Origin of the sequence: Arthrobacter phoenicis (assembly GCF_047238215.1) — a bacterium.
GTDB lineage: Bacteria > Actinomycetota > Actinomycetes > Actinomycetales > Micrococcaceae > Arthrobacter.
In genome coordinates this window covers 1,647,156-1,761,266 of sequence record NZ_JBDFMK010000001.1, presented here as the reverse complement: position 1 = coordinate 1,761,266, position 114,111 = coordinate 1,647,156, and the positions used below count along the sequence as shown (strand labels likewise).

Here is a 114,111-nt window from a genome sequence, read left to right as displayed (position 1 = left end):
GAGCTGCTGGGCCTTCTGCAGCGAGGCGATGGCCAGCGGGGTGATGGACATGGCATCGAAGAACACGTCCGCGCCGGAGGAGGCCAACTGGGTCAGCTGCGCGTCCACGGACGTGTCCGTGGCCTCATAGGTCTGCTCGCCCACGACCGAGATGTTCGAGGCGCCCTTGATGGCGTCCTTGAAGCCCTGGACGTAGCCCTTGCCGTAGTCGTCGTTCTGGGACAGGATGGCCACCTTGTGCGGCTGGCCGGAACCGGCGATCAGCTTGCCGAACGCGGCGCCCTCGTTCTGGTAGATCGGGACGAACCCGAGCTGCCAGGGGCTCTGCTTCCGGTCGCTGAACAGCGGGTCGCCGGTCATCACCAGCACCTGCGGGACCTTCTGGCTGATCGCCGCCTCCCGGAATGCCCGGTTGGTGGGGGTGCCGAGGCCAGCGGTGGCGGCGAAGACATTGTCCGAGACCATCTGCTGGAAGTTCGCCAGCGACTTCTGCGGGTCGTAGCCGTCGTCGTAGGACTTGATGTTGACCGTTCGGGTCTTGCCGTCGCCGAACTTCACGCCGCCGGCGGCGTTGAGCGCACCGAAGTAGGCGGTGACGCCGGCCACCGTGCAGGTGCCCTGGCCGGCGATCGCGCCGCTGAGCGGGGTGGTGATGCCGAGGGTAATGGAGGAGTCGGTGATGCCGGGCGAGGCGGCGTTGCTTCCGCCGCCCTGGTTGGTACCGCCGCGGGTGCAGCCCGAGGCGGAGAGCGCAATGACCGCCGCCACCGCCACGATGCCGAGGACCCCGCGAGGCCGGGTGTTCTTTCTCATGCTTGGTCTTGCCTCCCTGTCTGGTGCTGGATTGTCTGCTGCTGGTCTGTCTGGTCCTGAATGGTCTGCTGCTCTGTCGGGTGCTCGTCTGCCTGGTTTTCCGGCGCGGCCCCCGGGGCCGGGGCGGGAACGGTGCGCTGCTGGTCACCGGTCCCGGGCCGGTCCCGGTTCCGGCCGGTGATCCGGCGGAGCACGCGGGGCAGGCTGACCAGCCCCTCGGGCAGCAGGAACAGGACGATCAGCAGGATGGCGCCCTGGCTGACGGTGGTAAGCCCGGGGTCCACTGCGTTGGTCAGCAGCGGGACCAGGACGTAGTACGCCCCGCCGATCAGTGACCCGGCGATGCTCCCGGCGCCCCCGATCACCATGGCGGCCAGGAGGCTGATCGAGTGCCCGAAGCTCAGGGTCTCCGGGGAGGTGTACTGCACGGCGGCGAGGTAGAGGAACCCGCTGGCGCCGCCGAAGATGGAGGCCACGGTGAAGGCCAGAACCTTGGTCCGATACGGGGAGACGCCCATCGACGCGGCGACGGCCTCGTTTTCCTTGACGACGCCGAACGCCCGGCCGTACTTACCGCGGACCAGGTTCCGGGCCAGCAGGAACCCGGCGGCGGTCACCAGCAGGATGATGTAGTACTGCCACTGGTCGTTGTAGAGGCCGGACCAGTCCGGGGCGTCGGTGAACCGGGCGGAGATGCCCTGCGATCCACCTGTGAATCCCTCCAGGCGCTTGGCCAGCGGCACGCCCACGATCGGCAGGGCGATGGTCACCATGGCGATCGCGAGGCCGCCCAGCCGCGCCGCGGCCAGCGCCACCAGCAGCCCCACGATGCCGGCGATCAGGCAGGCCAGGACGAACACCAGCAGGATGTTCCAGCCCTGCTTGACCCCGTAGGCGGTGACGTAGGCACCGAGGCCCACGAAGAAGATCTGGCCGAGGTTGACCTGGCCGGTGTAGCCCATGACGATGTTCAGTCCCAGCACGGCCACGGCGTAGACGCCGATCCGCACCAGGGTCTGGTTGGCGAAGGGCGGCAGGTTCAGCGGCGCGAGCAGCAGCACCACGGCCACCAGGACGAGCACGACGATCCGGACGGTGCGGTTTCCGGTGGACAGGGGTTTCACGGACAGGGGTTGTACGTTCAGGCGGTTGCGCATCAGACTCTCACCACGACCTTCCGGCCAAAGAGGCCCTGCGGCCGCAGGATCAGGATGACGAAGATCAGCGCGAACGGGACCGCGATCTTCAGGTCGTGGCCGATGAACGGCATGTACACCGCCACGAGGTTTTCCAGCACGCCGATCGCCCAGGCGGCCACCACACAGCCGATCGGACTGCTCAGCCCGCCCAGGATCACGGCGGCGAGGGCGTAGACCAGGGCGGTGTCCAGCATGCCGGGGGTCAGGGTCAGCTGCGGGGCCACCAGGACGCCGGCGACCGCGCCGAGCGCTGCGGCCAGTCCCCAGCCGACCATCAGCAGCCGGCCCACCGGCAGCCCGGAGAGGGCGGCCGACGCCGGGCTGTCCGCCACCGCGCGGAGGGCCAGGCCCAGCTTGGTGCGCAGGAAGAGCAGCTGCAGGACCACCATGATGACCACGATCGTCACCGTGGTGGCGAGCGACCGGACGCTGACCACCGCGCCCAGGATGTCGACGCTGGTGAGCGGGAACAGCGAGGGAAACCCGAGGTTGTTGTAGCTCCAGATCACGGCGACGATGCCGGTGATCAGGGTCAGCAGGCCGATGGTGACGACGACGGCGGTGTCCGGGTCGCCGCGCTCGAACCGGCGGACCAGGAAGCGTTCGGCCAGGGCCCCGAGGACGAAGGACAGCGCCACGGCCAGGATGATGGCCACCACCAGCGGCAGGCCCGCCTGCACGAAGGCGTACGCGACGTAGCCGGAGAGGACCGCCAGGCCGCCCTGGGCGAAGTTGATCAGCCCGGTGGCCTGGTTGACCAGCACGATCGCCAGGGCCAGCGCAGCGTAGATGGATCCGGTCGACAGCCCGTCGACCACCAGCTGGATGAAGGTTCCCACCGGTCTCAGCCCCCCAGGTACGCTCGTCGGATCTCGTCCATCCCCTTGAGCTCGGCGGTGGTGCCGGTCAGGGCGGTGCGGCCCGTTTCCAGCACGGTTGCCGTGTCCACCAGGGAGAAGGCGAGGTTGGCGTTTTGTTCCACCACCACCATGGCGATCCCGGACTCCAGCCGGAGCCTGCGGATCGCCTCGTAGACGGTCTTGGCGGTGCCCGGCGCGAGTCCCAGCGAGGCCTCGTCCAGCAGCAGCAGCCGCGGCCGGGCCATGAACGCCCGGCCCACGGCGAGCATCTGCTGTTCGCCGCCGGAGAGGGCGGCCGCCCTGGAGCCGATCCGGTCACGCAGTTGCGGGAACAGGTCCAGGCAGTAGTCGACGTCGGCGGCGATCGCCTGGCGCCCCTTCCGCAGGTACGCGCCCACCATCAGGTTTTCCCGCACGCTCAGCTGCCCCAGCGTCCCCCGGCCCTCCGGCACATGCGCGATGCCCAGCGCCGCGACCTGGTCCGGCCGCAGCCCGCGGATGTCACGGCCCGCGAACCGGATGGTCCCGCCGGCCCGGACGGTGCCGCTGATGGCCCGCAGGGTAGTGGTCTTGCCCGCCCCGTTGGCGCCGAGGATCCCGACGGCGCCGCCCTCGGGCACGCTGAGCGAGACGCCGTCGATCACCTGGACCGGCCCGTAGGAGGCGGTCACGTCCACCAGCTCAAGCAGCGTCATCCGCGGCGTCCTTCCCCAGGTAGGCCTCGATCACCCGCGGGTCGGCCTGCGCCTCCGCCGCGGTCCCGGCCATGAGCTTCCGGCCGTGGTCCAGCACCACCACCTGGTCCGTGAGCGCCGAGATGAGGCCCATGTGGTGCTCGACGACGATGATCGTGATGTCCTGTTCGGCCCTGATCCGCCGGACGGTGGCAATCAGCTCCTCCACCTCGGCGTGCGAGAGGCCGGCGGCCGGTTCGTCCAGCAGCAGCAGCGAGGGTCCGGAGAGCAGCGCCCGCCAGAGCTCGATCCCCTTGTGCAAGCCGTGGGAGAGTTCGTTGGCCGGGACATCGGCCGCCCAGCCGAGTCCGGCGCGCTCGAGCAGCCCGCGGGCCTCGGCGCGGATGGAGCGTTCGGCCCGGGCGGTCCGCGGCAGCCGGAGCGCCCAGGAGGCGGGGCCGCCGGGGAGGCGGAGGTGTCCGCCGAGCAGGACGTTCTCCAGGACGGTGGCGTTCAGCAGCAGGGCCGGGTGTTGGAAGGTCCGGGCGAGGCCCAGTCCGGCGAGCCGGGACGGGGCCGAGCCCTGGACCTCGGCGCCGTCGATGGTGATGGTGCCCGCGCTGGGCTTGTAGTGTCCGCTGATGCAGTTGAAGAGGGACGTCTTGCCGGCGCCGTTGGGGCCGACCAGCCCGAGGATGACCCCGGGTTCAACATCGAAGCTGACCTCCTGCAGCACCTTGACGCCGCCGAAGTGGAGGCTCACGTCCGTCAGGCTCAAGGTTGCGGCCACCGGCGTCCCTTCCTGTCGCACCATTGCGGGGTGGGGCGCGACCGGCAGGGACCGCCCGGAACCGACGGTACGGATCGCCGACGAAATTGTCAACGATTTTGAGGTCAGAATGCCGCGGAGCTCAGCCGCCGGCGACGGACTGGATGATGAGCACCTCCTGGCCCGGCGAGACCTCGGTCCCGAGGCCCTGCAGGCGGCGGATTTCGACGCCGGAAACGTACACGTTCACGAAGCGGCGGAGACTGCCGGTCTCGTCCCGGAGGCGACGGCCGAGCGCCGGGTAGTCGCCGGCCAGCTCATCCAGCAGCCGGCCCACCGGGAGCGGGCCGTCGGCGGCCACCTCGAGGCCGGAACGGCCGCCGGCCAGGGGCGCCAGGACGCTCGGCAGCAGCACGCTGATCTCAGCCACGGTGACCCGTCATGCCGGGACCGGGGCGCCGACCACCTGCGCCGCGCGCACGCACAGCACGTCGGGCAGGTGCGAGGCCACCTCGGTGAAGTGCTCACCCTCGTCGGCACTGGCGTAGACGCTGCCGCCGCGGGTGCCGAAATACACCCCGGCCGGCTCGGCGGTGTCCACGCAGGCCGCATCGCGGAGCACCGCGTTGAATTCGGAGCCGGGCAGGCCCTCGTCCAGACGCTTCCAGGTGGCCCCGGCGTCGTCCGTCCGGTGCACCGCCAGCTTCCCCTCCGGGGGGATCCGCTCGCCGTCGGCCTTCAGCGGGATCACCCAGGCCGTCCCGGCGCGGTGCGGGTGCGTGAGCATGACGAAGCCGAAGTCCGCGGGCAGGCCCTCCGCGATGGATTCCCAGGTCTCGGCGTCGTCGTCCGTGCGGTAGACGCCATGGTGGTTTTGCGCGTAGAGCCGGCCGTCGACGGCGGAATCGGCGGCAATCTTGTGCACGCACTGGCCGAACTCGGGGTAGGGATCGGGATTGAAGTAGGCGGAGATGCCCTTGTTCCGGGCATCCCAGGACTGGCCGCCGTCCTTGGAGCGGTAGACGCCGCCGGTGCTCATGGCCACGTGCACCCGCTCCCCGTCCGGGTGGACGACGATCGAGTGGGCCGCCGCGCCGCCGTAGCCGGAGCCCCACTCGCTGCGGTGCGGGTGGTCCCAGAGACCGCGGTTGAGTTCGAAGTGCTCCCCGCCGTCGGTGGACTTCCACACCGAGATCGGCTCGCAGCCGGCCCAGACGACGCCGGGCCGCGAGTCGGCGTCGGGGTAGATCTGCCAGACCCGCTCCAGGGCGGCGCCGGTGTCCTCCGGGAAGCGGATGGCGCCCTGTTCGGGCTCGGTCCAGCTCGCCCCCAGGTCGTCGGAGTGGAAGACGGTGGGTCCCCAGTGCTCGGAGCGGACGCCGACCAGGATCCGGGTTTTGCCGTCCCGGGTGTCGATGCCGATGCTGGGGATCTCACTCATCAGGAAATGCGGTCCGGACAGGGACCAGGACCGGCGGTCGGGGCTGGTGGCCAGCCACAGCCCTTTTTTCGTGCCGATTGCCAGGACAAAGTTTTCCTCGGATGCCATGGCCCCCATCGAACCACCACGGGGGGAGGCCCGCAATGGTCTTTTCACCCTCGCTTGGAGAAATTCCCCCGGGGGCGCCGGCAGCGGCCCGGCTGGCCGGGGGCGCGGGAAACTAAAGTGAAAGTAGTTATCCCAGGTGCTGGCGAAGCGGCCCCGGTCCCCGTAGAGTCGTGGTTGTAGGCGGAAGAACTCCTACCCCAATGACTGCTCCGGAGTGCGTATCCCCCAATAACGCACTCCGGAGCTTTTAACGCCCGCTCTCCGACGGTACCGGCATCAGATACCCCCTGGGGGTACTTGCGCCATACCCACCAGGGGTATATCTTAGTGGCCATGAGCGCATCCGATTCTTCAGTCGCCGCCCCCGGGGACCTGATTCCCGCAGACGCCGGCGCAGAGACCGCCCAGCACGAGGGCCCCCACGCCGGCTCCGGCCAGCACGGGTATTCCGCCAATAAGGACTCCTACCTCAAGCGGCTCAAGCGCATCGAGGGCCAGGTCCGCGGCATTGCCCGGATGGTCGATGAGGACAAGTACTGCATCGACATCCTCACCCAGGTCGCCGCCGTCACCAAGGCCCTGCACGCCGTCAGCCTGGGCCTGGTCGAGGAGCACATCGGCCACTGCGTCGTCGGGGCCGCCGCCGAACCCGATCCTGAGCTGCGGTCGGAGGCCATCGACGCCAAGGTCAAGGAAGCCACCGACGCCATCGGCCGGCTCCTGCGCTGACGCCGCGCGACGCGGCCCACCGGTAAACCCCACACCCAGCTACCTAGTCAGCCAGCCATCAACCGGGCCGTCCCGGCCCACGAAGGAGAGCACCATGAGCACCGTTTCCACCACCATCGAAGTTTCCGGCATGACCTGCGGCCACTGCGTCTCCTCCGTCACGGAGGAACTCGAGGCCCTGGACGGCGTGGAGAACGTCGACGTCGACCTCAACGCCGGCGGGATCTCCACCGTGACCATCGGCTCCGCCCGGGAGCTCTCCCCCGCCGAGATCGGCGAGGCCGTCGCCGAGGCCGGCTACCTGGTGGTCGCCAACGAAGCCTGACCGGGCGGCAACCAGCCCTGAGCGCCGGAGAGGGCGCCCGCAGCACGAAGGAGTAAGGAAAGAGGCACGTACCGTGGAAAACGCCAAGCTGCTGGACCAGTCCGGGACGCGGGTGGTGGAACTCGATATCGAGGGCATGACCTGTGCGTCCTGCGTGGGCCGGGTGGAGCGCAAACTCGGCAAGCTGGAGGGCGTGGAGGCGGTGGTGAACCTGCCGCTGGAATCGGCCCGCGTGACCGTTCCGGCCGGCATCAGCGACGACCAGCTCACCGCCACCGTGAGCGCCGCGGGCTACAAGGCCACCGTGCGGACGCCCCCTGCCGCCCGCCCCGCCGTGGACGATGCGGCCGCCGGGGATGAAGCGTCCGACGGCGGCGCAACTGCCGGCGCAACCCGCTCCGCGGCGTCGGCCCTGAAGCCCCGGCTGATCACTGCCGCCGTCTTCACCGTGCCCGTCTTCGTGCTCTCCATGGTGCCGGCCGCGCAGTTCCCGAACTGGGGCTGGGTGGCCGGGCTGCTGGCGCTGCCGGTGGTCACGTGGGCGGCCTGGCCCTTCCACCGGGCCGCGGCGGTGAACGCCCGGCACCTGTCCTCCACCATGGACACCCTGGTCTCGATCGGCGTCACCGCGGCCTACGTCTTCTCCGCCTGGCAGCTGCTGGCAAATCCGCGTCTCACCGAGCACCCGGGCATGGCCGGCATGGGACCGGAGGGCCTGTATTTCGAGGTGGCCTCCGTGGTGACCACCTTCCTGCTGCTGGGCCGCTTCCTTGAGGCCAACGCCAAGCAGAAGGCCGGGGATGCGCTGAAAACCCTGCTGGACCTGGGAGCCAAGGACGCCACCGTGCTCCGCGACGGACTCGAGGTCACCGTCCCGGCGGACCGGCTCGCGGTCGGCGACGTGATCGTGGTCCGCCCCGGCGGGAAGATCCCGGCCGACGGCGTGGTGGTCGAGGGCAGCTCCGCCGTCGACGCCTCCCTGGTCACCGGCGAATCCGTGCCGGTGGAGGTCGGTCCGGACAGCCCCGTCACCGGCGCCACCATCAACACCTCCGGCCGCATCCTGGTCCGGGCCACCCGCGTGGGCTCGGAGACCACCCTGACCCAGATGGGACGGCTGGTCTCGCAGGCGCAGTCCGGCAAGGCGCCCATCGCCCGGCTGGCCGACCGCATCAGCGGCGTGTTTGTCCCGGTGGTGCTGGGCATCGCCGTCGTGACCTTTGCCGCCTGGCTGCTGGCGGCCGGACCGGACATCACCGACGCCGGCCTCCGCTCGGCCTTCACGGCGGCGGTGGCGGTGCTGGTCATCGCCTGCCCCTGTGCGCTGGGCCTCGCCACCCCGGTGGGCCTGCTCACCGGCACCGGCCGCGGCGCCCAGCTGGGCATCCTGATCCGCGGCCCGCAGGTCCTCGAGGACACCCGGACGGTGGACACCATCCTGCTGGACAAGACCGGGACCGTGACCACCGGGCACCTGGCCGTCGAGGGCACCACCGCCTTCCCCGGTTTCGAGGCCGACGCCGTGCTGCGCCTCGCCGGCGCCGCCGAGGCCGCCTCAGAGCACCCCATCGCCCGGGCCATCGCGGCCGCCGCCCTGGCCGACGGGTCCGCGGACCGGCTGCCCGCCGTCGCGGACTTCCACTCCGCCCCCGGCGGCGGCGTCCGCGGCACGGTCGACGGGCACACGGTCACGGTGGGCCGCTCCGGCTGGCTGGAGGAGAACAGCGTCGCGCTCACCGGCGGCCAGCGTGAGACCCTCGCGACGGAGGAAGCCGCCGGGGCGAGCGCCATCTGGGTGGCGGTCGACGGCGCACCGGCGGGGCTCATCAGCCTGCGCGACACCCTGAAGCCCGGATCCGCGGCAGCCATCGCCCGGCTCCGCGGGCTGGGACTGCGCCCCATCCTGCTGACCGGCGACAACGCCGCGGTCGCGGCCCAGGTGGCCGCCGCCGTCGGGATCGCCCCGGAGGACGTCTACGCCGGGGTCACCCCGGAGGGCAAGGTGGACGCCGTCCGCGCCCTTCAGGACGACGGTGCCACCGTGGCCATGGCCGGCGACGGCGTCAACGATGCCGCGGCGCTGGCGCAGGCAGACCTCGGCATCGCCATGGGCTCGGGGACGGACGTGGCGATCGAGGCCGCGGACCTGACTGTCATGGGCAACGACCTGGCACAGGTGGCGCAGGCGATCGAGCTGTCCCGCCGCACCCTGGGCACCATCAAGACGAACCTCTTCTGGGCCTTCTTCTACAACGCCGTCGGCATCCCGGTGGCGGCCCTGGGCCTGCTCAACCCGATGATCGCCGGTGCCGCCATGGCCGCCAGTTCCGTGCTGGTGGTGGCCAACTCGCTCCGTCTCCGCAGCTTCGGGAAGCAGGGGCCGGCCGCGGCCTGAACGGTGCCAAACGTATGGGCAGGGCTCCATGGGCAGGGGTCCCCATCGACGCTCGCGGAGGCGGCAGGGTAGGTTCATGGCATAGGAACTTCCGGATCAGCCGGGGGCCGCTGGGGACGCCGAGAGGTTCGGGTCCGACGATCTAAGGAGATTTTTCGCATGGCTATTTGGGGTGCAGATGTTGATCAGCTGAAGGCGCTGGGGTCCAAGCTGCAGGCCGGGTCGCAGGAAATCGATAACCAGAAGTCGATGCTGACCAAGGTCCTGGCTGGCACGCAGTGGATGGGTCCGGACGCGGAGAAGTTCCGCAGCGAGTGGAACGGCGAGCACGTCGCGGCCCTGACCCGGGTGTCCCAGGCGCTGCAGCAGGCCGGTCAGCAGGCGGTCCGCAACGCCACCGAGCAGCAGAGCGCCTCCGCCCGCTAAACGCGGCCGCGGAAACAACCCGCACACTACGCAGCAGGTCCGGACGCGCCGCGTCCGGACCTGCTGCCGTTAATTCGGTTCTTATGATCCCGCCCGGCCCGCCTAGGGGACGGGTTCGACGTCGTTCGCGTGGTCCAGCGGCGCCGGAACCGCGGCGGCGGTCCGCAGTTCGTCGAGGCGCACCAGCAGCACCCCGCCCACGATCAGGACGCCGCCCAGCAGCTGCACCGGACCGGGAAGTTCGCCCAGCAGCAGCCACGCCCAGAGCACGGCGAACAGCACCTCGGTCAGCGAGATGAAGGATGCCACCTTGGATCCCAGAGCCCGGGCGGCCACGATGCCGGAGACGTAGGCCAGGACGGTGGCCAGGAGGACCAGGCCACCGAGGGACACCCACCACGGCGTCACCCAGGGACCCAGCCGGGTGTCCGCCGTGGAGGCGGCCATGGGCAGCAGCCCGGTCGCGGCGGCCAGCCACATCACGGCCGCACCGGTCAGCAGACCGCCCGAGGCCAGGACGATCGGCGGCAGGGTGTCGTTTTCCTTGGCCGTGATGAAGAAGTAGATGGCCAGGCAGACGGCCGCCGCCACGCCCCAGAGCACGCCGACCAGGTCGATCCGCACCGCCCCCGTGAGGTCCAGGACCAGCACCAGGCCCGCCAGCGAGAGCAGCGTCCCGCCGATGGTCAGCGGCCGGGGCCGGCGCCGGCTGGCCAACCAGAGCCAGAGCACGATCATCACCGGGGCAAGGTATTCGAGCAAGAGGGCGACGCCAACCGAGAGCCGGGCGACGGCATTGAAGTAGAAGAGCTGGCAGGCGGCCACGCCGATCACGCCGAACAGCACCACGGTGAGCCAGTTGTCCCGGAGCTGGTGCCAGCGGCCGCGCAGCGCGAGAGCCGCAGGGACGGCGAGGACCAGGGCGGCGCCGGTCAGGCGCGCGGTGACCGCGGCGCCGGGGCTCCAGCCGGTCTCCAGCAGGGACTTGGCGAAGGATCCGGACAGGCCGAAGACCGCCGAGGAGAACAGGGCCACGCCCAGGCCGGAGGCGAGGAACGAGGAGACCCCGGTCCGCGCCGGGGTTCCGGCGGGCGTTCCGGTGCCTGTCGTGCCGGCGGCGGTGCCGGTGCCCGGGCTGCCGGGAATGGCCCCGTCGTGCGGGGTGCTGGTGGAAGGGCCGGCGGGGCGGCGAGCGGCAGGCAAGGGTCTGCCTCCTGTCAGGAGTAAAGTCGGGTTATGGTCATGACAGTACGTGCGCCGAACGTAAGGAGTCAAGATGATTTTTGCCCCTGACACGGAGATTGCTCTCCGGTCCGTCGTCAACCTGATCAATACCGCGGCGAACGGGGAGGAACACCTCCCTGATCCGACCGCCCTGGACCGGTTCCTCAGCGCCGAGGGCTTCAGCGGCGCCCGGAGCCGTGACGTGGCCGAACTGGAGAGCGTCCTGCGGCTGCGGGCCGAACTCACTGCCCTGTGGCGGGCCGGGGAGTCCGAGGCGGTGGACACCGTGAACCGGCTGCTGCGCGAGGCGCGGGCACTGCCTCAGTTGAGCAAGCACGACGGCTGGGACTGGCACCTGCACGCCACCGCCCCGGAGGCGCCCCTGGCGGACCGGATGAGCACGGAGGCGGCGATGGCGCTGGTGGACGTGATCCGCAGCAAGGAAATGGACCGGATGCTGGTCTGCGCCGCGGACGACTGCGACGCCGTCGTGCTGGATCTGAGCCGGAACCGCTCCAAGCGGTACTGCGACACCGGCAACTGCGCGAACCGGGCGCACGTGGCGGCATACCGGGCCCGGAAGGCCGCCTCCTAGGGGGCGGCGTAGTACGGCCTGCGCCGCCGGAGTAGGGCCGGACTAGTGGGCCCGGCTAGCTGGCGGTGGTGCCGCCGTCGGACTCTTCCTGCTGCTGCGGGGCCTGCTGGTGGGAGGACGCCGGGCGGCGGGAGCTGAGGTTAACGCCGGAGCCCTTGCCGAGGTGCTCGGCGTTCTCCTTGTAGCTCATGGAGAGCATCGCGGCGATCACCAGGGTGACGATGAAGGCGATGCCGGCGCCGGTGAAGGCCAGGTCGAAGCGGGGGGCCTTGGCGCTGCCGCCGGAGGCGAAGATGAGGACGGCGAAGAAGGCCAGCACCGCGAAGAAGGCGGAGAACATCAGCGGTCCCTTGACCGAAGTCCGCATCGTGCGGCGTTCTCCTGGGTTCTGCTGTGCCAAGGTGCTTTCCTCCTGCCGCCAGCGCCGTGGGGCGTGGCAGTCGCGATCGCGCAAATGTTCTACGCCGGGTAGAACCTGTCCTGTCTAGTTTACGGCCTCGGCGGAAACGCCCCGCGCATCGTGCCGCAGGGTCAGCCCGGCCAGCGTCCACAGCACGCCGCCGATAATGGCGCCGCCGCCGGCCACGCCGAGGAGGGCGTGCGGGCCCAGGTCGATGAAGAACGGCAGCCCGGCGGCCGTGCCGAGGCCGATGATGCCGGAGGTGATCCAGTCCCGTGCCAGGACCGAACGGCCGCGGGTGGCGATCCCGAGGATCAATTCGGCCGCGCCTGCCAGTCCCAGCCCCAGGGCGCCGACGACGCCGAAGACCAGGTTGGAGGGCAGCAGCGCCACGGCGGCACCGGTGCCGGCCAGGATGGCGCCGGCCGCGGCGAGGAGGCGCGCGTGCGGACCGCCGGCGGCCAGGCCGGTCCTGCGGGCGCCCCAGAGCAGCACCACGCCGGTGGCAAGCAGGTAGAGTCCCGCGGTCCAGCCCATCGCCGGGACCGGCGGCGCCGCCCAGAAGACGGTGACCGCGCCGAAGACCAGGGCGACTGCGGCGCGCAGCAGGACCGGCTTCCAGAGGTCCGGGGCGGCGGTCGGGGCGGTCGAGGGGCTCGGGGTGGCGGGGAGAGTCACCCGTCCAGTTTAGGCGCTGGCAGGCCTCAGGCGTCGCCCAGCCGCATCCAGCGGTCCGTGCGGGCCCGCAGCCCCAGGGTCACGGCCCGTGCGCCGAGGTAGCCGAAGGAGAACGCGGCCCAGAGCCAGAGCAGCCCCTCTCCCCCGTCAGCCCCGGAAAGCCGGACCACCAGCAGCAGCGGCAGGTACACCAGCAGGTTGATGACGCCGGCCACCGCCAGGTACTTGGCATCCCCGGCACCGATCAGCACGCCGTCCAGGACGAACACGTAGCCGGCCAGCGGCTGGCCCGCGGCGAGGACCCACAGCGCCAGCGCCAGGGTGGAGCGCACGCCGTCGTCGGCGGTGAACAGCAGGCCGGCCCACGGTGCGGCCACCGCCAGCAGCGCCCCCGTGAGCACGCCGAAGCCCAGGCCCCAGCGGACCATGGTGCGGGTCAGCTCCCGGGCCGCCGCCGGGTGGGAGGCGCCCAATTCCTTCCCGATCAGGGCCTGCGCGGCAATCGCCAGGGCGTCGAGGGCGAAGGCGAGGAAGGTGAAGACGGTCATCGCGAGTTGGTGGGCGGCCAGGTTCACGGCGCCTTGGGCGGTGGCCACGAGCACGGTGGCGAGGATCGCGACGCGCAGGCTGACGGTGCGCAGCATCAGCCAGGACCCCACCTGCGTCAGGGCGCGGATGCCGCGCCAGTCCGGCCGCAGCGGGACCCCGTGCCGGCGGGCGGTGCGCTGCACCATCACCACGTAGACCAGCGCCATGGCCCACTGGGCGATGCTGGTGCCGAGTGCCGACCCGGTGACGGACAGCCCCAGCCCGTAGACCAGGAACGCGTTGAGGCCGATGTTGACGGCGAACCCGGCGGTGGCCACCACGAGCGGCGTCCGGGTGTCCTGCAGGCCCCGGAGCACCCCGGTCCCGGCGAAGATGAGCAGCATGGCGACCAGGCCGGGCATCGACCAGCGGAGGTAGTCCACGGCGAAGGTGCGCACCTCGCCCTGAGCCCCCATCAGGTCCAGCAGCGGCCCGGCGGTGAGGGCGCCGGCGGCGGCCAGGGCTGCGCCGAGGAGCAGCGCCAGCCAGAGGCCGTCGCGGCCGGACGCCAGGGCGCGGCCCAGGTCACCGCGGCCGACGGCGCGCGCGACGGCGGGGGTGGTGGAGTAGGCCAGGAAGACCATGAGCCCGACGGCGGTGTGCAGCACGGCGGAGGCGAGGCCCACGCCGGCCAGTTCCGCGACGCCGAGGTGGCCCACGATCGCGGAGTCGGCGAGCAGGAACAGCGGCTCGGCGATCAGCGCCCCGAAGGCCGGGACGGCCAGCCGCAGGATCTCCCGGCGCTGGTTGGGCCGGGAGGTGGTGGTGGGTTGCGCGGGCACGGCTCCACCCTAGCCGTCCCGTGTGGCGCGGGTGCGTGCGAATGTGTCATGGCGCCTGTGTCCGCCCGTGGCCGCGTCAGTACACTCGCAGGCATGGATGAGTCCCCCGACAATGCCGTCACCCTCCGCTTCCTGGCCGCGCCCACCGACGTCGGACACAGCGGCTCCGTGGACGCCGGGACGGTCCTCGAATGGGTAGACAAGGCCGCCTACGCCGCGGCGGTCGGCTGGGCGAAGTCCTATTGCGTGACCGCCTATGTGGGCAACATCCACTTCGCGGACCCGGTCAACAGCGGGGACATGGTGGAGGTGGAGGCCACGATCGTCTACACCGGCCGGTCCTCCATGCACATCCGCACGGTGGTGTCCTCGGGCGATCCGAAGGGCGGCCCCGCCACCATGCGCAGCCAGTGCCTGGTGATTTTTGTGGCCGTGGGCGCGGACGGCAAGCCCATCCCGGTGCCGCAGTTCGAGCCCGCCACCCCGGCGGAAATCGAGGAGCGGGACCACACGCTGGCGCGGATCAAGGTCCGCGAGGAGATCGTCGAGGCCATGAACCGGCAGGAATACACCGACGCCGGCACGGCCGAGCGGGTCACGCTCCGCTTCATGGCCGCACCCACGGATGTGAACTGGGGCGGCAAGGTGCATGGCGGCATCGTGATGAAGTGGATCGATGAGGCGGCCTACGTCTGCGCCTCCCGGTACTGCGGGATGGACACGGTGGCCGTGTTCTCCGGCGGGGTGCGGTTCTACCGGCCGCTGCTGATCGGGCACCTGGTGGAGGTCGAGGCGCGGCTGGTGTACACCGGCACCAAGGGAATGCACATCGCGGTGCACGTGCGCTCCGGGGACCCCAAGGGCCACGAACTGAACCTGACCACCTACTGCCTGACCGTCATGGTGGCCCGGGACGCGACGGGCACCTCGGTCCCGGTACGGCAGTGGGTGCCGGTCTCGGACGAGGACCGGCGGCTGCACGCCCACGCCCGGGAGCTGTTGGAGATCCGCGGCCGGGCCCCCGGAAACCGGCTGCCCAACCACCTGCTCGCCGGGCCCGCACCGGCCTAGAAGCCCCCGCCTCCGCCGGCGTCGCCGGCCATGTTGGCGAACCGGGAGTAGTGGCCCTGGAAGGCGACCACGATGTCCTTGGTGGGGCCGTTACGGTGCTTGGCGATCAGGATGTCCGCCTCGCCGGCGCGGGGGGACTCCTTGTCGTAGACGTCTTCGCGGTGCAGCAGGATGACCATGTCGGCGTCCTGCTCGATGGAGCCGGATTCACGCAGGTCGGAAACCATCGGCCGCTTGTCCTGGCGCTGCTCGGAGCCACGGTTCAGCTGCGAGAGGGCGATCACCGGTACCTGGAGTTCCTTGGCCAGCAGCTTCAGGGCACGGGAGAACTCGGAGACTTCCTGCTGGCGGGATTCGACCTTCTTGCCCGAGCTCATCAGCTGCAGGTAGTCGAGGATGACCAGCTTGAGGTCGTGCTGCTGCTTCAGGCGGCGGCACTTGGCGCGGATTTCCATCAGGGACATGTTGGGGCTGTCGTCGATGAACAGCGGGGCGTCGTTCATCCGGCCCATCGTGGTGGCGATCTTGGACCACTGTTCGTCCTTGATGGTGCCCTTGCGCAGGTCCTGCAGGCCGATGGTGGCTTCCGCGGAGAGCAGGCGCATGGCGATCTCGTTCCGGCCCATTTCCAGGGAGAACATGACGGTGGCGAGGTTGTTCTTGATCGCGGCCGAGCGGGCGAAGTCCAGCGCGAACGTGGACTTACCGACGGCGGGGCGCGCGGCGATGACGATCATCTGGCCCGGGTGCAGGCCGTGCGTCAGCTCGTCGAGCTCGTAGAAGCCGGTGGGGACGCCCACCATGCCCTCGCCGCGGTGGCCTGAAGCCTCGATCTCGTCCACCGTGGATTCCATGACGTCCTTGAGGACCACGTAGTCCTCGGCGGTGCGGCGCTCGGCCACGGCGTAGACCTCGGCCTGGGCCTGGTTGACCAGGTCCTCCACCTCGCCGTCCTGGCCGTAACCGAGCTGGACGATCTTGGTCCCGGCGTTCACCAGGCGGCGGAGCACGGCGCGTTCGGCCACGATCTCCGCGTAGTACCCGGCGTTCGCGGCCGTGGGAACGGTCTGGATCAGCTCGTGCAGGTAGGCGGGCCCGCCTATGCGGTTGATTTCGCCGCGCTTGGTCAGTTCATCGGAGACGGTGACGGCGTCGGCGGGCTCGCCCCGGCCGTAGAGGTCGATGATGGCCTCGTAGATGGTCTCGTGGGCAGGGCGGTAGAAGTCCTGGCCGCGCAGGATTTCGACGACGTCGGCGATGGCATCCTTGGAGAGCATCATGCCGCCCAGCACGGACTGCTCGGCCGGAATGTCCTGCGGCGGCTTGCGGCTGCCCTCTGCTCCCCGGGTTCCCTCGATCGAGTCCAGATGCGTAACTGACAAAACTGCCGTCCTTCGTTGTGTGCCGTGGGGCGCCGCCGCCGGCGGCTTCCGTCCCATGCGTCAGGTGTATCAGCGGGCACTGACAGGATGGCGGTGTGGGGCCCGGCTGCCGCTGGTCTCCCGCCACGGTATCCCCCCGGCGGCCGGGCTCCAACCCGGTTGTCCACCGGGGGTGTGGATAAGGTGTGGACCACCGCCCCCTGCTTGTGCACAGCCTGTGGGAAGTTCTGTGGAAAAGAATATTGTTTCGCACATAAAATAGCCCCTGACCTGCGGAAACACTGCATTCAGGCTGTGGACGCAAAAGAATTTTGGATAAGTTTCATCCACAGCCACGGCGGGCGGGCTGGGGAAACCGCAGCACATCCCGGCCGGAAAACTCCGCACATATGCCTGTTCTGTGATGCATATCACTGATTCCGCGCCGCTCCGCGCCCGATCCCCGGGTTCCGTCATACGGCGGGCGGAATATGCTGTGGATAACCCGCACTCCCCAAGGATTGGTCCAGAACGAATGGAAGCCCTGCTCATCCCCCTTGCCATCCTGGTGCTCGCCGCCGTCGTCGTGATGCTCGTGGCGCGGACCCTGGGCCGGCGGCGGAACGCCGGGGCGGAGTCTGGTCCCACCGGCGCCCCGCCCTCCCCGGAGGCCGCCCGTGCCGCCGCACAGGGCCTGGACCAGGACCAGCACCGCCGGGTCTACGCCTTCATTGCCCGCGGGCAGGCGGTGGCCGCCATCCAGGCCTACCGGGAAGCCACCGGGACGGGACTGCGCGCCGCGCGGGACGCCGTCGCGGCGCTGGCGGCCCACCCCCAGCCGTTCCGGGAGGCCGCCCCGGCGGACGCGCCGGCCGAGGACGCCGGGGCCCCGCAGCACTTCCCCTACCGCTACCGGGCCATCGCCAGCAGGGGCGAGGTCACCCGGGAAGTCAGCAGCACCAAGCTCAACGACGAGATCTACGGCCGGATCCGCCGCCAGGCCGCCGACGGCGACGTCGAGGGCGCCGCGGCGGCGCTCTGCCGCCACTCGGACATCACCCTCGACGATGCCCGGGAGTTCATCGCCCTCCTGGAGGACTGACACCCGGCGCTGGCGCCGGTGCTGGCGCCGGTGCTGGTGCCGGTGCTGGCGCCGGTGCTGGTGCCGTTGCGCCCTAGTGTCCGCCCGAGATGCCGGCCAGCAACTGCTCGAAGGGCAGCGACGAGGCAGGTTCCTGCCGGCGGCCCGGCTGCGGGCCCTGGAGCAGGGCCGCGAACTCCCCCGCGGCCCGTTCGATCCGTGACGAGAGGGGCGAGCCTCCGTCGCCCGCGGTCCCCCAGTCCTGGGGGCCGGCGAAGACGCCGGTGGCCGCCGTGCGCGCCCGCAGGTAGCTGAAGAGCGGCCGCATGGCGTAGTCCAGGACCATCTGGTGCCGGTCCGTGCCGCCGGTGGCGCCCAGCAGCACCGCCTTGCCATCGAGGGACTTCGGGTCCAGTACGTCGATGAAGGACTTGAACAGGCCGCTGTAGGAGGCGCTGAAGACCGGCGTGACGGCAATCAGGCCCTCGGAGGCCTCGACGCCGGCGATCACTTCCGCCAGCCGCGGGCCGGCGTACCCGGTGACGAAGTTGTTGGCGATGTCCACGGCCAGGTCGCGCAGTTCCACCACGTCGACAGTGACGGCGTAGCCCTCGCGCTCCAGCCGGGCCTTGGCGGCGGCCGCCAGCTGGTCGGCCAGCAGGCGGCTGGAGGAGGGGACGCCGAGTCCGGCGGAGAGGACGGTAAGGCGGCGGGTTTCCACGGTGCGCTCCTAAGATCGAGGTACATGCATTTGCATCTACCTGTAGAAGCCGGCGCCTCGGCGCTTTATTCCCCTCCGCTTCCCAAGGTTCCAGCCGTTCAGGGGAGGCGTTCAGAGGAGGACGAATCCCTCGATGCAACTCACGGAGCTCCCGCCAACCCAGACATCGTCGCCGGCAGCCTCGATATGGACGCGCCCGGCACGGCCCAGCACCGTCCCCTGCGCCGCCAGGTAGGAGCTGGGGGCCCGGCCGGTTCCGATCAGCCACTGGGCCGCACCGGCGTTAAAACTTCCCGTGACCGGGTCTTCGGCGGCCGCGTCTCCGGGGATAAAGGTGCGGACCTCGAAGTCCGGCTTTGATCCGTCCGAGTGGGGGCCGATCACGCCGACCTTGAGCCCGGCCATCGCGGCGTAGTCGGGCCTGATGGCGAGCACCTGCTCCGCGGATTCCAACAGGACGCCGATCCATTCCGGGCCGTTGACCAGCCAGGACGCGTCCAGAAAGTCGTGCCGGGGCAACCGCAACCCGGCCGCGATGCGGGCGAGGTCCGCCTCAGCCACCGGCCCCGAGCGGGTCAACGGTGGTGCCGCGAAGGCCAGGCGGCCGCCGTCGCGCCTCACCCGCACCAGACCGGCGGCGCATTCCTGCACCAGCTCCCCGTCCTGCCGGGGGATGCCGCCCGCCTCGAGCCAGGCATGGGCAGACCCCAGGGTCGGGTGGCCGGCGAAGGGAAACTCCTCGCTGCCGGTGAAGATCCTGACCCGGTAGTCGGCACGCGGATCCGTGGGCGGCAGCAGGAACGTGGTCTCCGAGAGATTGGTCCAGTTGGCGAATCGCTGCATGGCATGGGCGTCGAGGCCGTCACCGTCGAGCACGACTGCCAGCGGATTACCGCGGTACGGTTCGGCGGAGAAGACGTCGACCTGGGCGAAGGGGCGGAGCCGGGGTGCAGGATTATCGGTCACGTGCCGCAGGCTATCACCGCCGCGGGTGCCGAGAGTGCCGCCCGTCCACCGCGGGGTTTAACCAGAAGGCCCCCGCTCCCGGTTCCCTAAAGGGATCCGGAGGCGGGGGCCTCCCCGTCGTGCAGTCAGTCAGTCGAAAAGACTACTTGCCTGCGACGACGTCGAGTTCGATCACAGCGGAAACGTCGTCGTGGAGACGGACGTTGGCCTGGTAGGAACCGGTCGACTTGATGTGAGCCGGCAGTTCAACCTTGCGCTTGTCGATGCGGCCGAGGCCAGCGGCCTCAACGGCGTCGGCGACGTCGCCCTGCTTGACGGTGCCGAACAGGCGGCCGGTTTCGCCGGCCTTGACGACGAGCTTGACCGGCTTGGCCTGCAGAGCCGCAGCCTGCTTCTGAGCGTCTTCCAGGGAAGCGTGCTCGCGGGCGGCGCGGGCGGCCTTGATGGACTCAACCTGCTTCTCGCCACCCTTGGACCAGGTCAGGGCGAAGTTGCGGGGCAGCAGGTAGTTACGGGCGTAACCGTCCTTGACCTCGACAACGTCGCCAGCAGCACCGAGACCGGTGACTTCGTGGGTCAGAATGAGCTTTGCCATGTTAGTTAATCCCTTCCTTAGCCGCGGCCAGCGCCGGAGTAAGGCAGCAGAGCAACTTCGCGGGCGTTCTTGATTGCCTGTGCGATCTTGCGCTGTTCCTGGACCGTGACGCCGGTGACGCGACGGGCGCGGATCTTGCCGCGGTCGGAGATGAACTTGCGCAGCAATGCTACGTCCTTGTAGTCGATGACAGTGATGTCAGCGGCCTTCAAGGGGTTGGACTTTGGTTTGGGCTTACGGAGTTCAGCCTTAGCCATCGTGGAGCTCCTATTCGATGGAGCCCGTGGATATTGATCCACGGGATGGTGGTGATCCGCCGCCGTTCTCTCGCGGCCGCCCTGGGGCGGCCGTGCGGGTCCGGCGTCGGACCTTTATATGGTGTTTAGAAGGGAGGTTCGGAATCCGGGCCGTTGCCCCAGCCGCCGGCATTGCTGACCCCGGGCGTTGCCCACGGATCATCCTGCGCAGCCTGCTGGCCGCCGCCCCAGTTTCCACCCGAGTTGCCGCCCTGGTTTCCACCAGAGTTGCCACCGAAACCGCCGCTGTTGCCGCCGCCGAAGCCACCCTGGCCGCCGTTTCCGGCGCCACCCCCGCCGGAGCGCTGGGTGCGGTTGACCTTGGCGTTGGCGTAGCGCAGGCTGGGGCCGATCTCGTCGACTTCCAGCTCGATAACGGTGCGCTTCTCGCCTTCCTTGGTTTCGTAGGAACGGCTCTTCAAGCGGCCGGAAACGATCACGCGCATGCCCTTGGTCAGGGACTCGGCGACGTTTTCGGCTGCTTCACGCCAGACCGAAGCGCGGAGGAACAGGGTTTCCCCGTCCTTCCACTCGTTGGACTGGCGGTCGAACGTGCGGGGCGTAGAAGCGATGGTGAAGTTCGCTACTGCCGAACCTGACGGGGTGAACCTCAGTTCGGGGTCATTGGTGAGATTACCGATGACCGTAATAGTGGTCTCGCCTGCCATCTACTGCCTCCTTGTTCGTTCCTACGGGGTTAAAGATTGAGGGGTGGAGCTGAATTACTCAGCAACAACCTTCTGCTCTTCGGGGCGGATGATCTTGGTGCGCATGATGGTCTCGTTGAGACTCAGCTGGCGGTCAAGTTCCTTGGCGGTAGCCGGCTCAGCGGTGAAGTTCACCACGGCGTAGATACCTTCGGACTTCTTCTGGATTTCGTAAGCCAGTCGACGACGGCCCCAGATGTCAACCTTTTCGATGGTTCCACCATCGTTGGTGATGACGTTCAGGAACTTCTGAAGCGACGGCTCAACGGTACGCTCTTCGACCTCGGGGTCGATGATTACCATCAATTCGTAAGGACGCATATGTGAACCCACCTCCTTTGGGCTAAGCGGTTACGGCATTTCCGTAACAGGAGGTTCATTTGCGGTGACTGCACGGCCGCGCACCCGGAACGGGGACGTGACGCAGCACAGACTTCAATAGCTTAGTGCATCCGGGGTGCTTTCGGCGACTCTGCACCCACCGTAATCCCGCTCGGGGCGGCGGGGAAGCGGGCCCGCGGCGGTGTGGATAACTTCCGGCCAAGGTCCCTGTGCCATGATCTGCTCATGACCCCGGCCACCGCCCCGCAGTCCACCGGCTTCCCCGTCCGCCGCAGCCGGCTCCGTTTCATCGTCATGCTCGCCGCCGGGCTGGTGTCCGGCGTCGCCTCCGGCCTGGGCGGCCGGTGGGTGGAGGCGCCGGCGGTGGGATGGAGCGTCGCGGCCTTCATCTACATCGCCTGGGTGTGGATCGTGATCGGCCGGCTGGACGCGGCGGGGACCCGGGCACACGCCACCTCGGAGGACCCCTCGCACCGCGTGACGGACCTGATGATCCTCGCCGCCAACCTGGCGAGCCTGGCGGCCGTTGCCGCCGTCGTCATCGATTCGCACAGCGGCAGCGGCGGGTTCCGGCTGGCCGGCGGGCTGCTGGCCCTGGCCTCCACGGCGCTGTCCTGGATGCTGGTGCAGACGCTCTTCACCCTGCGCTACGCCGCGCTGTACTTCAGCACCTCGGCCAGGGCGGGGGCCGCGGTGGGCGGCATCGACTTCAACCAGCCGGAGCCGCCGCAGTACACGGACTTCGCCTACCTCGCCACCAGCCTGGGCATGACCTACCAGGTCTCGGACACCGCCTTGAAGAACCACGCTATCCGGGCCGAGGCCCTCAAGCACAGCCTGCTCTCCTACCTTTTCGGCACTGTGATCCTCGCCGCCACCATCAACGTGGTGATCGGCCTCGCCAGCTCCTAGCCGGCCTGACCGGCGCCGGTGCGGAAGAAAGCGCCCGTGACCGTGGCCAGCCGGTGCGGGTCCTCGACGCCGCAGAGTTCCCGCGCGGAGTGCATCGAGAGCAGCGGGACCCCGACGTCGACGGTGCGGATGCCCAGGCGGGTGGCGGTCAGCGGGCCGATCGTGGAGCCGCACGGCATCACGTTGTTGGAGACGAATTCCTGGTACGGGACGCCGGATTCGGCGCAGAGCCGCGCCCAGAGGGCCGCTCCGGTGGCGTCGGTGGCGTAGCGCTGGTTGGCGTTGATCTTCAGCAGCGGGCCGCCGTTCAGGACCGGCCGGTTGGCCGGATCGTGCCGTTCGGGGTAGTTCGGGTGCACGGCGTGGCCGGCGTCCGCGGAGACGCAGAAGGACGCGGCGAAGGCCTGCCGGCGCTGGCTGGCGGTGGCGCCGAGGCCGTCGGAGATGCGGACCAGGACGTCCTCGAGGACCGGGCCGCAGGCGCCGGAGCGGGAAGCGGAGCCGATTTCCTCGTGGTCGAAGGCGGCGAGGACGGCGATCGGTCCGTCCGCCGGGACGGCCCCCGCGGCGTGCGCGATCAGGGCGGTGAGGCCGGCGTGCGTGGCGGAGAGGTTGTCGAGGCGGCCGGAGGCGAAGAACTCGCCGCGGGCACCGAAGACGGCCGGGGGCTGGGTGTCGGCGATGACGACGTCGTAGCCGCCGATCTGCGCGGGGTCCACCGTGGCGCCGTCGACCCGGTCCGCGAGCAGGGCCAGGAGGTCGGAATCTGCCGGGTCGCCGAGGCCGTAGACCGGGTTCATGTGCTGCTGCTTGTCCAGGGCGAGGCCGTCGTTGACGGCGCGGTCCAGGTGGATGGCCAGCTGGGGGAACCGCAGCAGCGGACCGGTGGCGGTGAGGTGTTCGGCGCCGTCGAGCATCACCAGGCGGCCGGCGAGCTGCAGTTCCCGGTCCAGCCAGGAGTTCAGCAGCGGCCCGCCGTAGACCTCCACGCCGGCCTGGAGCCAGCCGAACTTGCCGGTGCTGGGCTTGGGCTTGAGTTTGAAGGAGGGCGAGTCGGTGTGGGCGCCGAGGATGTTGAAGCCGGTGACGGGACCGGCCCCTTCCGGGACAACCCAGGCGATCAGGGCGCCGTCGCGCAGCATGTAGAACCGGCCGGTGCCGGCGCCGGATTCCGCGGCGGCGGGCCACGGCTGCAGTTCGTCGAGGGCGGTGAACCCGGCCTCGTCCAGGCGGCGGGCGGCCTCGTGGACGGCGTGGAAGCTCGACGGGGAGGCGCTGACGTACGCGCCGAGGTCCTGGATGTGCTCTGCTGCGGTGGAAGACATGGCTCCGAGTCTAACCGGAGCCCGTTCTTCCCCCGCCGGCCTGCGGCGACGCGGCGGCGGGGGAGGAACGGCTGGATTTACTTGGCCGGGCCGGTGACGGCGGGCGCGCCGTCGGTGACCTCGGCGGAGTTCCGGGCGGTGGCATCATCCGCGGCGACGTGGCCCCGGCCGCGGTAGCGGAAGAGTCCGATGCCGACCACGACGGCGGCGAGGGCCAGCGAGAGCAGCAGCGACTCGCGGGTACTGTCCAGGATCACCATGCCGATCAGCAGCGCCACGATGCTGATGATCGCGGCCCAGGTCAGGTAGGGGAAGAGCCACATCTTCAGCTGCAGTTCGCTGGCGGCGGCGCCCATCCGGCGGCGGAGGATCAGCTGCGAGACGGCGATGACGAGCCAGACGAACAGGGCGATCGCGCCGGAGGTGTTGACCAGGAAGAGGAACACGGTGTCCGGGGCGATGTAGTTCAGGCCCACGGTGATGAAGCCGACCACGGTGGAGGCCAGCACGGCGCCGGCCGGGACGCCGCGCTTGGAGATCCGCATCCAGGACTTGGGGGCGTCACCGCGGCGGGAGAGGGAGAAGAGCATCCGGCTGGCGGTGTAGAGGCCGGAGTTGAGGCAGGACAGGACCGAGGTGAGGACCACGATGTCCATGATGGTTCCGGCGCCGGGGATGCCGAAGAGTTCGATCACGGCGACGTACGGGCTCTTCGCGACGGAGGCGCTGTTCCAGGGCAGCAGGGTCACGACGATGGCGATGGAGCCGATGTAGAAGACCAGGATGCGCCACACCGTGGACTTCACGGCCTTCTTGACGGCGTCGACGGGGTTCTCGGATTCGCCGGCGGCGATCGTGGCGATTTCGGCACCGAAGAAGGAGAAGACAACCACCAGGATGCCGGCCAGGACGGCCCCCGGTCCGTTGGGCATGAAGCCGCCCTTGTTGACCAGGTTGTCCAGGCCCGGGGCGGGGACGCCGGGGATCAGGCCGAGGATGGCGGCGACGCCGAAGAGCAGGAAGAGGACGATCGCGGCGACCTTGATGGAGGCGAACCAGAATTCGAACTCACCGTAGGACTTCACCGAGCCGAGGTTTGTCAGCGTCAGCAGGATCATCAGGGCCAGGGCCCAGACCCACTGGTCAATGCCGGGCACCCAGCGGTGCATGATCGCGGCGCCGGCCGTGGCCTCGATGCCGAGGACGATGATCCAGAACCAGGCGTAGAGCCAGCCGATGCTGAACCCGGCCCAGCGGCCCAGGGCCTTGTCAGCGTAGGTAGAGAAGGAACCGGTTTCCGGGTTTGCCGCGGCCATTTCGCCGAGCATCCGCATGACGAGGATGACGACGAGGCCGGCGGCCAGGTAGGCGACCAGGATGCCCGGGCCGGCCTGCTGGATGGCGGCGCCGGAGCCGACGAAGAGCCCGGCGCCGATGACGCCGGCAATGGCGATCATCGAGAGGTGCCGGGGTTTGAGGGACTTGGAGAGTTGCTGGTCAGCCTGCATGAAGCGCCGTCCTTTGTGGGTGGTCTAGGTCCGGGCCGCACGCCGGGCTCAGGGGCCGGGGGCGTGTGCTGCGGACCACAAGGTCGTTTCACAGTAGACCGGCAGCGGAAGGCGGTGTCCTGTGCAATCCCACAGATTACGGTGCGTGATTTCGGGCGCGGTTCCAGCCCGGGGGCCCGGCGGTCAAAGCCTGTTGCCTCTCAGGCAATTTTGAAGTGTGCCTGAAACCACTGCTTCAGGCTCTGCCGGGCCCGCGGTGAAGCTACCCGCGGGTACCCCGGAGGGGGCACCGGCGGATAGCTCCGGTTTAGACGTCGCGCTTCTTCAGCAGGAAGCCGGCCAGGACCAGCGGGATGACCACCCAGGCGCCGAGCACCAGCGCGGCCTGCCACGCCTCGAGGGTGTCAGGGATGTGCTGGGACGCGGTCATGGGGGTCAGTGTGCTGTCCGGTGTGTACTTGCGCAGTTCCTTGACCACATCGCCCTGGATGATCTGAAGGGCGATCGGCAGCACGAAGAACAGTCCCACCAGGGCCATGATGCCACCGGCCGAGTTGCGCAGCAGTGCCCCGAGCGCCAGGCCGATGGCGGCGACGGCGGCCACGTAGGCGCTGTTGATCAGCAGGGTGCGCCAGTAGTGGTCGCTGGAGACATCCAGGGTGTGGCCGTACTGCTCGAAGATCGGCACCGCCACGAGTCCGGAGATGTAGAGCGACACCGCGGTGACAACAAACGCGGCGACGGCCACGACGAGCAGCTTGGCCACGAACGCCGGGATGCGGCGCGGCACGGCCGTGAACGTGGAGCGCGCCATGCCGGTGGTGAACTCCGAGCTGATGATCAGGACCGCCAGGGAACCGAGGATCAACTGGGCAAACGAGATTCCGGCACCCGGGGCCGACGCGGCGATGTCACCCTGGGCGGCCAGCGCGGCGGAGCGCTGGGGATCGGCGCCGGAGGACTGGAGGGCCTGGCCGATGCCCCAGGACGCGAGGGCGCCGATGCCCACGATGACCGCGGCGGTGGCGACCAGCAGGATCACGGTCGAGAGCAGGGAGCGGAACTTGATGAATTCGGCGTTGAGGACCCGCGGGAAGCTGGGGCCGGGCCCGGTGCTAAGGCCGGCGGGGCGTCCGCTGCCGCCGGCGGCATGAGCCGGGCCGCCGGGTCCGCGGCGGGAGGGCGTGGGGTCGATGGTGGTGGAGCTCATGGTTCAGTTGCCTCCGGCCTGGGCGGGGGCGGTGTCGCCCGTGGTGATCAGCGAGTGGTATTCGACCTCGTCCTTGGTCAACTCCATGTAGGCCTCCTCGAGGCTGGCGCGGAGCGGGGTGAGTTCGTAGATCATGACGCCGTGCTCCAGCGCGGTCCGGGCGATCCGGCGCGGTTCCAGGCCCGTGACCTCGAGCAGTTCGTTCTCCTGGCCGTCCACGGTGGCGCCGTCGGCGGTGAGCAGGCGCGTCAGTTCGGCGCCCTGGTCGGTGCGGACCCGCACCCTGCCGCGGTCCTTGCCCGTGATGATGTCCTGGATCGGCGCGTCGGCGATGATCCGGCCGCGGCCGATCACGATCAGGTGGTCCGCGGTGACGGCCATTTCGCTCATCAGGTGGCTGGAGAGGAACACCGTGCGCCCCTCGGAGGCCAGGTACTTGACCAGGTTGCGGACCCAGACCACGCCCTCGGGGTCCAGGCCGTTGACCGGCTCGTCCAGGATGACGGTGCGCGGGTCGCCCAGCAGCGCGGCGGCGATGCCGAGCCGCTGGCCCATGCCGAGGGAGAAGCCGCCCACCTTCTTGCGCGCCACCTCGCCGAGGCCGGTCATCTCGATGACTTCCCGGACCCGTTGCTTCGGGATGCCGTGGGTGGCGGCCATGGCCAGCAGGTGGTTGTAGGCGGAGCGGCTGGTGTGGACGGCCTTGGCATCGAGCAGGGCGCCGACGTCGCGCAGCGGCGCGGCGTGCCGGGCGTACGGGACGCCGTCGACGGTCACGGTGCCCGACGTCGGGCGGTCCAGTCCCATGATCATCCTCATGGTGGTCGACTTCCCGGCCCCGTTAGGGCCCAGGAAGCCGGTGACCCGTCCCGGCTGGACGGTGAAATCAACTCCGGCGACGGCGGTTTTGTCGCCGTAGACCTTCGTCAGGCCTCTGGCCTCGATCATGGAAGCGGTCCTTTGCGTAGCGGTGGCTGTATGGTCCCCACGCTACCCATGCTGTCCGCCAACCGAACCGGTTTGGCAACGGTTTAAGGGATGTTTCAGGGTCGACTCAGGGTCCCGGCACTGGGGCCCTCGGCCTTTGGTCCACCGCGGCCGGGACTTCCCGTCAGTCCTGGTCCCGCGGCGTGTAGTAGACCAGGCCGCCGGGCTGGACCGAGAACTCCACGGCCCGGACTCCGGGCATGACCTCCCCGTCGACGGCCAGCACCATGGTGGGTCCGGCGGGTTCCACCCGGATCCGGGTGGCCTCGCGCAGGTGCGTGATGCCCGAGGTCGCCACCGTCCCGGTCAGCACCGCCCAGAGCAGGCGGAGCCGGGCAAAGGACTCGTCCGCGGTGATCATCCGGAGGTCCAGGACGCCGTCGTCGAGCACCGGTCGGACCAGCGGTGCGTGGTCACGCGGGTAGTAGCGGCCGCGGCCCACGTAGAGGATCCAGAGTTTGTGCCGCACCCCGTCCACCACCAGGGTGCTGGGTGTTCCGGCGGCGAAGGTCCGGAACATGGCCACGACGCCGGCCAGCGGCTTGCCGAGGGCGGGCTGGAGCTGTTCGCGGCGCCGGACCAAGTTGGGGTGGAGCCCGATGCTGGCGGTGTTGAGCATGGTCAGGTGCTGCCGGACCGGGTCGTCCGGGAGGCCGCGTTCCACCGCGACGTGGCCGATGTCGGCGCGGGCGGCCTCGCCCCGGGTTGCGGCGTCGACGGCGGCCTGGAGGGTGGGGGTGCCGGCGTCGCGGGCGAAGTGGTTCAGGGTGCCGCCGGGCAGGACCAGCAGCGGGAGGGAGTGTTCGACGGCGGCGGCCGCGGCGGTGCCGACCGTGCCGTCCCCGCCCCAGACTCCGAGGGCTTTGATCCCCTCCCGCCGGGCCACCGCCTGGATTTCGGCGTCGACGTCCTCGCCGGCCTGGATTTCCTTGATGTACGCCTTGGGGAATACTTCCTGGAGGGCGGCGGCGGTCTGGTCCGCGTAGGAACCGCCGAGGGTGTTCACGGCGATGCCGAGCCCCTCGCCGTCGGGCAGCCGGTTGGCCTCCACGGGGGTGCGGCGGACGGCGGGAAACGGCGGCCGGACCGGCCACCAGCGCCGGGTCACGAGGGCCGCCCCGGCACCGATCGCGGAGCCGAAGAAGACGTCCGAGGGCCAGTGCGCCCCGGTGTGCACCCGTGAGTAGGCCACTCCGGCGGCGACCGGGGCCAGGGCGGCGCCCAGGGCCGGCCGGACCAGGCCTACCCCTACGGCGAAGGCCACGGCGGAGGCCGAATGCCCCGACGGCATGGAGGAGCTGGTGGGCTGCGGGTTCACGAACCGGAAGGTCGGCAGGTGTTCGGGCAGGGGCCGCTGGCGGGGCAGCAGCGACTTGAAGACCACGTTCGTCACGGCGGACGCCACGCCCTGGGCCAGCAGTCCGTGCAGGGCGGCCCGGCGGGTCTTGCCGGGGACCAGGGCCAGGCCGGCGGCGATCCCGATCCAGAGCTTGCCGTGGTTGGCGGCGGCGGAGAGGTTCCGGAAGAAATCGTCGTGGCTGCCGTGGGGGAGCCGCGAGACCTTCCGCACCAGCCGGCGGTCCAGCTTCTCAAAGTGGCGCGGGGTTTTGGCCAGCATGCTTCGCATCTGCCCACCTTACTGCCGGCCCGGCGGCGGCGTGCCCTACCCGGCGCGGAGCGGCTTCGCGGCGCCCGCCAGCAGCAGCGCCAGCAGGATGGGCGCCCCGATGGCCAGCAGGGCCAGCCTGATGCCGGTCAGGTCGCCCAGGTAGCCGAGCAGCGGAGGCCCGGCCAGGAAGGCGACGTAGCCCAGCGTGGACACCACGGAGACCCGGACGGCGGCGCGGCGCGGGTCGTCCGCCGCGGCGGACATCCCCATTGGGAAGGCCAGGGCGGCCCCCACGCCCCAGAGTGCCGCGCCCCCGGCCGCCACCCAGAGATTGCCGGCGAAGACGAAGAGGGCGAGGCCCGCCGCCGCGGCGCCCATGCTGGCCCGCAGCACCGGCACCCGGCCGTAGCCGTCGATCAGGCGGCCGCCGAACAGGCGCATGGCCGTCATGGCGAGGACGAAGACGGCGAACAACAGCGCCCCGGTCGATTGCGGGGCGCCCAGGCCGTCGACGGCCGCCTTGGCGATCCAGTCGTTGCCGGCCCCCTCGGTCAGGGTGGCGCCGAGGACGACGACGCCGATCAGCACCGTGCGGCCCTCCCGCCAGGCCGAGCCGGCGCGCGGCGCCCCGGCGTCGGCGTCGTGCGCCCCGTCCGCTCCCGCCGCATGGGGGAGGAAGTAGCGTGGCGCCGTCAGCGCCGCGACGACCACAACGGCGGCGATGACCAGCAGGTGGATGGGCAGGCCGATGCCCAACTGGGAGAGCCCGGCGCCGATCAGGGCGCCCACGAAGGCCCCGCCGCTGAACGCGGCGTGGAATTGCGGCATGATGGTGCGGCCCAGTTGGTGTTCGACGTCGGCGCCCTCAATGTTCTGCGAGACGTCCCAGAGCCCGATCCCGATCCCGAAGAAGAACAGCGAGACGGCGGTCCCGGGAATCGACACGGCGTTCAGGGAGACGGCGATGCCGGCGCCGGCGGCGGCCGCGAGCAGCCCGGCGGCCCGGATGGTGTTGGCCGTGCCCAGCCGGTTGACCACCCAGCCGGCGGTCGGCAGGGCCATCAGCGACCCCACGGCCACGCAAAGCAGCAGCGTCCCCATCTGGCCAGAGGTGATGCCCAGGATGTCGGTGACCGCGGGGATCCGGGCGGCCCAGCTGGCGAAGACCAGCCCGTTGATGCCGAAGACCAGGAAGGTGGCCGCGGCCGCCGCCCTGAGGGGTTCGCGGGTCTGAAGCTTGCTCATACGGTTACCACTTCCACACAGTGACGGGCGAGTTCGGCGCGGTCCGCCGGGGTCAGGTCTTTGTCGGTCACCAGGACGTCCACGGCGTCCAGGGCGGCCACCAGCGCGACGGCGCCGGCGTCCCATTTGGCGGCGGAGCAGGCGGCGATCACGCGGGCGGCCGACTCGAGGCCGGCGCGTTTGACGGCGGCGTCCTCCAGGTCGTGGGCGAGCAGGCCGTCGCGCAGGCTCACCGCGCAGGGGGTGACGACGGCGGTGTCGAACCGGAGGGCCCGGACGGTGGACTCGGTCAGCGGGCCGCGGAAGGAGAGCTCTCCGGGGCTCAGGCTGCCGCCGGGCAGCAGCAGCGCCGCCCGCCGGCCCGCCGTGGCGCCGCCGGCAAGGGCGTTGACGGCGGGCAGGGACATGGGCATGACGGTCAGTTCACGGTGTTGCAGCTGCCGGGCCACCTCGGTGGCTGTGGTGCCGCTGTCCAGCCAGACGTGGGTCCGGTCCCGGAGGAGTCCGGCGACGCCGGCGGCAATCCGCGCCTTGGCCTCCTGGTCCTCGAGTTCACGCTGGCCGTATTCGGGGTGCTCGCCGCCCGCGACGAGGCTCTGCGCCCCGCCGTGGACCCGGCGGAGGACGCCGTTGAGGGCGAGGACGTCCAGGTCGCGCCGGATGGTGGCGCCGGAGGCGCCGCACTCGGCCACCAGTTCCTCCACGCTCACGTGGTCGCGGCGGCGCAACAGTTCGCCGATGCGGCGGTGCCGCTGCTCAGTGTTCATGAGCAAACAGTAGCGCTAAATGATCAAATGATCACGGTAACCGCTCAAGTGCGCAGTCAGCGGACCCGGTCCACCCGCTTTTGGTCCCAGACCGGCTCCGCGGATTCGTAGACCTTGCCGTCGGAGCCGAAGACCAGGAAGCGGTCGAAGGTCCGCGCGAACCAGCGGTCGTGGGTCACGGCCAGGACGGTGCCCTCGAAGTGGCCGATCGCCCGTTCCAGCGCCTCGGCTGAGTGCAGGTCCAGGTTGTCTGTGGGCTCGTCGAGCAGCAGCAGGGTGGCGCCGGAGAGCTGCAGCAGCAGGATCTGGAACCGGGCCTGCTGGCCGCCGGAGAGGGACTCGTACTTCTGCTCGGACTGGCCGGCCAGCCCGTAGCCGTCCAGCGCGCCGGCGGCGGCCTCGCGGGCCAGGCCGGAGCGGTGCTCGTCGCCGCGGTGCAGGATCTCCAGCAGGGTCTTGCCCAGGAGGTCCGGCCGGACGTGGGTTTGGGCGAAGAAGCCGGGCCGGATCCGGGCGCCGAGCTTGACCGTGCCCTCGTGCGGGACCTCGGCGATCTCGACAAGCGGCTGCGGCGAGGGCCCCTCCCCGAGCTTGCGAGGGGTGGGAGCCGCAGGCAGCGCGGAGACGGGCAGGTGTTCGCGTTCCGGATCGGTGCCGCCGGTGGCGAGCAGGCGCAGGAAGTGGCTCTTGCCGGAGCCGTTGGAGCCGAGCACGCCCACCCGGTCGCCGAACCAGATCTCGGTGGAGAACGGCTTCATCAGCCCGGTGAGTTCCAGCTTTTCGGCCACGACGGCGCGCTTTGCGGTCCGGCCGCCCTTGAGCCGCATCTGAACGTTTTGCTCGATCGGCAGGGCCTCGGGCGGGCCTGCCTCGAGGAACTTCGCCAGCCGGGTCTGCGCGGCGTGGTACCGGTTGGCCATGTCGGAGCGGAACGCGGCCTTGTTCTTGTACATGTTGACGAGTTCCTTGAGCTTCACGTGCTCCTCGTCCCAGCGCTTGCGGAGCTCCTCGAAGCGGGCGTTGCGGTCCGCACGGGCCTCGACGTAGGAGCCGAAGCCGCCGCCGTGGACCCAGGCGCCGGCGCCGTTGATGCCCGGTTCCAGGGTGACGATGCGGCCGGCGGCGTTGTTCAGCAGCTCGCGGTCGTGGCTGATGAAGAACACGGTCTTCTTCGACTCGTTGAGCTTCGCCTCGAGCCAGCGCTTGCCGGGGACGTCGAGGTAGTTGTCCGGTTCGTCCAGCAGCAGCAGTTCGTCCGGGCCGGCGAAGAGGGCCTCGAGGACCAGCCGCTTCTGTTCGCCGCCGGACAGGCTTGAGGCGGGCCGGTGCTGGGCGCGGTCGAAGGGGAGCCCCAGCGCGGCCATGCAGACCTCGTCCCAGACGGTTTCGACGTCGTACCCGCCGGCGTCGCCCCAGTCGACGATCGCCTGGGCGTACTTCATCTGGGTCGGCTCGTCGTCATGTTCCATCATGGCCAGTTCGGCCTCGTCGACGGCGCGCGCGGCCGCGGCCAGCGCGGGCGGCGCGGCGGAGACCAGCAGGTCCCGGACGGTGGAGTCGTCGCGGACCTGGCCGACGAACTGCCGCATGATGCCCATGTTGCCGGACCGGCCGATCACGCCCTCGTCCGGGGTGAGGTCACCGGCGATGATGCGGAAGAGCGTGGTCTTGCCGGTTCCGTTGGGTCCGATCAGCGCCGTCTTGGTGCCGTCGGGGACCTTGAAGGTCACGCCGTTGAGCAGCTGGGTGCCGTCGGAGAGGAAGTAGTCGATGCCGGAAACGTCAATATGGGCCACGCTTCCATCCTCGCACGGAGCCCCGCGGTCACGGCCGCGGGGCTCCGTGGTGCTGGCCTAGCCGGCGCCGGTCAGGAACTCCTTGAGCAGCGGCCCGGAGGTGGTGGCGCCCAGCCCGCCGTCCTCCACGAAGACGGCGACGGCGAGGTCGCCGTGCGTGGCCACGATCCAGGCGTGGGTCTTCGGCGGGTTGTCCGAGCCGAACTCGGCCGTTCCCGTCTTGGCCCCCACCGGGGCGCCGGGGACGGAGGCGAGGAAGCCGGCGTGCCCGGAGGTGATGACGGCGCGCATCATGTCGGCCAGGGACGCCGCCTCGGCCGGGGTCAGCGGGGTGCCGGAGGCCGTCGGCGCGGCCGTGGAGGTCGCCGTCGACGACGCACCGGAAGAGGCACTCGGCGACCCGCCGGACGACGCCGTCGCGGCGGGAGACGCGGAGCCGGTGGCGGTCGACGTGGTGCCCGCCGTCGTTCCCGGCGTGCCGGCGGCCGCATCAGGGTTCGTGACCAGCACCGGCGACACGGGGGCGCCCTTGGCCACGGAACCGGCCATCACCGCCGCCACGAGCGGGGACAGCAGGACCTTGCCCTGGCCGATCATCGAGGCGGCGTGTTCGGTGCCGCCGGCTTGGCCGGGAACGGACCCCAGGAACGCGGCCGCGCCAAGCTTCGGGGCGTCAACGCCCACACCCAGGGACGCCGCGGTGCTTTCCAGCTGGGCCTGGCTGACCTTGTCGCGGGCGTTGATGAACGCGGTGTTGCAGGAGTGCGCGAAAGCGTCCCGCAGGGCTACCGAGCCCAGCGAGGAAGCAGGGTAGCCCTCCGCGTTCTTGAAGGTCCGGCCGTCCACCTCCAGGGTGGCGGGGCAGTCGACCTTGCTGTCCGGGGTCATGCCGCCGCGGATCAGCGCCAGGGAATCGACGATCTTGAAGATGGAGCCGGGGGCATACTGTCCCAGCATGGCGGTGTCGTAGCCGTTGCTGCCGGGTCCGGACGCTGCGGCCAGCACGGCGCCGCTGGAGGGCCGGAGCGCCACGATCGCGGATGCCGGTCCCACCTTGGCCAGGGTGTCCTCGGCCAGTTGCTGAAGCTTCGGGTCCAGGGTGGTCTTCAGCGGGGTGCCCGGCTTCATGGCGACCTGGAAGAGCATCCGGCGGCCGGCGTTGGGCTGGGCCTGGCGTTGTTCCGCGGTGAGGCCGGGGACCTGGGCGAAGACCTGGACGCCGTCGGTGCCGCGCAGCCGGGCGTCGTACTGCTGCTGCAGGCCGCCGGTGCCGGTGCTGTCCCCGTTCTTGAGCGCCCCGCCGGACGTCTCGATCTGTTCGGCGCTGGCCTCGGCCACGGAGCCGAGGACGGCCCGGGCAAAGGTCCGCGTGGGTGCGAGCGGGAGCGCATCGGCGATGGCCCGGGCACCGGGGATCGCGGCAATCTGCTCGTCCGTGACGGTCCGGCCGTCCTGCCGCAGCGTGATGGCGGCGACGAAGGCCTGCGGGCCGGCGGCCTGCACCTGCTGGGTGTACCCGGCCGGGTCCACGCCCACCAGGGTCGCGAGCTTCGCGGCGGATGCCGCCGGGTCGGCCCCACCGAGGGTGGTCTTGTCGATGCCGACGTTGACCACCGGGCGGGAGGTCACCAGCGGCACGTCCCCGGCACCGAGGATATCGGCCCGCTGCGGCGCCTGCGTGGAGGTGGCCAGCACCTCGGTGTCGGTCAGGCCGGGCGCCAGCAGGTCCGGCTTCCAGACGGTCTGCCAGGTGTTTCCGGCCTTCTTCAGCTGGGCGGAGACGGAGTATTTCCATTCGGATCCGCCGATGGTCCAGCTGATGTCCAGCGGGAGCGTGGCGGTGTCCTTGTCCACGGTGAGGTCGCCGCCGTGGACCGTGGGCTTGGCCGGTTCGAGGGCCTTGAAGGCCTCGTGCAGCCGGTCATTGGCGGCGGAGGAGTCCTTGCCCTGGAACGGGACCGCGCCGACGTCGAGCGCGGAGAGGCCGGAGGCGAGCTTGTTGGCGGCGTCCTGGGCCCCCGAGCGGCCGTCGTCACAGGCCACCAGCGAGGCGGCGAGCACCAGTCCGGTCAGGCCAAAGGTCAGTATGTGTTTTTTCCCCATTCGCGCCATTATGCCCTGAGCCCCGGACATCGCCGTGTCACGCGGCGTCCTGGGGTCCGGAAGTCACCCGAGAGGCGGTGACAGGGGCAGTCTCACCCGCCGGCCGGGCGGATGATGCGGCGTTGCGTCGCCGCGGCGATGGCCGCCGTCCGGTTGTCGACGCCGAGTTTGGCGTAGATGTGCGCCAGGTGGGTCTTCACGGTGGCCTCGGAGATGAACAGTTCCTTGGCGATGGCGCGGTTGGCCAGGCCGGTGGCCAGCAGTTCCAGCAGTTCCAGCTCCCGGGCGGAGAGGACCGGTTCCGGGTTCCGGATCCGGCCGAGCAGCCGCGCCGCGACCTCGGGGGCCAGGGCCGTGCGGCCGGCGGCGGCGGCCAGGACGGCGTCGCGGAGCTGCTCGGGCGGGGCGTCCTTGAGCATGTAGCCGCTGGCGCCGGCCTCCACCGCGGCCAGGATGTCGGCGTCGGAGTCGAAGGTGGTGAGGATCAGGACCGGGGGCGGGGGTGTCCCGGCCGCGCCGGCCCGGATCCGGCCGGTCGCGGTGACCCCGTCCATGCCGGCACCCATCTGCAGGTCCATGAGGACGACGTCGGCCGGTTCGCCGAGGGTGTGAAGCCGGGACAGTTCGGCGATCGCGGCGGCGCCGTCGGCGGCTTCCGCGGCGACGGTGATGCCCTCGCAGCCGGCCAGCATGGCCCGCAGACCTGCGCGGACCACGGGATGGTCATCGACCAGCAGGACACGGATGTCGTTCACGCGGCCGCACCGCCCAGCGGCAGGCGGAGCGCCACCACGGTACCTTCCCCGGGCGCGGACTCGACGGCGAAGGTGCCACCGAGCGCTGCCAGCCGGTCCTGCAGGGAGCGCAGGCCGAAGCCGGAGCCGTCCGGGTGGCCCGCGATGGCCTGCGGGTCAAAGCCCTGGCCGTCGTCGAAGATGTCCATGGTGACCTCCGTGTCGAGGAATCCGAGCGTGACCACGGCCGTGCCGGCGGCGGCGTGGCGGCGGACGTTGGCCAGGCTGGCCTGGGCGGCGCGCAGCAGGGTGGCCTGGTAGGGCCGGGGCAGTTCCACGGGCGTTCCGGTGAGCTCCAGCCGGCAGGCCAGGGGCGTTCCCTGCGCGCCGGCCTCGGCCTCCGTGGTCTCGCAGAGCCGGCGCAGGCTGGTCGGCAGCGATTCGCGTTCCAGGGCGGGCGGCTGCAGCCCGCGGACGAAGTTGCGGGCCTCGGCCAGGTTCCCGGCGGCGGTGGCCTGGACGGTGTGCAGCCGGGCGGCGGCGAGATCCGTATCGCCCGCGGCCAGCGCCTGCTCCGCGGAGCGTCCCATCAGCACGATGCTGGAGAAGCCCTGGGCCAGGGTGTCGTGGATTTCGCGGGCCAGCCGGGCGCGTTCGGCGAGGATGCCGGCGTCGTGTTCGCTGCTGGCCAGCTCGGCGCGGGTGCGCCGGAGTTCCTCCGCCACGCGGCGCTGTTCCTCGGCCTCGGTGTAGAGCGCCCGGTAGGCGAGGCCGGTGACGACGGCGAACGCGGCGCCGAAGCTGGGTCCCAGCACCATCGGCAGCTGCAGCGGCGTCCCGGCGGGCCCGCCGCCGTGGACCCAGAGCGCGGCGATCACCAGGGCGGTGCTGGCGGCGATCGCGGCGAGGGCACCCGCCCGGGGGAGCACCTGCAGCTGGAGGAAGAACAACGGGAAGGCTAGCCACACGAAGTCGGCGCTGCCGGCGATCAGCGCCAGCCAGAGCAGGCACACCAGGGCGAGCCACCAGCGGGCGTGCGGACGCGGGTCAAAGCGCCCGGGCAGCGCCGCGTGCCGCTTCTCCAGGACCGTTCCGGCCAGGTAGACCCCGGCGAGGGCGACGGCCAGGACCAGCTGCAGCCAGGCCGCGCCGCTGCCCAGGCCGCCGGCCAGCAGCCGCGCAATCGCAACCAGCAGGAGCACCGCGAAGCCGACGTGCAGGCTGACGCGCAGCACGCGGAGGATCACCGCCGTACCCGCCGCCCGCCGGGTGTCCCCCGCCTCGCTTTCCATGTCCTCAGCCTAGCTTTGGCACCCTGCCCGGGAGCCCGCCCCGGGCCCTCGGGACACCGTAATCATCCTTTTGGATGACCCGGCGCCCCTCCGATCGTCCCGCCGGGATCATCCGGGCCCCCGATGGAATGGCCGCCGGCCCGGGCCAGAGTGGAAGAAAGGCTTTTCAACCCGCAAAGGACACCCATGTTTCTCGCTCTCCGCGACATCCGCTTCGCCAAGGGCCGCTTCGCCCTGATGGGCGGCGTCGTCGCCCTGATCACCCTGCTGCTGGTGATGCTCTCCGGCCTCACCGCCGGCCTCGGCAACCAGTCCACCTCCGCCATCGCCGCCCTCCCGGCGGACCACATCGTCTTCGGTGCCCCCGCCGGGACCACACCCACCGCCTCCTACACGGAGTCCTCCGTCACCGCGGCCCAGCTGGCCCGCTGGAAGAACCACGACGGCGTCACCTCCGCGGAGCCGCTGGGCATCAGCCAGACCCGGCTGCAGGCCGTCGCCCCGGGCGGGGATCCCGCCGGGTCGGCGAATGTCGCCGTCTTCGGCGTGACCGGGGACGGCACGCTCGCCCCCGCCCCCGTGGCCGAGGGCACCGCAGTGATCGGGGCCGGCCTGGCCAAGGACCTGGACCTCGCGCCGGGACGCCGGATCAGCGTGGGCGGCAGCTCCCTGGCCGTCGCCGCCGTGGTCCCGGACCAGTGGTACTCGCACACCGCCGTGGTCTGGACCTCCCTGGCGGACTGGCGCACCCTCTCGCACCTGACGGACCCGGCCGCCGTGGCCACGGTCCTGGCCGTGAGCACCTCGACCGGGACGGACCTCGGTACCGCCGACGCCGCCGCGGGAACCGTCAGCACCACCCGCGACGGCTCCTTCCAGGCCCTCGGCTCCTACCGCAGCGAAAACGGTTCCCTGCTGCTGATGCAGTCGTTCCTCTACGGGATCAGCGCCCTTGTGGTGGCCGCCTTCCTGACCGTGTGGACCGTGCAGCGGACCCGTGACATCGCCGTCCTCAAGGCCCTCGGCGGATCCACCCGGTACATCCTCCGGGACGCCATGGTCCAGGCCGCAGCGGTGCTGGCCGCGGGGGCCCTGGCCGGCGGCGCCGCGGGCGTGCTCTGCGGACTGCTCGCCGGGAAGGCCGCGCCGTTCCTCACCGGCCCGGCCACCACGCTGCTGCCCGTCGCCGGCGTCGTGGTCCTGGGACTCGCCGCTTCAGTCCTCGCGGTCCGCGGCGTCACCCGGGTGGACCCGCTGCTGGCCCTCGGCGGCAACTGACTTCTCCCACCGGCACCAAACCCCTAAACATTCCTCGAAAGGCATATTCATGAAGTCCGTCCTCAGCCTCCGCGACGTCACCCTGGACTACCCCGACGGCGGCACCACGCTGCGCGCCCTGGACCGGGTCAGCCTGGACCTGGCCGCGGGCACGTTCGTGGCGCTTCTGGGTCCCTCCGGATCCGGGAAGTCTTCGCTGCTGGCGGTGGCCGCCACCCTGATCCGCCCAAGCTCCGGCACAGTCCTGGTGGCCGGCCAGGACGCGGGGTCACTGACCGACGCGGGTCGTTCCGCGCTGCGCCGGGACCGGATCGGGATCATCTTCCAGCAGCCCAACCTGCTGCCCTCCCTGGCCGCCGTGGAACAACTGCTCCTGGCCGCGCACCTGCGCGGAGAACAGCCGCGGCAGGCCCGGGAGCGTGCGGGGACGCTGCTGGACCGCGTGGGCCTGGCAGCCGCCGGGGACCGCCGGCCGCACCAGCTTTCCGGCGGTCAGCGGCAGCGCGTCAACATCGCCCGGGCCCTGATGGCCGATCCCGCCCTGCTGCTGGTGGACGAGCCGACGGCGGCGCTGGACCAGCAGCGCAGCGGGGACATCGTCCGGTTGCTGCGGGAGGTCACCGATGAGTTCGGCGTCGCGACGCTGATGGTCACGCACGACGCGGACCTGGTGCCGCACACGGACGCCGTCGCCTCGATGGCAGACGGTCGGCTCTCACTCGGCGCCCTGCAGAGCGCGCAGTAGCCGGCAGGGCGCGCACTAGCCGGCGGCCGCGTCCCCCACCGGGCCAAGCCCGGGAACCGGGAGACCGAAGACGTCCCGGAGCGCGTGCCGGGCGGCGTGGAAGCCCGGCATGCCGGTCACGCCGGGCCCGGGCGGGGTGGCCGAGGAGCAGAGATAGAGCCCGCGGACGGGGGTCCGCCACGGGACGGGCCGGAAGACCGGACGGGCCAGCAGACCGCGCAGGTCCATGGCCCCGGCGCTGAAGTCCCCGCCGACGTAGTTTTCGTTGTAGGCGCCAAGGTCCGCCGCCGTGGTCACCCGCTGGTCCACGATCAGGTCCCTGAAACCGGGGGCGAAACGCTCCAGCTGGGCCGTGACCGCGGCACCCATGTCCACGGTGGAACCGGCCGGGACGTGGCAGTAGGTCCAGAGGATGTGCCGGCCTGCGGGGGCGCGGCCGGCATCAAAGGTGGAGGGCTGGGAAACCAGGACGTAGGGCCGCTCCGGGTGCTGCCCGGCGGCCACCAGGTGCTCGGCCTCGGCGGTTTCGGCCCGGGTTCCGCCGACGTGGACCGTGCCGGCCCCGGCGAGCTCGGAGGCGGCCCAGGGGACCGGGCCGGACAGGATGTAGTCCACCTTGCAGGCGCCGTTGCCGAACCGGTAGTCCTCCAGCGCGCGGCGGTAACGGGCCGGGAGCCGGTTGCCGGCGATCCGCAGCAGCCCGGGCGGGGCCACGTCGAAGAGGGTGGCCCGGACCGGCGGCAGATCCGTCAGGGCATCGATCCGGTTGCCGGTGTGGATCCGGCCGCCGTGCGCTTCTATGTCGGCGATCATCGCCTGCGCGATGGACGCTGAACCGCCCACCGGAATGGGCCAGCCCGCGGCGTGTCCCAGGGCACCGAGGACCAAGCCGGCGCCAGCGGCCGGGAGAGTGGGCAGCGGGGCGACGGCGTGGGCGGCCACCCCGGTCAGGAGCGCGGGGGCGAGATCCTCACGGAACCGGACGTCCCACAGCCGGGTGCCCTGTTCGAAGGTGCGCAGGCCGAAGAAGGCCGCGGCGACGGGGTCCCGGGGGATCCGCAGCAGCTGGTTGAGGGCAACATCCATGACTCCCTCGAGGCGTTGCAGCAGCGGGGTCATCAGCCGCCGGTACGCAGCGCCGTCGCGGCCCAGGGCGGCTGCCGTGCGCTCCAGGGAGCGGTATCCCAGCGCGGCCCTGCCGCCGTCGAGGGGTGCGCCGTGGGAGAGCCCGGGGGTCACGACGTCGATCCGTCGGGAGAGCCCGAACCCGCGGAAGAACGGCGAGGCCAGCGCCATGGGGTGAACGGCCGAGCATACGTCGTGCAGGTGGCCCGGTTCCATCAGTTCCATGGTCCGGAGGCCGCCGCCGGGGGTTGGAGCGGCCTCGTAGACGTCGACGGCGAGGCCCGCGCGGGCCATGGTCACGGCCGCGGCGAGGCCGTTGGGGCCCGCTCCCACCACTGCGACGTCAGGCATCGGTGCTCACCTTCGCCTTTCGCCACGGCAGGACCGAGTTCGCCGGGTGCCGGAGGTCAATCCTCAGCCGGTCCGCGGCGCCGTCGAAGGGACCTCCGTGGGGATCGTCCATGCGCTGCCGGCGGATGATGTCCAGGTCCGGCTCGACGATGTCCCAGGCCACCCGCGCCATCAGGTATGCCGTGGCCAGCATGTGCGCGACGACGGCCAGGACGTAGTAGGGCATGTCGATGTTGTGCTGTGAGGGGCCGCCGCTGGTGACCTGTCCCAGGAACATCCACACGGCCGCCCAGTGCAGTCCCTCGATGGCCTGCCAGATGAGGAAGTCGCGCCACCGCGGCCGCGCCAGGGCCAAGAGCGGGATCAGCCAGATGACGAACTGGGGCGAGTAGACCTTGTTGGTCAGGATGAAGGCGGCCACGATCAGGAAGACCAGCTGCGCCAGGCGGGGACGGCGCGGGGCGGCCAGGGCCAGCAACGCGATCAGCACGCACGCGGCCAGGAACAGGTCCATGGCCAGGGAATTGATGACGGCCGCCTCCAGCGGCTTCCAACCGAGCCGGCCGGCCACCAGGTTGTACGCGAACCAGGGTGAGCTGTAGCCGGCAGGCCGGGACTCGGTGAACTGGTAGAAGTACTTCCATCCCGCTGGGTCTGCCAGCAGGGCGGGAAGGTTCACGGCAAGCCACGCCGCCGCGGCAGCCCCGGCGGTGGTGAGGAACGCCCGGATCCGTCCGGTACGCAGCGCGAGCACCAGGATGGCGCCCAGGATCAGCAGCGGGTAGAGCTTGGTAGCGGTGCCCAGCCCGATGCAGATGCCGGCCAGGACCAGGTGGTTTCGGGAGAAGAAGTACATGGCAAGGGCCAGGAACCCCACGGCCCACATGTCCCAGTTGATGAATCCGGCCAGGATAATGCCGGGGGCGAGCGCCACCATGGCGGCGTCCCAGGGCCGCCGGCCGGCCGTACGGGCGGTGACGAGCACGACGACGATCCAGACGGCCACCACCAGGGTGGCATTGACGTCGAAGTACGCGAGGACCCGGCCGGCGCCGGTTCCCGAGCCGGGTACCAGAAGGGCGGTGGCCCCCGCGATGAAGCCCATCAGGACCGGGTATTCGAAGTAGCTGCCGGCGGTGACGAACGGGAAGGCGCCGTTGCCCAGTCCGCGGTTCCGGAAGAGTTCGGGGAAGTCGGAGTAGCAGGTGGCGTAGAACTGGCCGGGGGATTCCCAGCCGTTGCTCCGGCAGTAGCCCTTGACCAGGAGTGCCAGCAGCGCAGCCAGGACTGTCAGGATTCCGAGGACCCGCGGGACGGTGAAGAAGCCGGGTGAGACGACGCCGGGCGCGGCGCGGTGCCCCATGGGGCCGCCGATCAGTTCGGTGAAATTCCGTAGCAGCCGGTCACTTCGGCTGGGAACCACCAGTCGGCTCCTCCGGTGCTGGTCCGGCGGCATTGTCTCCTGCATGCCATGAGCTTACCGGGGGTTCGCGGCAGCCGGACGTGGCCGTGGGGGCGACGGGCGGCCGGTTAAACGGGGGAGCCCACGCGTTGCCGCGTGGGCTCCTGGCGGGTAGCTCGGAATGGTCGATCTCATGGGTCCTCCTCTGATGGCTGCTGCGGTGTGCGTGACCTGGGCGGTCGGGGCAGCAGCGAATCAGCGGATCAGGCCCATCTGGTGCAGCGTCAGGTAGACGTCTTCACGCCGCTGTTCCAGCAGCTGGGCGTTGAACTGCGTCCGTTCCTTGCGGCCGGGCCGCGGACGGAAGACCGGCACGCGGGGGAGCTGTCGTTTCATGGGTTTCACCTCCCTACGGAGGGTCGGGGTGGAAGTCTGGGCGGGATTCGGCCGGAGCGGCAACGCTCCGGGGTGCGGTGTGGGGCGGGTCAGGGACGGAACGGCAGACACGTGTACTCCAAGGATGAAGAGGGAAGGAATTTCCGGGATATTTGGGCATGACAAATAGACCCCGGATGAATTGCAGATAATTCACTAAAAGGGCAGCAAAAGTAGAGCCGTTTTAGTGCGTGAATTCGCCAAGCGAAGAATGCCGCCACTGAGCGTGAAAGATGCACCGCCGGGAAGCAGAGTTCCGAATTGTGGTGCCGCGCGTTGTGATTGCCTGGCAGGGCGAGGGTGATGAAGAAGGAGGCTTTACCGGCAACTGACCCGCGCGGGCCCGCGCCGTCCCTGATGCGGGAGGAGTCGGGCTAGCGGCGGTTCTGCGATCCCGGCGCGTGGCCGGCGATCAGCGGAATCAGCAGGTGTGCATTCCAAAATTCGGGCGCCAGGCAACAACGGAGGCCGGGTTGGCGGTGAGGGTGAACATCCATCCGCGAGTCAAAGTAATCATTTTCCCAACCTCCTTTTCTGTTGTGCCATCGCTCCGGCTGACAGGCCGGGCGGTGAGCGCCGATACCCCGGCGGGACGCCTCTGGGGTTGGAAATAAAACTACATGATGAATGCAGTGCTTGACTACTAAATCCATAAAGTTTTATGGAAAAACTTTTAGGGGACCGGGTTTAGAGGCCCCAGCGCACCACTGCGGGGGTCTTTTTATCCCAGCCGAGCGTGCAAACCTTGGCGGTACCCAGGACGAAATGCCGTCCCTCGTGGGCGTCCAGTCCCAGCCACCGGGCGGTGAGGATGCGGGAGAAATGCCCGTGCGCCACGACCAGGACGTTGTCGAGGCCGGACTCCAGCACCCGGGCCACGATCTTGTCCGCCCGGGCCGCGACGTCGTCGAGGGATTCACCGTTCGGCACGCCGTGCGTCCAGATCAGGTAGTCGGGGTTGTCCTTGCGGATCAGGTCCGAGCTGATGCCCTCGTAGTCGCCGTAGTCCCACTCCACCGCCAGCGGTTCCAGCCGGGCGTCGGGGAAACCGGCCAGTTCGGCGGTGCGGCGGGCGCGGCGCAGCGGCGAGGTGAGCACCAGGTCAAAGTCGACCCCGTCCAGGACCTTGCGGGCCTCGACGGCCTGCTGCTCGCCCTCCACCGTGAGGGGAAGGTCCGTCAGGCCCGTGTACTGGCCGCTCTTGGACCATTCGGTCTCGCCGTGGCGGAGGATCCAGAGCTGGGGGCGGGGACCGTTGGCGGGTGCGGGCATTAGGACTCCTCAGAGGGTGCGACGGCGGCGGATTCCGGCTGTGCCGCCCACCATTCCAGCAGTTTGGCTTCGGCGGCGGCGGGCTCGAGCGGCCCGTTCTCCATCCGTTCTTCCAGCAGGTACTTGTAGGCGCGCCCGACGACGGGTCCCGGCTTGAGGCCCAGCAGGGCCATGATGGCGCCGCCGTCGAGGTCCGGGCGGACCGCCTCCAGCGATTCCCGCTCGCGCAGCTCGGCGATCCGCGCCTCGAGGTCGTCGTAGGCGAACGCGAGGCGCTCGGCCTTGCGCTGGTTGCGGGTGGTCACGTCGGAGCGGGTAAGCCGGTGCAGCCGCTCCAGGAGGGGGCCGGCGTCGGTGACGTAGCGGCGGACGGCGGAATCGCTCCAGCCGGCGTCGCCGTACCCGTAGAAGCGCATGTGCAGCTCCACCAGGCGCGCCACGGCCTTAATGGTGTCGTTGTCGAAACGAAGCGTCTTCATCCGCTTTGCGGTCAGCTTCGACCCCACCATGTCGTGGTGCCGGAAGCTCACCGCCCCGCCCGCCTCGAAGCGCCGGGTGGCCGGCTTGCCGACGTCGTGCATCAGGGCCGCGAACCGCAGCACGAAGTCGGGCCCCGGGACGGGGCCGTCGGCGCCGGCCTCCAGGCCCGCGGCCTGCTCCAGGACCTGCAACGAGTGCTGGTAGACGTCCTTGTGGCGGTGGTGCTCATCCGATTCGAGCCGGAGCGCGGACACCTCGGGCAGCACGTATTCGGCCAGGCCGGTGTCCACCAGGAGATCGACGCCGGTCCTCGGCTGGGCGGCGCAGATGAGCTTGACCAGCTCGTCGCGGACCCGCTCGTTGGAAATGATCTTGATCCGCTCCGCCATGGCGGTCATGGCGCGGCGGACGTCGGGGTGGACGGTCACGCCCAGCTGCGCGGCGAAGCGGGCCGCCCGCATCATCCGCAGCGGGTCGTCCGAGAAGGAGTCCTCGGGCGAGCCTGGCGTGGACAGCGTGGAGGCGTGCAGGTCGCGGACCCCGCCGAACGGGTCCACCAGTTCCATCGAGGGCAGCCGCAGGGCCATGGCGTTGATGGTGAAGTCGCGGCGCAAAAGGTCATCGGTCAGGGACGATCCGAACGCCACCACGGGCTTCCGCGACTCTGGGTCGTAGGCCTCGGCCCGGTAGGTGGTGATCTCGATCTGGAACCCAGCCTTGCGCATCCCGATGGTGCCGAAGGCGCGCCCGATCTCCCAGAAGTTGTCGGCCCATTTCTTGATCAGGGCGACGGTCTGGTCCGGGGTGGCGTCGGTGGTGAAGTCCAGGTCCGGCGATTCGCGGCCCAGGAAGAGGTCCCGCACCGGGCCGCCGACCAGGGAGAGTTCGTGGCCGGCATCGGCGAAACGCCGCCCCAGCTCAAGGACCACCGGGTCAACCTGGAAATCGACGGGGTGGGACTCGGTCTGGTGATGTGGGTGCGACATAGTCTCTTAAGCTTGTCAGAAATCCCCGCCAGCACCACACCGGGACGGACCGGGGACACCGGCCCGGCCGCGGCGGCCCGCGGGGGCGGCCCGAATCCGATTTTCCCGCCGTCCACTTTCCCGTCACGTTTAGGTCATCAAGTCCGGGCAAGAGTAGTTAGAGTGGACTTTATGGCCCACCCCGTACCGAGCGCTCCCGGCAGGAGGACGAACGCACCGTTGCCCTCGGCAATCGGTGGCAACGTCGCGCCGGCGCAGCAGCACGCGGGCCAGGCCTCCCTGCCTACCGTGGAGGAAGTTTCCGCGGGCGGCGTCGTGGTGGACACGTCCGACGCCGAACTGCGCGTGGCGATCATCGCCCGGCTCAACCGCGGCGGCCGCCTCGAGTGGTGCCTGCCGAAGGGCCACCCGGAGGGCAAGGAAAGCAACGAGGAAGCCGCCGTCCGCGAGATCGCCGAGGAGACCGGCATCGAGGGCAAGATCCTCGCCCCGCTGGGCAGCATCGACTACTGGTTCACCGTCAGCGGGCACCGGGTGCACAAGACGGTCCACCACTATCTGTTGCAGGCCACCGGCGGCGAACTGACCATTGAGAACGATCCCGATCAGGAAGCCGTGGACGTGGCCTGGGTGCCGCTGACGGAACTGGCCCGGAAATTGTCCTTCCCGAATGAGCGGCGCATCGCCGACCTCGCCCGCGAAGTCCTTCCCGACCACCGCTAGGACCACGTCCGTACAGGCCGTGGTTGCGCCTATTCGGCCGCCCGGGTGAGACGATGAGAAGGATGTCTGCCGCCCAGCCCCAGCCCGAGAAGTCCGCACCCTCCGAAGCCGCCGCCCCCCAGGCCGCCCGCGCAGGAGAAGCCCGGTCCAGCGCCATCATGGCCGCCGGGACCCTGGTTTCGCGGTTCCTCGGTTTCGCCAAGACCTGGATGCTGGCGCTGGCCCTGGGCCTCGGCTCGACGGTCACCGACACGTTCATCAATGCCAACAACCTTCCCAACCTGATCTTCCTGCTGGTTGCCGGCGGTGTCTTCAACGCTGTCCTGGTCCCGCAGATCATCAAGGCCAGCAAGGGACCGGACCGCGGCGCCGACTACATCAGCCGCCTGCTCACCCTTGCCGTCGTCGTGCTGCTGTCCCTGACGCTGCTGGTGACGCTGCTGGCGCCCACGGTGATCGACCTGACCACCCAGGGATATTCGCCGCAGCAGAAGTCCCTGGCCGTGGCGTTCGCGTTCTGGTGCCTGCCGCAGATCTTCTTCTATGGCCTCTACGCACTGCTGACCCAGGTCCTGAACGCCAATGGCGCGTTCGGGCCTGCCATGTGGGCACCGATCCTGAACAACGTCGTCGCCATCGCGGGCCTCGGCATGTTCATCTGGATCCTCGGCACCAACGAGGCCAACCCGCACACGCTGGACAACTGGGGATCCTTCCAGACGTTGCTGGTGGCCGGGTTCTCCACCATCGGCGTCGTGGCGCAGACGGCCATCCTGATGATTCCCGTGCTCCGGCTCCGGCTGGGGCTGCGTCCCCGTTTCGGCTGGCGCGGCGTGGGGCTGGGCCAGGCCGCCAAGCTCAGTGTGTGGACGCTGGCGACGGCGGCCGTGGGGCAGCTGGGATTCCTCTACATCATGCGCATCGCGACCATCCCCGGCGCGGAACGCCTCCGTCTCCAGGCCGAAGGACAGACCGAGGCAGCCGCCACGCTTCCCGGCAACGCCGTGCTGGAGGTAGCCAGCCAGCTGTACCTGCTCCCGCACTCGATCATCGCGCTCTCGCTCGCCACGGTGCTCTTCAACCGGATGACCCGCGCCTCCCAGGACGGGGACCGGGCCGGTCTCCGCCGCGCGCTCAGCCACGGCCTGCGCACCATGGCGGTGGCCACGGTCTTCGGTGCGCTGGCCCTCTTCGCGCTGGCCGGGCCGCTGGGCATGTTCTTCTCCGGCGGTGACCGGCAGGACGGGGTCATGCTGGCCCAGACCCTGACCATCCTGGCCCTGAGCACGCCGTTCATGAGCGCCAACTTCATGATGTCCCGGGTGTTCTACGCCAACGAGAACGCCCGCACCCCGTTCTTCATCCAGCTGGTCCTGGCCCTGGTGAACGTGGTGGCGGCCTTCTTCATCCAGTTCCTGCCCTACGACCGGATTATCTTCGCCATCGCGCTCCTCTACACCGGCGGCAACATCCTCTCTGTGGTCGTCAGCGCCGGCTTCCTGCGGCGGCTCCTGGGCCACCTGGACGGACCGCGTGTCGCCAGTTCTTACATCAAGATGGGCTACGCGGCCCTCGGTTCGGCCATCGCGGGGACCGGCGCCCTGTGGCTGCTGGGCAGCTACAACCCGGACGGTTTCGCCTGGAGCGGCCGGATCGCCGCCCTGGTGACCGTCGCCGTCGTCGGCCCCATCATGCTGGCCGTCTACTTAGTGCTGCTGCGGGTGCTGCGGGTGAGCGAGCTCCAGGACCTGCTGCAGCCGCTGCTGGGCCGGCTGCGCCGCCGCCCGGCCGTTGCGGGTGCGGCAGGCGCCGCGGGGACCGGGGCGGATGTCACGGGCGAGGCTGCAGCCGGGTCGGGCGAGGAAGTGGCCGGGGAGGTTCCGGCGGCGCGGACCGCACAGGTCCGGACGGTTCCCCAGCGGGCCACCACCTCACTGGACACCGGCCTCATCCCGCGGATCTCGGGAGAGTTCGATTCAGCGTCCTTCCGTGTGGGTCCCGACGTCCGCGAGGAGGACACCACCAGGTGGGGCCCCGACGGCGGATACCTGCCCGAGGAGGAACGGCCCGCCACATCGCGGGGCGGGGCGGGCCGGACGGAGATTCCGCTGCCGGGCCGCCGCACCTACCAGGGCGACCCCGGACGGAACCCGTACTTCCCGGACGGGCAGGGCAACAAAAAGTAAGCCGCACCCCGAACGGAGGCCGGGGTCACCGGGCGCAACACCAGCATCAGTTAGGATCGAAGACTAACAAGGGGAGTTGCAGACCTGGGGTCCACCGGCTTTACCGGGGGCCGTCGTTGACCGTTGACGTCACCGGGCCGGCAGTTCCGGACAGCCTAGGAGGAACACGTGTCCCACCCGATCGATGTCGGATCAGTACTCGGCGGCCGCTACAAGGTGACCGCCACGGTTCTGACCTCGCATGACGAGGATCTGGTGCTGGACGGCGTGGACCAGGTGCTGAACCGGCCCGTGAGCATCCTCGTTGCCGGCCCGGGAAACGCCGACCAGGTGGCCCAGAGCGCCCGCGAGGTGGCCACCGGCGAACGCCCCGGACAGGTGCAGATCCTGGACCTCGGGGTCAGTGACGACGCCACCTACCTGATCACCAACCACACGTCCGCAGCTGACCTGCTGGACCTCGTGGTCAGCTCCAACCCGCCCTACGTGGAGCCGTTCTTCACCGACACCCTGGGCAGTGAGATCTTCGGCCAGGCCCGGTCGAACGAGCCCGAAACCTATGACGGCCTCTACGACGACGAGGAAGTCGACGCCGGCTACATCAACTACGGCGACCAGCAGCAGCGGCCCGCCACCCAGCCGGTTGTTCCGCCGCGGCAGGCCCCCGCCCCGCCGGCAGCAGCGCCGAAGGCGGAGCACCGGGGAGCCGGAGCCGCCGCCGCCGCGGGTGTTGCCGGTGCAGCAGCCGGCGCGGCCGCCGCGAAGGCAGCGAAGCCGGCCAAGGCGCCGAAGACCGCGCCGCAGGAGGCCGCACCGCAGCCGACCGTGGCCAACCCGGTCCAGCAGGCACAGTCCGCGAAGGCCGGTCCGACGTCGTCGAACCCCAAGGTTTCGCTGTGGCAGGACGACGATTACGACGACGCCGTCCCGGACCAGCGCACGATGGCACGGGAGAAGTCCGCCGGCCCGGCAACCGGCCGCGCCGCCGCGACCCTGCCCGCCTTTGCCCGTAAACCCGACGCGGACGGCCCGGGGCACTACGACGACGATGATGACGACGCGCCCCGCCGCGAACCCCGCTCCATGCGGTGGCTGGTCGGCGCGCTGCTGGCCGCCGTCCTGGTGATCGGCCTGATCTTTGCGGTCACCAACCTGGGCGGCCTGTTCAAGGGCGGCACACCGCAGGCAGCAAAGACGACCTCCACCTCCTCGGGCACGGGCACGCCCGAGCAGTCCGGCACGCCGTCTCCGAGCCAGAGTGCCCCGCCGGCCGCGGTCCCTCCGGCCATCGATTCCGTGTCCCGCCAGGGCAACTTCGACTTCGCGGCCACCTACGACGGGGACCTGGTCAAGACCTACGACGGCAACGCCGCCAGCTACTGGTCGGACATGGAATTTGCCACCGACGCCTGGGGCGGCTTCGCTCCCGACGGCGTCCCGCTGGTGGTCAAGCTCAAGGGCCCGGCCAAGATCTCCTCCGTCACGCTTAGCCAACTCGGTGCCTCCGGCGGCAACATCAGCGTCTATACCGCCGACCAGCCCTCGCTCGACGGAGCCAAGCTGGTGGGCAGCAACAGCTTCACCTCGCCCGAGTTGACGCTGCCGTTGCAGGAACCGGTGACCGCCCAGTACGTCATCATCCAGATCAAGAGCCTGCCGAAGCTGGCCGCCCCGAAGACCCGCTACGGCTTCGGTCTGCGGCTCGCGGAGATCAAGGTCCAATAGCCGTTCCGGGCCGTCCCGGCGGCCCCACACCGGTACCCTAGAAGGACGGGGCTTAGGCCCCGTCCAAAGGCGTACGCGGAATATTCACCCGGTGCGCTTAGTTGTGCCATGTGGCCGGCCAACCTGGCGGGTGCATCGACAAAGGAAGAGGTTCACCGTTCAGTGAGCAACGCAGAAAACACCGCGTCCGAAGTACGTGATGTCATCATCGTCGGCTCGGGGCCGGCCGGTTACACCGCAGCGGTGTACACGGCACGCGCCAACCTGAAGCCGCTGCTCCTGGCGGGCTCCGTCACCGCCGGTGGCGAGCTGATGAACACCACCGACGTCGAGAACTACCCCGGGTTCCCCGAGGGCATCATGGGTCCCGACTTGATGGAGAACTTCGAGAAGCAGGCCGCCCGGTTCGGCACGGAGATCCAGTTCGAGGACGTCACCGAGCTGGACCTCGACGGCGATATCAAGACCGTCACTATTGCCACGGGGGAGACCTTCCGCGCCCGGGCCATCATCCTATCCACCGGTTCCGCCTACCGCGAGCTGGGCCTGGCCAACGAGAAGCGTCTTTCCGGCCACGGCGTGAGCTGGTGTGCAACCTGTGACGGTTTCTTCTTCAAGGACCAGGACATCGCCGTGATCGGTGGCGGCGACTCCGCCATGGAAGAAGCACTCTTCCTCACCAAGTTTGCCCGCTCCGTCACCGTGGTTCACCGCCGCGACACGCTGCGTGCCTCCAAGATCATGGCCGACCGCGCCCTGGCCCACGAAAAGATCAACTTCGTCTGGAACACCGGCGTAGAGGATGTCCTCGGCGGCGACAAGGTCACCGGACTTCGGGTGAAGAACTTGCTGGACGGCACCGAATCCGAACTGGCCGTGACCGGCGTTTTCGTCGCGATCGGCAACGATCCCCGCACGGACCTGGTCAAGGGCAAGCTGGACCTGACCCCGGAGGGCACCATCGCCGTCGAGGGCCGGTCCTCGAAGACCAGCATCAAGGGTGTCTTCGCCGCCGGCGACGTCATCGACCCAACGTACCGCCAGGCCATCACCGCCTCCGGTTCTGGCTGTGTGGCGGCCGTCGACGTCGAGCACTACCTCGCAGACCTCCCGGTCGCCTAGACCAGCACGCTACCCCTCCACGAAAAGGACAAGGTTATGAGCAACGCAAAAGACGTAACAGACGCAAGCTTCAGCACCGACGTGCTCGCTTCCGACAAGCCGGTCATCGTCGACTTCTGGGCCGAATGGTGCGGTCCGTGCCGCAAGCTGGGCCCTATCCTGGACGAGATCTCGGTCGAGTACAGCGAGAAGGTCGACGTGGTCAAGGTCAACGTCGATGACAACCCGGCCATCGCGGCCGAGTACGGCATCACCTCGATTCCGGCCGTCTACCTCTTCCAAGGTGGCGAAGTGAAGGGCAGCGTCATCGGCGCCCGCCCGAAGCAGTACTTCGAGAAGGAATTCGCGGACGTCCTGTCCTAGTTCCTCCTGACCGGCACTGGCCGGTGTAAGCACGACGACGGCGGCTCTCCCCACTAGGGGAGGGCCGCCGTTCTTGTTTCTGTTCAGATTCAGCAGACTTCGTGCTCGCAGACGGTTCTTTTCGGTTGACCCCAGGTCAACCGAAGTCCTTCGAGACTTGGCAATAGCTAGTAATCAACCGAATATGTTGCGCTAATTCGTAGATATTCCGCTGGAGGCCCTGGAGATTGATCTCACGGAGAATCCCACCCCAGATACGCAGCAGGAATACGCGGACGGAAATATGAGTACTGCCGGTGCGCGCGGAAACCGGCGAACTTAGTTGCAAAGATTTTGACACCATCGCCCCACCAATGGTGTGCCGCCTTCGTAGCGTTTCACGTGAAACATTCACTACTAGCTCGGGAGTCCGTCGGTCAAAGTCACGACTCATTAGGACTGATCTCGCTATTCACGCCGCTTCTGCGCACATCGCTTGTCCAATACCGACGCTGCCGTCCCTGTTTCACGTGAAACATGACCAAGGAACGTCCGAAATTTCCGACGCACATCGAAACGGTAGCAGGGACTGTGGGTGGCATTGATCGGGTTTGATCGGGTCTCTCATCTTGGGAGGGCCCCACCGCAGAAGGAGCACCACTACGAAGAGTCGGTTGAGACGGCGCTTGATGGAGACGATTTGGTCTGAGCGATAGCATCCGGAGCCCTCTCGAGATCTGACAGAAGGATGATGTGACTCCAGCTCCTCGGACCCTCTAGAAAGACTAACGTCCCCCACGAACTAGCCTAGGGAAACAACGAAGGTTCCAAGACTGAAGAGCACCCCACATCTGCGACCTCATTCCTTCAAAAGGAATCTCAAATGGCTTCCTTGACGGATTCACGAGCGCGCTTCTGTTCGTCTCAACCAGTTTAGCTTTCCAGCAAAAACACATCGTTCGTTCGGTCAAGCGCGACTCTGGTGCACGTCGCTGCGCACAGTATGGCCGAACAAGTAAATCCGCCGTAGGACCCTGTTTCACGTGAAACGTCCAATGTCACAGGTGGTGAGCCCGCGGAGGCTGCTCCTTAGATGGCGGTGCATCAAAGCACCAGCGCCGCGGTGACAGGCTTGGTGGCGGACGTGTTGCGTGTTCACCCTTGCGAAGCCCTGTTTCACGTGAAACCCTCCTGATACTCCCCATCTCTATCTCCGGAGGGGGATGGGTGACTAGAACGGCCAGACGAGCCCCCTGAAGGCACTCAGAGGGCTAAGAAGGCAGGGCTCCCGGTTGGCGAATCCATCAGCCAAGCTCGAAACCGCACTGTCAGGACGGTCCATGGAAGAGGCCGAGGACGTTTCCCAGGCTGAAGCGCCCATACTCGAACTTGCTACGGCTGATGCACCCATCGGCACCGAGAATGCCAGGGGACCGTTAGAAGCGCGAACTGTGGGCCGCCTCGACCTACGAAGCTCTATCGCATGACACCCAGCAGTCAGCTGGAAAGATTGGGCCTTCAAACGGACAGAGCTAATCGTCGAAGACGGGAGGCTCAGGTAAAGTTGCGGAGCGCCGGCTGGACTGGGTAAAAGCAACGCGTGTTACCACGCACCTACGGAAAGGCGCCGCGGACGGGAAATTGGGAACCATGAACATCCATGACTGTCCTACACTGTCCCCGCTACGCTGCGTTGTAAGTGTGATCGATGAAGACCTGAACATTTTCGTATCGACACCCGGGCTACAGAAACTTGAGTCGATAACGCCCCATAAGGCCCTTCGGTATCGGGCTCCCGTCATAGTCCACCAGGGCATCGGTACCAACACCAACACTTCTGAGGTGCGCTCGATTCAGGGAATGCACGGAACTACATTGGGCCCGGGCGAGGACTGCAGGATCGGCCCACTCACGCCGAGCTTAAAGTGATCGCTTGCCATCCCACCTGGGGTGAACACCGCAACCAAGGCTCAGCTGAGCCAAACGGGCGTTAGGAGCTGCTTCAACCGGCATTAGTATGGGGCTTGTGCCTGTGCGCGACACTCATCCGTAGGCAAGGTCCGCCGGGGACAGCAGAGACGAGCTCATAGGAACGACGGACTGCCATGCCAGGGAGCCTGTCCCGGACAAGGGTGAAGCCGTAGCGACATGAACTTCAGCAGAATCGGGGCACCCAACGACAGTTGCCTGAGCCCCCGACGATCGGACTGAGGACGCCGTCCAATTGTCAGGAAAGGCCACAACCAGCTGCTGCTGATCTTTCGGTTGCAGCGGAACCACGTCCAGTCATTGAACTCAGGCACCATCGACATTGCCGGTACCGACTAACCTGCCGTCCCTCAGTTGACGGCAATGAAGAACCGCTCCATCGACAGAGGAGGAGTGCCAGAGCAGTTACACCGGCATCCGTGGCCACGAATCCCTCAGCCCCGAGATCCAAAACCCTACGGCGCAGCTCTGCACACGCCGGACTGCTCCTGAGGCGGAGACGTAGCAGATCACAGCCACGAGGCGGCGGCGTTCGATCACGATGTCCGCCGCAGGGCCTCCCTTGAGCGTGGATATCCACCTTGAGTATCCACAGCGATATCCACAGGCCGCCGAGAGTTTGCACACAGTCTTATCCACAGCTACACGGCGCCTCGTCACCACTTCCGATTATCGGCAGGTTTAGCCGACCCAGCCTCTCACCTGAGCAGAGAGCCACCTCGCCGAGAAGCAACGGTGTTTGTCACACTAGCTGGCAGGGGCGCCAACAGAAAGTTAACCCATTTGTGGCGAGATTTCGGACCAAGTAGGAGATATTTGACGGCACTCCGACTTGCCGCAATGTTTCACGTGAAACGAACGCCGGCGGTAATGCTCGCGTCTCTCATCGCACCTCACGAACTATTCTCGGGTGGGCACAAACGAGACCGGCCAGCCCACGAAGACCGTCAAACTTTCCACAAAGTTATCCACAGCGATATCCACGGGAAGTTTGGCTCACGGAACCGCCGGAGATGCCTGCGCTGTGCGCACTCGGCCGGTACCGCTTCAACTGTCTCAGGCCAGCGCCAAGCCGTCGCGAACAAGCTAGGGAAGCCATCGGGGAAGCACCGATCACACGCGTCGTGCGAGGAGATGCTGTCAGTCTTCGTAAGCAGCACTCGAACCTCGAGCGTTCCGGCAATTGCAGATGACGTAACAAGACTGACCAGCGACTACCGTCCACGTCTCATCGACCCCTGGTCATGGCTCCAGCCGCCTCGGGCAGGGGAGCCAGCTCCCTGCGGCTGGAGCCCTTCGTATGCCTCAAGGGTCCAGGTGCTTGGGTCGGAGGTCGGCGTGGCGGTCTCCGCGGGCTGGGGTCCGAGGTCCGGCTCCCGGGTTCGGGCTTCTAGGGTTCGGGCTTCTAGGGTTCGGGCTTCTAGGGTTCGGGCTTCTAGGATTCGGGCTTCTAGGGTTCTAGGGTTCGGGGTTCTAGGGTCTGTGGCTCGGAATCCCAATTTCGCAGTGCCGGGGGAGACGCTCCTCCGCACGGCCGAGTAGAGACCTTCCTTATTGCGCAGTGACCGACATCCGGTCATTTAGCCCTAAGACCCCTGCCGGCATCTTCCCCTTGGCTGCCTGCTCTATGCGGGCCCTTCACACATCACCAGACGCGGACTCGGCAGCTGACCCGTATGCCTTGCTCATGACGGAGATCAGCGAAGCACATGGAAGCGGAGCGCGAGGCTGTCTCCAAGGGGAACCGGCACAGACCACTAAGCCACCCGGCGGGCCGGATGATCCCATCGTGTGCTCTTCGGTGAGAACGAACAAGGGGAGTGCAGCATGGACGAGGGCCGACTGGGTGAGAGATGCCTCCGGGATCCGATCGCATTCGCTGGCGCCCTTCAGTAACCGGAACCCTCCTGAAGCCGCCGTAGAGAAGTCAGATTCGTGGTGGCACCACTAAGTTCAGGAACTTAACGCCCTCAAGATCGTCCGTCAAAGCATCGGCGTGCCCAGGTACTCGCACACGTCTCTGAGCGTTCTGCAGACCTCAGCCTGAAGGCTGGTCGCGCCAGTTCAACCTGCATGGCCGCAGATCTTGGCAGGCCGTCACTGGACGATTCCTACTCCGCGCCGGGCAGCTCCTATGCTTACAAGCCCTCGTGCAGACTCATGGCCAGGGACTTAGCTAGGAGGACGACAACGCCGGCGCGTCTGCACCGTTTCACGTGAAACATGTCCAGTTCCATCGTTGCTTTCGCGGAGACCGACACATCATGTCAGGCGTCTGCGTCTGGCGCCGATCAGTTGCCTAAAGCAGTACTCCGACCATATCCGCGGAACGCCGACATGTGGGTCGATCTTCCCAACGATGCAATAGTCGGCGACCCGGCAGATCTTTCTGTATACGGAGGGAAAACTTACGTCGCCATACCGCCGCCGATGTCATACAACGCCCCGGGCCTTCAGGAATCGATCGTCGTCCGAGGCTCGCGGGCGGGGGATTGGTTTCACGTGAAACAGCATTGGAAACAGGCCACGCATCAAGTTGGCTGGCGGGAGTGGCAAACCGGTCGCCTCAGCCGCTCCTGCTCCCGGTGATGCCATCCAAATGGACCAACAGAATGGCATCCCCACCGGGGGTAAGTACCGAGCCGCAGCTTAGCAACCCATGGTCCACAACCCGAGAGGAGTCATGGCGGCCCGCGACAATCCGTAATGAGCTGAGGAGGCAAAGGGCGGACCAGGAAAGTAGAGCGCTTCCCAATGAGCGCAACGAAGCCTACCGAGCATGAATTGCGACTGTTCACCAATAACTGCGCCTCAAACGACTCAAACGCACCCCTCACTTCCCAACATATCCAAACCCGCACGGCACGAGATGACGTCTGCCGAGACCTCCCGACGGACTATCAGGCTGACCAACCCGTCCATAAGGGATGCCACAAGGAGCCGAAAGCGACTGTGGTCGCCTAGGATGCGCACGGAGAACCACAGTGGGCCCGAGCCATCATTGCACCCCAGGAAGGCTCCTGAGACCATCTACAGCGCCTCAGAGCCTGTAGGACACCGGACAACACACCATCCGCGTCCGGTTCGAAAGCAGAGGCGTAGGCGGACTATCGGGGGTTCTAAGCAGCCCGGATTACGCTCGTGATCATCGGCCAGCCTCTATATCTAACCTGATATCGAGACTTTCCGCGGGTCCAGCCCACGACCCAAGCGTCGCAACCCATGGAGCACGGCCCACGGCCCACAAAGAGGCCCTGTTTGGGCGGTCTCATCCAACCAATTCAGCAACAAAACCAAGGTCCTTCAACCTACTGCTTGCGCGCCGGCGGGGACGCTCAACCATTCGAGCTCGCTATTCCCTCGCCGTGGCAACAGATATGCCGCTGCTGCCACCCGGCTGACACCCTTCACGGTCGGAGACACAGGAGGGTAAGAATGAAGAATTCGCACCCAGCATGGACGTCACGCCCCCAACGGCCATCAAAAGACAGACCAACCAACCGGCGGTGGAAACGCAAAAAGAGGGCCCGTTTCACATAAAACGGACCCTCTCTGGATGAATGAAACTCTAGGTCGGATTCCCCGGCGTCAGCACATCCATGATGCGGTTCAGGTCTTCCACGCTGGCGAACTCAATGCTGACGCGTCCCTTGCGCGCACCGAGGGAGATCTTCACGTTGGTGTCCAGACGATCCGAGAGCGACGAGGCCAGGTAGTCCAGCCGTTCATGCCGCGCCCCGGGGCGGGGGATATTGTTCTTCGCCGGGGCCGCGGGGCTCTGGTAGAGAGTCACAGCCTCTTCGGTCGCCCGAACGGACATGCCCTCGGCAACAATCTTCTGAGCCAGCCGCTCCATCGCCGCGGCGTCCGGAAGTGCCAACAGGGCGCGGGCGTGTCCGGCCGAGAGTACACCGGCTCCGACGCGGCGCTGCACCAACGGCGGAAGCTTCAGCAGACGCAGGGTGTTGGACACCTGCGGACGGGACCGGCCAATGCGGTCCGCCAACTGCTCGTGAGTGGTACCGAAGTCTTCAAGCAGCTGCTGGTACGCCGCGGCCTCTTCCAGCGGGTTGAGCTGGCTGCGATGAAGGTTTTCAAGCAGAGCATCCCGGAGGAGGTCGTCATCGGTGGTGTCACGGACGATTGCGGGGATGGTTTCGAGGCCGGCGGCCTGGACCGCCCTCCACCGGCGTTCACCCATCACCAGCTCGTAGGGTTCTCCACCTTCTTCGGTTGAAGTCCGCACCACAATTGGCTGGAGGACTCCGATTTCGCGAACGGAGTGCACGAGCTCCGCCATGTCGTCCTCATCGAAGACCGAGCGGGGCTGTTTGCGGTTGGGGTGGATGTCGCCGACCGGGATTTCGGCGAAGCGGACGCCAGGGACCGCGACCAGGTCCACGCCGTTGTCGACCGCCTGCGTCTCGGGCTCAGCCTCTTCAAGGACAGGAGCCTCGGCCGCCGCCTTGGAGGCCGCCGCACGATTCCGTTCGGATGTGTCCCGACCAGCCTGGGCGGCAGACTTACCCTTAGCCGCGGCAGCGGACTTGCGGGCGGGTGCCTTGGCGGTTGTGTCCGACGCGGCCGAGCGGGACATCGTCGTCTCCTCCGGCGCAACAGCTTCAGGCGCAACAACTTCGGGGGATGCCTCCACCGGGGTTTCTTCGACAGCCGGTGCATCACCGGCGCGCTTGCTGGCCGGCGGGAAGAACAGATCCACGGGCCGGGACGGGGCAGCACCGTTTCCGGAGGCGTTAGCCGAGGCGGAACTTGGAATCAATGCGCCAAGTCCACGGCCCAGGCCGCGTCGCTTATCGCTCATGGATAAATCCCTCCATTGGAAGAGCGCGGCATGCTCCGGCTCTGGCTAGTGCAATTGTTGAGAAGATTCTAACGTTCGGCGATTTCAGCGGCGGCTTCCAAGTAGGACAGCGCGCCGCTGGACGACGGGTCATAGGTCATGACCGTCTGCTGGTAACTGGGTGCCTCGGAAATGCGCACGGAGCGGGGAACCACGGCGCTCAGGACCTGCTCGGGGAAGTGCTCGCGAACCTCTGCGGCCACTTGGGCGGCGAGGTTGGTACGGCCGTCGTACATGGTCAGCAGAATGGTCGAGACCACCAGGTCAGCATTGAGGTGCTTCTGGATCATCTCGATGTTCTTCAGCAGCTGGCTCAGCCCTTCCAGTGCGTAGTACTCGCACTGGATGGGAATGAGGACCTCACTGGCAGCGCAGAAAGCATTGACCGTCAGGAGACCAAGGCTCGGCGGGCAGTCAATGAAGATGTAGTCCAGCCGCTCCTCGCCGTTCTTGGCGCGTTCCTTGGCATAGACGTCAATCGCCCGGCGGAGCCGCTGCTCGCGCGCTACGAGGCTGACGAGCTCGATTTCGGCTCCGGCCAGGTGGATGGTGGCCGGAGCGCAGATGAGCTTGGCGATGTCCGGGCACGGCGCTACGACATCCTGCAACGGAACATCGTTGATAAGCACGTCGTAGATGCTGTCCACATCGGCATGGTGTTCGATGCCCAAGGCGGTGGAGGCGTTGCCCTGCGGGTCGATGTCGATGACCAGCACGTTGAGTCCTGCAGCAGCCAGTGCGGCGGCGATGTTCACCGTCGTGGTGGTCTTCCCGACGCCGCCCTTCTGGTTGGACACGGTGAAGATGCGGGTCTTCTCCGGCTTGGGCAGTTGCCGGCCCAGGAGGCGCTCCCGGCGCTTGTTTTCGTGGGCGAGCTCCCGGGCAATCGGGCTGGAGTCATCAATCGAATCCAGTACATTCCCGGTAGACGTCGTCGAGGTTTCACGTGAAACAGACGAAGCCGATGAGCTGCTTGAAACCAAAGAAGGTTTGCTGACGGCAGAAGAATGAGAGGCAGTCGGTGCCATGAACGACCGTGCAGACCCCAGGGACACAAACGGCGGAATCCGTTGTGCGGAGGCTTCGCTACTGCTCACTTGACACTCTCACTCTCGCTCGGCGTTGACTGCCGGTAACTAGCCTAACCTCTTACCCCTGAACACCGCGGGCGCCGGGCGGGCGCTACGCCTTCTTTAGGGGCTTATTCACTACGATGCGGACCACGGTGGTGGGCTCCTCGAGGAGATCCTCCCCGACAACCACGACGGACGTGTCCACGCCGCCCAGTTTGCGGATGGTCTTGGCGGCCTTTTCGATCTCTTCACCGGCGCTGCGTCCCTTGATGGCCACGACTTCACCCTTGCCCTGGAGCAGCGGGATAGTAAGCCCCGCAAGGTTGGTCAGGGCGGATACCGCGCGCGCGGTAACCACGTCGGCGTCGACCTGTCCCACGGCCAGTTCGGCGCGGGTACGCATCACCGTGACGTTGTCCAGACCGAGGTCATCGACCACTTCCTGCAACCAGATCACGCGCCGCTCCAGCGGCTCGATGAGCGTCAGTTCAAGGTCCGGACGGGCGATGGCCAGGCACAGCCCCGGGAGACCGGCGCCGCTTCCGACGTCGGCCACGTGCTTGCCGGGCGCAATCTCACGTTCGATCACGGCGCAGTTCAGCACGTGCCGGCTCCACAGGCGCGGCACCTCGCGCGGGCCGATCAGGCCGCGTTCGGTACCGGACGTGGCGAGGTGCTCCACATAGCGACGGGCCAGGTCCAGCCGGTCACCAAAAATCGCTTCGGCGGCCTTGATCTCGGCCGCGGTAATCTCCACCATCATGCTGCTCTGCGGGGTCACTCTGCGGAGACAACGATGTGCCGCTGGGCACCCTCGCCCTCGGACTCGCTGACGAATCCCAGGTCTGCGACGGCGTCGTGCACGATCTTGCGCTCGTAGGCGCTCATCGGCTTCAACGCCACCGGGCCGCCGCTCTCCTTGACAGAGGCGATGGCGTCCTCGGCAATCTGCTGCAGGTCGCCTGCACGGTCCGTGCGGTACCCGTTGATGTCCAGGACCAGCCGGGAGCGGTTCTCCGTGGCCGCGAGGACGGCCAGGCGGGTCAGTTCCTGCAGGGCTTCCAGCACCTCACCGTCGCGGCCCACGAGGTTCTCCAGGCCGGAGTTGTCCTCTTCGGCCACGATCGAGATGTAGGTACGGCCGTTGCGCACCTCGATGTCGATGTCACCGTCGATATCCGCGATGTCCAGGAGTTCCTCGAGGTAGTCGGCGGCGACGTCGCCCTCCTCCTCCAGGCGGCTGGCGGTGTTGCTCTTGCCCGCGGACTGGCCTGCGTCGGTATCCGTGGCGGCCGGGGTTTCAGCGTCGTTGCTGGTCTCGGCCTCGTCGCGGACGTCTTCCTGGGACAGCGGCTCGGCGGTAATAGCGTGGTCGGTGCTCTCGGCAGGCATTACTTCCTCTTCCTGTTCTTGCGCTGGGGCTGGACGCGCTGGCTCTTGGCAACGGCGGCGCTGGCAGCGGCTTCCGCCTCTGCCTCGGCGTCGGCCTTCTTGGCACCCATCAGGGGCAGGTTCGGCAGGCCCTTGGCGGCACGACGCTCGGCCAGGGCCTTGGCGGCGGGGGAACCGGGGGTGGGCATGCGGCGGATCACGAAGAACTGCTGGCCCATGGTCCACAGGTTGGTGGTGGTCCAGTAGATGAGGACACCGATGGGGAAGTTGATGCCACCGACGCCGAAGACCAGCGGCAGGATGTAGAGCATCATCTTCTGCTGGCGCATGAAGGGGCTGGCCATGGCGTCTTCCGACATGTTCTTGGCCATGATCTGCTTCTGCGTGATGAACTGCGAGGCGGTCATCGCCAGGATCATGACAATCGAGAGGATCCACACCGCGGTCTGGTCTCCGCCGCCGCCGTGCAGCAGGGAGGCAGACAGCGGAGCGCCGAAGATGCTGGATTCATCGAACTGCCGGACCTGATCGATGTTCATCGCACCGATACCGGTGCCGCCGGCCTTGGCGGAGCTAATGCCGGAGAGCACCTGGAAGAGGGCGAAGAAGAACGGCATCTGGATCAGCATGGGGAGGCAGGCGGAGAACGGGTTGGTCCCGTGCTTCTTGTACATCGCCATCTGTTCCTGCGCCATGGCCTGGCGGGAAAGCTGGTCGGTCTTGCCCTTGTACTTTTCCTGGAGCTTCTTCAGGTCCGGCTGCAGCAGCTGCATGCCGCGCTGGGCCTTGATCTGCTTGACGAAGACGGGGATCAGCGCGGCGCGAATGACCAGCACCAGGCCGATGATGGACAAGGTCCAGGTCCAGCCGTTGGCTGCAGGCAGGCCAATGAAGCTCAGTCCGTCGTGGAAGCCGATCATGATGGCCGACACCAGCCACTTGAACGGGGCCAGAATTGCTCCAAAGATGTCCATACGTTATTCCTCTTCGTCAGGCCGCAGGGCGGCCTTCTCCATCAGACTGTGCCGCCAGGTACTTGTCCGGGTTGTTCAGCACGACAATTCGGGGGGTGTGGCCGGCGGGCCACTCCCTGTGACCGGCGGGGACATGGTCCACACCGCCGGAATTCCACGGGTGGCAACGCAGCAGCCGACGGACCGCCAGCCAGGTGCCCTTGACCGCCCCATGCACCGTCACCGCTTCCAGCGCATAGGCGGAGCAGCTCGGAAAGAATCGGCAGACCTGGCCGTAGAGCGGAGACACAACCTTGCGGTAGGCCATCAACAGCAAAATGATCAGGTTGCGGGGCAGGTTCCACAGCGCGCGGCCCAACCAGGCGGCCGCCGCGGACACACGCGGTACAGGACCGGGGACGACGGCGGCATCTCGGTTACGCACGCGGTGTCCCTTCCTGTGGTGTCTCACTCGAAACCTTGGCAACGGCCTGCTGCGCACGGCCGGCCAGCCGCTTAAGGGTTGCTTCCAAGGCGGCGTCGTAGTCAGTACGCAGGGTCTCCCAGCCGACGGACGCCGACGCGGGCAGGGCCCGGACGACGATCGCAAATCCGACGGGATAAGTACGCAGCGACAACGCACCGGCTTCTCTCAGTCTCCTCTTAACGAGGTTCCTGACAACAGCGTTCCCGACACTCTTGGAAACGATGAAACCGATGCGGCTAGGCTCGCCGGCAGGTAAAGCTGCCGTATATAACACTAAGTTCCGGCGTCCATTGCGGACGCCGGAACGTACAGTTGTTGAAAAATCGGTAGAGGTCCTCAGACGGTTCCGGGTGGCTAGCACCGCTCAACTCGCAAAAGGCTGATGACCGATAAGTCAGTATTTACGCCGACAGTTCGGTGCGGCCCTTGCCACGACGGGCTGCCAGGATGGCGCGGCCGGCACGGGTACGCATACGAAGGCGGAAGCCGTGCTTCTTGGCTCGACGGCGGTTATTCGGCTGAAAAGTCCGCTTGCTCACGTTAGTTACTCCAGTGGATCAAAGGTGCGCCCACCCGATCAAAAAAGGGGAAGAACTGGCCGACGCTAAGTTTTGTATGTGCCGCTACCCCGCTCCCGGTGACGCAGGCGTCTGGGAGAGCTTCAATGAAGCGAAAAGCGGACACAAAGGACTTCACAACGTTAGGGGAAAAACGGCTGCAGAGTCAAACCGGAGGGGTCGCCGGCGATCATCCCCAGCTGTGGCTAACCTGCCCCCGGGCCTGTGGATGAAGCACATCACAAGCCCCCGGAGAGAACCACAACCGTGTAATTATCCACAGGTCAGTTCCCAGCTATCTTCTGGGCTTTTCATCCCCTAGAGTGTCCCAGTAGCCCATTATCCACTGTCTGTGTACAACCCTGTGGATTACGCCGGGACCACACATCGAGTCCCGGGCGGTGCGGCTGCGGTAACGCCAGCAAGCAAGGTTTGAGGAATTCATTGATGACGGTAGACGAAGCCGACCACGCCAACACCGTCGGGAGCTCCTGGCGCCGGGTGGTCAGCCTCCTGGAAAACGACCACCGGGTTACCCCCAGGCAGCGCGGTTTTGTCATCCTCGCCCAGGCGCAGGGCCTCATCGGGTCCACCCTGCTGGTGGCCGTTCCCAATGAACTCACCCGCGAGGTCCTCCAGACCCAAGTCAAGGAAGCCCTCGACGACGCCCTGCGGGATGTCTTCTCCGACGAGATCCGCTGCGCGATCGACGTCGACACCGAACTGGTGCCCCTCCACGTCGAACCCGAGGCGGCACCGGAGCTGACCCGCACGGCCGATCCCGCCGTCGAACTCAAGCCGCAGCCCATGCTGCCGAGCACCTCGCACGAATTCGGCCGGCTGAACCCGAAGTACGTCTTCGACACCTTCGTGATCGGTTCCTCCAACCGCTTCGCGCACGCGGCCGCCGTCGCCGTCGCCGAAGCCCCGGCCAAGGCCTACAACCCGCTGTTCATCTACGGTGACTCGGGCCTGGGCAAAACCCACCTGCTGCACGCGATCGGCCACTACGCCCGCCGCCTCTACAGCGGGATCCGCGTCCGCTACGTCAACTCCGAAGAGTTCACCAACGACTTCATCAACTCGATCCGCGACGACGAGGGCACCAGCTTCAAGACCACCTACCGGAACGTCGACGTCCTGCTGATCGACGACATCCAGTTCCTGGCCGGCAAGGACCGCACGCTCGAAGAGTTCTTCCACACCTTCAACGCCCTGCACAACAACAACAAGCAGGTTGTCATCACCTCGGACCAGCCGCCGAAACTGCTGGCCGGCTTCGAAGACCGGATGAAGTCCCGCTTCGAGTGGGGCCTGCTGACCGACATCCAGCCGCCGGAACTGGAAACCCGCATCGCGATCCTCCGCAAGAAGGCCCTCAGCGAAGGCCTCTCCGCGCCGGACGATGCCCTCGAGTACATCGCCTCCAAGATCTCCAGCAACATCCGCGAACTCGAAGGCGCCCTCATCCGGGTGACCGCCTTCGCCAGCCTGAACCGCCAGCCGGTGGACGTGGCCCTCGCGGAGATGGTGCTCAAGGACCTGATCACCGACGACGGCGCCCAGGAGATCACCTCGGCGCAGATCCTGACCCAGACCGCGGACTACTTCAAGCTCACCATGGAAGAGCTCTGCAGCAAGTCCCGGACCCGGACCCTGGTCACCGCCCGCCAGATCGCCATGTACCTCTGCCGGGAGCTGACCGACATGTCGCTGCCCAAGATCGGCCAGGAACTCGGCGGCCGGGACCACACCACGGTGATCCACGCGGACCGCAAGATCCGGGAACTGATGGCCGAACGCCGTGTGATCTACAACCAGGTCACCGAACTGACCAACCGGATCAAGCAGCAGCAGCGGAATTCCTAGCTCCGCATCCGCGCACTCATACCTTATTAACAAGGGGCTGTGGACAAGCCTGTGGATAGTTAAGGGGACAACGGCGGTTAATGGGCTTAAAACCCTTAAGCCGCCTGTGGATCGACGAAACGGCCGAAAATCTTGTCCCCATCCACACCCTGTTTAAAACGGGCCGGACCCACAGCTCATGAACAGGGCTTAACCGCGGATCGGCGGGCCGGGACCGGGTTATCCACAGTTTCCACAGCAGTTATTAACACTACTAATCCCAAGAAAATGAAATTCCCTCAAACAACAATCTCCCTCCACCCCACCGCGGTCCGGCCCAGGCCGAACTGAGGGCCCGGCCAAAACCACAGCGATGTAAGCCGGGGATGGGAGAACCCGGATCTTGGGGCTAAGCTGTCTGCTGTGCGTCCATCCCCGGTCCCACCGTGTCCCAGCGCCGTGCCGGCGCATCCAGGACACGTCGTCCGGGGAACCGCATGACCACCACAGACCAGCTCCGGCGGCGCCTTCGGCACCCGCCGGCCGGTCCGTTCCAGCGATGTCAGCAGCAATGAAAGGCGGCACCCTTCCGTGAAGTTCAGAGTCGAGCGGGATGTCCTGGCCGAGGCAGTGACCTGGACCGCCCGGTCCTTGTCTCCGCGGCCGCCTGTTCCGGTACTGTCCGGCCTGCTGCTCAAAGCTGAGGCGGGTACCGTGAGTCTCTCGAGCTTCGATTACGAAACCTCCGCCCGGCTGGAAATTCCGGCCGACATCAGCACCGAGGGCACCATTTTGGTTTCCGGCCGCTTACTCGCGGACATCTGCCGCAGCCTGCCGTCCGCGCCGGTTGACATCGAAACCGATGGCAACAAGGTGACCCTCTCCTGCCGCCGAAGCAGCTTCCACCTGGCCACCATGCCGGAAACCGAATACCCGCCGTTGCCGGCACTGCCGCCGATCAGCGGCACCGTCCCCGGCGACGCCTTCGCCCAGGCCGTGTCGCAGGTCATCATCGCGGCCAGCAAGGACGACACCCTGCCGATCCTGACCGGGGTCCGGATGGAGATCGAGGATGACCTGATCACCCTCCTGGCCACCGACCGCTACCGCCTCGCCATGCGCGAGGTTCCGTGGAAGCCCGCCACCCCGGGCATCTCCACCAGCGCGCTCGTCAAGGCCAAGACCCTCAACGAGGTGGCCAAGACCCTCGGTGGCAGCGGCGACATCCACCTGGCCCTGGCCGACGATGACAGCCGGCTGATTGGCTTCGAAAGCGGCGGCCGCACCACCACCTCGCTGCTGGTGGACGGCGACTACCCGAAGATCCGTTCGCTGTTCCCGGACTCCACCCCCATCCACGCCACCGTGCAGACGCAGGAACTGGTCGAGGCCGTGCGGCGTGTGTCCCTCGTGGCCGAGCGCAACACCCCGGTCCGCCTCGCGTTCACCCAAGGCCAGCTGCACCTCGATGCCGGTACCGGCGAGGACGCCCAGGCTTCCGAGGAGCTCGAGTCCCAGCTCACCGGTGAGGACATCACCGTGGCCTTCAACCCGCACTACCTGATCGAAGGCCTCAGCGTCATCGAGACGAAATTCGTGCGTTTCTCCTTCACCACGGCACCGAAGCCGGCGATGATCACGGCCCAGAAAGACGCCGACGGCGAGGACCAGGACGACTACCGCTACCTGGTCATGCCCGTCCGCCTGCCGAACTAGGCCCCACCGCTTTACCCGTACCACCGCGCAGAAAAGAGTTCCCCGTGCACATTGGATTGATCGGCCTTGGAAAAATGGGCTTCAACATGCGCGAAAGGCTTCGGAAGGGCGGCGTTGAGGTCACCGGTTTCGACCGCAACCCCGAGGTCACCGACGCAGCCACCATCGACGAACTGATCGCCGCGCTTCCGGCTCCCCGGCTGATCTGGGTCATGGTCCCCGCCGGAGACATCACCGACGCCGTCATCACCGAACTCGGCGACAAGCTCGAGGCCGGTGACCTGGTCATCGACGGCGGCAACTCCCGCTTTACCGAAGACCAGAAGCACGCCGCCGCGCTGGCCGCCAAGGGTGTCCACTTCGCCGACTGCGGCGTCTCCGGCGGTGTCTGGGGCCTGCAGAACGGCTACGGCCTGATGGCCGGCGGCGACGCCGCCGACATCGAGCGCGCCCTGCCGGTCTTCGATGCGCTCCGTCCGGAAGGTGACCGGGCGGACAGCTTCGTCCACGTCGGCGGCGTCGGCGCCGGCCACTACGCAAAGATGGTCCACAACGGCATCGAGTACGGCCTGATGCAGGCCTACGCCGAGGGCTACGAACTCCTGGCCGCCAAGGACATCGTCACCGATCTCCCCGGCACTTTCCGCGCCTGGCAGAAGGGCACCGTGGTGCGCTCCTGGCTGCTTGACCTCATGGTCAAGGCCCTCGATGAGGACCCGGGACTGGAGTCGATTTCCGATTACGTCGAGGATTCCGGTGAGGGCCGGTGGACCGTCGAAGAGGCCATCGCCAACGCCGTTCCCGCCCCCGCCATCACGGCCGCGCTGTTCGCCCGGTTCTCCTCCCGCGAGGACAGCTCGCCGGCAATGAAGATGGTCTCCGCGCTGCGGCACCAGTTCGGCGGACACGCCACCCGGCCCGCCAAGTAATTTCAGGACCCTGACCCCGGCGTGTACCTAGAGAAGCTTTCGCTGACGGATTTCCGCAGCTACGCCCAGGTTGACCTGAGCCTCGAGCCCGGGGTCACGGTCCTTGTCGGGTCCAACGGCATCGGCAAGACCAACCTGATGGAAGCCATCGGGTACCTCGCCACGTTGAGCTCGCACCGGGTCAGTTCGGACGGTCCGTTGCTGCGCTTCGGCGCGGAACGGGCCATGATCCGGGCCCGCCTGGTCCGCGGCGAACAGTCCACGGTGCTGGAGCTGGAGCTCAACGCCGGGCGGGCCAACCGCGCCCGGATCAATCGCAGCAACCCGGTCCGGGCCCGTGACATCCTGGGGATCTGCCAGACGGTGCTGTTCGCGCCCGAGGACCTGGCCCTGGTGAAGGGCGACCCGTCCAACCGGCGCCGCTTCCTCGACGAACTGCTGGTCAGCCTCATGCCGCGGCATGCCGCCACCCGCAGCGACTACGACCGGGTCCTGAAACAGCGCAACGCGCTGCTCAAGTCCGGCCGGGCGGGCAAGTTCACCGCCGGGCACGAGGCGACCCTGGATGTCTGGGACCAGCACATGGCCCGGGCCGGCGCCGAGCTGCTGCATGCGCGCCTGGAACTCGTGGAACTGCTGCTGCCGCACCTGAAAAGTGCCTACGCCCAGCTCACGGACGGGTCCAAGGAAGCCGGTGCGGTGTACCGCTCCACGCTGGACGGAATCGTCGACGACGACGGCGACGGCTACGGTGCCGCGGCCGCCGCCCCGGCGGAACAGGTCGAGGACCTGCGCCGGTTGAGCGTGGAGGAGCTCACCGAACGGTACATTCGTGCCTTCGCGGCGTCCCGCCGTCGTGAGCTCGAACGGGGCATCTCCCTGGTGGGCCCGCACCGCGACGACCTGGACCTGACCCTGGGCCGGGCCCCCGCCAAGGGCTACGCCTCGCACGGCGAAACCTGGTCCATGTGCCTTTCGCTGAGGCTGGCCTCCTACTACGTCATGCTCGACGACGCCCGCACCGGCGGATCGGCCCCGATCCTGATCCTCGACGACGTGTTTGCCGAACTCGACGTGCAGCGCCGGCGTAAACTGGCCGCTATAGTCTCCGGCGCGGAGCAGGTCCTGGTGACCGCCGCCGTCGAGGGCGATATCCCGGCGGAACTGGCCGGCCGGCGGGTGAAGGTCATTCCGGGAGGCATCGATGAGCCGGACAAGCCACAAGTGACAGGCGATGAATAAGGACACCGACGGCGGGCTGCAGCCCGGCCGCGACCCCGACGACATTGACGCCGCCCAGGCGGCCCTCAATCGCATGCGTGACGCCGCGGCCGCGCGGGGCGAGATCCGGCGCAAGGCGCCGCCGAAACCCGGAAGCACCCAGAAACCCGCCCGCGGCGCCGGGACCCGGGGCTTCAGCCAGTTCCATGGCAACGGCCGGGACCCCCTGGGCCTGGGCAAGGTGGTGGGCCGGCTGGTCGCCGAACGCGGCTGGACCTCCCCGGTGGCCGTGGGCTCGGTGATGGCACAGTGGCCGGCGCTGGTCGGACCGGAAATCTCGGCGCACTGCACCCCCGAAAGCTTCACCGACACCACCCTTCACGTCCGCTGCGACTCCACCGCCTGGGCCACCCAGCTCCGCCTGCTCAGCCTGAGCCTGCTGGAGAAATTCCGTGTGGAACTCGGCGACGGCGTCGTCACCAGCATCCAGGTCCTGGGCCCGGCCGCACCCAGCTGGCGGAAGGGTGCCCGCACCGTCAACGGCCGCGGCCCCCGCGACACCTACGGCTAGGCCGCACGCCGCGCCACACCCTTAGGCTTTCCAACGGCACCGCGGTCCGAGGGTATGAAGCAGTTGTTCCAAAACCATTGAAAAATCCACAAGCGGCGTGTAGGGCGCTCAGACGCCCCGGTTCGGTATAGGAACCCATGCGGAACACCCCGGGAGCATTCCAGGCGGGGCCAGTGGCCTCTCAACGGCAATTACACCCGCGTTTACCCCGCCAGAATGCGGGTTTCGGCCCTATAACACGATAGAATCAAGGAAGATAACTGGGCGCCGATGCAACGTCGACTGAGTCCGTTTCCGACGCGGTTTTCCCTGCGCGGAATCGGTCCCGGCCAGCCATGCCGCCGGCGCCGTCAGTGACGTGCCCGTTGGCAGTGGCTGTTTCCTTGGAGACGGCCGCGGCCGGCCTTCAACGAACATAGAGGAGTCGAAAGCGCCTGTGGCTAACGACAATGCAGAAATCCCGGCAGCGGACACCGCGGACGGAACCGGCCAGGCGGCCGCGGCCGCGGCCGCCGAAACGGTCACTCCCCGCGAATACGGGGCCAGCGACATCACCGTTCTTGAGGGCCTGGAGGCAGTCCGGAAACGTCCGGGCATGTACATCGGCTCCACCGGACCCCGCGGCCTGCACCACCTGGTGTACGAAGTGGTGGACAACTCGGTCGATGAGGCGCTGGCCGGGTACTGCACCCACATCGAGATCGTGCTGCAGGCCGACGGCGGTGTCAAGGTGGTCGACAACGGCCGCGGCATCCCCGTGGACATGCACCCCACCGAACACAAGCCCACGGTGGAGGTCGTCATGACCATCCTGCACGCCGGCGGCAAGTTCGGCGGCGGCGGGTACGCGGTCTCGGGTGGCCTGCACGGCGTCGGCATCTCCGTGGTCAACGCGCTCTCCAGCCGCGTCGACACCGAGGTCCGCCGGCAGGGCCACGTCTGGCGGATGTCCTTCGCCGACGGCGGCAAGCCCCAGGGCGAGCTGATCAAGGGCGAAGAGACCTCCGAGACCGGCACCACGCAGACGTTCTACCCGGACGGCAGCATCTTCGAGACCACGGAATTCGACTTCGAAACCCTCCGGGCCCGGTTCCAGCAGATGGCGTTCCTGAACAAGGGCCTGCGCATCACACTGACCGACGAGCGACGCACCGCATCGGAGACCTCCGGCGATGAGGACCTGAACCTCGACGCCGTCGAAACCGAGGGCGAGGTTCCGGCCGAATTCCACACCGTTGTCTACCAGTACGACGACGGCCTGCTGGACTACGTCAAGCACCTCAACTCCGGCAAGAAGGTCGACGTCGTCCACGAGGACGTCATCGCCTTCGAAACCGAGGACACCGAGCGGCACATCGCCCTGGAAATGGCAATGCAGTGGACCAACGCCTACTCCGAAAGCGTCCACACCTACGCCAACACCATCAACACCCACGAGGGCGGCACCCACGAAGAGGGTTTCCGCGCCGCGATGACCTCCCTGATCAACCGCTACGCGCGCGAAAAGGGCATCATCAAGGAAAAGGACGACAACCTCACCGGCGACGACATCCGGGAGGGCCTGACCGCCGTCATCTCGGTCAAGCTGTCCGAGCCGCAGTTCGAAGGCCAGACCAAGACCAAACTGGGCAACTCCGAGGTCAAGGGCTTCGTCCAGCGAGTCGTCACCGACGGACTGGGCGACTGGCTGGAGCGCAACCCCGGGCCGGCCCGCGACGTCATCCGCAAGGCCATCTCCGCGGCCCAGGCCCGCATGGCCGCCCGCAAGGCCCGCGACAACGCCCGCCGCAAGAGCCCGCTGGAATCCTTCGGCATGCCCGGCAAGCTCTCCGACTGCTCGTCCAAGGATCCGCAGAAGTGCGAGGTCTACATCGTGGAGGGTGACTCGGCAGGCGGCTCCGCCAAGCGCGGCCGCAACCCCGAGACGCAGGCCATCCTGCCGCTGCGCGGCAAGATCCTGAACGTGGAGCGGGCCCGCCTGGACAAGGCCCTCGGCAACGCCGAAGTCCAGTCCATGATCACCGCCTTCGGCACCGGCATCGGCGAGGACTTCGACCTGGCCAAGCTGCGGTACCACAAGATCGTGCTGATGGCCGATGCCGACGTCGACGGCCAACACATCACCACGCTGCTGATGACCCTGCTCTTCCGCTACATGCGCCCGCTGATCGAAAACGGCTACGTCTACCTCGCCCAGCCGCCGCTGTACCGGATCAAGTGGTCCAACGCCCCGCACGACTACGTCTACAGCGACCGGGAACGCGACGCCAAGCTGGTGTCCGGCCAGGCCGCCGGCCGCCGCATCCCCAAGGACAACGGCATCCAGCGCTACAAGGGCCTCGGCGAGATGGACTACACCGAACTCTGGGACACCACCATGGACCCCGAGCACCGGACACTGCTGCAGGTCACCATGGACGATGCCCTCGCGGCCGACCAGATCTTCTCGGTGCTCATGGGCGAGGACGTGGAATCCCGCCGAAACTTCATCCAGCAGAACGCCAAGGACGTTCGGTTCCTCGATATCTAGCGGCATCGCCACTTCATATCCCGGAACCGATATATACCTGAAACGGAAAATATAGACTATGAGTGACGAAACACCGGAAGTCCCCGCCGAATCCGGCGCGGAGCCCGTGCTCGAAGGCAACGTCCTTGATACCGATGTGCTCACCGATCGCGTGGAGCAGGTGGACCTGCAGACCGAAATGCAGCGCTCCTACCTCGACTACGCCATGGCCGTCATCGTCGGCCGCGCGCTGCCGGATGTCCGCGACGGCCTGAAGCCGGTCCACCGGCGCGTGCTCTACGCGATGTTCGACGGCGGCTACCGCCCGGACCGCTCCTTCAACAAATGCGCCCGCGTGGTCGGCGAGGTCATGGGCCAGTACCACCCGCACGGTGACACCGCGATCTATGACGCCCTGGTCCGCCTGATCCAGGACTGGACCATGCGCTACCCGCTGGCGCTGGGACAGGGCAACTTCGGCTCTCCCGGCAACGACGGCGCCGCCGCCCCGCGGTACACCGAAACCAAGATGGCCCCGCTCGCCATGGAAATGGTCCGGGACATTGACGAGGAAACCGTCGACTTCCAGGACAACTACGACGGCAAGAACCAGGAACCCACCATTCTGCCGGCCCGCTTCCCGAACCTTCTGGTCAACGGGTCCTCCGGCATCGCCGTCGGCATGGCCACCAACATCCCGCCGCATAACCTTCGCGAGGTCGCCGACGGCGTGCAGTGGTACCTGGCCAACCCGACCGCCAGCCGCGAGGAGCTGCTCGAGGAACTGATCCAGCGGATCAAGGGCCCGGACTTCCCGACCGGCGCCACCATCCTGGGCCACAAGGGCATAGAGGACGCCTACCGGACCGGCCGCGGCTCCATCACCATGCGCGCCGTCGTCAACGTCGAGGAACTGCAGGGCCGCACCTGCCTGGTGGTCACCGAGCTGCCGTACCAGGCCAACCCGGACAACCTGGCGATCAAGATCGCCGAGCTGGTCAAGGACGGCAAGATCTCCGGCATCGCCGACCTCCGCGACGAGACCTCGGGCCGCACCGGACAGCGCCTCGTGATCGTGCTCAAGCGCGACGCCGTCGCCAAGGTGGTGCTGAACAACCTCTACAAGCACACCCAGCTGCAGGACAACTTCGCGGCGAACATGCTGGCAATCGTCGACGGCGTGCCCCGCACGCTCAGCCTCGACGCCTTCATCCGCCACTGGGTCACGCACCAGATGGACGTCATCGCCCGGCGCACCCGGTACCGCCTGCGCAAGGCGGAGGAGGAAGCGCACATCCTGCGCGCCCTGCTCAAGGCCCTGGATGCCCTGGACGAGGTCATCGCCCTGATCCGCGCCTCCACCACCACCGAGGCCGCACGCGACGGCCTGATGGAACTGCTGGAGATCGATGAACTGCAGGCCCGGGCCATCCTGGACATGCAGCTGCGCCGGCTCGCAGCCCTGGAACGCCAGAAGATCCAGGACCGGCACGCCGAACTCGAGGCCCTGATCTCCGAATACAACGAGATCCTTGCCTCAGAGGCCCGCCAGCGCGAAATCATCAGCACCGAACTGGCCGAAATCGTGGCCAAGCACGGCGACGACCGCAAGACCAAGGTCCTGATGGGCTTTGACGGCGACATGTCGATCGAGGACCTCATTCCCGAAGAGGAAATGGTCGTCACCATCACCCGCGGCGGCTACGTCAAGCGCACCCGCAGCGACAACTACCGCTCCCAGCAGCGCGGCGGCAAGGGCATCAAGGGCGCCCAGCTGCGCGGCGACGACGTCGTCGAGCACTTCTTCGTCACCACCACCCACCACTGGCTGCTGTTCTTCACCAACCTGGGCCGCGTGTACCGGGCCAAGGCGTACGAACTGGTGGAGGCCGCTCGCGACGCCAAGGGCCAGCACGTGGCCAACCTGCTGGCGTTCCAGCCGGACGAGCACATCGCCCAGGTCCTGGACCTGCGCGACTACCAGCACGCCCCGTACCTGGTGCTCGCCACCAAGCGCGGCCTGGTGAAGAAGACCCGGCTCGAGGACTACGACACGAACCGGTCCGCCGGCGTCATCGCCATCAATCTGCGGGACGGCGACGAGCTCGTCTCGGCCCAGCTGGTCTCCGAAACCGATGACCTGATGCTGGTGTCCCGCAAGGGCCAGTCCATCCGGTTCACCGCCACCGACGAGGCGCTGCGCCCGATGGGCCGGGCAACCTCCGGCGTGACGGGCATGAAGTTCCGGGAGGACGATGAGCTGCTCGCGGCCGATGTCGTCCAGGACGGCTCCTTCGTCTTCATCGTCACCGAGGGCGGCTTCGCCAAGCGCACGGCTGTGGAGGAATACCGCCTCCAGGGCCGCGGCGGCCTCGGCATCAAGGTGGGCAAGTACCAGGAGGAGCGCGGACACCTGGTCGGCGCCCTGATCGTCCAGGAAGAGGATGAGGTCCTGGTGGTGATGGAAGGCGGCAAGGTGGTCCGCTCGTCCGTTGCCGGCGTGCCTGCCAAGGGCCGCGACACCATGGGCGTCATCTTCGCCAAGCCGGACAAGAACGACCGCATCATCGCCGTTGCCCGCAACAGCGAACGCGGCCTCGAATCCGAGGAAACAGCAGCCGATGGCGACGCCGGAGATGAGGCTACGCTGCCGGATGACGTAACGTTGGCTGGAGAAAACGGAGTCCGCGAGGGGTCCGGAGATACAACATCAGTACCGGCCCCGGAGTCAGATGAGTCATCAGGGGATGCCGAGCTGGACGAAGACAACCCCGGAGGTAACCCGTGAGCAATTCCGACTCCTATCCCAAGTCGAGCAGTGGCCCCGGCAACGCACGGCAGCCGTCGGCGGCTCCCCGGGTGAACGCGCCGTCGCGTCCGCAGCAGCGCCCCGGCGTCGCGGGCCCCGGCCAGCGTCCCGCGGCCCCCGGCCAGCGGCCTTCCGTCCCGGGGCAGCGCCCCTCGGTACCCGGCCAGCGTCCGGCCGGCCAGGCCAGCCGCCCGGAATCGGCCGGTGCGCGTCCCGGACAGCCCGGACTGGTCAAGCCGGCCCCCAAGGCCAAGGTGCGCCGCGCCCGCCTGCTGGTGAGCAAGGTTGACCCGTGGTCCGTGCTGAAGATGTCCTTCCTGCTCTCGGTGGCCCTCGGCATCGTTACGGTGGTCGCCGCGATCGTGCTGTGGACCGTCCTGGACCTCACCGGCATCTTCGACCAGGTCGACGGCCTCCTCGGCACCCTCGCAGGGTCCGAGAGCGGCGGCTTGGAACTGAAGAAGGTGGCCTCGCTGGGCCAGGTGGCCTCCTTCGCGGTCATCATCGCCGTGATTAATGTGGTCCTGCTGACCGCCCTGTCGATGCTCTCCGCGGTGCTGTACAACATCGCTGCCACCCTGGTGGGCGGCATCGGTGTGACCCTCACGGACGACTAGAAATACCCGTTTTGCCCGTGATTTAGCGGGTAAATGCCTCGATTTGAGATCGGGCCGGGATGTGCTGTAAAGTCATATCTCGGCCCGATGAGGCATCGGGGCGTATAGCTCAGGCGGTTAGAGCGCTTCGCTGATAACGAAGAGGTCCCAGGTTCAAGTCCTGGTACGCCCACGGAACCTGTACTGGTTCTTGTAAAGGAACGCGAAAGCGGACCGGAACGGGGTGCATGTGAAGAAGTTGCTGGTATTGGCAGCTACGCTCGCAGGCGTCCTGGTCTACAGGAAAGTGCAGGAAGCCGAAGCCCGGAAAGCAATCTGGAGCGAATCGACCGACACGGTCGACTAGCCGGATTGGTGGGTTGCTCCGATGGGGGCATGGCGCAATTGGTAGCGCACCTGCTTTGCAAGCAGGGGGTTCGGGGTTCGAGTCCCCGTGCCTCCACCATCGAGAAGTCCCGGTCAGCGGAAACGCTGGCCGGGACTTTTGCTTTAAGCTTCATCTTCCCCGCATACCGGGTTATAGGACAAAACGTGTGTAAATCCCGGGTGTGTCAGGGGCGTCCTGCCCAGCCCGTCCGGGCCCAGAGGCCTTCTTCTGCGGTGGCTGCGGTGCCGTATTGCTCCGGCCCGTGGGGTTGCTCAAGGGTGGTTTGAGCAGGGCGGCGTGCGGGCGTGTGGTGTTGCGATTTGATGAGCTGTGACGGCGGGACCGGGGTTTCGCTGTGCAGGTAGAGGTACCACTCAATGGCCCGTTTCTGGTGTTTTTCGCTCATCCCTCGGTGGGCCCGGAGGATCAGTCGTAGCTGGGCGTTCGTGCCGCCCTCGATCCGGTTGGTCGTGGCGGCAATGTCGAGTCCGGCGAACTCGTGGCGGAGGTAGGTGAACAGCGTCCCGGCCTGGCTGAGCCGTTCCAGGAGGCGGTAGGCCTTTCGAAGCCGGTCGTGGGTGAACCACCAGCTCTGGTTCGACCGGACCCATGCCGGTGCCATGGTGGTCGCGGTGCGGTAGGTGCGGGCCCGGACGAGGTGACCGTGGTCTTGGTGCCAGTCGTTGAGGTGGCCCAGCCACGCCGCGGCCTGCGCAGGTGTGCTGATCCTTGTGAGAGCCCGCCCCAACCGCAGTAGGGCCCTGGCCGCCTCGGTCCGCGGGCGGCTGGTCAGATAGGTGCGTACGTTGCGTTGAACGTGGACGAGGCAGCGTTGCACCGCGGTATCTGACCAGCAATCGGACAGGGCGGCCGCGATCCCGGAACCACCATCGGTGATCACCACCCGCGGTGCGGGGAAGCGTTGAAGCAAAGCGGCCCAGGCGGCCTTTTTCTCAGTGTCGCACCACTGCCAGCCGATCACGTGCTCTCCGGCGATCGCGATGAGGCAGCACCATGACCCGACGTAGATCCCGTCGATCTGGACCTGGTCATAGATCTCGCCCGTCGCCGGAATAGAGGGGGCGATATTCCAACACCATGCTGTGCGGCGCCGGAACGACCGGGCAGTGCCAAACGAGGCAGCCGACGTCTGCGAGCCCGTGCCCAGCAGCCAGCCCAGAAAAGCATCCAGCTCCGCGCGCCGGCTCACATCCGGGCGTTCACCCGAGCGGCTAGCCCCGCAATACAGACACCGGTACCGCTGCTTCCCGGCCGCCGTTTTTCCGTTCCGAACCAGCGGTCGACCGCAGATCGAACATTCCAGAGATATGCAAGCACCCCAGCCACCCTAAGCTTTCAAAGCTTAGCTACCCCTGATTTCCCCCGCCGTCACTGGGAAGCAGGCCCAATCCATACACACGTTTTGTCCTATAGCCCCGCATACCGCCAAGGCACGGGCCACCGCTGTACGCCCATTAGGGTTGAGGCGTGACCTTCTTCCTCGCCGCCCTGGGCGTCCTTGGTGTGGCCTCCTCCGGCCCCTTGATTGCCGCGACGCTGGGCGCCACCACCGTCAGCGCCCTTGCCGTCGCGTTCTGGCGGAACGCCATCGGCGCCGTAGTCATGGCCGGGCCCGTCCTGGTCCGTCAGCCACGGCAGTTTGGCCGCGTCACCGCCGCGGAGTTCCGCTGGTCCCTGGCGGCCGCCGTCGCCCTCGCCCTGCACTTCGCCTGCTTCATCACCTCCCTGCAGCTGACGTCCGTGGCCGCCGCCACCGCGCTGGTCTGCCTGCAGTCAGGCTGGATCGCCGTCTTCCAGATGTTCCGCGGCGTCCGGCACGGCTGGCAGGTCCTGGCCGGGCTGGGGCTGGCATTCGCGGGCGTGGTGGCCATTACCGGCTTCGACATGGGGACCTCCCCGCACGCGCTCACCGGGGACCTCCTGGCCGTCGCCGGCGGGATGCTGGCCGGCGTCTACACCCTCGCCGGCGGCAAGGCGCGGCAGACCATGAGCACCGGCGTCTACACCAGCCTCTGCTACGGAATGTGCGCCGCCGTCGTCGCCGTCCTGGCGCTGGCCAGCGGACAGCCCCTGGGCGGCTTCGAGGCCGCTGGCTGGCTGGGAATCCTCGCCATTACCGTCTGCGCGCAACTCGTGGGCCACACGGCCTTCAACCACCTGCTGGCCACCATGAGCCCCCTGCTGGTGTCCATGATCATCCTGCTTGAGATCCCGGGAGCCGCCCTGCTGGCCGCCGCGTTCCTGGGTGAGAAGCTGCCCGCCGGCACGTACGTGGGGCTGGCCATGATCCTGGTGGGACTCGCCGTCGTGGTCCTCGGCCAGCGCCGTTCACGCGCTGTGCGGCGGAGTGCGGCCAGACTGGCGGAGCTGGGTACGGACTAACCCGTACGGAATTAACTGCGGCTACTGGCCGCCGCGGCGCACGGGCTGGGCCGTGTTCACTGTGTGCAGGGCGCGCAGCAGCTTGGCCGGGAAGTACACCGAGAAGAAGACCACCATGGGGGCCTTGAGGGCCATCTTCTTGACGTTGTGGGCCTTGTAGGTCCGGTCGAAGCGGGTGACGTAGTAGCGGTAGTCGCGGGGCGAGTCTTCGAGCCGCCGGGCGGACATCCCGGAGATCATCTGCGGCCAGTACTGGATCCGGAGCTCGTGGTCGGCAAGGTGCAGTGACAGGTCGATGTCCTCGTGCATCTCGTCCCGCTCATCCCGGCAGGTCTCGCCCTTGATGGTCTCCCAGGCCGAGCGGCGCAGGGCCATGTTGGAGCCGAACAGGAAGTGGTACTGGTGCTTGGCGAGCTTGAGCATCAGCTGCCGCATTTTGTCGTCGGCCTTGAGCCCGAAGCGGCGCATCGGCATGTCGTAGTACACCACCGGACCGGTGGCGGCGGCGACTGAGGGATCGGCGAAGGCCTTCTGCACCTGTTCCACCCAGTCCGGTTCCAGGACCGAATCGGCGTCGATCCGTCCGAGCACGTCGCCCGTGGCGTGGTTCAGACCGAAGTTCCGCGTGGGAATCAGGCCCTGATCACTGTCCTGGCTCATCAGCAGGATCCGGCTCTCCGGGTATTCCAGCTGCATCTGCCGGACGATGTCGGCGGTCCGGTCCTTGGACATGTTGTCCACCACGATGATCTCGTGCGCCGGAACGGACTGGTAGACGGCAGCGATGAGGCACTGCCGGATCACGCTTTCCTCGTTGTACGCCGGGATGACGATGGAGACGGCAGGCGGCAGCGCTGCATCGTCGGGGGAACCCAGCTGGGACTCTTCGCGTGACATCCCCCCAAATTTAGCATCCGGGCGGGTTGGGACCCCGGCGGATCGGCATAACAAAGGGAGGGCCCCGCCCGCGGCGGTGACCCTCCCTGTGTGGCTGCAGCCGCCCAATGGATGGCAACAGCGGTGCTTACTTGGTTTTGCCCTCGTCGTTCAGGCTGGCCGCAATGTTGTTCATCGCGGTCTTGGCGTCCTTGGCGACCTTCTTGTCGGCATCGGACTTCTCGGGCTCCTTAGCCGCCTCGTCAGCCTTGCTGGCGACGGCGTCGGTGGCTTCCTTGGCGGCGTCGCCGACCTTGGACGATGCGTCACCAAGCTTGTCGGCGGCGGCGGAGGTGGCGGAACCGACGGCGTCGGCGGCCTTGGAGGCAGCGTGCTTCGCCTCTTCCTTGACCTCGGTGACCGTGGTGGCCGGAACCGGTGCCGGGGTGGCGGGCTTCACCGGGCTCGGGGTCTTCCACGGGTCTTCGACCGGCTTGGACGCCTTCCAGGCGGCGACGCCAGCTGCTACGGCGGCGGTGATGATGCCGAAGATCAGGAAACCGCGGTGCTTGGGCTTCTGCTGCTTGGCGACCTCGCCGGTCACGGCGCGGGTGGCGTCGGAGGCGGCAGCCTTGATCTGCTTGCCGGCAGCCTGTGCCTGTTCCTGCACGTTCTGTACGACGCCGGAGTCGGCGAGGCGCTGGGCGACGGCGTCGACGTGGGCCGGGGCGCCTTCAAGGGTGCGGTGAACGGCGTCGGATGCGGCACCGATCTGGTCCGAGAGCTTCGGCAGGTACTCAACGACGACGCGGTCACGCGCGTTGGCGATCACCGGGGTGGCCTTGTCCAGCGCGTCGTGCAGCCGCGGGGTGGCGGCGTCGACGGCGTCGTGGATCTTCGGCGCAAGCTGGGCCAGACCGTCCTGGATGCGGGGGGTGACGGTGGCGACGCCGTCGGCCAGGTTGTGGGCCGCGGACTTCAGGCCCTCCTGGATCTTCGGGGAAGCGGTATCCAGGCCCTGCTGCAAGCGCGGAACGGCCCAGTCAACGGCTGCCTCCACCCGGGGGGTGGCCCAATCCTTGGCGTTTTCCACGGCGCTGGACACCGAGTGCTCCAGCTCACGGGCAATACGGTCCGTTTTCTTCACAACTACCTCCCGATTAATGTGACGGTTCTGCAGTTAGCCTACGTGGCCGGAACTCCACCGGCTATTCCCAGCCCTTATTTCGCGGCGATTTCACCCAGCGCGGAACTCAGCCCGCGCCCCTGTACGCCGGACAGCGCCGTGGAAGAATAGGCCCATGACTGCCATCGCAACTGCAAAAGCAACCATTCACACCAGCATGGGCGACATTGTCGTCAACCTCTTCGGCAACCACGCGCCGAAGACCGTGGACAACTTCGTCGGCCTCGCCACCGGTGAGAAGGCCTGGACCCACCCGGAAACGGGCGAGGACAAGACCGGCACGCCGCTGTACAACGGCACGATCTTCCACCGCATCATCAAGGACTTCATGATCCAGGCCGGCGACCCGCTGGGCCGCGGCATCGGCGGACCGGGCTACAAGTTCGACGACGAGATCCACCCGGAACTGAACTTCAACGAGCCCTACAAGCTCGCCATGGCCAACGCCGGCATCCAGATGGGCCGCGGCACCAACGGCTCCCAGTTCTTCATCACCACCATCCCCACCGGCTGGCTGCAGGGCAAGCACAGCATCTTCGGTGAGGTGGCCGACGAGGAGTCGAAGAAGGTCGTTGACGCCATCGAGGGTGTCCGCACCGGCATGGGCGACCGTCCGGTTGAAGACGTCGTCATCAACAGCATCGACGTCGAAAAGCTCTAACTTCCGCCATGAGCTACGGAATCCCGTCGGCCGAGCCGTCCGCAGACGTCCCGGTATGCCCCCGCCACCCCGACCGGCCCGCCTATGTGCGGTGCCAGCGGTGCGGGCGTCCGGCATGCCCCGATTGCCAGCGGGCGGCCGCCGTCGGATTCCAATGCGTTGACTGTGTCAACGAAGCCCAGCGCTCCGCGCCGCAGGTCCGCTCCGCCTTTGGCGGGGTTGCCGCGGCCGGCCGGCCGCTGGCCACCTTGGGCATCATCGCCGCCTGCGCCATCCTCTATGTCCTGCAGTGGATCGTGCCGAACGACTGGGTCTATCAGAACCTGGCTTTCGCCACCGTCTACGCCACCCCCGAATTCGGGGCGTTCGAACCCTGGCGGATGCTGACCTCCGCGTTCCTACACTCCCAGGGCTTCATCCTCCACATCCTGCTGAACATGTACATGTTGTGGATCTTTGGCCAGGCGCTGGAGCCCCTGCTGGGGCGGATCCGCTTCCTGGCCCTCTACCTGATCTCCGCCGTCGGCGGTTCGGTCGGTTATTACCTCCTCACCCCGGCGTACGTTCCCGGCCAGCAACTGGCCGGCGTGGTCGGCGCATCCGGGGCCATCTTCGGCCTCTTCGGCGCCATGCTGGTGGTGCAGCGCCGCCGCGGCGGTGACACCCGGCAACTCTGGGTCCTGATCGCGATCAACGCCGTCATCGGTTTCGTAGTGCCGCAAATTGCCTGGCAGGCCCATCTCGGCGGCCTGGTCACCGGTGCCCTCTGCGCGGCCGCCATTGCCTATGTGCCCCGCGGTCGGCGCCAGGGCGTACTCCAGTTCCTGGGCCTCCTGGTGGTGGTGGGGCTCCTGGTCGCCGCCACCGCCGTTCGCGCCGCCACGACTGCAGCCCTGCCGGTGTAGCTGAGGGCGGGCTGCGGGTTCTTCTCCAGTTGCGGCGCCAACTCCAGCCAGACTCGCGCCCCTCTTTTCGCGCCAGTTTCGGGCCGGCGCACCGCATCCTCTTTCTTGCGCCGATTTCGGACCGGTGCACCCCGGACCCGGCATGCGCTGGTCCGAAATCGTAGCGGTCTCCGCGATACCTCTCTGCTGACGACGGGTTCGACAGCCTTTATTGCCAGAGTTTGGCCTGTGCGGCCGCACGCTCCCGGTCCCGGACTCCGCTGCTGATTCCGGCGCTGTGGATCAATTTCTGCCTCTCCACTCTCTCGGTGCTGTCTCTGAGCCTAGGGAACCCTCCCCTTTCCGCGGCGGATCCGGATGGGGGCGCCATGGATCCGGGTGCGGTGGTCCGGAAGCGTAGCGGATCCGCCGTCCGTTACTCCTGGTCGACAGGAGGGATGGGCTCTTCAGTAGCCGGACGACCGCTTTTCCACAGGGCTTATCCACATTGTTGGTAACTTACAGGCGTGTAGTTCAGGTGCGGTGTTGCCCTTGAGCCGCTCGTGTTGGCGGATTTAAGCCGCTTGGTAACAGTTACACACCGGCTCCTCCACAGCTGTGGATAACTTTTGGGGAATCCTGTGTGGGTAAGTGGACAACTCGTGGGCGTTGAGGGCCGATCCAAGCCGAAATCCACCGAATGCACCCTGACTTGGGGTTATAGATCAGATTTATGGCGTTTATGCACAGCCTTTTTCACAGTGTTAATAACTCGACAGCCTAGTTACTCTCTGGTCGGCCCCGCCTCTCCGGCCCTGTTGACGCCGGAAAAGAGGGCAGTGCACCCGTTATCCCCAGTTGTGGATAACTTGTGGGTACTCGGAGTGGATAAACTGCACGCGGCTGTGGGGCCTGGCTGATTGGAGGCTATCGAGGCCAGCTAGGCGGGTCCTAGGAGAAGCTTTGGGGTTCAAGCGGACGTCCGAATCCGAACTCCTTCGACACATGCACGGCCGTCCCGTCCCGCTGACAAACCTCGCGCCTTATCCACAGCCGTTTCCACAGTGTTAATAACTCACAGTCCTGTAAGCCTGCCGACGTAATTCACAATCGGATCCCCACAAGCCCGCGAGTCGGCCCGAATCTGTGCGACGACCACGGTTATCCACGCATTGGATCCACAGCCTGTGGATAACTTTGTGCCTCTTGTGCACAGCTGGGGATGAAGATTCGGAGTGATTTATGTGCTGCGCGGCTGCCTGTCCGGACGGGCGAAGCGTTTGGAGGAGCGGTGTTGGAGCGGCGCAGACCCCATGGAAGTTTGGGGCCCAGTGGACCCAGAGACCCCCTACCGGGGCCACACTCCGGAACTGCCCCGGCGGTGGCTGTCCATGAGGTGGGTATCGACCATGCCGATCGCCTCCATCAGCGCGAACATCGTCGTCGGGCCCACAAAGGCGAAGCCGCGCTTGCGGAGGGCCTTCGAGAGGGCCACAGACTCGGGTGAGGTGGTGGGGATGTGGTGCAGCGCCGTCGGTTCAGGCGTCGACTCCGGTTGGAAACCCCACACAAAGTTCACCAGTCCGCCGTCGTTCCGCAGTTCAACGGTGGCGCGGGCATTGGTAATCGCCGCCTGGATCTTGAGCCGGTTGCGGACGATGCCGGCATCCTGCATCAGGCGTTCGACGTCGCCGTCCGTGAACTCCGCAACCGTGTCTGGGTGGAAGTCGGCAAAGGCCGCCCGGAAGGCGGGACGCTTGCGCAGGATGGTTGCCCAGGACAGGCCGGCCTGGAACGCCTCCAGGCTGATCCTCTCGTAGAGGCCCTGTTCATCGCGGACCGGGAGACCCCACTCGGTGTCGTAATAGTCCCGGAGCATGGGATCGGAGGAAGCCCACAGGGGACGGGCCAGGCCGTCGTCGCCGATGACCGTTCCACCGGTTGCGGTGGCGCCGGTGGTGGTGTGGGGTTCGGTGCTCATGGGATTCTCCTGTCCGGGATGACTCCGAGCCTAGCGGGAGCCGCTGACGTTATAACCGGGGACGCAAGGCGCGGGAGGAAGCCCGGCCTTAAACCAACAGACCGGCACACAAGGTGCCGGTCTAGGAGGTCGAAAAGGGGCTAGGAACGCCAGCGGGTGGTCATCAGGAACCCGACGATGGCGATGCCGAAGCCGGCGATGATGTTGCCTGCGCCCCAGTCCTTGACCGGCAGGGTGCCTTCGCTGATGTAGAACGTGATGATCCACAGCAGGCCGATGATCATCAGGCCGAACATCACCGGCTTGAACCACACCGGGTTCGGCTTGTAGGCCTCCGCGGCGGGAGTCTGCTCGGGTGCGGCAGACCTCTTTCGGGGCTTCGACTCGGGCACGGGTCCTCCTTGGCGGGCGGCTGACGATGCGCGAACGGCGGCTTGATATCCTGCAAAAAAGAAAAGCCGGCGGACTGAGCAATCGTGGACGGGTTTAAATCCCCACAATTCTAGCTGTTATTCAGGACACAACCGCGCGGACGCCGCGGATGCATAGGGAGGAATCACGGTGCTGCTGCAGAAAGCGGAGTCCGGACACCCTTCAGATGCATCGGGAGCGTCAGCCACGCCCGCAACGCCACGTGACTCAGGGAGCCGCTCGCCGGGCCGGTGGGTGCTGCTGATTGGCGGAGAACTGCTGGTGACCGCGGGTGCGGTGCTCCTCCTGTTCGTCGCATGGGAGCTCTGGTGGACCAACGTCGACGCCGATTCCCGCCAGCAGGCCGCCGTCGCCGAGTTCGCCCGGTCCCTCGACGGCCCCGCCGCCCCACCTGCCTCCGCTGCCCCGCCGTCCCCGGGCCAGCCGATGGTCGCCGCGGAGCCTGCGCCCGGCAGTACGATCGGCGTCGTCTATATCCCGCGCTTTGGCGCCACGTACACCCGGCCCATGGTGCAGGGAACGACGACGGCGGTGCTGGATTCCCTGGGCCTCGGCCACTACGAGGGGACGGCGATGCCCGGCGGCGTGGGCAACGTCGCCCTCGCCGGCCACCGGCAGACCCACGGGGCCGTACTGGATGCCATCGACAGCCTTGTCCCCGGCGACCGTATCTACATCCAAACCCGCGACGGTTACTACACCTACGTGTTCCGCAACAGCCAGATCGTCCTGCCCACGGCCGTGGACGTGCTGCTTCCGGTGCCCACCCGGCCCGGAGTGGCACCGCGGGACCGCTACCTCACCCTCACCAGCTGCAACCCCCGGTTCGGCTCGCAGGAGCGCTTCGTCGCCTATTCGACCATGGAGGGCTGGCAGCCGGCGTCCGCCGGACCACCCGCGGAGATCGCGGCCCAGGTGGCCCGGACCAGAGAGGGCGGCTGAGATATGTACGCCTGGATTTTCCACCACCTCCCCGGCCCCCTCTGGCTGCGCATCGTCACGGCGTTGGTGCTGCTGGCCGGGGTACTGGTATTGATGGTTCAGTTCCTTTTCCCGTGGATGGCGCAATTCGGCCCGTTCACAGATTCAACGATTGGCACGGCACGGCAACCATGAGCGCAACCAAGATCCTGGTCGTGGATAACTACGACAGCTTCGTCTACACCCTGGTGGGCTACCTTCAGGAGCTCGGCGCGGAGACCACGGTGGTCCGCAACGACGACGTCACGCTGGCCGAGGCGATTGAGATGGCCGAAGCGCGCGACGGCGTGCTCATTTCCCCAGGCCCCGGTGCCCCCGCGGAAGCCGGCGTCTGCATCGACCTGATCAAGTGGTGCGGGGAGCACAGCAAGCCTATGCTCGGCGTCTGCCTCGGGCACCAGGCCCTGGCCGAGGCCTACGGGGGGACCGTCACCCACGCCCCCGAGCTGATGCACGGCAAGACCTCACTGGTGGAACACCACGGCGGCAGCGTCTTCGCCGGGCTCCCCTCTCCGTTTACCGCCACCCGCTATCACTCCCTGGCCGCAGTCCGCGAGAGCATCCCGGCCGAGCTGGAGATCACCGCGGAAACCGGCACCGGCGTCGTCATGGGCCTGCAGCACCGCTCCGCGCCGCTCTGCGGTGTCCAGTTCCACCCCGAATCGGTCCTGACCGAAGGCGGCTATCTGATGCTGGGCAACTGGCTGGAGTCCCTCGGCATGGCCGGTGCCGCCGAGCGGGCCGCCGTGCTGAGCCCGCTGATCAAGCACTGACCCGATCCGGCGCCACCCCGGACAAGGGCTAACCCGGACACGGACTAGGCCGGTCCGGCACTAAACCATGGTCAGAGGCCGCCGAGGAGTCCGCCGGAACTGTTGTTGCCGGAGTCCTTGCCCGTCTTGGTGGGAGTCGGGGTGGGTGTGGGCGTCGGTGTCGGCGCGGGTGCCTTCGCCACGGTCACCGTAATGGTCTTACCCTGCTCCACGGTGGAGTCCGCGGCGTCGCTCTGGCCCGTTACCTTGCCAGGGTCGACCTGGGAGTTCTCCACCTCGGTGACATTGGCGTTCAAGCCCGCGTTCTTCAGTGCAGCCTCCGCTTCGGCCCGCGGCAGGCCGACGAGCTGGGGAACCGCCACCTTGCCGGTGGAGACGATGATCTCGACCGTGCTTCCCACCGCCACGCTCTGGCCGGGCGCGGGGTTGGTGGTGATGACGATCCCGGCAGGAACGGTGGCGCTGTTATTCAGCGTGGTCTTCGGCGCGCCAGTCAGTCCGGTCCGCCGCAGCACGTCGCGGGCGTCCGCCTCGGTCCGGCCGGGCAGGTCCGCGGGAATCTTGATGACGCTGGGCCCCTCGGAGATATTCAGCGTGATGTCCGAGTTCCGCTCCAGGCTGCTGCCCGCCGACGGCACGGTTCCCACCGCGGTGCCCTTGGGAATGGTCTCGTGCTGGACGCGGCTGATCTGCGGCTTGAAGCCAACGTTGTAGAGCTTCTGCAGCGCCTCGGATTCGCTAAGCGACGCCACGGACGGCACATCAACCTTGGCCACCGGCGCCGGCTGCTGGTTGACCATGTTGTACAGCCACAGTCCACCGCCGGCCAGGACCAGCAGGGTGAAGATGATCAGCGTCGCGATCCACATGCGCCGCCTGGACTTCTGCTGGCTGCTGGGCTCGCGTTCGGCCGGCAGGTCCAACGGCATGCCGCCGCTGTCCGGAACCTCCAGGGCGCCGACCGCGGCCCCGCCGTCGTCGTGCCCGTCCAGGGACAGCCGCCCGGTGGGGGCATCGTCAAGGAACTTCGCGCCCGTCAGGGCGAACGCCGCTGTGGGCACGTCGGCCGGCGACTCGACGGTGTTCGTCGGGTCGGTGGGTGCCTCGCTGCTCGGCAGGGCCGCGACGCCGACGCCGTTGCGCGCCGCGCGCAGCGCCTGACGGAACGAGGACGCGTCCTGGAAGCGGTCCGCCCGGTTCTTCTGCAGTGCCTTCGCCAGCACGCTGTCCAGTGCCGGCGAGACCTCCGGGTTGAGGCTGCTGGCCGGCTCCGCGATCTCCCGCACATGCTGGTACGCCACGGACACCGGGCTGTCGCCGACGAACGGCGGGCGTCCGGTCAGCATCTCGTACAGCAGGCAGCCGGCCGAATACAGGTCGCTCCGGGCGTCCACGGTCTCGCCGCGGGCCTGCTCAGGCGACAGGTACTGGGCGGTCCCCACCACGGCCTGAGTCTGGGTCATGGTGGCCGAGGAATCAGCCATGGCCCGGGCGATGCCGAAGTCCATCACCTTGACGCTGTTGGTGTCCGGGCAATACATGACGTTGGCCGGTTTAATGTCCCGGTGCACGATGCCGGCCTGGTGGCTGTACTCCAGCGCGGACAGCACGCCCAGCGCGAAGTCGACGGCCTGGTCGATGGTGACGTCCTTGGCCCGGATCAGGTCACGGATGGTCCTGCCGTCCACGTACTCCATCACGATGTACGGGACCCTGACCTGATCGTCGTGGCCGCCGGGGACGGGATGGTCCCCGGTGTCGAACACGGCCACAATCGAGGGATGGTTCAGGGCCGCGACGGCCTGCGCCTCGCGTTTGAACCGGGCCTGGAACTGCGGGTCGCGGGCCAGGTCCGGCCGCAGCAGCTTGATTGCGACGGTCCGGCCCAGCCGGGTGTCGAGTCCGCGGTACACGTCCGCCATGCCGCCGCGGCCGATCAGCTCACCCAGCTCATAGCGCCCGCTGAGGACGCGCCGGGTGTTCGCCGTGCCGCTGTCCTCCCGGTGCGAAGGAGTTCGGGGTGAGGTAGTCACAACGGCCTACTTGGTGAGGGTGGGGCTCGGGGACGGGGTCGGCGCGGCCGGTGCGGCGGCCAGGTGGTAGGTCACGACCGACCCGGCCTGGACCTGGGTTCCGGACGCCGGCTCGGAGCTGACGAAGGTGCCCTCCTGCTGGTTCTTGGTACCCGGCAGCGGGTCCCCCTTCTGCCAGCGCAGACCGGCTGCCTCGATGGCCTGCTGCACCGAGGTTTCACTGGCGCCCTGCTTGAACTGAGGCACCGCAACCATCTGGGGACCGGATGAGTACGTCACCGTGATCACGTCACCGCGCTGCACCGGACCGGAGGGGTTGATGTCAGTGACCGTTCCAGGGGTGGACGGGTCCGCCACCTGGTTGCCCTTGACCTGCAGCCCCATTCCGATCAGCTGGGAACGGACATCGTTGTACTGCCGACCCAAATATGACTCCGGAACCAGGTTGATGGCAGGCGGCGTGGACACCGTCGGCGTCGCCGAGCTGACGGTCGGAGTCGGCGTCGGCGTGGGAGTCGACGACGTCGGGGCCGCCGTCGTGGCCGCCGGCTTCGACGTCGTGGCGGTCGAGGACGGGAACAGGCTGCCGGCCTGCGAGACCACGATGCCGACCAGGGCGAAGAGCACCAGCAGGATCAGGGCGATCAGCGGCCAGGTCCACGGGCTGCGGCCGCGGCGCTTGGGTTCCTCCTCCGGCTCATAGCCGTCGTAGTCCTCCTCGTCCTCCTCCGGCAGCCAGTTGCGTTCGGCGGCCAGGGCGTCTGCCCGGTTCAGGGCATTGCGCGCTCCGTAGCCGCTGGCGGCCGCGGCACCCGCGGCCAGCCCCGCGGCGGCGCCGGCACCGGCGGCCCCGACGACGGGAAGGGCCGAGGTGCGGTTGTCCCCGCCGATCACGCCGGTGGCGGCGGTCTGGACGCTCGTGGCAGCGGTGACGGGACCGTTGGTGTCCTCGAAGAGCAGCATGCCGGGGACCGCTGCATGAGCGGCGGCGATGTCACCGTTTCGGATCGCGTCCGCGGCTTCCGCCAGCTTGATGGCGTCGGCCGGGCGGTTCTTCGGATCCTTGGCGAGCATGGACATCAGCAGCGCCCGGACTGGGCGCGGCAGGGTGTCCGGCAGCGGCGGCGGGGCGTCGTTGACCTGGGCAAGGGCGATGGCGATCTGCGATTCGCCGGAGAACGGCCGGTGGCCGGTCAGGCATTCATAGCCGATGACGCCGAGGGAGTAAATGTCCGAGGCACCGGTGGCGGTCTGCCCGGTGGCCTGCTCCGGGGCGAGGTACTGGGCGGTGCCCATCACCTGGCCCGTCTGGGTCAGGGGAACCTGGTCCGCCAGGCGGGCGATGCCGAAGTCCGTGACCTTGACCCTGCCGTCCGGGGTGATCAGCAGGTTTCCGGGCTTGATGTCGCGGTGCACCAGGCCCTGGGCGTGGGCCACCGACAGGGCCCGGGCGGTCTGCGAAATCATCGACAGCGTCCGCTCCGGGGAGAGCACCTGCTCGTGTTCGATGATGCTGCTCAGCGGCTGGCCCGGCACCAGTTCCATCACCAGGTAGGCCGAGCCCTCCTCCTCGCCGTAGTCGAAGACGTTGGCGATGCCGACGTGGTTGAGCAGGGCGGTGTGCCGTGCCTCGGCGCGGAAGCGCTGCAGGAATCCGGGGTCGCCGGTGTATTCCTCCTTGAGGACCTTGATCGCGACGATCCGGCCCAGGATCAGGTCCTTGGCCTTCCAGACCTCGCCCATACCGCCGATCGCTATCCGGGTGGTCAGCTGGAATCTGCCGCCGAGGGTGATACCCGATGAAGGCCTCACTTGTTCAACACCGCCTCAAAAATCTTCTTCGCATTAGGACTGGTTAGCTGTGCTCCGGTGGTGATGTCCACGCCTTGCATGACGATGGTGACAGCCACTTGCGGGTCATTGGCCGGGGCGAACCCGGTAAACCAAGAGTTGTTCTTGCCGTCGCCGAGTTCCGCGGTGCCGGTCTTGCCGGCCACCTGGACGCCCGGAACGGCCGCGCCCTTGGCGATGCCGTCGCTGACCACGCTGGCCATCCACTCGGTGATCTGCCGGGAGATCTCCGGCGTCGTGGAGGTCCGCAGGGACTCCGGCTTCGGCTCGTTGATGATCCGAAGATCGGGGGCCCGCAGGGTCTTGATCAGGTTTGGTTTCATTTCGACGCCGCCGTTGGCGATCGCCGAGGTCATCAGGTTGATCTGCAGCGGGGTGGCCCGCACGTCGCGCTGGCCGATCGCGGACTGGGCCAGACCGGCGTCGTCCAGCGGTTCGGTCGGGAAGAAGCTCTTGGCCGAGTCCAGCTTCAGCTGGTCGCCGAAGTCCTGGCCGAAGCCGAACTTGGCCGCCTGGTCCGCGATGGCCTTCTGACCCAGGTCCAGTGCGATCTTGGCGAAGGGGGTGTTGCAGGACTGCTGCAGGGCGAACGCGAAGGACGCCGTGTCCCGGGTGTAGCAGTTGCCGCCGGCGTAGTTCGGCAGCTTGTACTGGATGCCGGGGAACGGCAGCTCCGCCGGGTTGGGCAGTTCGCTGTCCTTGTTGTACTTCCCGGAGCCCAGGGCGGCGGCGGTGTCGATGATCTTGAAGACCGAGCCCGGTGCCAGCAGCGCTCCGGTGGGACCGCTGACCGACTGGTTCAGGTTGATGCCCGGGATCTTGTTCAGCGCGGTGATGTTCGCGGCCTCGGCGTCGCTGTCCTGCGTGGCCACGAGGTTCGGGTTGTAGGACGGCTTGGACACCATCGCCAGGATGGCACCGGTCTTCGGGTTGGTCACCACGATCGAGCCGCGCTGGCCGTCCGGAATCAGGTCGTAGGCGAGCTTCTGGATCTTCGGATCCAGGGTCAGCTCCACCGAGGCGCCCTTGGGCTGATTGCCCAGGAAGAGCTGGCCGACGCGGTCCAGGAACAGCTGGTCCGAGCTGCCGGCGAGCTGCTCGTTCATGGCCAGTTCCATGCCGGTCAGGCCATAATTCCGGGAGAAGTAGCCGGTGACGCCGGCGTAAAGCTCAGGCTGCGTATACGTGCGCTGGAACTGGCAGCTTTCACTGCCCGGCACGGACTGGGCGATCGGGGTGCCGCCGACGATGATGGCGCCCCGGTCGTTGCAGTAGTTCTGGATCAGGGTGCGGGTGTTCCAGGCGTTGGCCTTCAGTTCGTCGGCGCCAACCACCTGCACGTAGCTCAGGGCCCCGAAGATCAGCGCGAACATGGCGATCGCGGCGATCCAGGAGTTTCGGATGGCCTGGTTCACAGGGAGGTCACCGCCTCGGTCGGAGCGTCTGGACTGGAAGGTTTGCCGGGCCGGGCCGCGGGGGCGGCCGCGGGCTTCGGCGGAACGGCCGGGGCGTCCGCATGGGTCTCGGGAGCCTGCCCCGCCGGCAGCGGCGTGGTGTCGACCGGCCCGCGGGCGGTGTGCGAGATCATCAGCAGGAGCCCCACGATGATCCAGTTGGCCAGCAGCGAGGAGCCGCCGGCGGCCAGGAACGGTGTGGTGAGGCCCGTGAGCGGGATCAGCCGGGTGACGCCGCCGATGACGACGAAGCACTGGAGCGCGACGGCGAAGGACAGGCCCGTGGCCAGTAGCTTCCCGAATGCGTCCCGGGTGCCCAGGGCGGCGCGGAAGCCGCGGGTGAAGAGCAGCAGGTACATCAGCACGATCGCGAACAGCCCGATCAGGCCCAGTTCCTCACCGAAGGACGCGACAATCATGTCGCTGTTGGCGAAGGGGACCAGGTTGGGCCGGCCCTGGCCCAGTCCGGTGCCGACAAGGCCGCCGTTGGCCATGCCGAAGAGGCCCTCGACGATCTGGCGGCTGCCGCCGAACTCACGGCCGTAGACCTCGTCCGTGAAGGCGTTCCACCAGCCGTCGATCCGGAGCGCCACGTGGGAGAAGACCTTGGCGGCCGCGAATCCGCCGGCCACCATCAGGACAACGCCGATGATGACCCAGCTGATCCGGCTGGTGGCGACGTAGATCATCACCAGGAAAAGTCCGAAGAACAGGATGGAAGTGCCGAGGTCGCGCTGGAAGATCAGTACGCCGATGCTGACCAGCCAGGCCGTGATCATCGGGCCCATGTCCTTGATCCGGGGGAACTGCACGGGGCCGACCTTGCGGCCGGCGAGCAGGATGAGGTCCCGGTTCGAGGAAAGATACCCGGCGAAGAATATGGCGAGGGTGATCTTGGCGACCTCGCCCGGCTGGAAGGTCATCGAGCCCAGCTTGATCCAGACACTGGCGCCGAGCACCTCACCGGCGGAGATGCCGGGGACCAGCGGCAGGACCAGCAGCACCGCACTCGCGGCGAGCGAGATGTAGGTGAACCGGCGCAGCAGGCGGTGGTCCTTGAGGAAGAACACGACGGCGATGGCGACGGCCATGGCCACCAGCGTCCACCGGAGCTGGTTGTTGCCGGTGTCCTCGCCCACGCGGTCGAGCCGGTGGATCATGGCCAGGCCGAGGCCGTTCAGGGCGATGACCAGCGGAAGTATTACCGGATCGGCATACTTGGCGCGGAACCTCAACACCATGTGGAAAGCCAGCGCGGCGGCGGTCAGCAGCCCGGACTGGAACCAGAAGTCGGTGTCGAAGGCCTTCTGCCGGTCCACGCCCACGAGGGCGTTGGCGCCGATGCCGACCAGGAGCGCCAGGATCAGCAGGACCAGTTCGACGTTGCGGCGGGGCCTGGGAGTGGGATCGATGGGGGTCATTTTGATCCCTCGCAGCTCGGTGTGGGAGTGGGCCGGGGGGAGCCGGAGGGCGCCGGGGCGGCCGCGGAGCCGGACGGCGAAGCGGTCGCCTGGCCGCTGGGGCTGGCCGTTCCGGACGGGGTGGCCGTGCCGGAAGGGCTGGGGCCGGGGGAGGGCGTCAGGCACTCATCGGCGGGGGACGTCAGGCCGGTGCGTTCCAGGTTCTTGACGATCCGCTGCGCGTCGTACAGGTCCCGGGCCGGGACGGTCTGGCGGACGCGCTGCTGGGAGAACTCGGGCAGATCGGACATCTTGATATCGGTGACCGTCTCCAGGGTGGACAGCGGGATCGGCCCCAGTTGCTGGGAGACGCCGTTGAAGATCGCCACGTGCTGGTCCTGTTCGCCGATGTAGTACCGGGTCTGGGTCCAGGCGTAGCCCAGCCACAGGCCAAGCCCCAGCACGATGGCGATGGCGGCGGCGATCGAGATGGTCAGCCAGCGGCGGCGCTTGACCGGCGGCTTGATCTCGTCGGCTTCCTCGCGGGCCGGATCGGCCTTGTGGGTGAGGACCGTCGCGGCGCGGCGGGCCACGGTGCGGCCGGCGATCGACGGAATGGATCCGCTCTCGGCGGCGGAAGCGGCGGCGCCGACGAGTTCGTGCGGGCGGCTGGACAGTTCTTCGCGCAGCACCTCGGCGGAGAGATGCTCGCCGAGGTTGGGATCGGTGGCCGGGGACGGCTCGTCCGCGGACTTTCCGGCGTCGCCGTCCTTGGTCCCGTTGCCGGTGGTGTCCTTGGAGCCGGGCATGCTGGCCGCGTAGGTGCTGCCGGCCGCATCGGCTTCCGCGGCGGCGGCCGCACCGGCGGCTGCGCCGGCAGCAGGCTTACCGGAGGGCTTACCGGCGTCGGTCGTCTCGGCGGGGGGCTGCACGGTGGCGGACACGGCGCGCGGCAGCACCACCTCAACGGCGGCGGTGTTGACGTCGTCGCCGGTCTGCTCGGCGATGTCGAGCACCACCACGGTCACGTTGTCCGGGGAACCCGCCTCAAGGGTGAGGTCCACCAGCGTTTCGGCGCATTCGCGCAGGCTCTTCGTCTCGCGGATGGTCCGCTCCACGACGTGGCCGGCCACGTAGTTCAGGCCGTCCGAGCAGAGCAGCCAGCGCTCCCCGGGCTGGACGTCCAGGATGTCCAGGTCGAGTTCGGGGCTGGCGTCCACGTCGCCCAGGACGCGCATCAGGACGTTTTTGTGCGGGTGCGTTTCGGCTTCCTCGGGGCGGAGGCGGCCCTCGTCGATGAGCCGCTGCACGAAGGTGTGGTCCACGCTGACCTGCTCGAAGACCCCGTTCCGCAGCCGGTAGGCGCGGGAGTCGCCGATGTGGGCGAAGTGCAGCTTGCCACCGGCCAGCAGGAGGGCGGTCACGGTGGTGCCCATGCCTGCAAGCTTCGGGTTCATGTGGACCAGCTCGGAGAGCAGGGAGTTCGCCGTCTGGATCTCGTCGGCCAAGACGGTGTCCGCCTCGCCGGCCGCGGTATCGTAGTCGTCGCGGTCCAGATGGATCATGTCCAGCACGGTCGCCGCGGAGGCAACGTCGCCGCCGGCGTGGCCGCCCATGCCGTCCGCGACGACGGCGAGGTGCCGGCCGACGTAGGCGGAGTCGTCGTTCTTCGAGCGGACGCGGCCGACGTCGGAGCGCGCGGCATAGCGCATGATGAGCGGCCGCTCCTGGGCAGATGCCTGGTTCGCGGGGGTTTGGGTAGCAGCCACGGCTACGGCCTCAATTCAATGACCGTCTTGCCGATTCGCACGGGGACACCCAGCTCCACCGGGAGGGCCCGGGTCAGCTGCTGCTCTGCGAGATAAGTGCCGTTGGTGGAACCGAGGTCCTCGATGAACCAGCGGCTGCCCTGCGGGAACAGGCGGGCGTGCCGGCCGGAGGCATAGTCGTCCTCGAGGACCAGGGTGGCTTCCTGTGCGCGGCCCAGCAGGATGGGGCTCGCCGCCAGCGGCAGGGTGGTGCCCTTGAGGGGACCTTCCGTCACCACGAGCTGACGGGCCTGCTGCTTCACGGGCGCCGGTGCGGGTTCGGCCAGGGACGGGTTGCGGCGTACCTGCCGGGCCGTGGGGGCACCGGCGGCGGCCTTCCGGCCGATCATCAGGTCGCGCCGCATGGCCGAGACAATGCTGAAGATGAGGACCCAGAGCAGGATGAGGAAGCCAAACCGCAGGGCCGTGATGGTCAGTTCGCTCACGGGCGGCCGCCCTGGCTGGGGGGCAGAAGGCGGAAGATGATCTTGGTCCGTCCCATGGTGATGGTGGCGCCGTCGGAGAGTTCCGCGGAGCCGACTACTTTGTGTCCGTCGACGTAGCTGCCGTTGGTGGAACCCAGGTCGATGGCCTGGGCCGTACCGTGGCCGGACCGGATTTCCAGGTGCCGGCGCGAGACGCCCGTGTCATCGATCAGGATGTCCGCCTCGGAGGAGCGGCCCAGGACGACCGAGGGTGCATTCAGCGAGTACCGCTGGCCGTTGATGTCGAGCACCGGCTGAAGGTTGGCCGCGGGCTGCCGTGGCGGCGTGACCGGCATCGGTGCGGGCGCGGCGGCCGGGGACCCACCGGACTTCTCGGTCCGGGAGGTGATGTCGAAGTCGCCGGCCTTGCGGTCGCCGTCGTGGCGGAAGCTGATCCGCACGGGACCCTGCAGGGTGTAGCCCTGGCTGCGGACGTGGTTGATGACGACGTCGCATAGCTCTTCGGCCAGCGGGGTTCCCCATTCCTGGGCCCGTTCAAAATCGTCGCCGCTGAGCAGCACATCGAAGACGTTGGGGGCCAGGGTGCGGCCGGCGGCGATGGTGATGGCCTTATCGTCCACCTCGCGGCGGAGGTGGCTGGCGATCTCGACCGGCTCTACCCGCGCCCGGGAACCGGTGGAGAAGACGCCGCGGACGGCCTTTTCAATGCCGCGCTCGACCTTGTCCAGCAAGCCCATGGTCCTTCTCCTTTCCTGACAGCTGCGGGGCAGCGTTTTGTTCCGGAACTCGGTTTCCAACTAACGCGGGAGTCCACCGGGATCGGGCACTCCTACACCAGATACTACTGTCCATGGCTGGGAATGGCCTTAACGCGGCCCGTCGTCGGGGCTGTTAGTGCTTGGGTCCCCACCGGCGCTGACGTGGGCGGATGCCCGGGAGGCTGGCGGCGTGGCGGCGTGCGGATGGGGTAGAGAACCACCGGGCTGTGGGCCCGAAAAGCGGGAGTTTGGCGGCTGGAAAAGGCCCCTGTGGACGCCTTCGGGAGGTGCCAAAACGGCCGATTAGTGTTTTGCCGCAGGTGTCCGTTATGCTTGATCTCGCTGCTTTCACGAGGCGGAGGTTCCGGAAACGGACTACTGCCGAGCGGAAGAAGTTGCGCGCGAGTGGCGGAACGGCAGACGCGCTGGCTTCAGGTGCCAGTGTCCGAAAGGGCGTGGGGGTTCAAATCCCCCCTCGCGCACGCATTCTAAAGAACCCTGGTCTTCGGACCGGGGTTCTTTTGTTTCCCGGCACCGTCCTCTCACGCGGCCCATTCTCCCCAGAGACGCATGACGACGGTATTCCCAGCGGACGTTCACACTCCGGCCAACCCGTGCCCCCGGGAGTTCAGCTGCCGCCGTGAGCATGGTCCGCGTGACTTCACCATGTAAGGCCCACGAGGCCATCACCCCCGCTCTTTCTCCCAGCCGCCGAGGATTCCTCGCCGCCGCCATGACCGGTGCGGCCCTGACTCTGGCACCCATGAACTTCGCGGCCGCCGCCGACGGCAGCGCCACCACCAAGACCCTCACCGGCCACCTCGATCCCGGTGCCGCCGACTTCGTCTACCTGCCGGTCGAGGTCCCCGCCGGCGTCAACAAGATCAGCGTCAGCTACAGCTACAGCAAGCCCTCCGTCGCCGCCGGCCTGCTGAACAACGCCTGCGACATCGGCGTCTTCGACGAGAAGGGCACTGCGCTGTCCGGCAAGGGATTCCGTGGCTGGTCCGGCGGATTCCGGACCGAATTCTTCATCAGCGCCGCCGAGGCCACCCCCGGCTACCTCCCCGGCCCCGTGGGCAAGGGCACCTGGAACATCGCCCTCGGCCCCTACCAGGTGGCGGAACAGGGCATGGACTACACCGTTACCGTCACCCTGGACTTCGGCCCGGACGCCGCACCCTACCGCCCGCAGTATCCGCCGCAGCAGGTGGCCGGCAAGGGCCCGGGCTGGTACCGCGGCGACGCGCACCTCCACACCGTCTACTCCGACGGCAAGCGCACCCCCGAGGAAGTGGCCGCGGGTGCCCGTGCCGGCCGGCTGGACTTCATGATCAGCACCGACCACAACACCCCGGCCTCGCACGGCGTCTGGGGCCCGCTGGCCGGAAACGACCTGCTCATCCTCACCGGTGAGGAGGTCACCACCCGCAACGGCCACTACCTGGCGCTGGGGCTGGAACCGGGCGAATGGATCGACTGGCGCTACCGCGCCCGGGACAAGGGCTTCGAGCAGGAGGCGCAGCACATCCACGCCTCCGGCGGCCTGGTGGTCCCGGCCCACCCCTACTGCCCCTACGTGGCCTGCCGCTGGAAGTTCGGCTACGACGACGCCGACGCCGTCGAAGTATGGACCGGTCCGTGGACAGCCGATGACGAGTACGCCATCAACACCTGGGACTCGATGCTGGCCCAGTCGGCCCGGACCGGCGGCCGCTGGCTTCCCGCCATGGGCAACAGTGACGCCCACAGCGCACCGCAGGTCATCGGCTTCCCGCACAATGTGGTCTACGCGAAGGCGCTGTCCCGGGACGGCGTGCTGGAAGGCATCCGCAATGGTCGCAGCTGGATCGCCGAGTCCGCGGACATCACCGTCGACTTCAGCGTCGCCGTCGGTGGCCGCACCGCCGGCGTGGGCGAGCGGCTGACGGCGGCCCCGGACGCGCGGGTCACCGTCACGGCCAAGGTCTCCGGCGTCGCCAACGGCGTGGTCCGGTTCATCACCGACGAGGGCCAGACCCAGCAGTTCACCCTGCCAGCCTCCGGGACGGGCACCTGCACCTGGCTGACGACGCCGCAGCTCGCGGCCTACATCCGGGTGGAGGTCCGGCACCCGCTGCCCGACGGCACGGCCAGCAACGGGACGGCCATGGGGACCACGCTCCAGCTCGGCCCCATGGCGGCGCTGACCAACCCGGTGTTCCTCGACGCCAAGTAGCCCGCCCGGCAGGCGTCATCCCCAACGACGCCGCCCACCGGCCGCGGACCCGCCCAGCAGGCGGGGCCGCGGCCGGTTTCCCATTAAGGCAGGCAATCGCCGGACGGAACCGCCTAGGACCTCAGGGCGCCAAAGCCCGCGATCAGGGCCTCCATGCCCAGGCTGAAGGCGGTGTCCGCCTGGTTGGCGTAGCCTTCCGTGCCCAGGCTGGCGACGGCGGCGGTGAAGTTCGGCGTCGACGCGGCCAGACTGCCGGCGTCGAAAATATCCGCCGGCGCCGTGACGTCGTAGGCCGAGCCGAAGATAAAGGACTCCAGCGCCACGATGGCCGCGACGATCCGGTCCTGCGGGAAGCCCGCGCGGCGGAAACCGGCGCTGACCGCCTCGTACATGGCCAGGGTCTTCGGCGCGTCCGCCACCGGCAGGACGGCAATAACTGGAATCAGCGGGGTGTGGCGGGAGAACACGTCCCGGTAGCTCCAGGCCCACTCCCGCACTGCCTGCTCCCACGGCAGGGTCTCGAACGCCGAGACGTCCACGAACGAGGTCAGGTGGTCCTGCACCAACACCAGAACCTCGCGCTTGGAAGCGACGTGGTTATACAGGGCCGACGGCGCCACGTTCAGCGTCTTCGCGAGGGCGGCCATGGTGAACGCGTCGTAGCCGCTCTTGCGCACCAGTTGCAGGGCCGCGGCGGTGATGCCGTCCTGGTCCAGGACCGCGGCGGCGGGGCGGCCGACGCGGCGGCGCGAGACCGCCGGGCGGTGCGGTTCCGTGGTGGCGTTGCTGGCTGCCGGCATGCCCTGCCCCTCTCTTCCTGCGGATCCGGGAGGCTCCCGGCGGGTGTCCTCTGGATTATTCCACCGACGGCAACCTTGCGCCGGGGTCTTCCCTCCGCGCCCCTCCGGCGTTATAGTCGTCACTAAATGAATGACATTCATTTAGTGGTCCGCATCACTGAGCGGACCCCGGAGAGGACATCATGCTGGAATTTGACCGCGACGTCGCCATCGTCGGAGCCGGCCCCGCGGGCCTGACCGCGGCCCGTGAACTGCGGAAGGCCGGGCTGAGCGTGGCCGTGCTGGAGGCCCGCGACCGCGTGGGCGGCCGGACCTGGACCAACACCATCGACGGCGCCATGCTGGAAATCGGCGGCCAGTGGGTCTCCCCGGACCAGACCGCCCTCCTGGAACTGCTGGACGAACTCGGACTCGAAACCTACGACCGCTACCGCGACGGCCAGGCCGTCTACCTCGGCGCGGACGGCAAGCGCACCCTCTACACCGGGGACACCTTCCCGGTCAGCGAGACGACGGCGGCCGAGATGGCCAAGCTGACCGATCTGCTGGACTCCCTCGCCGCCGAGATCGGCCCCGCCGAGCCGTGGGCCCACCCCAAGGCCCGTGAGCTGGACACCATCTCTTTCCACCACTGGCTTCGCCAGAACTCCACCGACGAGGAAGCCTGCAACAACATTGGCCTCTTCATCGCCGGCGGCATGCTCACCAAGCCGGCGCACGCCTTCTCCGCGCTGCAGGCCGTGCTGATGGCGGCGTCGGCCGGTTCCTTCACCCACCTCACCGACGAGGACTTCATCCTGGACAAGCGCGTGGTGGGCGGCATGCAGCAGGTCTCCGTGCTCCAGGCCGCGGAACTCGGCGACGACGTCGTCCTCTCCAGCCCGGTGCGCAGCATCACCTGGGCGGAGGACACCGCCACCGTGGTCTCCGACCGTGCCACCGTCACTGCGCGCCACGTCATCATGGCCGTCCCGCCGAACCTGTACTCCCGCGTCTCCTACAACCCCCCGCTGCCGCGCCGCCAGCACCAGATGCACCAGCACCAGTCCCTGGGCCTGGTCATCAAGGTCCACGCCGTCTACAGCTCGCCGTTCTGGCGCGAGGAGGGCCTCTCCGGCACCTGCTTCGGCGCCGACGCCCTGGTCCAGGAGGTTTACGACAACACCAACCACGAGGACCCGCGCGGGACACTGGTGGGCTTCGTTTCGGACGAGAAGGCGGACGCCATGTTCGAACTGAGCGCCGAGGGCCGCCGCCGCGCCATCCTCGAATCGATCGCCGCATTCCTGGGCCCGAAGGCGCTGGAACCGGAGGTCTACTACGAATCCGACTGGGGCTCGGAGGAGTGGACCCGCGGAGCCTACGCCGCCAGCTACGACCTTGGCGGCCTGCACCGCTACGGCAAGGACCAGCACGCCCCCGTCGGCCCCATCTACTGGGCCTCCTCCGACCTCGCGGCCGAGGGATACCAGCACGTCGACGGCGCCATCCGGATGGGCCGCCAGGTGGCCGCCCGCATCGTCGCCGCCGCCGACCGGCTCCCGGCCGGCCGCTGACCCGGCCCACCGCAGGTGAATCAGCCCGTGACCAGCCCGTGACCCAGTCCAGCACCCAATCAGAGAGGTCGGTCAGTATGCGATATGTAGTGGGATATTCCGCGAACGCCAGAGGCCGCGACGCCGTCAACCTGGCCGTCTCCCTGGCCCGCGGCCGCGGGGCCGCCCTGGACCTTGTCGTCGCCATCCCGGAGGCCGCGCCATTCAACGCCGCGCACGCCCCCGCCGCCGGCTACGACAACTACCTGCACCAGCAGGCGCAGGAATGGCTCGACGAGGGGCTGCGCCTGATCCCCGCGGACGTGCCCGCCTCGGCGCACATCCGCAGCGGAGAATCCGACGCCCAGACCCTGATCGATGCCTGCGACGAGTTCGGCGCCGACATGCTGGTCATCGGCGCCACCAGCAACGGTCTGTTCAAGCGGTTCACCGTGGGTTCCGTGGCCGGTGCCCTGCTGCACGCCGCCACCGTGCCGGTGGCCCTCGCGCCGCACGGCTACCACCGGCGCGAGGCGCTGACCCGGGTCAGCTGCGGGCTGGGCGACCGGCCCGGCGCCGAGGAACTGCTGGATTACGCGGTGTCGATGGCCACCAACCGGCACGTCCCGCTGCGCGTCGTCTCGCTGCTCACCCTCGACGAGGGCGACTCGGCCGAGGCCGCGGAAACCGCCCGCGCCTACGCCGCCGGCCACCTCGCCGCCGCCCTCCCGGCCATCGGCACTGCGGGGGAGACCGGCAGCGCCGGCGCCGACGGCGGGCCCGCGGCGGCCGCCCACCCCTCCGACGTCGTCGTGGCCCAGGGCCGCAGCGTCGAGGAGGCCGTGGACCGGCTCGACTGGGAGGACGGCGAAATCCTGCTGATCGGCTCCAGCCGGCTGGCCCGCCACCGCTCCATCTTCCTGGGCAGCACCGCCAACCGGATCCTACGGGCCCTGCCGGTTCCCATGATCGTGGTCCCCAGCGACTACGAGCTCAAGAGCCCGTCCCATTCAACGTCGAATGACCCATCCCGAGAGGCACAAGCATGAGCATCAAACACGCGACGTCCGGCGCCGCCGGCACCGTGCAGCAGCACGGTCTGAGCGAGAAGGGATTGAAGGCCGGCTCGGTGGGCCTGATCGGGGCCGTGGTCATCGGCGTTTCCTGCATCGCCCCGGCGTACACCCTCACCGCCGCGCTCGGCCCCACCGTCTCCGAGGTGGGCGTCCACCTGCCGGCGATCTTCCTGGTCGGCTTCATCCCCATGCTGCTGGTCGCCCTGGGCTACCGCGAGCTGAACAACGCCATGCCCGACGCCGGCACCTCCTTCACCTGGGCCTCCCGGGCATTCGGACCGTGGATCGGCTGGATGGGCGGCTGGGGCCTGATCGCGGCCACCATCATCGTGCTCTCCAACCTGGCCGCCGTCGCCGTCGACTTCTTCTATCTGATGCTCGCCCAGATCTTCAACAACCCCGAGCTGGGCGACCTGACCAAGGTGCTGCCGCTGAACATCGCCACCACCCTGGTCTTCATCGCCCTGGCCTGCTGGATCTCTTACCGCGGCATGGAAACCACCAAGACCGTGCAGTACGTCCTGGTCGGCTTCCAGCTGCTGGTCCTGGGCTGGTTCTCCATCGCGGCGTTTAGCCACGTGGCCAACGGCACCGCCTTCGACGCCACCGCGATCGCCCCGGACTGGTTCAACCCGTTCGCCGTCGAATCCTTCTCCGCCTTCGCTGCCGGCGTCTCGCTCTCGATCTTCATCTACTGGGGCTGGGACGTCACCTTGACCATGAACGAGGAGACCCGCAACCCGGAGAAGACCCCGGGCCGCGCCGCCACCGTCACCGTCCTGGTGATCGTGATCATCTACATGACGGTCGCGCTGGCCACCCTGGCGTTCGCCGGCGTCGGAGAGGAAGGCCTGGGCGCCGGCAACCCGGAGAATCAGGGCAGCATCTTCGCGGTCCTCGCCGGACCGGTCATGGGACCGTTCGCGATCCTGATGTCGCTGGCCATCCTCAGCAGCTCCGCGGCCTCCCTCCAGTCCACCTTCGTCTCGCCGGCGCGCACGCTGCTCTCGATGGGCCACTACCGGGCGCTCCCGGCCAAGTTCGGCACCATCAGCCCCAGCTACAAGTCCCCGAGCTTCGCCACGATCGCCTCCGCCGCCGCGGCCGCCGGGTTCTACGTCATCACCCGCACCCTGTCCGAGAACGCCCTCTGGGACACCATCACCGCGCTGGGCATGATGATCTGCTTCTACTACGGCATCACCGCCCTGGCCTGCGTCTGGTTCTTCCGCGCCCAGGCGTTCCGCGGCGCGCACTCGTTCTTCTTCAAGTTCCTGGCACCCCTGCTGGGCGGCGTGATCCTGCTGGTCATGTTCGTCAAGACCGCCTACGACTCGATGGACCCCGAGTACGGCTCCGGCTCCTCCATCGGCGGCCTGGGGCTGGTGTTCATCCTCGGAATGGGTGTGATCCTGCTGGGCGTGGTCCTGATGCTGGTGATGGCCAGGCTGCGGCCGGAGTTCTTCCGCGGCCAGGTGCTGACCCGCGGCCGGTAGCTTCCCGCCGCGGACACGGGCGTGCTTGAAAAGTAAGCACCCTTATCAATAGGCTGGCGGCAGGAGGACATCCCTCCGGAGTACTCAAGACGAGGTGAGCGCATGTCGGACGCACAGGACATCAGCAAGGTGACAGGCATTATCAACGATTCCCGGATCGGGATGTTCACCACCATCAATGACAAGGGCGCCCTGGTCAGCCGGCCGCTGGCGGTCCAGGATGTCGAGAACGACGGCGACATGTGGTTCTTTACGTCGCAGGACACCTCCCAGGTGGCCCACGTGAAGGCCAACCCGGCCGTCAACGTCTCCTTCGGCAAGGGCACCGAATGGGTTTCCGTGGCGGGAACCACCGAGGTCGTCACTGACCGGCAGGAAATCCGCGACCGGTGGAACCAGGCCGTCGAGGCATGGTTCCCGGACGGTCCGGAGACCCCCGGCGTGGTCCTTCTCCGGGTCGACTCGGACTCCGCCGAGTACTGGACCAGCCCGGGCGGCACCGCGGCCACCGTGCTGCAGTGGGTCAAGTCCAAGGTCACCAACAGCCGGATGAGCGTGGGCGAGAGCGGCACCGTCGAGCTGTAGCCCTTACGGCCCCGAACCACGACGGCGGGCGGTCCGGTCTGATGACCGGGCCGCCCGCCGTCGTTCGTGTCTTTTGCCTCTTAGTCGATGACGTTCAGCGCGGTCTGCCAGTTGAACGATTCGTAGGCCGGATTCATCTGGAGCCCGATCATCAGCAGCTGGATCCCCTCCAGCTCGCGGGCGTGCCGAAGCGCACCGACCTGCAGCGGCCGGAGGCCTGCCTTGGCGGCAAAGGACGCCACCTCGTTGCGGGCCTGCTCGGAGTCGGAGGCGATGAACACGTCCAGCTGCCGGCCGCCCACTGACCCCTCCGCCAGCGGCCCGGCGAAGGTTGTGTTGAAGGCCTTCACCACCCGGGCGCCGGGCAGCAACCGGGACACCTCCTCCGCGGCCGAGGTGCCGGGCTCCACCAGCAGCGAGTCCCCGGTCTCCATATTCACCGGATTGCTGATCTCCACCACGGTCTTGCCGCTGAGGGTGTCCCCGTAGTGCGCCGCCACCTCCTTGGCCGGCTCAAAGTACAGCGCTAGGACCACGATGTCGCCCTCCGGGACGTCGCCCAGGCTGCCGGACGTGGTGCCCCCGCCGAGTTCCGCCGCCAGCCGGGCCGCGTTGTCCGGGCTGCGGTCCAGGATCTGGATGGATTCCCCGGCCGCGGCCGCCCTCAGCCCGATGGCCCGGGCCATATTGCCGCTGCCGATGATCGTGATGTCTGTCATTGCGCACTCCCTGGTGAAAGCAGTGGCTGGCCGAGAGCACCGGCAGAACGCTCGGCCTCGGCCAAGGCGGTTTCCAGCCGCGCCACGGCGTCGCTGTAACTGGGTCCGTCCGCCCGGCCAGGCCCGCCGAGACCTGCGCTCCCGCCGAGACCTGGAACGGGCCGCAGCAGTTCCGCCCGCCGCATGGCCTTGAGCAGGGCCGAGGTCTCGGGGTGCCGGGCGTCGCTGAGCTGCGGGTAGTCGATGCAAAGGGCCGGATCCAGCTCGTAGCGCTGCCAGCGGGCCAGCACCTCTCCGTGCCGGGCCGCGGCCGCCGCGTCGTCCGCCGTCGCACGCCTGCCGTCCCGCCTCGTCCGCTGCCGGCGCAGGAGCGCCGGGGTCCAGCGGAAGCTGGCCGCCGCCGAGGCCACGGCGACGGCGGAGAGCATCAGCCCGGCTGCGGGGGAGGCGAGGGCGCCCAGCAGGACCGCCGGTGCCACCACGGCCACACCGGCGAAGACGTCCCAGAAGACGGCGTCGGGGAGGGTCGCGGGGTCGGCATGGTGCTTGCGGGCCAGATGGGCGGACCCGGCGGCGCCCACGGCGGCCACCAGTGTCAGGGCCAGCAACTGCCACAGCCCCGTCACGGCGAATATTGCAGGAAACGGCATCGTGCACCTCCCGCGGAACCCCCGGGCGGGTGCGTTCCGCTCCTTCCATTGCAGGTCATCCGGGCCGGGCCGTCAATGGCGCAAAGTCCCGCTGGGGATTGGGGGCCACGTTTCGAGATCTGTTGGGCGGGCAGGGCCGCCGGGCTGTTGCCGGCTGCCCGGGCCCGTTCCCTGGGCGGCGGCCGCCGCGTAGCCTAGGGCCCATGCGACTGAAAATGTGCAGTATCCATGTCAAGGACCCGGCCGCGGCCCATGAGTTCTATACCGGCATCCTCGGCTTCGAAACCCTGATGGCCATGCCGGAGCACAACCTCTACATCATCAAGGACCCGGAGGGTGCGGCCACGGTGGGGCTGCTGCTGGAACCCAGCGACAACCCGATCGGTGCGTCCTATATGAATGCCGTGCACGACGCCGGGTTGCCCGCGATCGTGTTCGGGGTGCCAGACGTGCGGGCCGAGTACGAGCGGCTCACGGCCAAGGGCGTCATGTTCCTGACCGAGCCCTCCGACGGTCCCGGCGGCACCACAGCCATCCTCGACGACGGCTGCGGCAACTACATCCAGCTGCACCAGGACTAGGTCCGACGGTTGCCGGGCGCGGCCAGCTCATGGCCACGCGCGGGTCCTACTCGGTGTGGGCCTTCTTGGCGGCCTTCTTCGCCGCTTCGTCCTTGACCCGCTGCGCCTCGGCGCGGACCGCGGCGTGGGTGGCGCGTTCGGCCACCAGCCAGGCCGGGGGAGCCTGCAGCAGCGCGGTGATCTCCGCCGTCGTCAGCGCCTCCTCGACGCCGCCGCGGGCCAGGCCGCTGATCGAGACGTTGAGCTTCTGCGCGACCACGGGGCGCGGGTGCGGGCCGTTGCGGCGCAGTTCGGCCAGCCACTCCGGCGGGTTGGCCTGGAGCTCGGCGAATTCCTCGCGGGTAACGACCGAATCCTGGAACTCCTGGGGCGTGGCGGGCAGGTAGAGGCCAAGTTTCTTGGCAACGGTGGCCGGCTTCATGGACTGGGAGTTTGCAGAGGTCATGGTTAAAGGGTATCGGTCGGCGCGCCCGCGGGGCACCACTGCACTCCACTCCCGGGAGCGGCCCCGGGACCGTCCCCGCTGCCGCCCCCGCGCGCCGGAGGCCCGGGCGGTACTGTGAAGCTGTGCCCGCAGCAGAAGAAACCCCCCAGCCCCACGACGAGTCCGCGCCCCAGCCCCGCGAGCTGCGCTTCGCCTACGTGGCCGGGGTGACCCCCGGCAAATGGAGCCGCCGCTGGGAGGAACGCATGCCGGAGGTGCCGCTGGACTCCTTCATGACCGACGACGCCGGCCAGCTCGCCGTCCTGCGCGACGGATCCGCGGACCTGAGCTTCGTGCGCCTGCCGGTGGACCGCGAGGGCCTCAGTGTCATCCCGCTCTACGAGGAACAGCCGGTGGTGGTGGCGCCCAAGGGCCACGAAATCTCCCTCTTCGAGGAGGTGGCACTGGAGGACCTGTCCGCCGAGACGTTCCTGGATGTGGCTGAGCTCGGCGGCGCCGAAGCCGCCCTGCAGGTGGTGGCCTCCGGCGCCGGACTGGTGGTCCTGCCGATGTCCGTTGCGCGACACTTCAACGTCAAGGACACCGTCGCCCGCCGGCTCACCGGAGCCCCCGTTACGCAGATCGCCCTGGCGTGGCCCAGCGAGTCCACGGACGAGGTGATCGAGGAGTTCATCGGGATTGTCCGCGGACGCACGGCCGCCAGCTCCCGCCAGCCCTCCGCCCAGCAGGAGAAGCCCAAACGGGCGCCCAAGCCGGACCGCCGCGGACCGGCCGTCAAGCAGCCCAAGGTCGCCCAGCGCTACGCCCCGAACCCGGACAAGGGCCGCGGCAAGGGCTCCCGCAAAAAGGGAAAGCGCTAACCCCCACAGAAAATTGTTGAACAATCCTCGTTCATGGTGCATCCTAGGTAGGAAGCAACCTTGAGACGAGGATCACACATGGCCACCACCGGGCTGAACACCATTGACCTGAACAGCGACGTCGGCGAATCCTACGGGCGCTGGAGCCTCGGCGACGACGCCGCCATGTTCCGCTCCGTGTCCAGCGCCAACGTCGCCTGCGGCTTCCACGCCGGCGACCCCAGCGTCATCCGCCAGACCTGCCGGGACGCCGTCGCCGCCGGGGTCACCATCGGTGCGCACGTCGGCTACCGCGACCTGGCCGGCTTCGGCCGCCGCTTCGTGGACATCGACCCGGGCGAACTCGCGGACGACGTCGTCTACCAGATCGGCGCGCTGCAGGCCCTCGCCGCCGCGGAAGGCGGCAAGGTCACCTACGTCAAGCCCCACGGCGGCCTCTACAACGCGATCGTCTCGCACACCGCCCAGGCTAAGGCCGTCGTCGACGCCGTGAAGTCGGTGGACCCGGGCCTGCCCATCCTGGGGCTGCCCGGCTCCGAGGTCCTGCGCCTGGCCGAGGCCGCCGGTCTCCGGGCCGTCACCGAGGCCTTCGCCGACCGCGCCTACAACCCCGACGGAACCCTGGTCTCCCGCACCCGCCGGGACGCCGTCCTGCACGACCCCGCCGAGGTCACCGAACACGTCCTCCGGATGGCCACGGACTCCGCCGTCCGCGCGATCGACGGCTCCATCCTGAAGATCCGCGCCGAAAGCATCTGCGTCCACGGCGATTCACCCGGCGCCGTGGCTATGTCGGCTGCGGTCCGCGCCGCCCTCAACGACGCCGGCATCGGCACCGCCCCGTTTGTCTAGGCCCGTGATGACCCAGACCACGGGGGAGGCACTGCAGGCAGGAACGGGCAGGGTCGCCGGCGTCCGCCCGGCCGGGACCCGCGCGGTCCTCGCCGAACTCGCCGGCACCGGAGACGTCCTGGCCCTCCAGGCCCTGCTCCAGGAACACCCGCTGCCCGGCCAGGTGGACGTGCTGGCCGCCGCGCGGACGGTCCTGGTCACCGCCGACTCCCCGGCCTCCGCCCGCCGCATCGCCGCCACCCTGCCTGAGCTCGACCTCACCGCCCCGGTCCAGCGCGAGGGCGGCCTGGTGGTCATCGACACCGTGTACGACGGCGAGGACCTCGCCGAGGTGGCCCGGCTGACCGGGCTGGGCCCCGACGGCGTCGTCGCCGCCCACACCGGCCAGCTCTGGACCGTGGCCTTCGCCGGATTCGCCCCCGGCTTCGGCTACCTGCTGGGCGAAGACAGCGCCCTGGAGGTGCCGCGCCGCAGCTCGCCCCGCACCGCCGTCCCCGCCGGGGCCGTCGCCCTGGCCGGCACCTATTCAGCCGTCTACCCGCGCCGTTCACCCGGCGGCTGGCAGCTGATCGGACACACCACCACCCGGATGTGGGACCTCAGCCGGGACCAGCCCGCCCTCGCCGCCCCCGGCCAGCGGATCCAGTTCCGCGCGGTCCGGGAGAGCCTGAACATCGCCCCCGAATCCGCGCCGGCCACAGACGCACCGGCGCAGGAAGCCTCCTCCGGGCTTCGCATCATTTCGCCCGGACTGCAGAGCCTGATCCAGGACCTTGGCCGCACCGGCCACGCCGGCCTGGGCGTGTCCGCGGCCGGGGCCCTCGACCGGGCCTCGCTCCGGCGGGCCAACCGCCTGGTGGGGAACGCGGCGTCCGCCGCCGTGATCGAGACCGTGGCCGGGGGATTGCAGGTCCGCGCCGTGGGCGACCAAGTCCTCGCCGTCACCGGTGCTCCCGGCGAGCTGACCATCACGGCCAGTGACGACGGCGCGGCCCTCGACCGCACCGGGCCGATGGCCACCCCGTTCGCGCTGCTCGACGGCGAGACCCTGACCCTCGGTGCCCCCGCCAGCGGGTTCCGCAGCTACCTGGCCCTGCGGGGCGGCGTCGATGTCCCACCGGTACTAGGCAGCCGGTCCACCGATACGCTCGCCGGCCTCGGCCCGGCCCCTCTGGCAGCCGGGCAGGCGCTGGCCGCCGGCGGCAGCACCGAGTCCGGCGTGGTGGGCCACCCCGAGGTCCAGCCCGACTTCCCCGACGCCGGCGTGACCGTGCTCGACGTCGTCCCCGGGCCCCGCGCGGACTGGTTCGACCGGGCCGCCCTGGACGCCCTCACGGCCCAGGAGTGGACCGTGAAGCCGCAGTCCAACCGTGTGGGCATGCGGCTGGACGGCACACCGCTAAGCCGCACCCGGGACGGTGAACTGGCCAGCGAGGGGACCGTCTCCGGCGCGCTCCAGGTCCCGCCCGAGGGCCTGCCCGTGCTCTTCCTGGCCGACCACCCCGTCACCGGCGGGTACCCGGTGATCGCCGTCGTCGTCGACGCGCACCTGGACCGGGCGGGGCAGGTCCCCATCGGCGGAACCATCCGCTTCCGCTGGGCCGACAGCGCCAGGGACAACCACACCGCCGCCCCCGCGGCACCGCCCGCCGCCCCCACAGTTTCCGACACAGAAGTGAGTTCCTGATGCGCAAGGTCCTGATCGCCAACCGAGGAGAGATTGCCGTCCGGGTCGCCCGGGCCTGCGACGACGCGGGGCTCGCCTCCGTGGCCGTGTACGCCGACGTCGACGCCGATGCCCTCCACGTCTCCGCCGCCGGTGAGGCCTACGCGCTCGGCGGCAACTCCCCGGCCGAGACCTACCTCAGCATCCCCAAGCTGCTCGCCGCGGCCGCCGCGTCCGGTGCCGACGCCGTGCACCCCGGCTACGGCTTCCTCTCCGAGAACGCCGACTTCGCCCGGGCCGTCCTGGACGCCGGGCTGACCTGGATCGGGCCGTCACCGGAGGCCATCCTGCTGCTGGGGAACAAGATCACCGCCCGCGAGACGGCCGTCCGGGCCGGAGCCCCGCTGGTGGCCGGCAGCGACGGACCGGTGGAATCCGCGGCCGAGGCCCGCGCCTTCGCCGAGAAGCACGGCCTGCCCATGGCCATCAAGGCGGCCTTTGGCGGCGGCGGCCGCGGCCTGAAGGTGGTCCGCTCCCTCGACGAGGTCGAAGAGGCCTTCGACTCCGCCGTCCGTGAGGCCGTGGCAGCCTTCGGCCGCGGCGAGTGCTTCGTAGAGCGGTACCTGGACCGACCCCGACACGTCGAGGCCCAGATCCTCGCCGACACGCATGGAAACGTGGCCGTCGTCGGCACCCGCGACTGCTCACTGCAGCGCCGCCACCAGAAGCTGGTCGAGGAGGCGCCGGCACCGTTCCTGACCGACGAGCAGACCCGGCAGATCTACGACTCCGCCAAGGCCGTCTGCCGGGAGGCCGGCTACACCGGCGCGGGCACCGTGGAATTCCTCGTTGCGGCCGACGGGACCGTGGCCTTCCTCGAGGTCAACACCCGCCTGCAGGTGGAGCACCCGGTCACCGAGGAAACCACCGGCGTGGACCTGGTGCAGGAGCAGTTCCGGATCGCCGCGGGGGAGCCGCTGGGCCTCGACGGGGACCCGGCACCCCGCGGCCACGCCTTCGAATTCCGGCTCAACGCCGAGGACGTGGGCCGCGGCTTCCTGCCCTCGCCCGGCACCGTCACCGGCTTCAGCGGCCCCACCGGCCCGGGCATCCGGCTCGACTCCGGCGTGCGCGCCGGCTCGATCGTGGCGCCGCAGTTCGACTCGCTGCTGGCCAAGCTCATCGTCACCGGCGCGGACCGGCAGCAGGCCATCCGCCGCGCCCGCCGTGCCCTCGCCGAACTGGAGATCACCGGCGTCGCCACCGTGTTGCCGTTCCACCGCGCCGTCCTCGACGCCGAGGACTTCACCGCCCCCGACGCCTTGAACGTCCACACCCGCTGGATCGAGACGGACTTCGCGGACCGGATCCCGGCGGATCCCGGCTACAGCCCGGCCGCACCCGAGGGCGCCCGCCGCACCATCACCGTGGACGTGGACGGAAAACGCCTCGCCGTCGGGCTCCCCGCGGAGCTGCTGGACGGCTTAATGCGCGGAGGGAACGGCGCGTCAGCGGGCGGGAGCGGGCACGACGCCGAAACCGCCGGCCGGCCAGACGGCGACCCGGCCGACACCGACCCTGCCGAACTGTGCGCCGACATGGCCGGCACCGTGGTGAAGTGGCTGGTGGAGCCCGGGACCGAGGTCGCCGCGGGCGACGCCGTCGTGGTCCTCGAGGCGATGAAGATGGAAACCCAGGTCTCCGCCCACCGGGACGGCACCCTCACCGACGTCCGGGCGGACGCCGGCGGCACCGTCAGCGCCGGTGCGGTCCTGGCCCTGATCGGCTAGCTGCCGGCGGGCAGTCCGGCCCTACCGGCGTCCGCGGGCCAGTCCGATGCTGGGGGAATCAGCCCCACATCGAGAACGGAGGCGGGCCATGTCTGTCTACAGCCTGGGGATCTGGCTGGTGCATCCCGGCCGCGAGAATGACTTTGTCCAGGCCTGGCGGGACCTGGCCAGGAAGACCGAGGAGGACTACCCGGGCGCCCAGGCCGTGCTGATGCACGACGCGGACGTCCGCCAGCGCTTCATCAGTACCGGCGCCTGGGAGTCGCTGGAGCAAATCGAGCAGTGGCGCGGCTCCCCGACGTTCGCCCAAGGGCTCGCCGCGATCCGCCCCATGCTGGAGCACTTCGAGGCCCGCACACTGGACGAGGCGGCACGGATCGGCTGAGGCCCAGCCGGTGAAACGAAAAGCGGCTTAGGCGTCGCGCAGCGGACGGCGGGCCAGCCAAGCGGCCACAATGGCGCCCGAGACGTTGTGCCAGAGCGAGAACACGGCCGAGGGCAGGGCGGCCAGGGCGCTGAAGTGCGCGGTGGCCAGCGTCGCGGCCAGGCCGGAGTTCTGCATGCCCACCTCGAACGCCAGGGCGCGGCGGGCCTTGTCGTCCAGGCGGCCCAGCTTGCCGGCGAGGTAGCCGAGGCCCAGGCCGAAGCCGTTGTGCAGCACCACGGCGAGGAAGACGATGCCGCCGGCGGCGACGATCTTGCTAGCGCTGCCGGCGACCACGATCGCCACGATCAGGGAGATCACCACGGCCGAGGCCCACGGCAGGGCCGGGAGGACCTTGGCCACCACGCGCTTGAGGAACAGTCGCGCCAGCAGGCCGGCGACGACGGGCAGCAGCACGGTCTTGACGATGTCCAGCACCATTCCGGCGGCGTCGATCTGCAGGTAGGAACCGGCCAGGAACAGCACCAGCAGGGGGGTGACCACCGGGGCGATCAGCGTTGAGACGGAGGCGACGGCGACGGAAAGGGCGACGTCGCCCTTGGCCAGGAAGGCCATCACGTTCGAGGCGGTGCCCGACGGCGCGCAGCCCACCAGGATGACTCCGACGGCGAGTTCCGGCTCGAGGTGCAGCGCCTGGGCAATCAGCCAGCCGGCGCCCGGCATGATGACGTAGTGCGCCACGATGCCGAGCACCACGGCCCACGGCCGTTTCGCCACGGAGGCGAAGTCCGGCGGCGTGAGGGTCAGCCCCATGCAGAACATGATGATGCCGAGCAGATACGGGACGCTGGGTGCGAGCGGCTTGAAGGCACCGGGTGCCAGGAAGCCTGCGACGCCGGCCACCACCACCAGGAGCGGGAAGACCGTGACGGCGATGCGGGCGATCCGGGCCTCGGCGGCGAGGGCGGGATTGGCCGGGGTGTCCGCGTCGGTACGGGACTCTGAAGATTTAGTTGCCTCAAGCATCCAAGAATGGTGCCACTCGGTGCGCCCGCGCGGCCACTTTGTGACCGGGGGCGCGGGGAGTGTGTCAGGCGGAGTCTAGGCGGTCCGGCGGCCCAGCATGGTGATGAACTCGTCGGCCTGGGCGAGGTTGCGGGCCATCTTGGCGCGCTGGATTTCGGCGCGTTCCAGGAATTCGGCAAGTGCGGTGGTGGCCGTAGGGGCCTCCGTGCCGAGCAGGGCCAGGATTTCGGCCATTTCCTCCAGGGAAAATCCGAGCGGTTTCATCTGCTTGATCACCATCAGGCGATCGGCATCGGTCTCCGAATAGACGCGGAAGCCGCCCTCGGTGCGGGCGGACGCGGGCAGCAGGCCGACGTCGTCGTAGTGCCGGATGGTGCGCAGGGACAGGCCCGTGCGTTCCGCCAGTTCGCCGATGTGCATGGTGGTGGTTTTGGCCGTCATGAAGGTCTCCGTCCGCTCGACGTTCAACTCTACCATCACGTTAGGGTAGAGTTGATGAAGACGCGGTGTGATGGCCAAGCCGTCCCGCTCTTCTTCGGCGCAGTGTGGCGCCCGCAATCGACGCATCACAGAATTCGCCAGACCCGGGCCGGTCCCGGGATCCGTGGCGCCCCGGCGCCCCCAATCAGAAACGGAGCCAGCAGTGGCCGTGACAACCGCCGTGCCCGCACCCGCCCCAACCCCCGAAGAACGTCAGTCCGTCAGGGCCACCCTCGCCTCCCCGCGGCGGCTGAAGACCGAGGTCCTCGGCGGCCTCGTCGTCGCCCTCGCGCTGATTCCCGAGGCCATCGCGTTCTCGATCATCGTCGGCGTCGATCCGCGGATCGGCCTCTTCGCCTCCTTCACCATGGCCGTCACGATTTCGATCGTGGGCGGCCGTCCCGCCATGATCTCCGCCGCCACGGGGGCCGTGGCCCTGGTGATGGCGCCGCTGGTCGCCTCACATGGCGTGGACTACCTCATCGCGGCGGTCATCCTCGCCGGCATATTCCAGATCATCCTGGGGCTGTCCGGCGTGGCGAAGCTAATGCGGTTCATCCCGCGCTCGGTCATGGTGGGCTTCGTCAACGCCCTGGCCATCCTGATCTTCATGTCCCAGGTCCCCGAACTCCTCGGCGTCCCCTGGCTGGTCTACCCGCTGGCGGCCCTCGGCCTCGTGATCGTGTTCGGCCTGCCGAAACTGACCACCGCCGTCCCCGCCCCGCTGGTGGCGATCGTCGTGCTGACGCTCATCACCGTGCTGGCCGCCGTCGCCGTCCCGACCGTGGGGGACAAGGGCGCCCTGCCGGATTCGCTGCCGTCCCTGCTGATCCCGTCCGTCCCGTTCACCCTCGAGACGCTGCAGATCATCTTCCCGTTCTCGCTGGCCATGGCCTTCGTGGGTCTGCTGGAGTCCCTGATGACGGCCAAGCTGGTCGACGACATCACCGATACCCGCTCGCCCAAGTCCCGTGAGGCCTGGGGCCAGGGCGTGGCCAACATCGTGACCGGCTTCTTCGGCGGCATGGGTGGCTGCGCGATGATCGGCCAGACCATGATCAACGTCAAGGCCTCCGGCGCCCGCACCCGGATCTCCACCTTCCTGGCCGGCGTCTTCCTGCTGATCCTGGTGGTGGTGCTGGGCGGCATCGTGTCCCTGATTCCGATGGCGGCGCTGGTGGCAGTGATGATCTTCGTATCGGTAGCCACCTTCGACTGGCACAGCATCCGGCCCCGCACCCTGAAGATGATGCCCAAGAGCGAGACGGCGGTCATGGTGGCCACGGTCATCGGCACCGTCGCCACCCACAACCTGGCCGTCGGCGTCGGCGTCGGGGTGCTCGTGGCCATGGTGCTGTTCGCCCGCCGCGTGGCGCACTTCGTGACCGTGGACCGCACGGTGACCACCGCCGGCGGCCATGACACCGCCACCTACACGGTGACCGGCGAGCTGTTCTTCGCCTCCTCGAACGAGCTCTATACGCAGTTTGACTATGCGCTGGACCCGGAGTTTGTGGTGATCGACCTGCACGCGTCCCACCTCTGGGATGCCTCCACCGTGGCGGCGCTGGACGCGATCACGGAGAAGTACCGCCACCATGGCAAGGACGTGAAGATCGTGGGTCTCAACGACGCCAGCGTCCGGATGCAGGAACGGCTCGGCGGAAAGCTCGGCGCCGGGCACTGACCCTCGACGGCGTGCCCCGGGACTAAGTTCTGGGCTTCGAGTCCTTGCCGTCGAGCCAGAGCGTGTCGGTGGCGTCGCTGTGCGCGCCGGTGGTTCCGACGTGCTTGGCGCTGATGCCCGGGCCGTGTTTGAACACGTGCACCAGGGCCATCCCGTGGCCGCGGCCCAGGCCGTAGTCGGCCTTGAGCCAGTCGAGGATCTCCCCGGCCTTCACGGAACTGCCCGTCATGCCCTTGTCGCGGGCGGCATCGAGGAACTCCCTGGGGGTGAGTCCGGTTTTGGCCTCGATGGAGTCAAGGTAGGCCTGAAATGACATCGATGTCCCTTCGTTGGACCGTCTGGGGGGCGTTTGGGGCCACTCTAGGCACGGGTCCATGGCAGCGCCAGAGCCGGAAGGGCCTCTCTGTGTGGCCTTCCGACGGGTCTCGGCGGGTCCGACGGCGGGTCCGACGGTGTGCTTCCCTTCCGCCGGACGGCGTGCTTCCCTTCCGCCGGACGGCGGACCAGCGTGGCGCGGCCCGCCGCCGGGTGTTTTACTAAGGCCATGACTGACGCCGCGCTGCACGCCAACGAACCGCACGACGAGAGCATTGCCGCCAGGTTGAACTGGTTGCGGGCCGGCGTCCTC

General features: G+C 68.3%; 104 protein-coding genes and 3 tRNA genes (2 of these 107 running past the window's edge). 46 read left to right on the top strand and 61 right to left on the bottom strand.

What is annotated here, in order from left to right:
* The 7 genes from ABC337_RS08235 to ABC337_RS08205 form a co-directional block, all read right to left on the bottom strand.
* Positions 1-813, bottom strand: partial view of an ABC transporter substrate-binding protein gene (locus ABC337_RS08235; protein WP_377970958.1) — the 5' portion only. It extends 447 nt beyond the left edge of the window; 813 of the gene's 1,260 nt are visible here — the first part of the coding sequence; its start codon is at positions 811-813; the stop codon falls past the left edge of the window.
* Positions 810-1,937: a branched-chain amino acid ABC transporter permease gene (locus ABC337_RS08230; protein WP_412884390.1), complete on the bottom strand. Its 1,128-nt coding sequence runs from the start codon at positions 1,935-1,937 to the stop codon at positions 810-812. Before ABC337_RS08230 ends, ABC337_RS08235 begins: the two co-directional genes overlap by 4 nt.
* 32 nt (positions 1,938-1,969) lie before the next feature.
* A complete protein-coding gene (locus tag ABC337_RS08225) occupies positions 1,970-2,851 on the bottom strand; it encodes a branched-chain amino acid ABC transporter permease (protein ID WP_412884391.1) in 882 nt (293 codons plus the stop codon).
* Positions 2,852-2,856: 5 nt separating this feature from the next.
* The gene (locus tag ABC337_RS08220; RefSeq protein WP_412884392.1) at positions 2,857-3,567 is read right to left on the bottom strand and encodes an ABC transporter ATP-binding protein; all 711 of its coding nucleotides are present in this window, start codon (positions 3,565-3,567) and stop codon (positions 2,857-2,859) included.
* Complete coding sequence (locus tag ABC337_RS08215; protein WP_412884393.1) at positions 3,554-4,336, bottom strand: ABC transporter ATP-binding protein; 783 nt, start codon at positions 4,334-4,336, stop codon at positions 3,554-3,556. The genes ABC337_RS08220 and ABC337_RS08215 overlap by 14 nt, the downstream gene beginning before the upstream one ends.
* A 121-nt stretch (positions 4,337-4,457) precedes the next feature.
* A complete protein-coding gene (locus ABC337_RS08210) occupies positions 4,458-4,745 on the bottom strand; it encodes a MoaD/ThiS family protein (RefSeq protein WP_412884394.1) in 288 nt (95 codons plus the stop codon).
* A 9-nt stretch (positions 4,746-4,754) separates the two neighbouring features.
* The gene (locus ABC337_RS08205; RefSeq protein WP_412884395.1) at positions 4,755-5,873 is read right to left on the bottom strand and encodes a WD40/YVTN/BNR-like repeat-containing protein; all 1,119 of its coding nucleotides are present in this window, start codon (positions 5,871-5,873) and stop codon (positions 4,755-4,757) included.
* 324 nt (positions 5,874-6,197) lie between these two features.
* On the opposite strand from ABC337_RS08205, the gene ABC337_RS08200 reads away from it, so the two are divergent.
* From ABC337_RS08200 to ABC337_RS08185, 4 genes are all read left to right on the top strand, one after another.
* Entirely contained in the window at positions 6,198-6,593 is a 396-nt protein-coding gene (locus ABC337_RS08200) for a metal-sensitive transcriptional regulator (RefSeq protein ID WP_412884396.1), read from the top strand.
* Positions 6,594-6,687: 94 nt separating this feature from the next.
* Entirely contained in the window at positions 6,688-6,918 is a 231-nt protein-coding gene (locus ABC337_RS08195; RefSeq protein ID WP_290257162.1) for a heavy-metal-associated domain-containing protein, read from the top strand.
* Between the two features lie 136 nt (positions 6,919-7,054).
* On the top strand, positions 7,055-9,313 hold the full coding sequence (locus ABC337_RS08190) for a heavy metal translocating P-type ATPase (RefSeq protein WP_412884964.1): 2,259 nt from the start codon (positions 7,055-7,057) through the stop codon (positions 9,311-9,313).
* A 159-nt stretch (positions 9,314-9,472) separates the two neighbouring features.
* Positions 9,473-9,739, top strand: a complete 267-nt coding sequence (locus ABC337_RS08185) for a hypothetical protein (protein ID WP_290257160.1) — start codon at positions 9,473-9,475, stop codon at positions 9,737-9,739.
* 102 nt (positions 9,740-9,841) lie between these two features.
* Here the strand turns inward: ABC337_RS08185 and ABC337_RS08180 are convergent, their stop codons facing one another.
* Positions 9,842-10,780, bottom strand: a complete 939-nt coding sequence (locus tag ABC337_RS08180; protein ID WP_412884965.1) for an EamA family transporter — start codon at positions 10,778-10,780, stop codon at positions 9,842-9,844.
* Positions 10,781-11,015: 235 nt separating this feature from the next.
* Here ABC337_RS08180 and ABC337_RS08175 point away from each other — a divergent pair, with 235 nt between their 5' ends.
* Positions 11,016-11,558, top strand: coding sequence for a CGNR zinc finger domain-containing protein (locus tag ABC337_RS08175; RefSeq protein WP_412884397.1), 543 nt, complete (start codon positions 11,016-11,018; stop codon positions 11,556-11,558).
* 55 nt (positions 11,559-11,613) lie between these two features.
* Here ABC337_RS08175 and ABC337_RS08170 read toward each other — a convergent pair whose 3' ends face one another.
* The 3 genes from ABC337_RS08170 to ABC337_RS08160 form a co-directional block, all read right to left on the bottom strand.
* Positions 11,614-11,925: a hypothetical protein gene (locus ABC337_RS08170; RefSeq protein WP_412884966.1), complete on the bottom strand. Its 312-nt coding sequence runs from the start codon at positions 11,923-11,925 to the stop codon at positions 11,614-11,616.
* Positions 11,926-12,042: 117 nt separating this feature from the next.
* Positions 12,043-12,636: a hypothetical protein gene (locus ABC337_RS08165; protein WP_412884398.1), complete on the bottom strand. Its 594-nt coding sequence runs from the start codon at positions 12,634-12,636 to the stop codon at positions 12,043-12,045.
* Between the two features lie 26 nt (positions 12,637-12,662).
* Positions 12,663-14,006 carry an MATE family efflux transporter gene (locus tag ABC337_RS08160; RefSeq protein ID WP_412884399.1) on the bottom strand — a complete coding sequence of 448 codons (1,344 nt, stop codon included), beginning with the start codon at positions 14,004-14,006 and terminating at the stop codon, positions 12,663-12,665.
* A gap of 93 nt (positions 14,007-14,099) precedes the next feature.
* Here ABC337_RS08160 and ABC337_RS08155 point away from each other — a divergent pair, with 93 nt between their 5' ends.
* On the top strand, positions 14,100-15,077 hold the full coding sequence (locus tag ABC337_RS08155) for an acyl-CoA thioesterase (protein ID WP_412884400.1): 978 nt from the start codon (positions 14,100-14,102) through the stop codon (positions 15,075-15,077).
* On the opposite strand, the gene dnaB is transcribed toward ABC337_RS08155, so the two are convergent.
* Positions 15,074-16,459: a replicative DNA helicase gene (gene dnaB / locus ABC337_RS08150; RefSeq protein ID WP_290257154.1), complete on the bottom strand. Its 1,386-nt coding sequence runs from the start codon at positions 16,457-16,459 to the stop codon at positions 15,074-15,076. The two genes, ABC337_RS08155 and dnaB, sit on opposite strands and share 4 nt — an antisense overlap.
* A 514-nt stretch (positions 16,460-16,973) precedes the next feature.
* Between dnaB and ABC337_RS08145 the strand changes: the two genes are divergently transcribed.
* Entirely contained in the window at positions 16,974-17,540 is a 567-nt protein-coding gene (locus ABC337_RS08145; RefSeq protein WP_412884401.1) for a hypothetical protein, read from the top strand.
* 73 nt (positions 17,541-17,613) lie between these two features.
* Here the strand turns inward: ABC337_RS08145 and ABC337_RS08140 are convergent, their stop codons facing one another.
* The 6 genes from ABC337_RS08140 to rpsF all read right to left on the bottom strand — a co-directional run bounded on the left by ABC337_RS08140 (position 17,614) and on the right by rpsF (position 21,125).
* Positions 17,614-18,240 carry an FMN reductase gene (locus ABC337_RS08140; protein ID WP_412884402.1) on the bottom strand — a complete coding sequence of 209 codons (627 nt, stop codon included), beginning with the start codon at positions 18,238-18,240 and terminating at the stop codon, positions 17,614-17,616.
* A gap of 111 nt (positions 18,241-18,351) precedes the next feature.
* On the bottom strand, positions 18,352-19,206 hold the full coding sequence (locus ABC337_RS08135) for a PhzF family phenazine biosynthesis protein (protein WP_412884403.1): 855 nt from the start codon (positions 19,204-19,206) through the stop codon (positions 18,352-18,354).
* Positions 19,207-19,348: 142 nt separating this feature from the next.
* Positions 19,349-19,801: a 50S ribosomal protein L9 gene (gene rplI, locus ABC337_RS08130; protein WP_056736830.1), complete on the bottom strand. Its 453-nt coding sequence runs from the start codon at positions 19,799-19,801 to the stop codon at positions 19,349-19,351.
* A gap of 17 nt (positions 19,802-19,818) precedes the next feature.
* Positions 19,819-20,058 (bottom strand): 30S ribosomal protein S18, encoded by a 240-nt coding sequence (rpsR, locus tag ABC337_RS08125; RefSeq protein ID WP_003800144.1) that lies wholly within the window; start codon positions 20,056-20,058, stop codon positions 19,819-19,821.
* A 125-nt stretch (positions 20,059-20,183) separates the two neighbouring features.
* Positions 20,184-20,765, bottom strand: coding sequence for a single-stranded DNA-binding protein (locus ABC337_RS08120; RefSeq protein ID WP_290257144.1), 582 nt, complete (start codon positions 20,763-20,765; stop codon positions 20,184-20,186).
* 54 nt (positions 20,766-20,819) lie between these two features.
* A complete protein-coding gene (gene rpsF, locus ABC337_RS08115) occupies positions 20,820-21,125 on the bottom strand; it encodes a 30S ribosomal protein S6 (protein WP_290257143.1) in 306 nt (101 codons plus the stop codon).
* A gap of 246 nt (positions 21,126-21,371) precedes the next feature.
* Here rpsF and ABC337_RS08110 point away from each other — a divergent pair, with 246 nt between their 5' ends.
* Positions 21,372-22,058 carry a DUF1345 domain-containing protein gene (locus ABC337_RS08110; protein ID WP_412884404.1) on the top strand — a complete coding sequence of 229 codons (687 nt, stop codon included), beginning with the start codon at positions 21,372-21,374 and terminating at the stop codon, positions 22,056-22,058.
* Here ABC337_RS08110 and ABC337_RS08105 read toward each other — a convergent pair.
* From ABC337_RS08105 to ABC337_RS08055, 11 genes are all read right to left on the bottom strand, one after another.
* On the bottom strand, positions 22,055-23,383 hold the full coding sequence (locus ABC337_RS08105; protein WP_412884405.1) for a M18 family aminopeptidase: 1,329 nt from the start codon (positions 23,381-23,383) through the stop codon (positions 22,055-22,057). The genes ABC337_RS08110 and ABC337_RS08105 overlap by 4 nt on opposite strands.
* A 77-nt stretch (positions 23,384-23,460) precedes the next feature.
* Entirely contained in the window at positions 23,461-24,891 is a 1,431-nt protein-coding gene (locus ABC337_RS08100; RefSeq protein WP_412884406.1) for an amino acid permease, read from the bottom strand.
* Between the two features lie 307 nt (positions 24,892-25,198).
* The gene (locus ABC337_RS08095) at positions 25,199-26,101 is read right to left on the bottom strand and encodes an ABC transporter permease (RefSeq protein WP_412884407.1); all 903 of its coding nucleotides are present in this window, start codon (positions 26,099-26,101) and stop codon (positions 25,199-25,201) included.
* A gap of 3 nt (positions 26,102-26,104) precedes the next feature.
* The gene (locus ABC337_RS08090; protein ID WP_412884408.1) at positions 26,105-27,049 is read right to left on the bottom strand and encodes an ABC transporter ATP-binding protein; all 945 of its coding nucleotides are present in this window, start codon (positions 27,047-27,049) and stop codon (positions 26,105-26,107) included.
* A 163-nt stretch (positions 27,050-27,212) separates the two neighbouring features.
* Positions 27,213-28,715 carry a bifunctional phosphatase PAP2/diacylglycerol kinase family protein gene (locus ABC337_RS08085; protein WP_412884409.1) on the bottom strand — a complete coding sequence of 501 codons (1,503 nt, stop codon included), beginning with the start codon at positions 28,713-28,715 and terminating at the stop codon, positions 27,213-27,215.
* A 36-nt stretch (positions 28,716-28,751) separates the two neighbouring features.
* Positions 28,752-29,942 carry an MFS transporter gene (locus ABC337_RS08080; protein ID WP_412884410.1) on the bottom strand — a complete coding sequence of 397 codons (1,191 nt, stop codon included), beginning with the start codon at positions 29,940-29,942 and terminating at the stop codon, positions 28,752-28,754.
* Complete coding sequence (locus tag ABC337_RS08075) at positions 29,939-30,709, bottom strand: DeoR/GlpR family DNA-binding transcription regulator (protein ID WP_412884411.1); 771 nt, start codon at positions 30,707-30,709, stop codon at positions 29,939-29,941. The genes ABC337_RS08080 and ABC337_RS08075 overlap by 4 nt, the downstream gene beginning before the upstream one ends.
* A gap of 56 nt (positions 30,710-30,765) precedes the next feature.
* Complete coding sequence (locus tag ABC337_RS08070) at positions 30,766-32,505, bottom strand: ABC-F family ATP-binding cassette domain-containing protein (protein ID WP_412884412.1); 1,740 nt, start codon at positions 32,503-32,505, stop codon at positions 30,766-30,768.
* 57 nt (positions 32,506-32,562) lie between these two features.
* Positions 32,563-34,608, bottom strand: coding sequence for a penicillin-binding transpeptidase domain-containing protein (locus ABC337_RS08065; RefSeq protein WP_412884413.1), 2,046 nt, complete (start codon positions 34,606-34,608; stop codon positions 32,563-32,565).
* A gap of 92 nt (positions 34,609-34,700) precedes the next feature.
* The gene (locus tag ABC337_RS08060) at positions 34,701-35,363 is read right to left on the bottom strand and encodes a response regulator (RefSeq protein WP_412884414.1); all 663 of its coding nucleotides are present in this window, start codon (positions 35,361-35,363) and stop codon (positions 34,701-34,703) included.
* The gene (locus tag ABC337_RS08055) at positions 35,360-36,634 is read right to left on the bottom strand and encodes a sensor histidine kinase (protein ID WP_412884415.1); all 1,275 of its coding nucleotides are present in this window, start codon (positions 36,632-36,634) and stop codon (positions 35,360-35,362) included. The genes ABC337_RS08060 and ABC337_RS08055 overlap by 4 nt, the downstream gene beginning before the upstream one ends.
* Before the next feature lie 186 nt (positions 36,635-36,820).
* Here ABC337_RS08055 and ABC337_RS08050 point away from each other — a divergent pair, with 186 nt between their 5' ends.
* Together ABC337_RS08050 and ABC337_RS08045 are read left to right on the top strand one after the other, a co-directional pair.
* Complete coding sequence (locus ABC337_RS08050) at positions 36,821-37,912, top strand: ABC transporter permease (protein ID WP_412884416.1); 1,092 nt, start codon at positions 36,821-36,823, stop codon at positions 37,910-37,912.
* Between the two features lie 49 nt (positions 37,913-37,961).
* Positions 37,962-38,657 (top strand): ABC transporter ATP-binding protein, encoded by a 696-nt coding sequence (locus ABC337_RS08045; protein WP_412884417.1) that lies wholly within the window; start codon positions 37,962-37,964, stop codon positions 38,655-38,657.
* 15 nt (positions 38,658-38,672) lie between these two features.
* On the opposite strand, the gene ABC337_RS08040 is transcribed toward ABC337_RS08045, so the two are convergent.
* From ABC337_RS08040 to ABC337_RS08020, 5 genes are all read right to left on the bottom strand, one after another.
* On the bottom strand, positions 38,673-40,133 hold the full coding sequence (locus ABC337_RS08040; RefSeq protein ID WP_412884418.1) for a phytoene desaturase family protein: 1,461 nt from the start codon (positions 40,131-40,133) through the stop codon (positions 38,673-38,675).
* Positions 40,126-41,601, bottom strand: coding sequence for a glycosyltransferase family 87 protein (locus tag ABC337_RS08035; RefSeq protein ID WP_412884419.1), 1,476 nt, complete (start codon positions 41,599-41,601; stop codon positions 40,126-40,128). The genes ABC337_RS08040 and ABC337_RS08035 overlap by 8 nt, the downstream gene beginning before the upstream one ends.
* A gap of 189 nt (positions 41,602-41,790) precedes the next feature.
* Complete coding sequence (locus tag ABC337_RS08030; RefSeq protein ID WP_290257125.1) at positions 41,791-41,931, bottom strand: hypothetical protein; 141 nt, start codon at positions 41,929-41,931, stop codon at positions 41,791-41,793.
* A gap of 726 nt (positions 41,932-42,657) precedes the next feature.
* On the bottom strand, positions 42,658-43,242 hold the full coding sequence (locus tag ABC337_RS08025) for a histidine phosphatase family protein (RefSeq protein WP_412884420.1): 585 nt from the start codon (positions 43,240-43,242) through the stop codon (positions 42,658-42,660).
* Positions 43,242-44,708 carry a CCA tRNA nucleotidyltransferase gene (locus ABC337_RS08020; protein WP_412884421.1) on the bottom strand — a complete coding sequence of 489 codons (1,467 nt, stop codon included), beginning with the start codon at positions 44,706-44,708 and terminating at the stop codon, positions 43,242-43,244. Before ABC337_RS08020 ends, ABC337_RS08025 begins: the two co-directional genes overlap by 1 nt.
* 219 nt (positions 44,709-44,927) lie before the next feature.
* Between ABC337_RS08020 and ABC337_RS08015 the strand changes: the two genes are divergently transcribed.
* The 5 genes from ABC337_RS08015 to trxA all read left to right on the top strand — a co-directional run bounded on the left by ABC337_RS08015 (position 44,928) and on the right by trxA (position 50,827).
* Entirely contained in the window at positions 44,928-45,431 is a 504-nt protein-coding gene (locus tag ABC337_RS08015; protein ID WP_377971008.1) for an NUDIX hydrolase, read from the top strand.
* 53 nt (positions 45,432-45,484) lie between these two features.
* Positions 45,485-47,617 (top strand): murein biosynthesis integral membrane protein MurJ, encoded by a 2,133-nt coding sequence (murJ, locus tag ABC337_RS08010; RefSeq protein ID WP_412884422.1) that lies wholly within the window; start codon positions 45,485-45,487, stop codon positions 47,615-47,617.
* Between the two features lie 168 nt (positions 47,618-47,785).
* Entirely contained in the window at positions 47,786-49,342 is a 1,557-nt protein-coding gene (locus ABC337_RS08005) for an ABC transporter substrate-binding protein (protein WP_412884423.1), read from the top strand.
* Positions 49,343-49,504: 162 nt separating this feature from the next.
* Entirely contained in the window at positions 49,505-50,464 is a 960-nt protein-coding gene (gene trxB, locus ABC337_RS08000; protein ID WP_412884424.1) for a thioredoxin-disulfide reductase, read from the top strand.
* A gap of 36 nt (positions 50,465-50,500) precedes the next feature.
* A complete protein-coding gene (trxA, locus tag ABC337_RS07995; RefSeq protein WP_290257117.1) occupies positions 50,501-50,827 on the top strand; it encodes a thioredoxin in 327 nt (108 codons plus the stop codon).
* Between the two features lie 5,536 nt (positions 50,828-56,363).
* Here trxA and ABC337_RS07990 read toward each other — a convergent pair.
* The 8 genes from ABC337_RS07990 to rpmH all read right to left on the bottom strand — a co-directional run bounded on the left by ABC337_RS07990 (position 56,364) and on the right by rpmH (position 62,100).
* The gene (locus ABC337_RS07990) at positions 56,364-57,617 is read right to left on the bottom strand and encodes a ParB/RepB/Spo0J family partition protein (RefSeq protein ID WP_412884425.1); all 1,254 of its coding nucleotides are present in this window, start codon (positions 57,615-57,617) and stop codon (positions 56,364-56,366) included.
* 68 nt (positions 57,618-57,685) lie between these two features.
* A complete protein-coding gene (locus ABC337_RS07985; RefSeq protein WP_412884426.1) occupies positions 57,686-58,753 on the bottom strand; it encodes a ParA family protein in 1,068 nt (355 codons plus the stop codon).
* Positions 58,754-58,838: 85 nt separating this feature from the next.
* Positions 58,839-59,489: a 16S rRNA (guanine(527)-N(7))-methyltransferase RsmG gene (gene rsmG, locus ABC337_RS07980; protein WP_412884967.1), complete on the bottom strand. Its 651-nt coding sequence runs from the start codon at positions 59,487-59,489 to the stop codon at positions 58,839-58,841.
* A 17-nt stretch (positions 59,490-59,506) separates the two neighbouring features.
* The gene (locus ABC337_RS07975; RefSeq protein ID WP_412884427.1) at positions 59,507-60,121 is read right to left on the bottom strand and encodes a Jag family protein; all 615 of its coding nucleotides are present in this window, start codon (positions 60,119-60,121) and stop codon (positions 59,507-59,509) included.
* Positions 60,121-61,095, bottom strand: coding sequence for a membrane protein insertase YidC (yidC, locus tag ABC337_RS07970; RefSeq protein ID WP_412884428.1), 975 nt, complete (start codon positions 61,093-61,095; stop codon positions 60,121-60,123). The genes ABC337_RS07975 and yidC overlap by 1 nt, the downstream gene beginning before the upstream one ends.
* Before the next feature lie 16 nt (positions 61,096-61,111).
* Positions 61,112-61,474, bottom strand: a complete 363-nt coding sequence (yidD, locus tag ABC337_RS07965) for a membrane protein insertion efficiency factor YidD (protein WP_412884429.1) — start codon at positions 61,472-61,474, stop codon at positions 61,112-61,114.
* A gap of 37 nt (positions 61,475-61,511) precedes the next feature.
* Complete coding sequence (gene rnpA / locus ABC337_RS07960) at positions 61,512-61,922, bottom strand: ribonuclease P protein component (protein WP_412884430.1); 411 nt, start codon at positions 61,920-61,922, stop codon at positions 61,512-61,514.
* A 40-nt stretch (positions 61,923-61,962) separates the two neighbouring features.
* Positions 61,963-62,100 carry a 50S ribosomal protein L34 gene (gene rpmH, locus ABC337_RS07955; protein WP_003800212.1) on the bottom strand — a complete coding sequence of 46 codons (138 nt, stop codon included), beginning with the start codon at positions 62,098-62,100 and terminating at the stop codon, positions 61,963-61,965.
* 465 nt (positions 62,101-62,565) lie between these two features.
* Here rpmH and dnaA point away from each other — a divergent pair, with 465 nt between their 5' ends.
* The 11 genes from dnaA to ABC337_RS07900 all read left to right on the top strand — a co-directional run bounded on the left by dnaA (position 62,566) and on the right by ABC337_RS07900 (position 74,783).
* The gene (dnaA, locus tag ABC337_RS07950; protein ID WP_290257109.1) at positions 62,566-63,987 is read left to right on the top strand and encodes a chromosomal replication initiator protein DnaA; all 1,422 of its coding nucleotides are present in this window, start codon (positions 62,566-62,568) and stop codon (positions 63,985-63,987) included.
* 570 nt (positions 63,988-64,557) lie between these two features.
* Complete coding sequence (gene dnaN / locus ABC337_RS07945; protein ID WP_290257108.1) at positions 64,558-65,682, top strand: DNA polymerase III subunit beta; 1,125 nt, start codon at positions 64,558-64,560, stop codon at positions 65,680-65,682.
* Positions 65,683-65,726: 44 nt separating this feature from the next.
* Complete coding sequence (gnd, locus tag ABC337_RS07940; protein WP_412884431.1) at positions 65,727-66,611, top strand: phosphogluconate dehydrogenase (NAD(+)-dependent, decarboxylating); 885 nt, start codon at positions 65,727-65,729, stop codon at positions 66,609-66,611.
* Between the two features lie 21 nt (positions 66,612-66,632).
* Positions 66,633-67,853 carry a DNA replication/repair protein RecF gene (gene recF, locus ABC337_RS07935; RefSeq protein ID WP_412884432.1) on the top strand — a complete coding sequence of 407 codons (1,221 nt, stop codon included), beginning with the start codon at positions 66,633-66,635 and terminating at the stop codon, positions 67,851-67,853.
* Positions 67,846-68,403 (top strand): DciA family protein, encoded by a 558-nt coding sequence (locus ABC337_RS07930; protein ID WP_412884433.1) that lies wholly within the window; start codon positions 67,846-67,848, stop codon positions 68,401-68,403. Before recF ends, ABC337_RS07930 begins: the two co-directional genes overlap by 8 nt.
* Before the next feature lie 436 nt (positions 68,404-68,839).
* Entirely contained in the window at positions 68,840-70,933 is a 2,094-nt protein-coding gene (gene gyrB, locus ABC337_RS07925) for a DNA topoisomerase (ATP-hydrolyzing) subunit B (protein ID WP_412884434.1), read from the top strand.
* 58 nt (positions 70,934-70,991) lie between these two features.
* Positions 70,992-73,700: a DNA gyrase subunit A gene (gene gyrA / locus ABC337_RS07920; protein ID WP_412884435.1), complete on the top strand. Its 2,709-nt coding sequence runs from the start codon at positions 70,992-70,994 to the stop codon at positions 73,698-73,700.
* Positions 73,697-74,338 (top strand): DUF3566 domain-containing protein, encoded by a 642-nt coding sequence (locus tag ABC337_RS07915; protein WP_412884436.1) that lies wholly within the window; start codon positions 73,697-73,699, stop codon positions 74,336-74,338. Before gyrA ends, ABC337_RS07915 begins: the two co-directional genes overlap by 4 nt.
* Before the next feature lie 98 nt (positions 74,339-74,436).
* A tRNA-Ile gene (locus tag ABC337_RS07910) sits at positions 74,437-74,510 on the top strand.
* 51 nt (positions 74,511-74,561) lie between these two features.
* Complete coding sequence (locus tag ABC337_RS07905) at positions 74,562-74,684, top strand: DLW-39 family protein (RefSeq protein WP_412893221.1); 123 nt, start codon at positions 74,562-74,564, stop codon at positions 74,682-74,684.
* Between the two features lie 23 nt (positions 74,685-74,707).
* Positions 74,708-74,783, top strand: a tRNA-Ala gene (locus ABC337_RS07900).
* Between the two features lie 106 nt (positions 74,784-74,889).
* Here ABC337_RS07900 and ABC337_RS07895 read toward each other — a convergent pair.
* Positions 74,890-76,017, bottom strand: coding sequence for an IS1249 family transposase (locus ABC337_RS07895; protein WP_412893304.1), 1,128 nt, complete (start codon positions 76,015-76,017; stop codon positions 74,890-74,892).
* Between the two features lie 176 nt (positions 76,018-76,193).
* On the opposite strand from ABC337_RS07895, the gene ABC337_RS07890 reads away from it, so the two are divergent.
* Positions 76,194-77,108 (top strand): DMT family transporter, encoded by a 915-nt coding sequence (locus ABC337_RS07890; protein WP_412884438.1) that lies wholly within the window; start codon positions 76,194-76,196, stop codon positions 77,106-77,108.
* 21 nt (positions 77,109-77,129) lie between these two features.
* On the opposite strand, the gene ABC337_RS07885 is transcribed toward ABC337_RS07890, so the two are convergent.
* Together ABC337_RS07885 and ABC337_RS07880 are read right to left on the bottom strand one after the other, a co-directional pair.
* Positions 77,130-78,005 (bottom strand): glycosyltransferase family 2 protein, encoded by an 876-nt coding sequence (locus tag ABC337_RS07885; protein ID WP_412884439.1) that lies wholly within the window; start codon positions 78,003-78,005, stop codon positions 77,130-77,132.
* Positions 78,006-78,132: 127 nt separating this feature from the next.
* Positions 78,133-79,131, bottom strand: a complete 999-nt coding sequence (locus tag ABC337_RS07880) for a hypothetical protein (protein WP_412884440.1) — start codon at positions 79,129-79,131, stop codon at positions 78,133-78,135.
* 154 nt (positions 79,132-79,285) lie between these two features.
* Here ABC337_RS07880 and ABC337_RS07875 point away from each other — a divergent pair, with 154 nt between their 5' ends.
* A complete protein-coding gene (locus ABC337_RS07875; protein WP_290257097.1) occupies positions 79,286-79,831 on the top strand; it encodes a peptidylprolyl isomerase in 546 nt (181 codons plus the stop codon).
* Between the two features lie 8 nt (positions 79,832-79,839).
* Positions 79,840-80,736 (top strand): rhomboid family intramembrane serine protease, encoded by an 897-nt coding sequence (locus tag ABC337_RS07870; protein ID WP_412884441.1) that lies wholly within the window; start codon positions 79,840-79,842, stop codon positions 80,734-80,736.
* A gap of 1,327 nt (positions 80,737-82,063) precedes the next feature.
* Here the strand turns inward: ABC337_RS07870 and ABC337_RS07865 are convergent.
* A complete protein-coding gene (locus ABC337_RS07865; RefSeq protein ID WP_412884442.1) occupies positions 82,064-82,696 on the bottom strand; it encodes a DNA-3-methyladenine glycosylase I in 633 nt (210 codons plus the stop codon).
* Positions 82,697-82,836: 140 nt separating this feature from the next.
* Positions 82,837-83,088, bottom strand: coding sequence for a cell division protein CrgA (locus ABC337_RS07860; RefSeq protein WP_412884443.1), 252 nt, complete (start codon positions 83,086-83,088; stop codon positions 82,837-82,839).
* A gap of 274 nt (positions 83,089-83,362) precedes the next feature.
* Between ABC337_RS07860 and ABC337_RS07855 the strand changes: the two genes are divergently transcribed.
* Genes ABC337_RS07855 through ABC337_RS07845 form a run of 3 tightly spaced genes read left to right on the top strand, consistent with a single transcriptional unit; the run spans position 83,363 to position 84,882 of the window.
* Complete coding sequence (locus ABC337_RS07855) at positions 83,363-84,070, top strand: class E sortase (RefSeq protein ID WP_412884444.1); 708 nt, start codon at positions 83,363-83,365, stop codon at positions 84,068-84,070.
* Between the two features lie 3 nt (positions 84,071-84,073).
* Positions 84,074-84,244, top strand: a complete 171-nt coding sequence (locus ABC337_RS07850) for a hypothetical protein (RefSeq protein ID WP_412884445.1) — start codon at positions 84,074-84,076, stop codon at positions 84,242-84,244.
* Complete coding sequence (locus ABC337_RS07845; protein ID WP_290257092.1) at positions 84,241-84,882, top strand: aminodeoxychorismate/anthranilate synthase component II; 642 nt, start codon at positions 84,241-84,243, stop codon at positions 84,880-84,882. Before ABC337_RS07850 ends, ABC337_RS07845 begins: the two co-directional genes overlap by 4 nt.
* Positions 84,883-84,953: 71 nt before the next feature.
* On the opposite strand, the gene pknB is transcribed toward ABC337_RS07845, so the two are convergent.
* From pknB to ABC337_RS07810, 7 genes are read right to left on the bottom strand one after another with little or no spacing between them, the layout of a single operon-like run.
* Positions 84,954-86,915, bottom strand: a complete 1,962-nt coding sequence (gene pknB / locus ABC337_RS07840; RefSeq protein ID WP_412884446.1) for a Stk1 family PASTA domain-containing Ser/Thr kinase — start codon at positions 86,913-86,915, stop codon at positions 84,954-84,956.
* Positions 86,916-86,921: 6 nt separating this feature from the next.
* Complete coding sequence (locus tag ABC337_RS07835) at positions 86,922-88,727, bottom strand: protein kinase domain-containing protein (protein ID WP_412884447.1); 1,806 nt, start codon at positions 88,725-88,727, stop codon at positions 86,922-86,924.
* Positions 88,724-90,181 (bottom strand): peptidoglycan D,D-transpeptidase FtsI family protein, encoded by a 1,458-nt coding sequence (locus ABC337_RS07830; protein ID WP_412884448.1) that lies wholly within the window; start codon positions 90,179-90,181, stop codon positions 88,724-88,726. Before ABC337_RS07830 ends, ABC337_RS07835 begins: the two co-directional genes overlap by 4 nt.
* Positions 90,178-91,641 carry an FtsW/RodA/SpoVE family cell cycle protein gene (locus ABC337_RS07825; protein ID WP_412884449.1) on the bottom strand — a complete coding sequence of 488 codons (1,464 nt, stop codon included), beginning with the start codon at positions 91,639-91,641 and terminating at the stop codon, positions 90,178-90,180. Before ABC337_RS07825 ends, ABC337_RS07830 begins: the two co-directional genes overlap by 4 nt.
* The gene (locus tag ABC337_RS07820) at positions 91,638-93,389 is read right to left on the bottom strand and encodes a PP2C family protein-serine/threonine phosphatase (protein ID WP_412884450.1); all 1,752 of its coding nucleotides are present in this window, start codon (positions 93,387-93,389) and stop codon (positions 91,638-91,640) included. Before ABC337_RS07820 ends, ABC337_RS07825 begins: the two co-directional genes overlap by 4 nt.
* 2 nt (positions 93,390-93,391) lie before the next feature.
* Positions 93,392-93,874, bottom strand: coding sequence for an FHA domain-containing protein FhaB/FipA (locus tag ABC337_RS07815; RefSeq protein ID WP_290257087.1), 483 nt, complete (start codon positions 93,872-93,874; stop codon positions 93,392-93,394).
* Positions 93,871-94,611 carry an FHA domain-containing protein gene (locus tag ABC337_RS07810; protein WP_412884451.1) on the bottom strand — a complete coding sequence of 247 codons (741 nt, stop codon included), beginning with the start codon at positions 94,609-94,611 and terminating at the stop codon, positions 93,871-93,873. Before ABC337_RS07810 ends, ABC337_RS07815 begins: the two co-directional genes overlap by 4 nt.
* A gap of 420 nt (positions 94,612-95,031) precedes the next feature.
* Here ABC337_RS07810 and ABC337_RS07805 point away from each other — a divergent pair.
* Positions 95,032-95,114 (top strand) — tRNA-Leu (locus tag ABC337_RS07805).
* Between the two features lie 173 nt (positions 95,115-95,287).
* The gene (locus ABC337_RS07800) at positions 95,288-96,850 is read left to right on the top strand and encodes a CehA/McbA family metallohydrolase (protein WP_412893220.1); all 1,563 of its coding nucleotides are present in this window, start codon (positions 95,288-95,290) and stop codon (positions 96,848-96,850) included.
* A gap of 113 nt (positions 96,851-96,963) precedes the next feature.
* Here the strand turns inward: ABC337_RS07800 and ABC337_RS07795 are convergent, their stop codons facing one another.
* The gene (locus tag ABC337_RS07795) at positions 96,964-97,650 is read right to left on the bottom strand and encodes a TetR/AcrR family transcriptional regulator (protein ID WP_412884453.1); all 687 of its coding nucleotides are present in this window, start codon (positions 97,648-97,650) and stop codon (positions 96,964-96,966) included.
* A 182-nt stretch (positions 97,651-97,832) separates the two neighbouring features.
* Between ABC337_RS07795 and ABC337_RS07790 the strand changes: the two genes are divergently transcribed.
* From ABC337_RS07790 to ABC337_RS07775, 4 genes are all read left to right on the top strand, one after another.
* Positions 97,833-99,206 carry a flavin monoamine oxidase family protein gene (locus ABC337_RS07790; RefSeq protein ID WP_412884454.1) on the top strand — a complete coding sequence of 458 codons (1,374 nt, stop codon included), beginning with the start codon at positions 97,833-97,835 and terminating at the stop codon, positions 99,204-99,206.
* 77 nt (positions 99,207-99,283) lie between these two features.
* Positions 99,284-100,234: a universal stress protein gene (locus tag ABC337_RS07785; protein ID WP_412884455.1), complete on the top strand. Its 951-nt coding sequence runs from the start codon at positions 99,284-99,286 to the stop codon at positions 100,232-100,234.
* Complete coding sequence (locus ABC337_RS07780; RefSeq protein WP_412884456.1) at positions 100,231-101,757, top strand: APC family permease; 1,527 nt, start codon at positions 100,231-100,233, stop codon at positions 101,755-101,757. Before ABC337_RS07785 ends, ABC337_RS07780 begins: the two co-directional genes overlap by 4 nt.
* A 102-nt stretch (positions 101,758-101,859) precedes the next feature.
* Positions 101,860-102,342 (top strand): pyridoxamine 5'-phosphate oxidase family protein, encoded by a 483-nt coding sequence (locus tag ABC337_RS07775; protein WP_412884457.1) that lies wholly within the window; start codon positions 101,860-101,862, stop codon positions 102,340-102,342.
* An 80-nt stretch (positions 102,343-102,422) separates the two neighbouring features.
* Here the strand turns inward: ABC337_RS07775 and ABC337_RS07770 are convergent, their stop codons facing one another.
* Together ABC337_RS07770 and ABC337_RS07765 are read right to left on the bottom strand one after the other, a co-directional pair.
* Positions 102,423-103,061, bottom strand: coding sequence for an NADPH-dependent F420 reductase (locus ABC337_RS07770; RefSeq protein ID WP_412884458.1), 639 nt, complete (start codon positions 103,059-103,061; stop codon positions 102,423-102,425).
* A complete protein-coding gene (locus tag ABC337_RS07765) occupies positions 103,058-103,687 on the bottom strand; it encodes a hypothetical protein (protein WP_412884459.1) in 630 nt (209 codons plus the stop codon). Before ABC337_RS07765 ends, ABC337_RS07770 begins: the two co-directional genes overlap by 4 nt.
* Before the next feature lie 227 nt (positions 103,688-103,914).
* Here ABC337_RS07765 and ABC337_RS07760 point away from each other — a divergent pair, with 227 nt between their 5' ends.
* A complete protein-coding gene (locus tag ABC337_RS07760; protein ID WP_412884460.1) occupies positions 103,915-104,292 on the top strand; it encodes a VOC family protein in 378 nt (125 codons plus the stop codon).
* Between the two features lie 46 nt (positions 104,293-104,338).
* On the opposite strand, the gene ABC337_RS07755 is transcribed toward ABC337_RS07760, so the two are convergent.
* Entirely contained in the window at positions 104,339-104,737 is a 399-nt protein-coding gene (locus ABC337_RS07755) for a DUF5997 family protein (protein WP_412884461.1), read from the bottom strand.
* 122 nt (positions 104,738-104,859) lie between these two features.
* Here ABC337_RS07755 and ABC337_RS07750 point away from each other — a divergent pair, with 122 nt between their 5' ends.
* From ABC337_RS07750 to ABC337_RS07730, 5 genes are all read left to right on the top strand, one after another.
* Positions 104,860-105,597, top strand: coding sequence for a LysR family transcriptional regulator substrate-binding protein (locus ABC337_RS07750; protein WP_412884462.1), 738 nt, complete (start codon positions 104,860-104,862; stop codon positions 105,595-105,597).
* A gap of 93 nt (positions 105,598-105,690) precedes the next feature.
* Complete coding sequence (locus ABC337_RS07745) at positions 105,691-106,449, top strand: LamB/YcsF family protein (protein ID WP_377971338.1); 759 nt, start codon at positions 105,691-105,693, stop codon at positions 106,447-106,449.
* 7 nt (positions 106,450-106,456) lie between these two features.
* Entirely contained in the window at positions 106,457-108,136 is a 1,680-nt protein-coding gene (locus ABC337_RS07740) for a 5-oxoprolinase subunit B/C family protein (protein ID WP_412884969.1), read from the top strand.
* Positions 108,136-109,905 (top strand): acetyl/propionyl/methylcrotonyl-CoA carboxylase subunit alpha, encoded by a 1,770-nt coding sequence (locus tag ABC337_RS07735; protein ID WP_412884463.1) that lies wholly within the window; start codon positions 108,136-108,138, stop codon positions 109,903-109,905. Before ABC337_RS07740 ends, ABC337_RS07735 begins: the two co-directional genes overlap by 1 nt.
* Before the next feature lie 88 nt (positions 109,906-109,993).
* Complete coding sequence (locus tag ABC337_RS07730) at positions 109,994-110,290, top strand: antibiotic biosynthesis monooxygenase family protein (RefSeq protein ID WP_412884464.1); 297 nt, start codon at positions 109,994-109,996, stop codon at positions 110,288-110,290.
* A gap of 27 nt (positions 110,291-110,317) precedes the next feature.
* Here ABC337_RS07730 and ABC337_RS07725 read toward each other — a convergent pair whose 3' ends face one another.
* Entirely contained in the window at positions 110,318-111,316 is a 999-nt protein-coding gene (locus ABC337_RS07725; protein WP_412884465.1) for a bile acid:sodium symporter family protein, read from the bottom strand.
* 75 nt (positions 111,317-111,391) lie between these two features.
* Positions 111,392-111,793, bottom strand: coding sequence for a helix-turn-helix domain-containing protein (locus ABC337_RS07720; protein ID WP_412884466.1), 402 nt, complete (start codon positions 111,791-111,793; stop codon positions 111,392-111,394).
* Positions 111,794-111,959: 166 nt separating this feature from the next.
* Between ABC337_RS07720 and ABC337_RS07715 the strand changes: the two genes are divergently transcribed.
* The gene (locus ABC337_RS07715; protein ID WP_412884467.1) at positions 111,960-113,483 is read left to right on the top strand and encodes a SulP family inorganic anion transporter; all 1,524 of its coding nucleotides are present in this window, start codon (positions 111,960-111,962) and stop codon (positions 113,481-113,483) included.
* A 22-nt stretch (positions 113,484-113,505) separates the two neighbouring features.
* Here the strand turns inward: ABC337_RS07715 and ABC337_RS07710 are convergent, their stop codons facing one another.
* On the bottom strand, positions 113,506-113,799 hold the full coding sequence (locus ABC337_RS07710; protein ID WP_412884468.1) for a DUF4287 domain-containing protein: 294 nt from the start codon (positions 113,797-113,799) through the stop codon (positions 113,506-113,508).
* Positions 113,800-114,027: 228 nt separating this feature from the next.
* Here ABC337_RS07710 and ABC337_RS07705 point away from each other — a divergent pair, with 228 nt between their 5' ends.
* A protein-coding gene (locus ABC337_RS07705) for a VIT1/CCC1 transporter family protein (protein ID WP_412884469.1) crosses the window boundary here: on the top strand, positions 114,028-114,111 show its start. It continues 636 nt past the right edge of the window; the window shows 84 of its 720 coding nt (coding positions 1-84); its start codon is at positions 114,028-114,030; the stop codon falls past the right edge of the window.

Excerpts from the sequence above, each read along its gene's own strand:
- ABC337_RS08040 (WP_412884418.1), bottom strand. The coding sequence starts at position 40,133 with ATGCCTGACGTCGCAGTGGTGGGAGCGGGCCCCAACGGCCTCGCCGCG.
- ABC337_RS08090 (WP_412884408.1), bottom strand. The coding sequence starts at position 27,049 with ATGATCGAGGCCAGAGGCCTGACGAAGGTCTACGGCGACAAAACCGCC.
- ABC337_RS07755 (WP_412884461.1), bottom strand. The coding sequence starts at position 104,737 with ATGACCTCTGCAAACTCCCAGTCCATGAAGCCGGCCACCGTTGCCAAG.
- ABC337_RS07990 (WP_412884425.1), bottom strand. The coding sequence starts at position 57,617 with ATGAGCGATAAGCGACGCGGCCTGGGCCGTGGACTTGGCGCATTGATT.
- ABC337_RS07875 (WP_290257097.1), top strand. The coding sequence starts at position 79,286 with ATGACTGCCATCGCAACTGCAAAAGCAACCATTCACACCAGCATGGGC.
- ABC337_RS07725 (WP_412884465.1), bottom strand. The coding sequence starts at position 111,316 with ATGCTTGAGGCAACTAAATCTTCAGAGTCCCGTACCGACGCGGACACC.
- trxA (WP_290257117.1), top strand. The coding sequence starts at position 50,501 with ATGAGCAACGCAAAAGACGTAACAGACGCAAGCTTCAGCACCGACGTG.
- ABC337_RS08025 (WP_412884420.1), bottom strand. The coding sequence starts at position 43,242 with ATGCCCGCACCCGCCAACGGTCCCCGCCCCCAGCTCTGGATCCTCCGC.
- ABC337_RS08105 (WP_412884405.1), bottom strand. The coding sequence starts at position 23,383 with ATGTCTTCCACCGCAGCAGAGCACATCCAGGACCTCGGCGCGTACGTC.
- ABC337_RS07825 (WP_412884449.1), bottom strand. The coding sequence starts at position 91,641 with ATGACCCCCATCGATCCCACTCCCAGGCCCCGCCGCAACGTCGAACTG.
- ABC337_RS07930 (WP_412884433.1), top strand. The coding sequence starts at position 67,846 with ATGAATAAGGACACCGACGGCGGGCTGCAGCCCGGCCGCGACCCCGAC.
- ABC337_RS07710 (WP_412884468.1), bottom strand. The coding sequence starts at position 113,799 with ATGTCATTTCAGGCCTACCTTGACTCCATCGAGGCCAAAACCGGACTC.
- ABC337_RS08085 (WP_412884409.1), bottom strand. The coding sequence starts at position 28,715 with ATGCGAAGCATGCTGGCCAAAACCCCGCGCCACTTTGAGAAGCTGGAC.
- ABC337_RS07775 (WP_412884457.1), top strand. The coding sequence starts at position 101,860 with ATGTCGGACGCACAGGACATCAGCAAGGTGACAGGCATTATCAACGAT.
- ABC337_RS07870 (WP_412884441.1), top strand. The coding sequence starts at position 79,840 with ATGAGCTACGGAATCCCGTCGGCCGAGCCGTCCGCAGACGTCCCGGTA.
- ABC337_RS08100 (WP_412884406.1), bottom strand. The coding sequence starts at position 24,891 with ATGCAGGCTGACCAGCAACTCTCCAAGTCCCTCAAACCCCGGCACCTC.
- ABC337_RS07735 (WP_412884463.1), top strand. The coding sequence starts at position 108,136 with ATGCGCAAGGTCCTGATCGCCAACCGAGGAGAGATTGCCGTCCGGGTC.
- ABC337_RS08065 (WP_412884413.1), bottom strand. The coding sequence starts at position 34,608 with ATGGGGAAAAAACACATACTGACCTTTGGCCTGACCGGACTGGTGCTC.
- ABC337_RS07810 (WP_412884451.1), bottom strand. The coding sequence starts at position 94,611 with ATGGGCTTGCTGGACAAGGTCGAGCGCGGCATTGAAAAGGCCGTCCGC.
- ABC337_RS08220 (WP_412884392.1), bottom strand. The coding sequence starts at position 3,567 with ATGACGCTGCTTGAGCTGGTGGACGTGACCGCCTCCTACGGGCCGGTC.
- ABC337_RS08120 (WP_290257144.1), bottom strand. The coding sequence starts at position 20,765 with ATGGCAGGCGAGACCACTATTACGGTCATCGGTAATCTCACCAATGAC.
- ABC337_RS08050 (WP_412884416.1), top strand. The coding sequence starts at position 36,821 with ATGTTTCTCGCTCTCCGCGACATCCGCTTCGCCAAGGGCCGCTTCGCC.
- ABC337_RS07770 (WP_412884458.1), bottom strand. The coding sequence starts at position 103,061 with ATGACAGACATCACGATCATCGGCAGCGGCAATATGGCCCGGGCCATC.
- ABC337_RS08080 (WP_412884410.1), bottom strand. The coding sequence starts at position 29,942 with ATGAGCAAGCTTCAGACCCGCGAACCCCTCAGGGCGGCGGCCGCGGCC.
- ABC337_RS08075 (WP_412884411.1), bottom strand. The coding sequence starts at position 30,709 with ATGAACACTGAGCAGCGGCACCGCCGCATCGGCGAACTGTTGCGCCGC.
- ABC337_RS08190 (WP_412884964.1), top strand. The coding sequence starts at position 7,055 with ATGACCTGTGCGTCCTGCGTGGGCCGGGTGGAGCGCAAACTCGGCAAG.
- rplI (WP_056736830.1), bottom strand. The coding sequence starts at position 19,801 with ATGGCAAAGCTCATTCTGACCCACGAAGTCACCGGTCTCGGTGCTGCT.
- ABC337_RS08195 (WP_290257162.1), top strand. The coding sequence starts at position 6,688 with ATGAGCACCGTTTCCACCACCATCGAAGTTTCCGGCATGACCTGCGGC.
- ABC337_RS08110 (WP_412884404.1), top strand. The coding sequence starts at position 21,372 with ATGACCCCGGCCACCGCCCCGCAGTCCACCGGCTTCCCCGTCCGCCGC.
- ABC337_RS08205 (WP_412884395.1), bottom strand. The coding sequence starts at position 5,873 with ATGGGGGCCATGGCATCCGAGGAAAACTTTGTCCTGGCAATCGGCACG.
- ABC337_RS08155 (WP_412884400.1), top strand. The coding sequence starts at position 14,100 with ATGGATGAGTCCCCCGACAATGCCGTCACCCTCCGCTTCCTGGCCGCG.
- ABC337_RS07785 (WP_412884455.1), top strand. The coding sequence starts at position 99,284 with ATGCGATATGTAGTGGGATATTCCGCGAACGCCAGAGGCCGCGACGCC.
- ABC337_RS07975 (WP_412884427.1), bottom strand. The coding sequence starts at position 60,121 with ATGCCTGCCGAGAGCACCGACCACGCTATTACCGCCGAGCCGCTGTCC.
- ABC337_RS08035 (WP_412884419.1), bottom strand. The coding sequence starts at position 41,601 with ATGCAGGAGACAATGCCGCCGGACCAGCACCGGAGGAGCCGACTGGTG.
- ABC337_RS08045 (WP_412884417.1), top strand. The coding sequence starts at position 37,962 with ATGAAGTCCGTCCTCAGCCTCCGCGACGTCACCCTGGACTACCCCGAC.
- ABC337_RS07865 (WP_412884442.1), bottom strand. The coding sequence starts at position 82,696 with ATGAGCACCGAACCCCACACCACCACCGGCGCCACCGCAACCGGTGGA.
- rsmG (WP_412884967.1), bottom strand. The coding sequence starts at position 59,489 with ATGGTGGAGATTACCGCGGCCGAGATCAAGGCCGCCGAAGCGATTTTT.
- ABC337_RS07720 (WP_412884466.1), bottom strand. The coding sequence starts at position 111,793 with ATGGTAGAGTTGAACGTCGAGCGGACGGAGACCTTCATGACGGCCAAA.
- murJ (WP_412884422.1), top strand. The coding sequence starts at position 45,485 with ATGAGAAGGATGTCTGCCGCCCAGCCCCAGCCCGAGAAGTCCGCACCC.
- ABC337_RS08200 (WP_412884396.1), top strand. The coding sequence starts at position 6,198 with ATGAGCGCATCCGATTCTTCAGTCGCCGCCCCCGGGGACCTGATTCCC.
- ABC337_RS07850 (WP_412884445.1), top strand. The coding sequence starts at position 84,074 with ATGTACGCCTGGATTTTCCACCACCTCCCCGGCCCCCTCTGGCTGCGC.
- dnaA (WP_290257109.1), top strand. The coding sequence starts at position 62,566 with ATGACGGTAGACGAAGCCGACCACGCCAACACCGTCGGGAGCTCCTGG.
- ABC337_RS07730 (WP_412884464.1), top strand. The coding sequence starts at position 109,994 with ATGTCTGTCTACAGCCTGGGGATCTGGCTGGTGCATCCCGGCCGCGAG.
- ABC337_RS07760 (WP_412884460.1), top strand. The coding sequence starts at position 103,915 with ATGCGACTGAAAATGTGCAGTATCCATGTCAAGGACCCGGCCGCGGCC.
- ABC337_RS07885 (WP_412884439.1), bottom strand. The coding sequence starts at position 78,005 with ATGTCACGCGAAGAGTCCCAGCTGGGTTCCCCCGACGATGCAGCGCTG.
- yidC (WP_412884428.1), bottom strand. The coding sequence starts at position 61,095 with ATGGACATCTTTGGAGCAATTCTGGCCCCGTTCAAGTGGCTGGTGTCG.
- ABC337_RS08175 (WP_412884397.1), top strand. The coding sequence starts at position 11,016 with ATGATTTTTGCCCCTGACACGGAGATTGCTCTCCGGTCCGTCGTCAAC.
- ABC337_RS08020 (WP_412884421.1), bottom strand. The coding sequence starts at position 44,708 with ATGTCGCACCCACATCACCAGACCGAGTCCCACCCCGTCGATTTCCAG.
- ABC337_RS08170 (WP_412884966.1), bottom strand. The coding sequence starts at position 11,925 with ATGCGGACTTCGGTCAAGGGACCGCTGATGTTCTCCGCCTTCTTCGCG.
- ABC337_RS08055 (WP_412884415.1), bottom strand. The coding sequence starts at position 36,634 with ATGGAAAGCGAGGCGGGGGACACCCGGCGGGCGGCGGGTACGGCGGTG.
- ABC337_RS07795 (WP_412884453.1), bottom strand. The coding sequence starts at position 97,650 with ATGCCGGCAGCCAGCAACGCCACCACGGAACCGCACCGCCCGGCGGTC.
- ABC337_RS07740 (WP_412884969.1), top strand. The coding sequence starts at position 106,457 with ATGACCCAGACCACGGGGGAGGCACTGCAGGCAGGAACGGGCAGGGTC.
- rpsF (WP_290257143.1), bottom strand. The coding sequence starts at position 21,125 with ATGCGTCCTTACGAATTGATGGTAATCATCGACCCCGAGGTCGAAGAG.
- rpsR (WP_003800144.1), bottom strand. The coding sequence starts at position 20,058 with ATGGCTAAGGCTGAACTCCGTAAGCCCAAACCAAAGTCCAACCCCTTG.
- ABC337_RS08185 (WP_290257160.1), top strand. The coding sequence starts at position 9,473 with ATGGCTATTTGGGGTGCAGATGTTGATCAGCTGAAGGCGCTGGGGTCC.
- ABC337_RS08095 (WP_412884407.1), bottom strand. The coding sequence starts at position 26,101 with ATGAGCTCCACCACCATCGACCCCACGCCCTCCCGCCGCGGACCCGGC.
- ABC337_RS08030 (WP_290257125.1), bottom strand. The coding sequence starts at position 41,931 with ATGAAACGACAGCTCCCCCGCGTGCCGGTCTTCCGTCCGCGGCCCGGC.
- ABC337_RS08145 (WP_412884401.1), top strand. The coding sequence starts at position 16,974 with ATGGAAGCCCTGCTCATCCCCCTTGCCATCCTGGTGCTCGCCGCCGTC.
- ABC337_RS07790 (WP_412884454.1), top strand. The coding sequence starts at position 97,833 with ATGCTGGAATTTGACCGCGACGTCGCCATCGTCGGAGCCGGCCCCGCG.
- ABC337_RS07845 (WP_290257092.1), top strand. The coding sequence starts at position 84,241 with ATGAGCGCAACCAAGATCCTGGTCGTGGATAACTACGACAGCTTCGTC.
- gyrA (WP_412884435.1), top strand. The coding sequence starts at position 70,992 with ATGAGTGACGAAACACCGGAAGTCCCCGCCGAATCCGGCGCGGAGCCC.
- ABC337_RS07780 (WP_412884456.1), top strand. The coding sequence starts at position 100,231 with ATGAGCATCAAACACGCGACGTCCGGCGCCGCCGGCACCGTGCAGCAG.